Source organism: Campylobacter concisus, assembly GCF_902460705.1.
In the GTDB taxonomy this organism is placed as follows: domain Bacteria; phylum Campylobacterota; class Campylobacteria; order Campylobacterales; family Campylobacteraceae; genus Campylobacter_A; species Campylobacter_A concisus_Z.
The window spans coordinates 442,998-555,659 of record NZ_CABPUP010000001.1 but is presented as its reverse complement, the minus strand read 5'-3'; the positions used below and the strand labels follow the sequence as shown (position 1 = coordinate 555,659).

Sequence of the window (112,662 nt, the reverse complement as noted above, 5' to 3'; positions counted from 1 at the left end):
AAGTAAATTTATTAAATTTTTTAAGTAGAGCCCTTAAACTAAGCATCATAAAAATATTATTTAATAAATTTTATTTTACAAATCTTACTAATACTTTAGAAATTTCTTATTAATTTTCTTTCTTATTTATAAAGTCTTTTTATTGGATTTTGATAATTTTTATAAGCTATTTTTAATTTATATAGCTAGATTAATACTTGCAAGATTTTGTAGTAAATATAAATTTTAACTTGCCCCTACAATTAGGAGCAAGAAATAACAAATTTTAGCTCTCAAGCCCCAAATTTGCTCTATACTCTTCATATGTGCCTTTAAAATCAACCACTTCGCCATTGCCTTTTAGGTGTAAAATTCTATTTGCAAAGGCGTCTATTAGCTCCCTGTCGTGGCTCACGCAGATAACTGAGCCATTAAAATTATAAAATGCCTCGCCAAGCGCGATGATAGCCTCGAGGTCTAGGTGGTTATTTGGCTCATCCATGACAAGTAAATTTGGTCTGTGAAGCATGAGTTGAGCTAGTCTAACGCGGTGTTTTTCGCCACCGCTTAGCGCGCCCACTGCCTTTTCTTGCTCGGCACCGCTAAAGAGCATCCTGCCAAGGCACTTTCTGATCTCGTCGATGTCCTTGTTTTTGGCATCTTGCAAGTACTCATAAAGCTTTAGCTCGCCATCTATCTTATTTACTGTATCTTGCGCAAAATATCCTAGCTCGATGGTCGCACCTATATGCACTTCGCCCGCGTCAGGCTTTATCTCGCCCATTATGATCTTACAAAGCGTACTTTTACCAACACCGTTATGGCCAATGATAGCTAGTTTATCGCCCTTTTCAAGCTTAAAGTTAAAGTTTTCAAATATCACTTTATCATCAAATTTCTTACTTACATTTTTAAGCTCTATTAGTTCATTGCCTATCTCGCGGTTTGCACGAAAAAGTATGCTTGGATCGCGTCTACTTGATACTGCGATCTCGGCGATATCTAGCTTTTCAAGCTGCTTTGCACGTGAAGTCGCCTGCTTTGCCTTGCTCGCATTTGCTGAAAATCTCGCGATAAATTTCTCCAGCTCCTCTTTCTCTTTTAGCTTCTTGTCACGCTCCATCTCATGCTGCTTTGCGATCAAATTTGCAGCCATATACCAGTCGTCATAGCTGCCTGAAAACTCGCGAATTTTTCTAAAATCCACATCCAAAATATTTGTGCAAACTCTATTTAAAAAGTGCCTGTCGTGGCTGATAACCACAAGCGTGCCCTCGTGGCGGTTTAGCTCGTTTTCTAGCCATGCGATCGCGTCGATATCAAGGTTGTTTGTTGGCTCATCTAAAAACAAAATGTCTGGCTTTGGAAATAGCACTTGCGCTAGCAAAACCTTAACTTTATCCGAGTTTTCAACCTCGCTCATGAGCTTATCAAATTCATTTAGCCCAAGCGAGCTTAAAATTTTTTCTATCCTAGTCTCGTACTCGTAGCTTGGGTCTTCCTCAGCGCTTATCATCTCAAGCTCGCTTAAGCGCTCATTTATCTCATCTGTAAATTCCTCGCTCATATAGAGCTTCTCTTTCTCTTTGACAGCGTCGTATAGGCGTTTGTTGCCATAAAGCACCGCATCTTTTAGCGTGAAATTTTCAAACGCAAACTGATCTTGCCCAAGCACACCAACCTTTAATCCATTTTCTATGACGATCTCGCCGCTAGTTGGCTCGATAGCTCCGCTTAAAATTTTTAAAAATGTCGATTTACCAGCGCCATTTGCACCGATTAGTCCGTATCTGTTGTGGCGATTTAGCTTTAAATTTACATCCTCAAATAGCAAACTACTTGCAAATCTTTGAGTAAGTCCCCTAACTTCTAACATTATTTTTCCTTGAATTTATTTTTTTGCGATTTTGCCTTAAATTTGATTAAAAAACCATTTGCTACTTTAGCCTAAAATGCCCAGTGATCTTGTAGCTATAAAGTATGTTTTCTTCTTGTACGCCAGAGCCGATATTGTGGATGACAAGCGGTGTTTGGCCTTCAAATTTATCTGAGATCACACCGATGTGAGGTAAATTTTTTGGTAGCATCCATGTGACGATATCCCCTGGCAGAAATTTATCATCGCTCACCTCAAAACCTTTCCTTTTTAGATAGGTAGCGATGTTTAAAACGCGCCTGTGATCGATGTTTTTATCAGCCTTTTTAAGTCCCCATTTTTTAGGATAAGCTGAAAAATTTTTGCTCATATCTTCAAAAATGAGCCTTTGCAGATCCATATCCTGATGACGTAGCGCCCTTACCACAACGTCGGTGCAAACGCCCTTTTTGATATCCACGTCACCCATAGGATAGGCGAGCCTTTCGTAGCTTGGATCGTAACTTAGCGTAACGCCTATCTGCGACCTAGCGTCATTTACAAATTTGCTCGCCGAAAAGGCAAAAATTTGTGTGGCAAAAAGAGCCAAAAGTAGAAATTTTTTCATTTTCTACTTTAAAAGCATAGTTTTTAGGATACGTTTTCCTATCTCAACGCCTGGCTGATCGTAGGTGTTGATGCCTAGCATGATACCAGTAGCCGAGGTTAGTAGCTCGTAGTAAAAAATGAGCCAGCCAGCGTGAAACTCATCAAGCCTTTCAAGCGTGATAGTATCGACACTTATGCCCTCTTGCACCAGCGCCATAGCTGTCGCGTCGCACTGCAAATTTATAAGCTCATTTAGGCTTAGACCTGCCACAAAATCGCACTCTTCAAGCCCTTTTAGGCTCAAATTTGGGATAGCCTTGTCGCTCGCGTGATCTTTTATCTTTATAAATGTCACACTCTTATCTTTTACACCGTCCATGATAAGCTGCAAAAAGCTGTGCTGATCGCGACTACCGACAAGTCCAACTGGCGTAAGGCCAACCCTTTTATAGCCTCTTTTTTTACCAAGGCTCTCCGCCCAAAGCTGCACGTACCAGTCGTTAAATTCAAAAAATCTATCGCAATAGCTAAAAATGACATTTATGCTCGCATTTCTGCTAGTGGCGTAGTGGTAAGCTTTAGCGACTATTGAACTATCCTTTTGCTCGATGTATTGCTTCTTGCAAGCAAGCGCGCCATCCAAAAGTGCCTTTATATCGTAGCCGCAGATACCAAGAGGTACAAGACCGATCGCACTTAGCACACTAAATCTACCGCCAACATTTTTTGGAATATTAAAAAATTTAATCCCATTTTCTTTGGCGAAATTTTCTAAATTTGTGCCTGGATCAGTTATGATGAGGAAATTTTTGCCTAAATTTTGAGGTTTAAAGTCATCAAGCAAACACTTAAAAATAGTGATTGTCTCGATCGTGTTGCCTGATTTTGAGCTTATTATAAAAAGTGTCTCATCAAATTTTAGCCCACTAAGCGTGCTTTTGTAGCTGCAAGGATCGACGTTATCTAAAAATAAAAGCTCTCTTTTTATCCCCTTTATGCCTTCAAGCATCGATTTTAGCGCCTTTACACCAAGACTGCTGCCACCAATGCCAACAAGTACTACATTTTTGATATGAGCTAGCCCTTTTTCATACTCTTCGATCTCGCCAAGTAAATTTTGCCCAAGCACTGGCAGGTGGTAGTAGCCTATCTCGCCGCTTTCGTACTCGTCGTTTATGCGTTTGGCATAAGAGTCGATGACCTCGCTGCTTGCAAAGTTAAATTTAAATGAAGTTTCTATCATTTACTGCGCTCGTAAAAGAAATTTGTAGCCTCGACAAAGCCATCTATGCTGCCACAGTCAAATCTCTTGCCCTTAAATTTATAAGCTAGCACCATGCCATCTTTTGCCTGCGTTTTTAGCGCGTCTGTGATCTGAATTTCGCCGTTTTTGCCTGGTTTTGTTCGCTCTAAGATGTTAAAAATATCTGGCGTTAGGATGTAGCGGCCAATTATCGCTAAATTTGTCGGAGCCTCGGCAGGATCAGGCTTTTCAACCATATCATCGACCATTATAAGGTCATCTTCTATAAACCTACCGCTTACTACGCCATAAGACTTGGTCTGCTCTTTTGGCACTTCCATCACGGCAACAACGCTGCAGCGGTACTTTTCATAAATTTTAACCATTTGCGAAAGCACGCCATCACCATTTTCATTTATACATAGATCATCTGCCAAAATAACTCCAAAAGCTTCATCTCGAACTAGCGTTTTGCCCGTATAAATGGCGTGTCCAAGCCCTTTCATAGCATTTTGTCTCGTAAATGAAAATGTGCATGAGCTCATTAAATTTCTAACTTCGCTTAGTAGCGACTCTTTTGAGCTGCCTGCGATCTCTTTTTCTAGCTCATAACTGATGTCAAAATAGTCCTCCAGCGCCCTTTTTCCGCGTCCTGTGACAAAGGCCATATTATCCATGCCAGCCTCAAGCGCCTCATCAACGCCGTAGTGAATGAGCGGTTTTGTAAGGATTGGCAACATCTCTTTTGGGAGCGATTTTGTAGCTGGCAAAAACCTCGTTCCGTATCCAGCTGCTGGAAATAGGCAAGTTTGTATCATTTTAGTCCTTCGTGAAAAATTGTAAAATTCTACTATCTTTTCCTTAATAATATAAATTTGTCTGAATTTACAAGGCTTTAATTAGTAAATTGATAAGATTTTTAAAATTTTAAAAAAAGAGCAAATTTGCAGACGATTGATAGGATTTTCAAAGCTCAACTCGATATAAAAAAGTCAAATTTTTTAGCATTTTTGTGCCCGATAAGCAAATTTAAAAGCTTGCATGAACGCCTAAAAGAGGAGCATTTTAAGGCTGTTCACGTAGTTTGGGCGACAAGGGAGCTAAACAAATACGGCCAAATCGTTGAAAATCAAAGTGATGATGGCGAACCAAAGGGCACTAGCGGCCAGCCAAGCCTAAACGCGCTAAGAGGGGCGGGGCTTATAAACGTTGGGGTCTTGATAGTTCGCTACTTTGGCGGGATAAAGCTTGGCACTGGAGGGCTTGTCAGAGCCTACTCTGGGGCTGTGAATGAAGCAATAAATGAAGCCATAAAAGATGGTGGCGTGATGAAATTTGAGATAAAAGATGAGGTTAAATTTTTTACGCCATTTTCGCTGATGAGCCGCTTTGAACACTATTTTGCCACTAAAAATTTAAGTGAGTTTGAAAGAGAATTTAATGACCTTGGAGCGATCTGGAGCGTAAATTTAAACGAGGCTGAGTTTGCTGAGCTATTTAAATTTTGCAAAGAATTTGAAGCAAGCGAGTTTAAATTTTTAGCCCTTGCACTTAGTGGCAAGAGTTTATTCGCTCATCAAAGCTAAATCATTGTAAAATCGCAAAAATTTTAAAAAGAAAGTAAAAATGGAAATTTGGAACGACATTTATAACCACTTTAACCCAGTCGCCTTTAGTATCTTTGGTTTTAGCGTGCACTGGTATGGACTTATGTATATTTTAGCACTTGTTTTAGCACTTGCCATGGCAAAATATCTCGTTAAAAAAGATAAAATCCCAATCTCAAATCAGCTCTTGGATAATTACTTTTTTTGGGTTGAAATAGGCGTTATTTTAGGCGCTAGGCTTGGCTGGGTTTTAGTTTATTCTGGCGAAGCAAGTTATTATCTAACGCAGCCTTGGCAAATTTTTAATCCAATCCACAACGGCGAGTTTATAGGAATTCGCGGCATGAGCTATCACGGCGCTGTGGTTGGATTTTTGATAGCTACGATTTTATTTTGCAAAAGATACAAGCAAAATGCTTGGCAGCTACTTGATCTTTGTGCCATCTGCATACCTTTTGGCTATACATTTGGCAGGATCGGAAATTTCTTAAATCAAGAGCTTTTTGGACGAGTTACAGATGTGCCTTGGGCGATAAATGTTTTTGGGCAACCAAGACATCCTAGCCAACTTTATGAGGCATTCTTAGAAGGTTTAGTTATTTTTATTATTTTATTTTTATATAGGAAATTTAAGAAATTTAATGGCGAGCTGATCGCGCTTTATGCTATTTTATACACTTTTACAAGATTTATTTGTGAGTTTTTTAGAGAGCCTGATTCAGGGCTTGGATTTATTATTTTTAATCTTTCAATGGGTCAAATATTATCACTTATCATGTGTGGTTTTGGAATTTTTGTTTATGCTATGCTTTATAAAAAATTTTCAAAGCTCTAATATAAGTGTTTAAAAAACATTAAAGTAAATTTCTGATACGATTAGCTTTATCAATTAATACTAATATTTAAATTAGTATTAAGAAATGATAATTTATTTCAAATTTCTTAGGAGGGCTCATGACCGGGCTTATAGAAGGTTTTTTGGGAAAACGGTCGGACGACAAAAAAAGTCGCACACCAGCCGCTTGGGATAGATGGCAAAGTATTACAGGTTTTATTTTAGCCTGTTTCATATTGTGCCATATGGTTTTTACTTCTACTATACTACTTGGTAAAGACGCATTTAACGCTGTCGTAGGGTTTGCGGAAGCTAAATTTTTATTTGGAGAAGCTACTTGGTGGATTACTAACGTTATTGCCGCGGTAATATTTGCCATTTTTATCGCTCATGCATTTTTAGCTATGAGAAAATTTCCAGCAAACTATAGACAATATCTAATGTTTAGAGGCCACAAAGACCGCATGAAGCACCTTGATACTACGCTTTGGTGGTTTCAGTTTTTAACCGGTTTTGCTCTATTTTTCGCAGCCAGCGCGCACCTAGTGGATATAATCTTTGGTGGACACATCACTGCCGACAAATCAGCGGCTGCATTTCATCAACTAGAAATTTTCTACTTCGCACTACTTGTTTTTATGGTCGTTCACGCTAGTATCGGTATGTACCGCTTGTATGTCAAATGGATAAGCATTGATGGTGCAAATAAGCACGAAATGTTTGCCAAAAGAAATAAGGCAAAAACAATTGTATTTGCCGTTTATGGCATACTTGCTATAATTGCGCTAATCGCCGATTTTGTGTGGATCAGCCATTAAAAAGGAGCTAGAAGATGAATGTAAAATATTATGATGCATTGGTAATTGGTGGTGGTCTAGCTGGTCTTAGAGCTGCTGTGGCTGCTGGAGAAAAGGGCTTAAGCACCGTCGTTTTAAGCCTAATACCTGTAAAACGCTCGCACTCTGCAGCTGCGCAAGGCGGTATGCAAGCCTCTTTGGGAAATTCAAAAATGAGCGAAGGCGATAATGAGGACGTACACTTTGCCGACACGGTAAAAGGTAGCGACTGGGGTTGTGATCAGCAAGTTGCACGTATGTTTTGTCAAACCGCGCCTAAGGCGATTCGCGAGCTAGCGGCTTGGGGCGTGCCTTGGACTCGTATAACAAAAGGCGAGAGAAGCGCTATCATCAACGCTCAAAAAACGACTATCGTAGAAAAAGAAGAGGTCCACGGCCTTATCCACTCACGCGACTTTGGCGGAACTAAAAAATGGAGAACATGCTTTACAGCCGACGCCACCGGTCACACTATGCTTTTTGCAGTAGCAAACGAAGCTCTAAAACACAACGTCGAAATCCACGACAGAAAAGAAGCTATCGCGCTAATCCACGCAAACAACCGCTGTTACGGTGCGATCGTTCGCGATCTAGTTAACGGCGAGATCACGGCATACGTCGCAAAAGGCACACTAATAGCTACGGGCGGCTACGGTAGGGTTTATAAACACACTACAAACGCCGTAGTTTGCGAGGGTATAGGTGCTGCTATCGCTCTTGAAACGGGTGTTGCGCAACTAGGAAATATGGAAGCGGTGCAGTTTCACCCGACTCCGATCGTTCCAAGCGGCATCTTGCTAACAGAAGGTTGCCGCGGCGACGGCGGAATTTTACGCGACGTGGACGGATATCGCTTTATGCCCGACTACGAGCCTGAGAAGAAAGAATTAGCTAGCCGCGACGTCGTAAGCCGCCGCATCATGGAGCATATCCGCGCAGGCAAGGGCGTACCTAGCCCATACGGATATCACGTTTGGCTTGATATCTCGATCCTAGGACGCGAGCATATCGAGAAAAATTTACGCGACGTTCAAGAAATTTGCGAAATCTTTAACGGCATCGATCCTGCCGATACCGAAGTATATACCGACGAGAACGGACGACAGCGCGGCAAGGGCTGGGCGCCGATCCTGCCTATGCAGCACTACTCTATGGGCGGCATAAAAACTAAGCCTACAGGTGAGAGCCCGACACTAGCTGGTCTATTTAGCGCCGGCGAGGCTGCATGCTGGGATATGCACGGATTTAACCGCCTAGGCGGCAACTCCGTTTCTGAAACGGTCGTCGCGGGCATGATCGTGGGCGATTATTTTGCCGACTACTGCGGCAGCCACGAGATAGATATAAATACCGCAGATATCGAAAAATTCGTTAAAAAAGAGGAAGACTATCTAAAAAGCCTTGTCGAAAAAGAGGGCAAATTTAATGTCTTTGATATCAAAAACAAAATGAAAGATATCATGTGGGAACACGTTGCGATCTTTAGAACAGGAAAAGGCCTAGAAATTGCGGTTAAAGAGCTTGAAGAGCTTTATAAGCAATCTTTGGATGTCAAAGTCACAAACAAAGCACTATTTGGCAACCCTGAGCTCGAGGAGGCTTACCGCGTACCGAAGATGCTAAAACTAGCCCTTTGTATCGCAAAAGGCGCGCTTGATCGCACAGAAAGCCGCGGAGCGCACTGCCGCGAAGACTATCCGAAACGCGACGACCTAAACTGGCTAAACAGAACTCTAACTAGCTGGAAAGAGGGCGATACGCTACCGACTATCGTGTATGAGCCACTTGATATTATGAAAATGGAAATGCCACCAGCATTTAGAGGCTATGGTGCGAAAGGTAATATTATTGAGCATCCAGATAGTGCCATCCGCCAAAAAGAGGTCGATGAAATTCGTGAGAAAATGCAAGCTGAAGGTAAGAGTAGACAAGAAATTCAAGAGGCTTTAATGCACTACGATCTTCAACCAAAATATAAAGCACCAAACGAAAGAGCAGGAATAGGATATGAGTAGAAAAATAACCATAAAAGCATTTAAATATAATCCGTTAAGCAAAATTTCAAAACCACATTTTGCGACCTACGAGCTAGAAGAGACTGATGGTATGACGTTATTTATCGCGTTAAATATGATTCGCGAGAAATTTGACCCAGATCTTAGCTTTGACTTTGTTTGTCGTGCTGGAATTTGTGGAAGTTGTGGCATGCTTGTAAATGGTAAGCCAAGATTAGCTTGTAGAACTCTTACTAAGGATTTTGAAAGCGGAGTAATTGAGCTTATGCCTTTGCCAGTATTTAAGTTACTAAAAGACTTAAGCGTAGACACTGGCAACTGGATGAATGCGATGAGTAGGCGTGTGGAGAGCTGGATACACACCGATCACGAGACCGATATCTCTAAGCTTGAGGAAAAGGTTGAACCAGAAGTAGCGCAGGAAGTATTTGAGCTTGACCGCTGCATCGAGTGCGGTATCTGCGTGGCTGCATGCGGTACGGCTATCATGAGGCCTGATTTCATCGGCGCGGTCGGACTTAACCGCGTAGCAAGATTTAAAATCGATGCGCTCGATAAACGAACCGACGAGGACTTTTACGAGCTTATCGGCGACGATGACGGCGTGTTTGGCTGTATGACGCTGCTAGGTTGCGAGGATAACTGCCCTAAACACTTACCACTACAAAGCCGCATAGCTTATATGCGTAGAAAAATGGCTGCTATAAAGTAGCAAAGGGGCTGTAAAAGCCCCAAATTTACTTCTAAATTTGTTAAAAAAGACTGCAAATAGATGCCAAAAGACATAAAAAGATATCAATAGATAAAAATAAGAAAAATAAAAATATCAAAAATGGGATTGATAAGAGTGCGCCCATTATATAACCAAGTGGAAATGCGATAAATATAAAGACGATTCCAACACCAGAAGTAAAACAAAAAATTAGCGCAAATATCGTAGCAAAGGTGTTTACAAATAAGCTAATATTTTCTAAAAGAAAATTTGTTAGGCCAAGACCTCTCATGTTTTGATTATAGCTTTTAAGCCAAAAAATTTATATAATTTCAAAAATTTGCTTCATTTAAGGATATAAATGTTACCAAGCTATAAAGATATGATGCTGCCTATTTTAGAATTTGTCGCACAAAAGAAAGAGGCAAATAGAGCTGAAATTTCTAAATTTATAATTGAGCATTTTAAGCTAAAAGACGAAGATCTTTTACAAAAAATAAAAAGAGGAACTCCAACTTATATAAATCGTACCGACTGGGCTTTATCCTATCTGGCTACAACAGCTCAAGTAAAATCAAAGCCAGAAAAAGTGCCGCTTCAAAAAGTTGGTAGAAGCCTATTTGCCATAACAAATTTTGGCAAAGAGCTAGTAAGTAGCAAGGATAAAAAGAGTAAATTCCTCTCTTGGTACGATAAAATTTACAAGCAAGAGATAAAGCAAGAGGAAAAAGAGGCCACAGAAAATACCCCAGATGACAATATAGATGAAGCGCTTTGCAAGATAAAAGAAGAGCTAAAAAGTGAAATTTTATCTAGCATTTTAGAAAAAGAGCCAAGATTTTTTGAATACCTTGTAACAAAGCTACTTGAAAAGCTGAATTATGGAGCTGGAAATCTCACAAACAAAGGCCCGGACGGCGGGATAGATGGCATCATAGACGAAGATGAACTTGGGCTTTCTAAAATTTATATCCAAGCAAAAAGATACAAAGACGGCAGTAATATCCGTAGGCTAGAAATTCAGCAGTTTATCGGTGCCATCTCAAATAAAAATACTAAAAAAGGTGTCTTTATTACTACGGCAAAATTTACTAAAGAAGCTGAAAATTTCGCCAAAGATAATCAAAATTTTAGTGTGGTTTTGATAGATGGCGACAAGCTCGCAGAGCTAATGATAAAATACAAAGTCGGCGTTCAAACAAGCCAAATATATGAAATTTGCAAAATCGACACCGACTTTTTTGAGGAAAATAATTTTTAAAATTTTAAGCCATAAAGCACTACTGCGTATATTTATTGCAAGTTGCTGCTTGGGATCATTTCAGTCTTGCTTTATTTATTTGCTTAAAAAACAAATTTAAATCTTTACTAACGCCAAAATAGTCCAAATTTACCAGCTTAAAATGCTTTTTAAATCAAATTTTACTCTTATAAACGCCGTCTAAAATTTAAGTGTTATAATTACAGCGAAATAACGATTTTAAGGAGAGGATATGCAATCTCGCATAATCACTGGCGTTTTGATGTTTGTTGCTATTTTAGTAGTTTTTTTTATTGATAATTATATTTTAAATTTTATCTTGCTCGGCGCTGTGCTTTATTTTGCATTTAATGAGTCGCTCAAGCTTTATAATATCGATCACAAACAGCTAGTTTTTGCCGCACTTGCTTTTTACGTGCTTACATATTTTACAAATCCAATATTCATAGCGATCCTTGCTATCATGCTAGTTGCTTCGATCCTAGCTCACATAAAAAGTGAAAATTTAAAACTAGTCGCACCTTTTGTATATCCGACCACGCCGATCTTTATGATGTGGATGCTTTACTCAGAGTATGGCGTAGGCTATCTTGTATGGCTTATTTTAAGCGTAGTTGCAAGCGATAGTGGTGCATTTTTTGTTGGCAAAATGTTTGGCAAACATCCATTTAGCCCAAGCTCACCAAACAAAACAATTGAAGGTGCAGCAGGCGGCGTAGCAATAGGCACAGTGATTGGCTGCATTGTTGGAAATTTTGTAACTGAAGGATTTTTCCAAATTTTATTTTCAAGCTTTTTAGTCTGCGTCTTTGCGGTTTGGGGAGATCTGTTTGAGAGCTACCTAAAAAGACTTTGTGGCGTAAAAGATAGTGGTTCGCTCTTCCCAGGACACGGAGGCATGCTTGATAGGATAGATGGTTATTTATTTGGCGTAGTCGCCCTACTTTGGTCGCTCTCGTGGTAATACTTGGCTCAACTGGCTCAATCGGCAAAAACGCCCTTAACCTTTGCGAAAAATTTGGCGTAGAGGTTGAGGCGTTAAGCTGCGCTAAAAATGTAGATTTACTAAATGAGCAAATTTTAAAATTTAAACCAAAATTTGTCTGCGTAGGCGATGAAAAGCTAGCTAAAAATGTAAAAAACATAGAAGCTAAAAATATCTTTTTTGGTGAGGCTGGACTGCTGCAAATGCTAGAAATTTCAAGCTCAAAAAAGGTGATAAACGCCCTTGTTGGCTTTGCCGGCCTTGCCCCTAGTCTAAAGACGCAAGCTCTTGGCAAAAAACTAGCTTTGGCAAACAAAGAGAGCCTTGTTGTTGGTGGCAAATTTCTAAAGACTAGAGAAATTTTGCCGATTGATAGCGAGCATTTTGGGCTTAAATTTTTACTTGAAAATAAAACTCCAGCCAAAAAGCTCATCATCACAGCAAGTGGCGGTGCTTTTTACAAAAAGCCGATCAAATTTCTAAAAGACGCCACGCCAAGTGACGCACTAAAACACCCAAACTGGGATATGGGCGCAAAGATCACGATTGATAGTGCGACGATGGCAAATAAGCTTTTTGAGGTGATGGAAGCTTACTGGCTTTATGGCATCAAGGAGATCGAAGCTGTGATAGAGCCAACTTCTGCGATACATGCCGTAGTTGAATTTATAGACGGCTCAAGCACGATGCACCTCTCGCGACCTGATATGAAGCTAGCTATCGCTCATGCTATGTTTGAAAATATTAGTGAAAATATTGTCTCACACGCAAATTTACTTGATCTAAAAAATATAAAATTTCATAAAATCAGCCTTAAAAAATACCCCATTTTTTCACTAAAAGATAAAGTCCTGGCAAACCCTGATCTAGGTGTAGTGATAAATGCTGCAAATGAGGTTGGAGTATTTAGCTTTTTAGAGAAAAAATGCTCGTTTTTGGATATCTCAAGGCTCGTTTTAAGCTCTGTTAAAAATTTTAGAAATATTAAAATTTCAAATATTGATGAAATTTTTGAAGCTGATAAAGAAGTTAGAAATTACGCAAAAAGGATGTTAAATGCAAAGGTATGAGGGTTATAAATTTGATCCCAAGCAAAGCTTAATCGGCGTTCAGTTTTTATTTGTCGCCTTTGGTGCACTGGTATTAGTGCCGATACTTACGGGACTAGATGCAAATGTAGCTCTCTTTACAGCCGGTCTTGGCACGCTACTTTTTCAGCTAGTCACTAGAAAAAATGTTCCGCCTATTTTTTTAGCAAGCTCCTTTGCTTTTATCGCGCCACTTCAGTACGGTATCGAAAAATGGGGCATAGCCGTGACGATGGGGGGCGTTATATTTGCTGGATTTTTCTACGTTGTTTTAAGCCTCGTGGTCCGATTTGGCGGAGAGAAAATTTTGCATAAAATTTTGCCTCCAGTTGTCGTTGGGCCGGTCATCATGACAATAGGCCTAATCCTTGCTCCAAATGCCGTCAAAATGGCAACATCAGCCACTGAAATTTATACTCAAAATGAGGCGATGATCGTCGCTGGCATTTCGCTAGTGGCTACTATTTTAGTGATGATGCTTGGACGTGGCATGTTTAGGCTTATACCTATTTTACTTGGCATTATCACTGGCTACATTGTAGCTTACTGCTTTGGCATGGTTGATTTTACCCCTATCTTTAATGCACCTTGGTTTAGAATGCCAAATTTCACTACACCAAAATTTGAGTTTGAAGCGATCATTTATATGATACCTATCGCCATCGCTCCAGCGATCGAGCATATAGGCGATATGCTTGCTATCTCAAATGTTACAAAAGAGGATTTTCTAAAAAATCCAGGCCTTAAAAACACCCTTTTAGGCGACGGCCTAGCCACCTCGCTAGCTGCTGCCTTTGGTGGTCCGCCAAACACCACCTACTCAGAGGTCACAGGCGCAGTTAGCCTTACAAAGGCTTATAATCCAGCGATTATGACCTTTGCAGCGATCACTGCCATCGTGCTAGCTTTTGTTGGCAAGCTAGGAGCTGTACTCTCAACTATCCCAGCCCCAGTCATCGGTGGTATCATGCTGCTACTTTTTGGCATCATCGCAAGCGTTGGTATGGAGACGCTTATAAAAAATAAAGTCGATCTTGCAGACCCTAGAAACATGATAATCGTAGCCCTCATCTTCATCTTTGCCATCGGCGGCATGGTGCTTGACCTTGGTGCGGTGAAATTTTCAGGTATAGGGCTTGGCGCGGTTACTGGCATAGTTTTAAATTTGCTTTTACCAAAGACAAAGCATTACGAAGGATATTAATGCGTAAATTTTTACTTTTTTTACTAACCTTTGCCACTGCTAGTTTAGCTAATACTTTAGACTATGTGCTCATCAAAAAAGGTGAACCAAGCGAAAACACGATGTTGTTAATCGGCGGTATTCAAGGCGATGAGCCGGGTGGATTTTTGGCAGCCTCTATCGTGGCAACTGACTATAACATCACAAAAGGCTCGCTTTGGGTCGTGCCAAATTTAAATTTCCCAAGCATAATCGAGCGAAGTCGTGGCACAAAAGGCGATATGAATAGAAAATTTGCCCATGTAGATAAAAACGATCCTGACTATAACTCAGTGATGAAGATAAAAGACGTCATAACCGATAAAAATGTTACGCTCATCTTAAATTTGCACGATGGAAGCGGATATTACAGAGATAAATTTATAAACAAAGACGAAAATCCAGACAAATGGGGCAACACTTGCATAATAGATCAAAGCACGCTTCCTGGCTCAAAATATCCAGAGCTTGAAAGTATCGCTTCAAGCGTAAAAGATGTGCTAAATAAGCATCTAATAGATCAAAAGCACCAGTATCACATCAAAAACACACACACTGCAATGGGTGATAAAGAGATGTTAAAGAGTCTAACTTACTATGCTATCACTCAAAACAAATCAGCCTTTGCAAACGAAGCTAGTAAAAATTTAAACGCCGAGCAAAGGACTTATTATCATCTAATCGCTATTGAAGAATATATGAAAAAGGCTGGCATTAGCTTTACTAGGCCGTTTAATCTTGATGTTAAAAGCGTAAAAAGAGCGATCGAAAAAGAGATTAGACTCGAGCTTGAAAATTCATACGCAATAAGCCTTAAAAATCTAAAGCCTTTAATAAATTTTGTCCCACTTAAAAAAGGTGAGTTAAATTACAGCTCACCAAATCCGCTAATAGCCGTCATAAAAGAGAATGGTAGCTTCAAAGTGCAGTACGGCAACCGCTTTGTTACTAGATTAAAACCACAATATTTCGAGTTTACAAAGCCACTTGAGGAAATTTTACTAATAAGCGACGGTAGCGAGCTTACATTAAAAAGTGGTGATAAATTTAGCGTGAAAAAGAGCTTTAAAGTAAAAGCACTCAAAAACGTGCGCGTAAATGTCATAGGATACGGCACAAAAAGCATAGATGAGAGCGAGCAAGAGGTAACTAAAAATAGCCTAAATAAAAGCTATAGCATCGATAAAGACGGCAAAATTTATAGAGTCGAGTTTTATAAAAACGAAGATGGCAAAGAGAAATTTGCCGGCATGATCTTAGCGGAGTTTAGATGATACTTGGCATCGAAAGTAGCTGCGATGATAGTTCGGTCGCACTCATAGATGAACGCGCTTTAGAGAAGATTTATTATAAAAAAATTTCTCAAGAAGAGGAGCACGCTATCTTTGGTGGCGTTGTTCCTGAGCTTGCAGCAAGACTTCATACAAAGGCACTGCCAGCACTTTTAGAGGGTATCTTGCCAAATTTTAAAGATATAAAAGCGATCGCTGCAACAAATGAGCCGGGTCTTAGTGTGAGCCTAATAGGCGGTGTCAGCATGGCAAAAGCGCTAAGCGTGGCTCTAAATATCCCGCTAATTGCTGTAAATCATTTAGTTGGCCACATCTACTCACTATTTTTAGATCGTGAAGCCACCTTTCCACTTGGTGTCCTGCTAGTTAGTGGCGGGCATACGATGATCTTAGAGATTGACGAAAATGGTGAAATCACTGAGCTAGCAAGCACTAGCGATGATAGCTTTGGTGAGAGCTTTGACAAGGTTGCTAAAATGCTTGATCTTGGTTATCCAGGCGGTGTCGTGGTGCAGCAAAATGCCTTACTTTGCAAAGACAAAGAGAGGTTTCATTTTACCATTCCACTTCTTCATGATAAACGCCTTGAATATAGTTTCTCAGGGCTTAAAAACCAAGTCAGAGTCGAAATTTCAAAGCTAGAAAATATCACACAAAAGGATATCGCTGACATCTGCTACGCATTTGAAAATACTGCCTGTGAGCACATTTTAAACAAGCTTGAAAAGGTCTTTTGTTTAAGAAATTTTAAGCGTTTTGGCGTAGTTGGCGGTGCAAGTGCAAATCTAAATTTACGAAAAAGGCTTGAGATGCTTTGCCAAAAAAATGAGTGCGAGCTTTTACTAGCTCCACTTGAATTTTGCTCTGATAACGCCTTGATGATAGCAAGAGCGGGGCGTGAGAAGTACCTAAAAGGCGAGTTTGTAAACCATAGCGAGCTAAATATAAACCCAAGAGTTAGCTTTAAAAAGCTTGAGTTAAATTAAACTTTTTTTAAAAAACATAAAATTTTGCGCCTAAATCTTGATAGCTTCGTAAGTAAAAACGTAATAAAATCTAAAAAATTTCAAAAAAAGAATCTTTAATGGACGAGTTTTTAAATCACGCTTGGCATTTAAATAAAATTTACGCTAACACTGATGCGAGCGTACCTTTTTACCCAGATCTACTGGCGCTTCTTTTATCTTGTGATGAGAAAAATTTAGATGAGTTTATGGCCCTTGCCGAGTTTAGAACTATCTTAAAAAAGTTAGGCGTAGGACTTGATATCTTTAGCATACAAAGTGCACAGCTAACCACGCTAAAAGCGCTAAATGAGGCAAAAATTTCAAGCGATGAACTCGTAACCCGCTTACAAAAGCTATGTGATGAAAAGATAATTGGCCATAAAAAATTTGATTTTTTAATAAAATTTATAAGCAAAAACTCAAATCAAAATAAAGCAGAAATTTCTAATACAAAACCAAAAGATCACTTTCACAAGAGCTTGGATTTTCTAAATGAGATAAATGAAAAAGCAAGCATGCTTGATGAAGATAAAGAATTTTTACTAGCTTTAAAAAACGCCAAAAAAAGATCAAACGAAACGCTTTTTAACATCGCAGTAAGTGGCGTCATAAACTCTGGCAAATCAACCCTTTTAAATGCGCTTTTAAACAAATCCGTCCTAGGCACTTCAAATGTGCCTGAAACCATAAATTTAACCATCTTAAAGCACGCATCAAATAGCCATGCAAAGGTAAATTTTTATAGCCCAGATGAGCTAGAAAAGCTTGGACTTTCAAGCAAAAATTTACCAGCTAGTAGCGTAGAGATCAGCCTAGATGAGATCAAAAACTATACATCTTCGAGCTCAAAAACGGCAAATCTCGTAAAAAGCGTTGAGCTTTACGACGACTTGGAGCTTTTAAGAGATAATGTCTGCATTATAGACACTCCGGGTATAGATGATGCGATCGTTTTAAGAGAGCAAATAACTACAAATTTTATGAAAGAGTGCGACCTTTTGGCTCATCTCATGAATGCTTCGCAAAGTGCAACGCAAAAAGACGCACTATTTTTGAAAAAATGCCTTGAAAACTCGCACATCGTAAGAGTTGCTATCGTACTAACTCACGCTGATGAGTTAAACGCAAAGGATATTAATGAAACGCTTAACTACGTAAAAAAGGCGATCGGCGAGCAGATAAATGACATCAAGATAGATTATTTTGCTCTTAGTGCAAAAGCTTATCTTGATGGCGCTTTAAATAGTGGCGTGCCGGAGTTTAAAGAGTATCTTTACGATGTGCTTTTTGGTAAAGACTCTAAAAAATCAGCTCTAATTTTAAGCTCATATCAAAAAGAATTACAAAATATTTTAAAAACAAAACTCGAAGCCACAAAGACTGAAATTTTAGAGCTTAAAGCATTTGGTTTAGAGCTAGAAGCTTTGCAAAACGAGCAAGCAAATATCAAAAATTCTCTTAATGAAAATTTCACAAAACTTGAAAGGCTTTTAGAAAGCGAGCTAAAAAAACTAGATGATAAAAATGCAAAAGATATCTATAAAATGGGGCTTGAAGCGTTACTGCAAAATCTAAATGAAAAGCTTAATAGTGAGATCGCTTACTGCAAAAGTAAAAGAGAAAATTTAAATCTAAAACGTCTTACACAAATAGCAAAAACTACACTTCATGACGGAGTTGCGGCACTTATAAGAGAGGCTAGAAATGAAACTTTGGTGCAGACAAAGTCATGCGAGCAAAATATCGCTTTAAGCTTTGATGGCTTTAAGGTAAGTGAAAATAAATTTTTTAGTATAAATGACTTTTTAAAGCAAATAGGCGTGGAGCTTGATTTTAGCGAGCTTTTAGATGAGCTTGAAGCTAAAATTTTAAGTAAAAATGAGCCAGATGAGGCGCTTTTGAGTTTAAGAGAGAATTTACTTAACAATAAAAGCATATCGCAGTTTTGTGAGATGCTAGCAGAACACGAAAAAAAGCTGCTAAAAGAGCGAGTAAAGGCTTATGAGATGAGCCAAAAAGAGGCTTTAAATCAAAGGCTTTTAGTGCTCAATGAAAAACTTAATGAGCTCAATTTACAAAATCAAAGCTCAATTTCAAAGCTTAAGCAAAAGACCTCCTTGCAAGATGAAATTTACTCACTTTTAGAGGATATTAAAAATGTTTAATGAGTTTATAAATGCCTACAAAGCGAGATATTTTAAGGTCTTTACAAATGATTTTAAGGGTGAGCTAGCTAGGCTCGTAAATGATCTAAACGATCCTAGCTTGCATATAAGCGAGCAGATAAAAGAGAGCTTAAATTTACTAATAGACACTCTAAATGAACCGCCGCTAATAGCTGTTATTGGTCAATTTTCAAGTGGGAAATCAACGTTTTTAAACGCACTTCTTGGCCAAGATATCTTGCCATCAGGACTAACTCCAGTCACCGCAAAGGCTGTGAGGCTAAAATTTGCAAAGATACCACTTCTAAGCGTGAAATTTATAAACGGTAGCGAGAGCCTACTAGCAAGTAGCGATCTAGCCGAGCTAAATAAGCTAGGCGATCAAGTTTCTGGTATGACGCTTTATGCACCAAGTGAAATTTTAAAAGAGATAAATTTCATCGACACTCCTGGCCTAAACTCGCTAAGAGATGCTGACACAAAAGAGACAAAAAATACGCTAAAAAAGGTTAGCGGCGCAATATGGCTAAGCCTTGCAAACAACGCCGCAAAGGCAAGCGAGCTTGAAAGTATCAAAGAAATTTTAAAAGCAAATGATCTAAAAGCGATCTGCCTAATCAACCAAAAAGACAAGCTAAGCGAGGAGGAGCTTGAAAGTTTGCTAAAGCACGCTAGGCAAACTTATGGCGAGCTTTTTGAGGATATCATCGCTATCTCATCAAAGCAAGCACTCCTTGGCATTACAAATAATGACAAAAGCCCACTTGAAGCTTCAAATTTTAACGAAGCTCTAAAGGCTATTAAAGAGTGCTTTTTAGACAAGAGCTTTAAAGAAAATTTCATAAAAGAAAGGGCAAAAAAGATCGTAAAACTCCTAACTAACGAGCAAGAAAAACATCTAGAAATTTATGATAATGCGCAGTTGATTTTAGATGAATTTAATGGCTCATTAGATGAGAGGCTAGAGGCGATAAAAGAGGAGTTTAAACCAAAGATCGCTTTAAGATATAGCCAAATGAGTGAAGTTATAAAACTTGCTGCTGATGAGGTATTTAAGCTACTTAAACCATTTTCAAAGACAAAATTTAACGCTTCAAAGACGCTTTTAAACAAAGAAATTTATAAGCGTGAAAATTTTGAGGTAATAAGCCTTGATAGCGATGAAGTCTTTTCAAAACTTATCTACGAAGATGTAGTTTTTAATAAATTTTTTAAACGCTACAAAAAAGATCTAAAAGAGCTAGAAAATGCAATAACTTCAGCGTTTAATGAGCTTTATAAAAATTTAGAGGATAAATTTTTAATATACAAATCTCGCTATGAAAATTACGCTAGCTTTGATGATCAAGTCTTGGCTTACGAAACAAAATCCATAAATACCTATGCCGGACGGACATATGAAAATTTTTTAAGAGAGTATGAAACGGCTAAATTTAAGGCTATACAAAAGGTCTCTTTGTTTTTTGAAAAGCTTGATATAAAGCTAGCCTCAAACTATGAAAACGCACTCAAACTCGCGGTTTATTTTATAAAACAAAAGATAGAAAAGACGCTAGAGTCGCACCTGCAGATGAATACACCACTTTATATTCCAAGTGCAAAAGATGTCTATGAGCGCATGCTTGATGCGTTTAGCCTTTATGAGTTTGAAGCTTTAATGTGCTCAAACAGCTCGTTTTTAAATAAAATTTTGCTTGATATAAAAAGCGATTTTAATGAAATTTATACTTTAAAAATAGCAATGCTTGATGACTTAAAAGCAAGAGTTAAAGAGCAAATTTCAAAGATTGAAGAGCTTTGTGAAAATTCATTGCTATTAAGATAAATAAAATTTTTAAAACTTAGAGCTATCCATTTAAGGATAGCTTTTATTTTATGCGTGCATTATGCCGATCTTTGGTGCGTCAAATGCAGTTATACGCTTTGGCACGCCTTTAAATTTCTCGACATCCACAAGGCTTGTGTGAGCGGTGTTGCTCTGGCTCATCTTGCTTGATGGCACGTCTTTTGTGAGCACATTTAAATTTCCGTGCAAGCAAAGGCTCTTTTCACCCGGTTTTTCAGGGTCATACCACGCACCTTCGCTTACTATTACGACATTTTGTGGCACATCCTCGGTGACAAAGGCACCGCACAAAATTTCGCCCCTGTCGTTAAACACACGCACCACGTCGCCCATCTTTATGCCCCTAGTCTCGGCTGTTTTTGGATTTATAAGCACTGGCTCGCGCTCTGCGATCTCGTTAAAGTTGCGAAGCACGGAGTTATTTAGCTGTGAGTGAAGCCTAAATTTAGAGTGCGCGCCGCTAATTGCGATAGGATATTTTTTATTTTTTGCGCCAAGCCACTCAAATGGCTCAAACCAAGCTGCATGCGGTGGGCAGTCATCATAGTCAAAGCCAGCTACCGTCTCAGAGTAAATTTCTATCTTGCCAGATGGCGTTTTTAGCGGATTTGCCACTGGATCGTCGCGGAATTTCTTATAGTTTGTAAAGTAGCGTTTTTTCTCATCGATCTTGTCAAATCTAAAGTATCCCTTCTCCCAAAATTCCTCAAAGCTAGGCATGCTCTCATACCCAAGCTCAGCAGCCTTTTTAACGGCATCTTCATATATTGTCTTGACCCACTCTAGCTCGCTTTTACCCTCGCTAAATGCCTCTTCTCTGCCCCACTCTTTGGCGATCAGCCTTGCGATCTCGAAGTCACTTTTACTCTCGCCAAATGGCTTAACAAGTGGCTTCATCGCAAATAGATACTCGCTTGTAGAGTTTGCCATTTCAATGTCTGTTCGCTCGTACTCAAGTGCAGCTGGCAAGACAATGTCGCTTAGTTTTGCCGTGCTCGTCCAAAATGGCTCGCAAGTGATGATTGCTGCCACTTTTTGCATCGCTTTTATTGCTCTATTTGTCTCAGGATGCCTTGTAAATGTTGAGCCATTGGCGTTAAACATCACTCTGATCTTTGGCAGTTTGTAGCTCTTGCCATTTCTAGTTATCTCTTTGCCAGGGCTTAAAAGCGCGTCTATGAGCCTTGAGTTTGGCATGTCATAGCCCTTTGTCTTTGGTACCAGCCCGCTATCAATAAATTTTTGAGGCACCTTTGTCTCAAACGCCGCTAGTTTAGGCGCTATGAAGCTCTCATCAGCATTTTTGTGCATGCCGTCATTTGTGACAAAGCCACAACCCTCTTTGCCGATGTGACCAAGCATCGCATTTAGCGTCACAAGCGCCCAGTACGCCATCTCACCGTGATCTTGTCTTTGAATGGCGTAGCCACTAATTATCACTGAGTCATTTTTAGCTAGATCCTCGCTAAATTTAGCAAGATCTTGCTCGCTCACGCCACAAATTTTGCTTGCCCAAGCTAGGTTTTTATTGACTCCGTCAGTTTTACCAAGCATGTACTCTTTAAATTTATCAAAGCCAACTGTGTATTTTTCTATAAATTCTTTACTATAAAGTCCTTTTTCATAAAGGTAGTTACACATACCTATCATCATCGCTGTATCGGTGCAAGGAACGACTTCAAGGTATTTTGAGTTGAAGTATTTTGCGCTATCGTTGTGATAAACGTCAACACTATAAATTTTCATCTCACCGCTCTCACCTTTTTTTCTGATCTCGTCATAGTATTTATATGAGTTATGAAGCGGCACGCCAATGGCGATTTTATTTGAAACGACTGGGTTTGTACCCCAAAATACGATCGTTTTGGCATTTTTTAAGATCGCCTCCCACTTTGTTGGCGCTAGCGCAGGATCGACGAAGCCAGTGACGTGAGGCATGATGACAGTCGCTGCGCCGTATGAGTAGCCACCTAGCTCATTTACGTAGCCACCAAGCACGTTAAGTAGTCTTTTTGCGGTCTTTTGACTGTGGCCAACCTTGCCAAGGCTACCCCACTGATAAACCTGTCCGTAGATCGCTTCAGCACCGTATTTATCAAAATTTTCTTTTAAAATTTTTGCACTTAGCTTTATAGCCTCGTCCCAGCTCACACGCACAAATTCTTCTTTACCACGAAGCTCTGGTTTTGGGTTGTTTGGATTGGCTAAAAAGCTCTTTCTAACAAATGGATATTTTACTCTGCTCTCATTTTGGATGTAGTCAATGACTGCGTTATTTAGTTCGTTTGGATAAGCATCGCCCTCAAATGGCACAGTCTCAACCACGCGTCCTGCAATAGTTTTTACATAAAATGCGCCAAATTTATTTGCGCTTAGTCCGCTTTTCTTGTCAAATAACGCTTGCTCTGCGCTTCCAAGCTCGTTTGCTTGAAGGCTAGCCGCGCCTAATGCACTTAATCTTAAAAAGTCTCGTCTTTTCATTCTTTCTCCGATTTTGGTTAAATTTATTGTTTTTAGTTGGTTTTAGAAATTATAAATTTAGGGTTTTGTATCATTTCATCGTTTAAAGGCCTTGTAATGTAATACGCAAACTTGCGTCTAAATTGCGCTATTTTAGCCAAAAATTTTTAAAGGATGGGCAGATGATTGGATTTTATGTAAATGTAAAGTTAAAAGCTGGATGTGAAGCGAAATTTGAAGAAATTTTAAAAGAGATCGTGCCAGCTTCAAGAAAAGATAAAGGCTGCATAAGCTACGAGTGCGGCATGGTTGTGGGCAGTAAAAGCGAGTACTGCTTTATGGAAATTTGGGAAGATCTTGCAAGCCAAAAAGAGCATATGAAAAGCGTTCATATGGTGAAAAACGCAGCTACGCTGGAGGCTTGCAAAGAGAGCCAAGAGGTAAAAATAGTAAATTTTGTAAGCGTAAAGGAATAATATTTGCTTTAAAAAGGGCAAAATCCACAAAAAATGAGCGAAGAAAAAATGCTTGAGATGATAAATGCGACTGCTGATATTATATTTATGGCCGTACTTAGAGGGCGAGTGAGCTTTGAGGCTTGCAAAAAAGATAGGGAATTTATCGACTCTTTAAGAGAAGAGCTACTTGGTAAAAATCCAAATAAATTTAAAATCGCCCAAAACTCATACCAAATGATCGCCATTTTTGAAAAATACCGCAATAAAAAATAATTCCACTTAAAATTTAAATCCATTTGCCGATATAGTGTTAAAGGATTTGACATGATAAACGCACTAAATGGATTTAACCAAAGCTTTAGCTATCAAGACGCTTTTAGTAAGCGCCAAGCCACAAACACGAATTTAAACAAAGTAGAAATTCCCACTGAAACTGCGGACATCAAGCATCTACCGCTCTCTGGCTACTCATCAAATGATAAAATTTCTATCTGGGGCAAGATAAATGGCCTTGATAGCGGGGTGAGCAAAGATGAAATCTCTAGCCTTAAAAATTTCGTTGATAGCACGAAGCTTTGGCGAGCAAGCTCTATCCTAACTAGCGAGAAAAACGGATTTAGCGTAGATGAGTTCATCAAAAATCACAAAATGAGCATAAACAATAAAATAATCAATAATGCTTTTGGTGCTCTTTATCTAAGCCGTGAGGCTACAAATTTACTAGACTCTGATCTAAGTATCGATGAGTTTAAAGATAAATGGCTGGAATTTACCGCCGAAAGGATACTTGGCGAGCATGCAAATGTGAAAATTTCTTTTAAAGACGGGGCTTTACATTACGAACAAAGCTCGGATAAAAAACGTATAGAATTCTTGGGTCAGCCTATGTTGCACCGTGTGAGCTACGCTGATAAAAATAGCAAAGATGAGTTTTTAAAATTTCTAAAAACAAGTTTTGAGAAAGGCGAGAGCATCGCTGATGTGCTGCAAAATATCGCTCTTACGCCAGTTAGAGAAAATGGCGACGAAGAGATGGAAGAAGAGAAATTTAAGCCTATGCAAGTTACCAAAAAGAGCGTGACCTACACCGATAAAGATATAAAACGTGAGTTTTTTGAGGAATTTATCAGGCGCGAGGTCGAAAATGGAGCAAGCTTTGATGAACTAGTGCAAAAGCTAAATAAGCTAAAGCCAAAAGACATTCTCGCTTAGTTTTGGCTTTAGGCTGAAATTTTAGGGGCTGGCTTGGCTCCAAAATTTCTAATTAGGCTTAAATTTATGAAGCCAGCTTGGCTCACTAAATTTCTACTCAGGTTAAATTTAAAAAGCCGGCCAGCTTTGCCCTTAATTTTCTACTTTGGATTATTTATACTTATCACCATATTTTTCTCATCAAGATAGAGTTTAGCAGCCTCTTTGATGTTGTCATTTGTGATGGCTTTTACCGCACTTATGTACTCATCAGCCGTATGAAGTAGCGTGTTAAAAATTTTATTTGAGATGATGAGCTTTTGCCAGAACTCAGGCTTTTCGTAATCTTTTTTTATAGAAATTTCACTCTGTGCCTTAAAATCCTCTAAATGCTTTGGCAAAATCGCGCCACTACTCTTGATACTAGCTATTATCTGCTTTATCTCGGAGATGATCTTGTCTGTATTTGCAGGATCGCAAGTAAAGCTAATTAGTATATCTGAATGCTCAAAAGGATAGCGTGAGAGCTTGGCATTTAGGCTAAAGCCGTATGTTTGCCCCTTATCTTCTCTGATCTTTTCTCGAAGCGCCGTTTTTAAAATTTCACTTAATGCCCTTAGTCTAATCGCTCCCTCAAAGCTATATTTCGCATCAGAATTTACGATATTTATGCCAACATCGCTTCTTCTTGTGCTTTGATACTCCCTTTTAAAGGTATGCTGCCCCTTGATACTTCGCACGCCATCGTCTTTAAACTCTTCAGCCTCGCCAAGCTTTGGCAAAGTGGCGATATACTTTTTAACAAGCGGCAAAAGCCTCTCTTCGTCGGTGTCGCCGATGATTACAAAAGTATATGAGGCTGCGTTTGTAAATTTATCTTTGATGATCTCTTTTAGCTCATTTAGTTTTAGCGCATCAATCTGAGCCATCTCAAGCGGCGTGACACGTTTATTGTTTTCGTAAAAAAACTTGCTAAATTCGGTACTAAATTTATATTCAGGTAAATTTTGCTCTTTGCTTAGCTCATCCTTTGCTCTTTGTTTTATCCTCTCAAGCACGTTTGCATCGGCTTTTGGAGCGTTAAATTCTAAATTTATAACAGCTAGCAGCGAGCTAAGATCGCTGGTGCTTGATGAGCCATAAATGCCTTGCGTAAGCGCTTCTATGCCCTTTTCATAGCTTACGATCTTTCCATTTAGTGCCTTTGAGAGCTCATAGTTATTAAATTTACCAACGCCACTTTCATTTGTGAGTGCCACTGCAAAGCTACCGAGCTTTGGATCAGCCAAATTTGATGTGCCTCCTTTGCTGACGGCTGCAAACAAAACGCTATCTTTTTTGGTAGCTAGTGGCTTAAAGATAACTTGCGAGCCATTTTGCATTTTATAGGTATAAATTCCATTTTTTTCATCAAAGCTTCTTGAGCTTATCTCTTTTGGCTCTAAATTTTCATTGCCTAGACTCTTATCGTTGTTGCTAGCAGATAGGTTTGTGTTATAAGCAGGCGCCTTGGCAAAAAGCTTTAAAAACTCATCTTTGCTAAGCTTAAAACCATCTTTGCTAAAAATTCTTACACGCTCGTCAGAAATGGCCAAAATTTGCCTAAATCTATCATTCACGTCAGCTAGCGTAATCTCGTTTAATAGCTTTAAACTAAGCTCTTTGTCGTCTTCGTCGCTTAACACAAAGCCACCATTTTCTATCATATTTAAAATTTGTCCTGCGTAAGCGCTTGACTTTTTAGTCTTTGAGCGTTTAAATTTTGCATCCACATTTGCCACAAACGCCTTTTTCACATCTTCGAAATCATCTTTATTAAAGCCAAACTCTTTAATGCCTTTTATAACGCCAAGCATATCTTTAAGGCTTGCGTTAAAATCGCCTCCAAGTACATTTGTTTCAAAACTATAAATTTTCTGCTTTGCTTGAAGTGTTTGAGCTATAAAATCAGTGCTTAAATTTGATGAATTATTTGCATTTTTTTGCTCATAAAGCATATTTATCAGGCTTGCGATAAGTGCATCTTCTAGATTCCTCTTTGCATCAGCTTCATTTACAACCGGGCCAAATTTATCAAAATAGCTAAGTCTAACTAGCTCCATTCCAGTTTCATTCGAGTCATAGTTAAAAATATTTAAACCACTTTTAAAGCTAATATTTTTTTCTGGATGAATGTAAAAATTTGTATTTTTTGCTTGGCTAAAGCTTTTTTCGATTAAGCTTTTTATCTCATTTTTATCAAAGTCGCCAACAGCAACAAAGCTCATAAACCTTGGCTGATAAAGCCTCTCGTAAAATTCTTGCATATGCTTAGCATCTACGCTTTTGATGACGTTCATGTCGCCTATTGGCACTCTTTTTAGATAGATGCTACCCTCAAAAATATCCTTTGTTTGAGCCAAATAAAGCCTATATCCTGGCGTATTTCTCTGACGCTCTTCTTCCATTATGACGCCATGCTCCTTATCAAGTTCCTTAGGATCGATTTTAACGCCATCTATCCAATTTGAAAAGACCTTGAACGTATCTTGTAAATTTTTCTCATTTACATTAATCGTTAAGACATAACTCGTCTGATCGTAGCTCGTCTGCGCGTTTAGATCAGCTCCAAATTTCACACCAAGGCTCTCAAGCTGCTTAATGAGCTCATTTTTGCTAAAGTCGCGGCTGCCATTAAATGCCATGTGCTCCAAAAAGTGAGCAAGACCTTGCTCGCCATCTTTTTCATCAGTTGAACCAGAATTTATAACAAGATAAAAAATAGCTGTTTTTTGTGGAAATTTATTCTCTTTGATATAGTATTTTAGCCCGTTTTTTAGCTCTCCATTTAACATATCTTTATCGTTTTGAAGCGCAAAAAGACCCATTACTAGGCAAAAAAGCAACAAAATTTTTCTCATTATTTTCCTTTTAAATTTTAATCGATAGACAAAGCAGAATTTAGCATAAGCCCGCAAATTTGCAGGCTAGAAGATTATTTTAGATCGTATTTTTTAAGTAAAGCTTCGTAGCTTCCGTCTTTTTTCATATCATCTAAAATTTGATTTATTTTCTCTATTAACGCGCTCTCTTTTCCTTTATCAAAAGCTATTGAAAAGCCCTCGCTGCCATCAACTTCTTTAAAAAATTCCTCAATCTCAGGATTCTTTTTAATAAATCCATATCCAATAGAGCTATCAAGAATGACTGCGTCAAATTTGCCAACTTTTAATCCCATGATGAGTGGCACAGTATCTTCTGAAGGCACTATTTTTACACCATTTATAGCATTTGCTGCTAGCTCTTGGACGGTGCCTTGTTGCACGCCAACTCTTTTGCCAGCTAGTTCTTCTTTAGCTTTTAATGCGTCATTGCCTTTTTTCTTTAGATAAAGATTTTCAGTTAGATAGTATGGCTTTGTAAAATCAATCGATTTTAATCTATCTGAAGTCGCACTCATCGCACTTATAATGCCATTTATTTTGCCGGCTTTAAGTGCTGGGATAAGGCCATCAAAACTCATATTTATGATCTTGTATGAAAAGCCTGCACGCTTTGAAATTTCATCGATCAGCTCGATATCAAAGCCTGTTATTTTGTTATTTTCATCGATATATTCAAATGGCGGATAGTTCGCCGCTGTGCCAAATTTTAGCTCGTTTGCACAAAGAGCAACAAAAGCTGTGAGTAAAAGAGCAAAGATCTTTTTCATAATAGTGTCCTTTAAGGTGATTTAGTGGCTTAATTATCAGTATTTCTCTATTAAAAATTGTTTAAATCCGTAATAAAAGAAAAATGCTATAAATAATCGTATAGCAAAGTAGCATATAAATTTTTATAGATAAGTTCTATCCCTTAATTATCTTAAGGGATAGAATAGTAGGAGCTCTAAGAGTAAGTCAAAGATTAAAATTTATTTTTTCTAACTTCGTTTACTATCGCCTTAGCCATGTCGTCAACATCAGATGTTACTTCATTTGCTTTATTGACAATTACTACATTCTCTTTTGTAAGTGTGTCTATTTGAGCAACTGATTGATTTATCATGTTGATTCCTTCACTTTGCTCTTTTATAGATTCACTCATTTCATTGATTGATTGAGCTAGTACATTTGTATTTGCTTCGATCTCTGTTAGAGATTTTTGAGTTCTCTCTGCTAGTTTTCTAACCTCATCTGCAACAACCGCAAAGCCTCTACCATGCTCTCCTGCACGTGCTGCCTCGATCGCGGCATTAAGAGCTAGTAAATTTGTTTGATCAGCTATATCTCTAATAATAGTTATGATGTTTTTGATCTCATCACTTTGTCTAATAACATCAGATGTTTTTTGAGATATTGCATTCATTGAGCTTGACATTTGCTCTACTGCGGCAGCAGACTCTTGAAGTGAGTTTGCTTGTACATTTGCGCCTTGAGTTAGTTCTTTCATTGACTGACTTAAAGCCTCAGCTTTTTCTTCTAGCACATGAGCTTGATCTAAATTTGCCCTTAACATTTTGGCTATCTCTTCACCAAGAGCATTTATACCAACCGCCATTTTGCCATCATCTTCAAGCCTTTTAGTAAAGTCTTGTTTTTTAAAGCTTTCTAGTAGATTTAACACATCATCGCCATTTTCCGCAATAGCATGTTTAAGTGCGATTTGTAAGTCTTTGAAAGTTTGTTTTAGCTGGCTAAGTGCAGGGTTTGAAGTATCTGCATTAAGCTGAGCTACGTAGTTACCTTTGCCGATTTGATTTACAAAAGTATTTGCTTCTTTAATGAAATTATTTTGTTCAGATAAATTTGCCTCGATTTGTTTGATATTCTCATTTATCAGCGCACTCATCTGTCCGATCTCGTCGCTACCACTACGATCTAAAAATTCAGCTTTATTAGTTTTGTTATTTAAAAAGTCAAAAAACTTAACTAAGCCATTTTTAGTCTGATCTATGCCAGAGATCAAATTTTTACCTATCAATGTAGATACTAGTAACATAAGCAAAATACAAATAGCAATCACTATTGAGCTAAAAATAAGTTGGGTATTTGCTTCACTTTTTATGTGTTGTGCATCTTTTTGCATACTATCAAGTAGTTTAAGCTCAAGCTCTCTCATCGCATCTATTGAAATGCTTATCTTTGAAAACCAACTCGCTGCGTCATAAGATGCATCTTCAGTAGTAACTACATTTTTAATAATATTTATAGCATCTATAAAATCAGCCTTTTTTCTAGCGATAGCATCAAATTCGTCACTAAATTCTTTTGGGTTGTAATCGTCAAAATCCTGCATAAATTTATTTATAACGCTATTTAGTGCAACTACTTTGTTATAGTCCTCTTTGTTTATACTTTTTTTAGTAAAAACTCCATTTAAAGTAGCACGCAAAATACCAAAAGACTCTTTTATCTCACCAACAATAATTATACGCTTTAGATCATCTACCAAGCTAGGCTCGAGCTTATCGCTATATCCATTTATAGCAATAACCTCTTTTCTTAAAATTTTTGTTATACGGCTAATTAGATCATTGCCACTTTTTTGATCTACATTTGAGCGGATACTATTTATCTCTGAAACTATTTCATTTTTCTCTTCAAGCTTATCAAGCGCAGCATCTACTTTTTTACGCTGCTCTAATAAATTTTTATTATCCCCTCCTGCTAGCACACCTGAGCTAAATCCACGTTCTTTTTGCATCTCATGGATAAAATTATTTTGATTTATGATTGTATCCACGATTTTCTCACTAAACTCTGCTTTTGAGCGAGTCTTTAAGATACCATTTAGCATGTATGCACTCATGATACCAAGGCCAATAAGACTGACGATAACTATCGCCATAATCTTAGATTTAATACCTAGATTATTCATTTTCTCTCCTTTTAGTTTTTCTTAAATATCTGCTTCAAAAAATAAAGCCATACGACTTTAATACTTAAAATTTATCAACCAAAAAATGCTTTTGGTTATTTTTATAAAAAATATTGATTAACGCATTTATGTAAAATTTTAATTTATATTTAGCTCTATTAAATAGTAGGAATTTTTTAACAAAATTGTGATACATGCAAATAGAAAATAGTACATTTAAAATAAATGCCGTTCTCATCCTGAGAAGCTTCATTTTTTCTCCTTGAAAATAATTAAGTCATTTTATTAATTTTACTTTTAAAAGATGTTAAATTTTAAAAATTAGAAAAAAGTGAGTTTTTGCAGAGAATTCCTGCTTCTCTGCAAATTTTGTATTTAGATTTATTTCTTTAATCCATATTTATCTAGCATTTTGTCAAATTCGCCAGATTTTTGCAGCTCATCGATCGCTGCGTCTATCTTCTTGATAAGCTCAGTGTGTTTGCCTTTATCAAACGCCATTGCAAATCCTTCCGTGCCATCAGGAAGTCTTAAAAATTCTTCTAAATCTGGATTTTGTTTTAAATATTCAACCCCTATCGGACTATCAGTTAGTACAACGTCGATTTTGCCAGCGTTTAGTGACATGATAGCAGCTGCTACATTTTCAGCAGGTATCAACTTAGTGGTTATGCTTTTGGCTGCTTCTTCTTGAAGTGTTCCAACTTGAGCTGAAATTTTCTTATCCTTAAGGTTGTCTTTATTTACATCTGAGCCTTTTTTGCGGATAAATAAATTCTCTGAAAAATAATATGGCTTAGTGAAATCAACCGATTTTCTTCTCTCATCAGTTGCGCTCATTCCGCTTATAGCAATATCGATTTTACCGGTTTTTAATGCTGATATCAGCCCATCAAAGCTCATATTTGCAACATCAAATTTTATTCCAGTTTTTTTGGTGATCTCATTTAATAAATCTATCTCAAAGCCAACAATTTTATTGTTTTCATCAAGATATTCAAAAGGTGGATAATCAGCACTCGAGCCAACTTTATAAACTACATTTTTACTAGCTTCTTCGGCATTATTTACTGCATTTTTTTTGTTAGCATCATCGCCACAACCTAGTAAAAATAAAACCAAGCTTGCCATCAAAAATTTTAAAATTTTACTCATTTTCTACTCCTTTAATGATTTAAAATTTTGCCTAAAAACTCTTTTAAGCGCTCATGTTGCGGATTTGTAAAGACATTTTTCGGTGTATCATCAACTGCGATTTTGCCTTTATCCATAAAGAAAATTCTATTTGCCACATTTCTTGCAAAGCCCATTTCATGGGTCACAACAAGCATCGTTATACCCCTTGCGGCAACGTCTTTCATAATATCAAGCACTTCTCCGATCATCTCAGGATCAAGCGCACTTGTCGGTTCATCAAAAAGTATCACTTCTGGCTCCATCGCTAGGCTTCTAGCGATCGCGATACGTTGCTTTTGTCCGCCTGAAAGCTTGTGCGGATAGGCAAATTTCTTATCACTTAGCCCAACACTTTTTAGCAGCTCATCGGCTCTTTTTTCTACACTTGCTTTATCTAAAATTCCCGCTTTTATCGGGGCTAAAGTTAAATTTTGCAAGACATTTTTATTTGCAAAAAGATTAAAGTGCTGAAAAACCATGCTCACTTTTTGGCGAATTTTATTTATGTCTGATTTTTTATCTAAAATATCTTCGCCATTTATCTTTATGTGTCCACTATCTGGCTCCTCAAGGCGGTTTATGCAGCGTAAAAATGTACTTTTTCCACCACCACTTGGACCAATTATCGCTATAACTTCACCTTTTTTTATATCTACGCTAATATCATTTAAAACTCGCAAATCGCCATAACTTTTGTTTAAATTTTTAATCTCAATCATGGCGGTTTAATCTCCTCTCAAGTAGTTTTGTCAAAAGTGTAAAAAATTTAACACTCACATAATAGACAATACCTGTAAAAATAACTGGCTCTGGGCTATAAAAGACCGCTTGCAAGCTCTTACTTTGCATCGTGATATCAACGACGCTTATATAGCCCACGACTGATGTCTCTTTAAATAGCGATATAAACTCATTTGCAAGAGCTGGCAAGATATTTTTTGTAGCTTGTGGAAAAACTATCTCGCGCATCGAAACATAGTAGTTTAGGCCCATCGCACGAGCCGCTTCCATTTGTCCTTTATCCACGCTGTTTATGCCACTTCGCACGATCTCGGCCACATAAGCAGAGCTATTTAGTCCAAGTGCGATGAGAGCTACATAAAAATTATCACTCCATGTTGCAAAAATGACAACTGAAAATATTAAAAGTTGAAGTATTACAGGTGTTCCACGTAAGATATCGATATATTCATCGATTATAAAATTTAAGACTTTAATATTTAAAAATTTAATAAACGCCAAGGTAAATCCAAGTGTTATGCCTATGGCAATACCGCCTATAGTAAGCCCTAAAGTCACTCCATAACTTTTGATATAAGCGATCTCTTGAGCCTCACTAAGATTTCTTGGATAGAAAAAATATGCTCCAAGTGAGACAATTATTATAAAAAATAGAAATTTAGCTAAATTTTGAGCCTTCAACTTTGTCCTTCTCTTTAAAATATGGCTTTAAATAATACGAAAAAATTTATATCATTTTGCTTAAAAGCGTTTAAGGATCGGCACTGAATGTTGTAATTTTAAAAAATTTATATTAACATAAGCCATTTATCTTAATTTGAAAGGAAATTTATGAGCTTTGGGTCTTATTTAGCCATAGCCATCTATTTTGGCTTTTTGCTTTTTATCGGACGATATTTCTACGATAAAAATGCAAGTATGAACGAGTATCTGCTAGATAACCGTCGAATGGGTCCAGTAGTTACTGCACTTAGTGCTGGTGCTTCTGATATGAGTGGTTGGATGCTACTTGGCGTGCCCGGAGCATTATACGCAACTGGCATAGCAAATGTGTGGATGATAATCGGTCTTATCATTGGAGCTTACTGCAACTATTTATTTTTAGCAAAAAGGCTTAGAGTCTATACTGAGGTTGCGAGCGATAGCATCACGATACCAGACTTTTTAGAAAACCGCTTTAAAGATAGAACGAAAATTTTAAGGATCGTATCTGGCCTTATCATTTTGATATTTTTCACGCTTTACGTGAGTAGCGGTATCATCGCTGGTGGCAAGACATTTGAGAGCTTTTTTGGTATAGGCTTTAGATATGGCGCAATATTTACGCTTTGTATTGTGGTCTTTTATACGTTTTTTGGCGGATTTAAGGCAGTTAGCATAACTGACGCATTTCAGGGTCTTTTGATGTTTTGTGTTCTAGTCTCGATCCCAGTCGTGGCATATCTAAATTTAGATCTGCCAAGCGATACAAATTTAATAAAAGAGATAAGCAGGCTTGACACAAATCACCTAAATCCATTTAGAGACCAGACTTTCTGGGGAATTTTAGGTCTTCTAGCTTGGGGGTTTGGCTACTTTGGTCAGCCACATATAATTGTTAGATTTATGGCGATACGCGATTCAAAAGAGCTTGCAAAGGCTAGAAGGATCGGTATTGGCTGGATGACGATTGGCTTGCTAGGTGCTATTATGAGCGGACTTATCGGCTTTGTCTACTTTAGCCAAAGAGGTGGGCTTGGCGATCCTGAGACAGTATTTTTAAAGCTTGGTGAGCTGCTTTTCCCACCATTTTTTATAGGTATCATCATCTCAGCCGTGCTTTCAGCGATCATGAGCACCATCTCAAGCCAGCTTTTAGTCACATCTAGCTCAGTCACAAAAGACTTCATATTTGCATTTTATAAAAAAGAGGTGAGTCAAAGCACGCAAACAGCGATCAGCCGCTATGCTGTCGTAGTAGTGGCCATAGTTGCTACTGTACTTGCCTTTATCTCGACAGATAATGTTCTAAATGTCGTTGGCAACGCTTGGGCTGGATTTGGTGCTAGCTTTGGGCCAGTGCTACTTTTTAGCCTTTACTGGAAGCGCATGAGTGCACTTGGAGCATTAGCTGGTATGATAGCTGGAGGCGCGACCGTAATATTTTGGATCACGTCAGGGCTAAACGTTTATGTTTATGAAATTTTGCCTGGCATCATAGCGTCTTGCATAGCGATCATTAGCGTAAGTATCTGGGGAGATGCGATAAATAAAATGACGAGCGAACCTCACGAGCAAGTCATAAAAGATGAATTTGAAAAGATGAAAACAAGGCTTTAAGCCTAAACTTACAAGAAATTCCTAGTATCTTGTGCTAGGAATTTCTGCTAATTTTCTCTTAAAATTTTAATCCCTTTTTTAGTTTTCTTATCAAAAACCTAGCTGGATGAAGCTCGTGAAATAGCGATCTTTCTATGCAAAGTGGGCGAGCAAGCACAAGATCCATTATCAAATTTGCTCCAAGTATCGCTGTGCCAAGACCTCGTGAGCCATGAGCAAAATTTACAAAGACATTTTTTTCGTAGCTTGCCTTTGGGTTGTTATCTTTATTTTTGCTCCAAAATAGCCCTTTGTAGTTTTGCTTGTAAAATTCTTCATCATGCAAGGCGCCAATTATCGGAAACCTATCTCCGCTATAGCTCCTATATCCCACACGTGAACCGATAATGGTGGCTTTTGTGGTATCAAAAAACTCGCTTACATCGCTTAAATTTTTAGTATTATCCTCAACTTTAGGCGTATCACAAATTTCATTTCTAGCATAAGTTGCGCCGATAACTTGCACACCTTTTATGGTTGGACAGATGTAGCCTTTTGCGCTTAGCGGCATGGCATTTTTTAGCACTGGTTTTAGGTGCGTGACTTGGCCTCGGACACTGCTTATTTGCATGTCGTAGCCCTTAAAAATTTCACTACTCTTACTGCCAGTGCAAAAGACCAAAATATCGGTCTCTAAATTTTTACCATTTTTAAATTTAACACTTATCTTACCGTTTTGTAGATGTGCTCTGCTCTCATACTCGTGATTTAACAAAATTTCAAAGTTGCTTGAGAGAAATTTACAAATTTCTCTTGGTCTAGCGTATGCACCATCTTTTATAAATATGCCAGGATATGGCTTTAGGCTCTCATCAAATTTAAAAATATCGCTAGCAGCTTTATCCTGCCACGAACCATATCTTTTAATGAGTTCATCATCAAATGCGTAGTCGACGCAGCCACTAAATTTAATAAGGCTTTTTGGCAAAGTTGCCTTGTAAAATCTCACTGCTTGCAAAAATGCGTTTAAGTGCATACGGCCTAAATTTACCCCGGGCTTGGTAATTAACGGCATTAAAGCGCCACAGTGATTGCCTGAGCCATTTGTAGCCACTTCACCCTTTGCTTCGGCGATCACCACTTTAAAGCCATTTTTGGCTAGCTCACCAGCTGTTGCAAGTCCAGCCACGCCAGCTCCTATGATAAGTGCTGTTTTGCCTTTTGGCTTAGCAACTGGTTCGCATCTTGCAAACCAAGCATCTTTTAAATTTTCATCTTTTTTCTCTAGTACGGCGCTACTCATCTGGCGTTTTCTAGCATAGCCCTCTTTTAGGCTTAGCAAAAAGCCAGCGCTCTTTAGCCCGTCTTTTACTATTTTTGCACACGAGTAGGTTCTAGCAATCGTGCCAACCTTGCTTAGTCTTGCGATCTCTCTAAAAATTTCTTCGCTCCAGATCGAGCCATTTTTACTTGGGGCAAAGCCGTCTAGAAACCAAATATCAGCGCTAAAATCAAGCTCAGGTAAAATTTCTTTAGCCTCGCCGTAGCAAAGATCAAGTGTAATATTTGGAGCAAAATTTATACGGTGTATGCCTTCAATAAGAGGCGGATAAAGCGAGACCAGCTTTTTAGCATAAGCTTTAAAAATGCCTAAATTTTCATAAATTTTTAAAATATCTTCTTTTTTAATAGGGGTTTTTTCGATGCTAACAAAGTGAAGTTTTTTAGAGCTATTTTTAAATTTCTTACAAAGTGTAAAGAAATTTAGCCCAGTACCAAATCCTGTCTCAGCGACTATGAAGCTATCTTTACTCTGCCAAATTTCATCAAGTACACTTGCAAAGACAAATTCACTCTCAAGCCAAGGTTTATCGGTATTAAAATAGATGTCACCAAACTCCTCGTTAAATGGAATTTGTCCCTTGAAGCTTAAATTTGCATTTTTCATCTATTTTTTGCAAAATATCCATCAATGCCATTTGCGATGCCGTTTGCAAGGGCATTTTGATAGGCATCATTAAATAGCTTTTCGCCCTCGACTGGATGCGTGATATAGCCGATCTCAACAAGAACTGCTGGCATAAGAGCGCCTACGAGTACCCAAAACGGCGCCTCTCTCACACTGCCATCACTTGCAGCATAGACATTTCTAGCACTTGCTAAAATTTCTTTTTGGATATCAATGCCAAGCTTGTTTGAGGCAATGATCTTCTCGCGGTTTAGCACGTTTAGAAACGTCTGCTGCGAAAAGTAGTTCATCTCTTCGATATCTGATTTGTTCTCAAGCGCGGCTACGTTTTTACTACGTTCGCTTCTTGCAGGCGATAAGAAAAATGTCTCGATGCCGTGCATACTTTTTGCCTTTGTAGCATTTGGAGCGGCATTTGCGTGAATAGAAACAAATAGATCAGCCATCTTATCATTTGCAAATTTTGTTCTTGTTCTTAAATTTATAAAGACATCGGTTGACCTGGTAAAAAAGACCTTGTAACCACGTGCTTTTAGTATGTCGCCAAGTTTTTTAGCTACGCCTAGAACCGCGGTTTTTTCCTGAAGCTTACCATTTACTGCACCTGGATCAGTGCCGCCATGACCTGGATCGATGACGATCGTTTTGTTGCGTGAAAATTTACTAGCCGCAATTGGTGGCAAAGGTGCTGCCACTGGCTCGCTTTTAGCTGATTGTGGTTTTAAATTTGGCTCAGGCTCTTTGTGTGGCACTTCTTCATTTTTATTTTTAGTTTTATGAAGTGGTGCTTTTACATTTTCGTTTGAGATAAAATTTTGTGTACTTATTATGAGTAGATCACCTGTTGCATTTGCTTTTATAGTCTTTTGGATCTTATCAGAAAAAATAACTCTAACGGTATTTTTATCATACTGCGAGATATGAATATAATCAGATATAAAATTTTTATAAGTTAGCGCATTTCCATTTAATCTACCATCAATGTCCATAATGTTTTTATATGTATTTTGCTGCTTTAAAAAGGATGTTTTTAATTTTGCAGTATCAATTTTTGTATTAAACTTAAGCACTAAAGTATCATTTACCTTGGTTGCACTAAGCAGCGTCAAAGCAGTAGTACTAGGCGTGTCTACACTCTTTACGCCATTTAGTGCATTTAGATCTTTTATATACCCACTTGAATCAAAACCAAGCGATTTTGAGCTGGTTATAAGTCTTGTGAGTGCTTGTTTTTTTATATTTTTGTCATTTTTAATGATCGCGTCGACATAGATGTCTTTTATATCGTTGTGAAATTTAATCTTTGCACTTCTGCTTGAGCTGGCAAAATTTTTATCAAATTTTGCAAATATCTCCGAATTTGTTGCAGCAAAAAGAAAATTACAAACAATAAAAAAGAGAATTATCGCTCGTTTCATTCACCATGTACCAGCTTGTGCATTAGCTCTTTTACGCTTATTAGCTCTTTTAGTTTATATCCGTTTGCTCCCGTGAAAAATAACCCAGTCTCTTTTTTACCACTAAATGAGTCAAACAGCCTATCAGCGATGCAATATCCAACTTCTTTAGCCCCTTTGCCCCTTTGACAAGGACTCACACAGTTACTTATACACTGGATCTTTGGGCCCATCTTTTTTTCTACCAAATTTATCAAATTTGTTCTAATTCCACGAGCTGGATAGCCAACTGGACTTTTTATAAGCTCTATGTCCTTTTCCTCAGCTGCTAGTATCACTTCTTTAAAGCCAATATCTGCATCGCACTCATGAGTGCCGATGAAGCGTGTACCCATCTGAACGCCGTCTGCACCTAGCGATATCGCCTTTTCTATGTCATTTTTATCCCAAATTCCACCGGCTGCTATGAGCGGAAAATCGCCCCACTCTTTTATCTCGGCCTTTACTTGTGGGATTAGATTAAATAGCGAAAACTCAGGGTCAAGACACTGCTCGTATGTAAAGCCCTGGTGTCCACCGCTTAGTGGCCCCTCAAGCACGACAGCATCTGGTAAGCGGTCATATCTTTGTAGCCAGCGCTTGCAGATGATCTTTAGTGCTTTTGCGCTTGAGATAATAGGAACTAGCGCGACTTCTTTAAAATTTTGTGTAAATTCTGGCAAATTCGTAGGTAGTCCAGCACCTGATACGATGATATTTATACCGGCTTCACAAGCATCTTTTACCACTCTTGCGTAGTCATTTGCAGCGTACATTATATTTACGCCAAGTGGCAAATCTCCACAAATTTTTCGTGCATTCTCAATAATTGCTCTAAGACCTCTTGTTGAGTAGAAATTTTCACTTCCAAATGGCTTTGCATTTAGCTCTTTGTTTATAAATTTACGATTTTCATAATATCCTGTGCCAACTGAGCTGATTATCCCAAGACCGCCTTCTAGGCTGACGTTGCCAGCTAGTTTGTCCCAGCTGATGCCAAGTCCCATACCACCTTGAAATATCGGATACTTTATCTCATATTTTCCTATTTTTAATGGCTTTAACTCCATCTATTCAACCTTTACTTTTGCAAATTTACGCTTTCCGACTTGCAAGATATATTCACCTGCCTCTAATTTTAACTGCTCATCACTAATCTTTTCTTGATTAATGCTAACCGCATTTGCCTTTATGTCACGTCTTGCTTGAGAATTTGACTCACTTAGCTCACACTGCGATAGAGCTTCCACGATCCAAACTGGTGCTTTTAGGCTAAATTCTTTTATATCAGTTGGGAGCTGATTTTGAGAGTGCACACTATTAAACTCAGCCATTGCAGCTTTTGCAGCCTCTTCGCCGTGATATCTCGCTGTTATCTCGTACGCAAGGTCTTCTTTTGCTTTTTTTGGATGATACTTACCGTTTTTAACATCGTTCATTAAATTTTCTATCTCGCCAAGGCTTTTTGTACTTAAAAGCTCGTACCAACGCCACATTAGCTCATCGCTTATACTAAGCGTTTTTGCAAACATATCATTTGCATTTTCAGTTACGCCGATGTAGTTTCCAAGACTTTTGCTCATCTTATTTACACCATCAAGCCCCTCAAGAAGCGGCATCATAATGACAGCTTGCTCTTTGCCGACGTTATAAATTCTCTGCAAAGTTCTGCCCATTAGAAGGTTAAATTTTTGATCCGTACCGCCCATCTCGATATCGCACTTCATAGCCACGCTATCATAACCTTGAAGAAGTGGATACATAAATTCACAAATTGAAATTGGACTACCAGCTTTTATCCTTTTTTCAAAATCATCGCGCTCTAGCATTCTAGCGACTGAAAATGTGCTAGTTAGCTCTATCATTCCAGCAGCTCCAAGCTCATTTGACCATTTTGAGTTAAACATTATCACGGTCTTTTTTGGATCTAAAATTTTAAAAACTTGCTCTTCGTAGGTTTTAGCATTTTTTAAAACCGTCTCTTGATCTAGCTTTTTTCTAGTGGCTGATTTGCCAGTTGGATCGCCTATTTGAGCAGTGAAGTCGCCTATTAAAAACTGTACGATTGCACCATGCTTTTGAAGCAGTGCCATCTTGCTTAAAACGACTGTGTGTCCTAAGTGAAGGTCTGGAGCAGTTGGATCAAAGCCAGCCTTTACATAGAAATTTTCACCTTTTTCATAATAGTTTTTTATTAAATTCTCAACTCTTTCAAAGTCAATAATCTCGGCAACACCGCGTTTTATCTCTTGTAAAATTTCAGCTATATCTTGCATTATCTTTCTCCTAGTTATGGTATGGATCGCTTTGCGAAACGAAATCTATAATCTTATATCTATCTTTGATCTTCTCTCTTAGCTCGTTTGCATCGATGTTTTCAGCTATCTCAACACTTATCTCAAATGTATCACCGCTAAGGTCATTTGCTTCATTTAGCGAGATTGTAGCCAAATTTACATCTAGTCTAGCAAGATATGTTAAAAATTCAGCCAACGCGCCTTTTCGGTTCTCAAGATTTAATAAAATTTTATATCTATGTGGGGCATTTCTAGTCCATTTGACAAAGATGATCTCATTGCCCTTATCCATAAGCTTTCCAGCACGCTCACAAAGCTTGTGATGTACTGTCACATTGTGCCCATTTTTAAAGCCAACTATGCTATCGCCTCTTTTTGGGTTACAACAATAGTCAAACTCGACATTTGAAATTTTATGATTTGAATAGATTACGATATTTTCAAATTTTTGCTTTTTAACCTGATATTTATCGCCCAAAGAGATCATAAAAGGACGCTCTTTTTTTATATACTTTTTAAGCATATTTACGACCTCTTGCAAAAAATCGCTTTCAGTTGCAGCACGAAAAACTTTTTTGCCTAAATTTTCATGCTCTATCCAGTCTAAAATTCTATCTTTTGAAACGCCAAAAACCGACTTTAAAATGTCAACTGCGATTTTATAATTTATATCTTTTATCTTTTGCTTGCAGTATGTCCTTATCGTAGCTCTTGCTTTACCAGTTCGAACGCTATTTATCCATGAACAGCGAAATTTTGCCTCTTCGCCAGTTACAATCCTTACAATATCGCCGTTTTTTAGCTCTGTTAAAAGTGGCATCCTGACGCGATTTATATAAGCTTCTTTTGCGTAAAGTCCGATCTCTGTGTGAATCTCATAAGCATAATCAAGTGCAGTAGCCCCGCGTGGAAGCGTAAAAACCTCACCTTTTGGCGAATAGACCGCAATATCTTCTATGTAAAGACTATCTTTTGCATATTCATAAAGCTCTTCGACATTACTTTCAGCTTCATTGTTTTGCATACCAATGTCGTTTAGCCAGTCAAGTTTTGGATTAAGTAAACTGCCCTCGCCGTTTTTATATTTCCAGTGAGCTGCGACACCGTATTCGGCGGTTTTGTGCATATCGTAAGTACGAACTTGTGCCTCAAAAATACTCTTATTATCAAAAATAGTTGTATGTATCGTTTGATAGCCATTTTGCTTTGGAAGTGCAATATAATCCTTAAATCTCGAAATAAGAGGATTAAAATTTATATGCAAATTTCCAAGCGCAAGATAGCAATCAAGCGGTTTTTGCACAAGAATTCTAATAGCAAGCAAATCAAGCACCTCTTCAATCGAAATACCTTTTCTTTGCATTTTTAAATAGATTGAGTAGTAATGCTTTATGCGTTTTTGTATCTCAAAAGTACCCTCAATAAAGCCGTTTTCAAGCAAAATTTGATTTACTTTCTCGTAAAAAGCATTTAGCTTAAGGCTAAGCTGCTGCTTATTTTTATTTAAAAAGCTATCGATCTTGGCGTATTCTTCTGGCATCGCATATTTAAAGCTTAGATCTTCAAGTATATTTTTAATCGATGAAATTCCAAGTCTATGAGCGATCGGAGCGTAGACCATAAGTGTCTCTTCAGCAATGCGTTTTTGTTTTTCTACTTTTAATGCATCAAGGGTTAGCATATTATGAAGTCTGTCACAAAGCTTAACCACAAGAACTCTAACATCCTCAATGGAGATTAAAAGCATTTTTCTAAAAGTTAGCGCCGAGCTTGCTAGTTTTTCGTTACTACTTGAGCTTGCAAGCTTGTTTTCTCTTATAGCAACTATCTTTGTAAGCCCCTCAACCAGCTTTGCCACTTCATCGCCAAATTCAGCCTGAACTTCGCTAAGTGTAACTTCAGTATCTTCAACTACATCGTGAAGTAGTGCAGCTATGACCATACTCTCATCTCCACCCATATTTGCTACTATTGATGCTACCAATATTGGATGGATTGCGTATGGCTCGCCACTTTTACGATATTGACCAGCATGAGATGTGACACAGCTATCTATAGCTTTGTCTAATTTCTCGCTTCGTTCGCAAAGAGAAAAGAGCAGCGTTATAGCTTCTGACACATTTTTACAAGGTAAAATTTGTTCTATTAGCTGCTCTAAAAAAAGACTATTTTCCTTCAACTATTGCCTCTAAGCCTATTTTGCCCTCAGCTACTTCAAGTAGCGCAATGTCAGCAAATTTCATCTTTGAAGTATCGGCTTCTACAAGCACTACTGCTCCATTTGCTAGTGCTTCTGCACGCTTTGCTACAATAAGTGAAAGTTTATATCTATCATCACCAACTTGCTTTAACGCTCTTGCTGTTATTTGTTCTGTTCTCATATTTATCCTTTTTAAAATTTATTTTACTACTGAGTATAGGGCTGCTTCTTCTTCATTTATTATTTTTAATAAATTTCCAGCCTTAAACATATTACAAACCAAAATAGGCAGTGAGTTATCTTTTGCTAAAGCTATGGCAGTATCGTCCATAACCTTGATATCATCGCTCATTGCCTTTTCATAGTTTAGTGACTTTAAAAGTTTTGCATCTTTGAATTTTTTAGGATCTTTATCATAAACGCCATCAACCTTTGTAGCTTTTATGATCATATCTGAACCGATTTCAATAGCTCTTAACGTGGCTGCTGTATCAGTTGTAAAGAATGGATTACCAGTACCTGCAGCAAATATAACGACTCTACCTTTTTCTAAATGGCGCTGTGCACGTCCCACGATAAAAGTCTCACAGATCGCTTCCATTTTGATTGCACTTTGCACTCTTACCTCTAGTCCACTTCGTTCTAAAGCTTCACGCATCGCGATTGAGTTGATAACAGTTGCTAGCATTCCCATGTGATCGCCACTCGTTCGTTTAATGATACCATCTTTTGCGGCACTCACACCGCGTATGATATTGCCACCACCTATCACGATGCCAACCTCGATACCATTTTCGACAAGCTCTTTTATCTCATTTGCTATAAATTTAAGCACCGCCGTATCTATGCCAAAACCATTTTCTCCCGCTAAAGCTTCGCCTGAAAATTTAACCAATACGCGTTTTCTTTTACTCATTGTATTGCTCCTTGAAATTCACGCATTCTAGCCAAAAAGGCTTTAAATTTAGTTAATAGTACTTGCAAAGTGGCTATTTTGAGATCATTTCAAGTGGGTCGATATGGTAGTTTCTTTGCGTTACTTCAAAGGTTAGATCGTTTCTTACTCTACCTATGACGTAGCCTTTTTGTACGACTGAGCCTACTTTAACTGTCGGTGCGATTTGGCTTAGGTGAGCATAGATCGTGTGTATACCATTTTCATTTTCTATAATGACTACATTTTCAAGCATCGGAGTTGCTTTTGCAAAGACCACTTTACCATTTAGCACGCTTTTGACCTTGGCATCTGGCGTTGTTGAGCGAAGCGTGACTGACTCGTTAAAAATTTTGATGTTATATATTGGATCTACGTAATTTCCAAATTTTTGCTTTACGGTGTAGCTATCAAGAGGAGCGATTGTCTTTGCACCTGAATATTTTTTGACCGAGCTTGTTTGATAGCCTCCGCCCATTGGTTGGCTCTTCTCACCTTTTTTGCCACCCTTACTGGCTACTTTTTCTTGTTTTTCTCTAGCAGCACGTGCGGCTTCATCTTCTTGTTTTTGCATGATAGCAAGCTGCTCTAGCGTCTTTCTTAGCTCATCTTGCTGGGCTTGAAGCTTGGCTAGCTTTTTGCTATAAATTTCTTTATCTCGTTTTAGTCCGTTTATAGTATTTTTCTGCGTACTCTCTAAATTTTGCAAGTCACTTTGCTTGCGTCTATAGTTTTTGATACTTGAGTTTATCTCGCTTATTTTGTTTGACTTATTTTTTATCTTCTCAATCGTATCTTCATAGTTTTGGCTAAGTCTTTTAAAATCCTCTTTTGTGATGGCATTTAGCTTGGTTAAAATTTGAGATGAGATGATGCTCTCCTCGCTTTGCTTGCCCTCAGTTGCAGACATCAAAAGATCAAACGACAAATCTTCTGCGATGATCCTTATCATATTTTGCTCTAGCTCTTTTTGTGTGCGTTCTAGCTCTTTGTTTTGTTTCGTTAAATCATCAAGTTCAATAAGTGCTTTTGAAGCATTTGTCTCAAGGACTGAAATTTGACCCTTTAAATTTGTGATATCGCCACTTATACCACGAAGTTTTTTTTCGCCATTTACGATATCGCCAGCCAAATCATCTAGCTTTTTACTAAGCTGCTCACTCATCGCTTGACTCGATCTTAGCGAGTTTTTGGAGTCTTTGATCTTCTCTTTGGTGTTTGACGCAAAGGCTAAGCTAAAAGCTAGCAAAAGTGTAAAAATTCCTTTTCTCATATCGTACTTTTTCTAGCCTTACTCATCACCAAACTAACAGCAAAAATGCTTAAAAACATAGCCACGCCAAATAAAATAAAAATATCTCTTGAAGGATCAAGACTAGGCAAAACTACATCGATGCTTGCGGCATTTTCTCTAAAAATTTCAATACCAGATAAGAAAAAGAAAAATGCACCGACTGCAACGGTAGCAACTAGGCTATCAACCATGGCTGATTTGTAAAGCATGGCTGATTTTAGCCAAAATGGTGCTCCAAAAAGCGTCATAATCTCGATGCGCTCTCTGTGCTCAAATAGCCAAATTTTAGCCTGCTTTAGCATAAGCATAAGCCCTATTACGCAAAGTATCGCCATAAAAGCATACGATATACTTTTGGCTAAATTTAGTATTTTAAAGACCTTATCGTGAGTCTTTGAAAATGTTTCAACCTTTGTGATCCCATCAAATTTTAAAAGTTTTTGCTTTAGCTCATCCATGTACTGTGGTGTCGGAAATTCGCTAAGTTTTAGCGAGTAAAATTTAGGTAGTGCATTTTGCAGTATGGATAAATTTTTAGCCGAGATGTCATTTGAGAGGCGGTCGATGATCTTTTGTGGGCTTAGTGGCTCAAGACTAGCTAGATTGCTAACCACCGGCTTTAAAATAGCATCACTAAGCTCTTTACTTGAAACTATGACGATGTTGTAGTCATTTCCCATGAGTCTTTCATAATCTCTCACAACCTTATCAGCAGTGAGGCTAAACTGCACTGAAAACAAAAGCGCAATCAGCGGCAGGATGAATCCAAGATGATTTTTAAGCGATCTCATGCACGCCTCCATTTTCTATGACGAAGTGACGGTATGGGATACGAAGTGTCGATGGGATATGGTGCGTAACAACTACTACGCTCGTGCCTAAAAATTCCCTAGCTGATTTTAAAAGCGACCAGATGACATCGCTTGAGTATTCGTCTAAATTTCCAGTTGGCTCGTCGCATAAGAGCAAATTTGGATTGTGTGCCAGTGCCCTTGCCATGGCAACTCTTTGCTGCTCACCACCACTTAGCTCACGAGGGTATTTATCTGCCTTGTGAAGCATATTTACATGTTTTAAAAGTTTAGCCACTTGCTTTTTACTCACATTTTGATTGATGCCTTTGATGATGAGGGGCAACATAACGTTTCTTTCCACATTCCATTCATTTATCAAGCGATAATTTTGAAATATAATGCCAACTCGCTGCCTAAGCTCACAAAGCCTTTTATCATCGATGTCGTCCATTTGCGTCATGCAGACATTTAGCTCTCCAGCAAGAGGTGAAATTTCTCCATAAAATGACTTTAAAAGCGTGCTTTTTCCACTTCCGCTCTTGCCTGTGATAAAGACAAAATCATTTGCATAAATATCTAAATTGACGCTATTAATTACGATTTCATCGCGTTCATAAGCTAGGCTCAAATTCCTTGCACTAATTATCTCTTGCATCAGCCAAATACTCCTTCAAAAGCTCGTGCGCTGCTAAATTCTCACGAATTAAGATCGGTTTTCTTATAAAATATTCGCTTTTTTCATCGCTTATTTTGATAAAACATTGCTCAGGTTTATTAAATGCTCCAAAAGCAACTTTTAGCAAAATTTCACCCTCGTTTATGGTATAAATTTCTTCAAAATGTAAAAAATAATCTTCTTTTTTGATGATAAAATTTTTAAAATTTTTAATGATATTTTTTACGCTTGTCTTTTCTTTAAAGCTAAAATCCCCAGCCAAAAGGCTCTCGTCGCTTTTGACCTCACAAGTATAAATGACATCATAAATATCCTTATCTTGGCGTCTCCAGCGGTCTTCATACTTGCTAGTTACTTCTAAATTTCTATTTTTAAAAGCTTCGATTTTTGAGTTTGCAGGCTCTAAAAATTTACTCAAACTAAAGTCGCAATACTCCTTGCTATCACTCCTTAGCTCAAATTTACCGCCCACTTTTAATATCCTCTCGCACTCAAGTGCAAACGCCGTTGAGACCACGCGTCTATGCTCGGCTTTATCCCATGGCACTGGAAAATGTAAAAATACCCTATCAACTAAATTTGAGCCAACGAGAGAGAGTAAAAGCCTTGCATCAGTATTTATTAGACGCACGTTTTCTAGGCCATTTGCCTTGGATAACTTTGCTACTTGCTCGATACTTGGCTTATACACTTCTATGCCGATAACTAGGGCTTTTGAATTGTTCTTGGCTTGATAGAGCAAGTGCCTGCCAGAACCAAAGCCGATCTCGATGAAAATCTCTTTAAATTTATCTTTTAGCTCGCAAAATGCTGGCACAAATTCTTCAAGGCTTAAAATTTCACTCACTTTTTTAGTCAAATTTGTCTTTTTTACGGCAAATGCTTGGCTGATTACTTCATTGCAATTTTGCTCCTTAAAAAGCTCCAGTGCCTCTTGTAAAAGACCAATTTTAGCTGGCTTTGTAAGCTTTTCACCTTTTACGACAATGCCATTTTTACCGGGTTTTACGACTAGAAAAAAACTCTCTTCTTCATTTTTTGTGTAGATAAGCCTCTCGTTTCGCCCGTTTGCCTGCCAAAGAAATTTGACTTTGTCATTACCAAATGGAAACGAGAGCTCTTTTAAAGACGAAGCGATGAAATTTGGCATTATTTTATGCTAACTTCTGCTTTTGATGACTTATCAGAGGCGATGCCGTACTCATCGATAGCTACGACGCTGTAAGAATAGCTAGCTCCTTTTTGCACGCTATCATCTCTAAGTCCAGTACCATCTATGCCACTAAAAATTTTCTCACTTGCACCGCTTCTATAAACCGTGTACGAACTAGCTCTATCTACTGCGCTCCAGCTTACATTTACTCCGCTACCATCGTAGCTAGCACTAATATTTGGAGTCTTTGGCGCACCAAGCGTAATACCAACAATTGGCTCTTCTTGTTTTAAGCTCTCAAGGCCGTCTTTATCAACAGCTGTGACTCTGTAATACCTCGTCGCTGCATTTGTATTTATGAGATCCTCATAGGTGTTGCTAGTCGTTTTTGCCAGATATGTGTAAGGCAAAATTTTACTCAATGTCCTATAAACTTTAAAATAAGCAAAATCCTCAGCCGGTGCGTAATCCCAAATTAAAATTATCTTTTTTGGTGCATTTTTTGTTGCCTGAAGGTTTGTTACTGATTTAGGGTAACTCCTTTGTCGTTGCACTTATGTTTTGGCTTGGTTTTGAAACAACGCCTGAAGAAGTTTTAACTAAAATTCTATACTCATAAGACTTACCAGGTTTTACCTCAGTATCGATATATTCGGCATTTAGTCTGCCATTTACCTCTGCGATTTGGCTAAATTTATTAGCTCTGGCATCGCTTCTTTGAATGATATAGCTTGCCACTGTGCTATCAGGATGTGGTCTCCAGATCACTTTCACACGTCCTGGAAGCCCTGTGATAGCTTGCGAAAACGGTACTGAGTCAAGCAGTGGCTTAGTTGTCGCAGTTGCGATCGTGCCCGGTTGAGAGATGGCGTTACTTGAGTAGGTTCTCATTTGGTACGAGTAAGTTGTCTCTGGAGCTAGGTTGCGATCCACGTAGTGCGTTGCAAAGCGGTCTTTTATGTTTGCGACTAATTGCATTTTTGAGTTCGCATCATTTGGATTTGAGCGGTAGAGATAGTATCCAACGACGCTCTCATCGGTCACTGGGTTCCACTCGAAGCCAACTTCTGTCATATCTGAAATAGTTTTTAAACTTGTAATCGTAGGCAGTGACATACTTTGCTGAGTCGGTACGTTAGAGCCGCATCCCGCTAAGAAAGCTGCCAAAAATGGTGTCAATATGCGTAGGGCAAATTTTTTCATCAAAAATCTCCTTGGGAATTTTTTTGTAAATTATTTGGTTAAAGTCATCATACGTTTTTGCGGTAAATTCTACCCTTTTGCCAGTTCTTGGATGGATAAAATAAAGCATATAAGCGTGAAGCATAACCCTGCTTATTTTATCGCCTTGGCTCTTAAATCCGTATAAATCATCGCCTAAAATATGGCGGTTTATGCTAGATAGGTGCACTCTTATCTGATGAGTCCTACCCGTAAAAAGTTTTGCTGCTATCAAATTTACTCCGCCTTCGCTTAGCAAATTTACAAAGGCGCTTTTTGCAAATTTAGCGTCCGCAACGATCGCCTTTTTTAGGCGATTGTTTGGATTTCTGCCAATTGGCTTTTCTATGATAACATCCTCTTTTAGCGGTAGATCGGTGAGTGCTAAATAAATTCGCCCCATACTCTTATCGCTTAGCTGCTCGCTTAGTTTTGCGTGAGCGAAGTTATTTTTAGCAACGACGATAGCGCCGCTAGTACCTTTATCTAGGCGGTGGACGATGCCAGCTCTTACGTCGCCGTTTAAATTTGAAAGCATAAAGCCCTTTTTGTTTAGCCACTCAACAAGTGTCGCCTCTTTGACACTTGGAGCTTGATGAACGACGATTTGCGGGGGCTTGTTTAGCACTATGAGATCGTCGTCCTCGTAGATGATCGGGATGTCAAAATTTACTTCGTACTCATTTTGCACCTCTTTTTTTGGGGCAAAATTTACGCAAATTTCATCGTTTTCGCTCAGTAAAAAGCTTGGTTTTGAGACTGGTTTTAAATTTACGCTTACGAGAGAGTCTTTTATCAAATTTAAAGCTTGATTGCGTGAAATTTGAAGCTCATGTGCTACTGCTACGTCGAGTCTTGAGCCGTTTAAAACATTAAATTTAACCAAAATCAAAGCCTTGTTTGTGATATAATCTAGCCCAAAAATTAAGGTTTGCTTCTTGATAAAACTAGATCGGCGTATTTTAACACATTTTGATTTTATTCAGCCGTTTTTAATAATCCCAATCATAGCCATCTCTTACATCCTAGTTTCCGAAGCAAACGACGTTTTAGCAAACAAACAGCTTGTATATTTTGGTATCGGATTTGTTTCATTTTGTGTCGCATTTTTGTTGCCCATTAGGCGTATAGACTGGATCATTCCTATGTTTTACTGGGTCTGCATCGTGTTACTTTTAAGCGTCGATCTCTTTGGCGTTAGCAAGCTAGGAGCCAAACGCTGGCTAGAAATTCCCTTCGTTCACTTCACACTTCAGCCATCAGAGCTTATGAAGCCAGCATTTTTGCTGATGTTAGCCTATCTCATTAAACAGCGTCCTCCAGAGCCTAATGGATACGGAGTAAAAGATTTTCTAAGACTTAGTTTTTATATACTTTTACCATTTGTGCTCATCATGAAAGAGCCTGATCTTGGCACTGCGCTAATACTTTTGATAGTTGGCTACACCATCCTTTTTGTCATCGGAGTAAATAAGAAAATTTGGATCACCATCATCCTTGCGATAGGCTTTTTGGCACCGGTTTTGTATGAAAATTTACATGACTATCAGAAAAAGAGAATTCACGATTTTATCGCTGAAGAGCCAAGTTACCACGTCAAACAAAGCATCATCGCCATAGGTAGTGGTGGGCTCAAAGGCAAGCCAAAAGATGAGGCGACACAGACGCACTTTAAATTTTTGCCAATCGCCACTAGTGACTTCATATTTGCCTACAATATCGAGCGTTTTGGTTTTTATGGTGCTCTTCTTTTGCTTGGGCTTTATGGCACGCTAATTACGCATCTTCTTAGCCTAAATTATAGCCTTAAGAATGATTATTTCACGCAAGTTACCGCCACTGGCATAGCAGCGCTCATATTTGTCTACGTAGGGGTAAATGTCTTGATGACGATCGGTTTTGCACCAGTTGTGGGCGTACCACTGCCATTTTTTAGTTACGGCGGAAGTAGTTTTGTTACGTTTATGGTGCTTTTTGGAATTTTGCAAAATTTGCTAACTTTTAGATTTGATAGAACTTATAGCTTTATAAAAATTCACTTCTAAAATTTTCTCTGCAAGTATCAAGCATATAGTTTTTACTCTATATTTCTTTGTGTTTTTTGATGCAAGATTTTATGGCATTTATAAGATATTTTATATCCTCTTTTGTATGCGTGTAGTGAATGCTAACACGTACCCAGCCAGGCTTTTCGTCAAAAATGGCATTATCTTTTAAATTAAGCAAATCATGTCCATACGGTCCAGCGCAATCACAGCCTGCACGCGTTTGTATGCCAAATTCGCTACTTAAGCTGGCAGCAAAATCATAAGGAGAAACACCTTTTACATTAAATGCAAAAATAGGCAATCTGTCTAAATTTTCAGGGCAATAATTTATCACCTCATCTATCTTTTCTAGCTCTTTGCAAAACATCTCGCCTAGCTCACATTCAGCTGCTTTTATATTATTAAGTCCGATCTCATTTCTTAGCTTGTAGGCTAAATTTGCACGCATTAGCTGCATTATCGGTGGTGTGCCGCCCTCTTCTAAATTTTCAACTTCATTAGTAAAAATATGTGATGTCCTGCTTACGTACTTGACTGTGCCTCCTGCTGCAAATGTAGGCAAATTTTTACAAAGCTCTTTTTTGACAGCCAAAAGCCCACAACTCCCAACTCCCCCAAGTAGCTTGTGAGGCGAGAGAAACAGTGCGTCAAAATATCTGCAATCAACATTTTCATAAGCACTAAGAGTGGCCACGTCAAGAGCCAAAACGCCATTATATTTTTTGATCAGCGAGTAAATTTTTTTATAATCGGTTTTAACGCCAGTGACATTTGAGGCAGCGCTAAAGCTAGCTATTATCTTTCTTTTTGCATTTTGCTTTAATGTATTCTCAAGCATCGCATAATCTATCTCATTATTTTCATCAAGCTCTATACGTTTTATATCACAAAGCCCTTCTCTTAAGCTAACTTCAACGGAGTGATGCTCATAAGGGCCAATGATCGCTAATGGCAAGTTTAAATTTCTTAAATTTGCTTCGCCAATCAAAGCTCTTGTAGCTGGTGAGATATAAATTCCCACTATCTCCTGAAATTTCTTTATCGCAGCCGTTGCTCCTTGACCAGTCGCGATAAGATAAAAGCTATCATCAAGGCCTAATAAGCTTTTTAACTCAGCCCTTGCATTTTCATAGCATTTTTGCGTTAACGCCGCGCTTGAACTACTATCTGAGTGAGTGTTTGCGTAGGTTTTTAAAAATTTTAAAATTTCATCTTCAATGGGCTTGTAAGCAAGACCTGAAGCTGTGTAGTCAAAATAGTAAAGACCCTCTTTTAAAATGATATTTTTTCTTACTTCATCGATATTTAGCAATGTTTTCCTTTTATTTAAAGCAGGGATTATAATTAAATTTTCATAAAAATCTTGCAAAACAAGTATCTTTTAAAGCAATAAATTTCTTTGTAAATTTTCTATATTTTTCTTTATTGCACCATCTTTATAGATAGCGGATATTAAGGCGACCATGTCTGGCTTTACTTTAGCGACACTTGCAATGTTGCTAGAATTTATGCCCCCTATGACACACACTTTCATTCCCATTTCTTTTGCTTGTGATATAGTTTGGGCCTTGCAAAGTGGCGCATTTGGTTTTGTTGGACTTTTAAACATCGCTCCAAAAGCCACATAGCTAGCACCATTTTGTTTTGCCTTAATAGCAAGCTCCAAGCTATCATAGCAGCTAACTCCCACGTAAGCATCATCTCCTAAAATTTCAAACGCCTCTTTTATGCTCGCATCATCTTTTCCTAAATGCACGGACTTTGCCCCTATATGAGCAGCAAATAAAATATCATCATTTACGATAAATCTAGCTCCAAATTTTTCGCATAGGTTGAAAATTTCACTAGCTAGCCTCTCATCTTTGGGTATTTTTTTAGAGCGAAATTGAAAAAATTTCACCCCACACTCTAAAATTTCTTTAGTATATTGCAAGGCTAAATTTTCAGGCATCAACACATCGTCGCTAATCGCGTAAATTTCAATCACTTATGCCAACTTTATGATTTAGTAGACGTTTGCCAAATTTTGTCGTAATTGCATTTTTAATAGCATTTAAAATGTATTTTTTGGCTAGTTTTATGGCCTCTTCTTTGGTGTGCCCATTTGCCAGCAAGCAGGCCAGCGCACTTGCAAAGCTGCATCCAGCCCCATGCATGATCTCTGGTTTTATTAGTGGCTCTTTAAATTTAATTACGTCACCATTTTTTTTATAAAGAGTATCTTCACAAATTTCTGCAACCATGCTTCGCTTTAAGATCATATCGCAAGGTAAATTTTTACTATCAAGCTCCAAAACTTTGGCTTCATCGATATTTGGCGTAATAATGTCTGCGAATTTAAAAAGCTCTTTTAAGCTTGCTATCGCATCATCTTCGAGAAGCTTTGAGCCTGATTTTGCTACGCAAACTGGGTCTATTACTATTTTAATGCCTTGCTTATGAAATTTTTCAAGCCAAGCACCAACGCAAGATATAAGCTCTTTATTAAAAAGCATACCAACCTTTATGGCATCTATGTTTAGCTCTTCATCTACCATTTTGATCTGCTCATTTAGATTTGTAACATTTGTAGCAAAGATATTGCTAACGCCATTTGTATTTTGTGCTGTAAGAGCCGTGATAGCCGTCGCTGCGTAGCAAGAAAACGCCTCGCATGTCTTAATATCAGCCTGTACGCCAGCGCCACCAACACTATCACTTCCTGCAATGATTAATATATTTTTCATCTATCTCCCTTGCAACCTGAAATTTTATCAACACTAAAAGGATCATCGACTTTCCAACTGCTTGAATACTTTTTAATGCTATTTTTTAATGCATCTACTAAATAATCTACGTCTTGTAGCGTATGCGTATAGTGAAGTCCAGCCCTTACCCAGCCTGGCTTGTGAGTAAAGAGTGCATCTTCTTTTAAATGAAGCAGATCATGTCCATATGGCCCAGCGCAAGAACATCCTGCACGCGTTTGAATGCCATATTCTTTGCTTAAAACTTTAGCTAGTTCATAAGGCGAAACACCAGTCACATTAAAAGAAAATATCGGCAAACGCTTTACGTTATTTGGATGGTAGCAGGTAAGCTCAGGAATTTCTGCTAGTCTTTTTTCCAAATACTCTCCAAGCTCGCTCTCTTTTTCATATATTGTCCCAAATCCTATCTCATTTCTTAGCCTATAAGCTAAATTTGCCCTTATAAGTCCTAAAATAGGCGGCGTACCGGCCTCTTCTAGCTGCTCACTATCTTTTACAAATATAGCATAGTTTTTGCTGACATAACTTACCGTTCCGCCACCAGCAAATGTCGGCTCATCTGAGTATGCAAGTATCTTTTTTATAGCAAGAAGCCCACAACTCCCTACTCCACCAAGTAATTTATGAGGAGATAAAAAAAGAGCATCAAAATAGTCACAATCAATATTTCCATAAGCACTAAAGCTTGCAGCATCAAATGCCGCAATGCCACCATAAGATTTTATAAGAGTATAAATTTTTCTATAATCGCTCAAAACCCCAGTCACATTTGAAGCTACACTAAAAGTTGCAATAATCTCACGACCAACATTTATCCTTAAAATTTGCTCCAAATGATTAAAATCGATTTCTCCATTTTTATCAAGCCTGATACGTTCAACCTCACAAAGTGCTTGCCTAAAGCTTATCTCATTTGAATGGTGTTCATAAGGCCCAAGCACTACAAGTGGAGAATTTTCATTTGGCTTTAACGCATATCTTTTTTTTAATGCTGGTGGTGCATAAATGCCTAAAATTTCTTGAAATTTCTTTATCGCACCAGTAGCTCCATTGCCACAAGCAAAAAGATAAAAGCTCTCATCAAGTCCTAGCAAGCTTTTTAATTCACGTCTTGAATCTTCATAAGCTTGAGCGGTTTTATAGGCATTTGATGAGCTGATAGAGTGTGTATTTGCGTATGTTTGGAGTATTTTTGCCATCTCATCTTCGATAGGTTTATAAGCTAGTCCTGAAGCTGTAAAGTCAAAATAATAAATACCATTTTTTAAAATTATATTTTCTTTAATGTGCTCTAAATTTACCAAATCACAACCCTTATTTTTTGCGTATCATTATAGATTACTTTAGCTAAAATATACTACAATGCCCAAATAAAGGAGCCAATATAAAAGCTTTAAAATCAACATTTGAGCGAATGAAACACCTTGATATAAATGAACTTATTAAATTTCATCTCGTCTTTGATGAGTTTGATTTAAAGCACTCATATTATGATGTTTTTGAAGCGATTGAGGCTGAAATTTTAAACAATTTCTTAGCCTTGATGCCAAAATTTTACTTCGAATCCGATACAAACGATGCTATAAAATCTGCCCTCATAAAACTCGCACGAAGCGATAGAAAAAAATTTAACGTACATAAAATTTTACCTCAAAGCCTAGCTAGCAAAGTCTACGCAAAGCTTTTTGAAAAGAATTTTTTACTGCTTGAAAAAAGTAGAGAAGTTTTACCAAAAAGATCAAAAAACCAAATACTAAAAAAAGAAGAAAGGGGCTATAAAGTTGAGGATAAAATACATTTTAATAGCCATTTTTCAAGGTTTTGGTTTAGATTTATAGAGCCAAATTTAAATTTACTAAAAGCTGGCAAAAATGATGAAATTTTAGCCATCATAAAAAAAGAATTTGACGAGTATGCAAGCCTTGGATTTGAAATTTTATGCGGTGAACTCATGGCAAAAAAATTTCTGATTAATGGCATATTTTTAAGTAGCTTTTGGAGCAAAAATATAGAGCTTGATATGCTATTAAATATAGGTGGCAAGATCATAGTCGGCGAGGCAAAATACAAAGAGAGAAAAGTTTGTAAAAATGTGCTAAATTTACTATTAAAAAAATGTGGAAAACTAAATATCAAGCCAGATATTATTGCTCTTTTTTCAAAGAGTGGATTTAGTAGCGAGCTAAGAAATCTAAAGGATGAAAGGCTAAGACTTTATGAAATTAGCGATTTTGAGGAACTTTTAAAATGAACGAACACGATATCCAAGCTGGCTTAAAAAGCCTGATAGAGCAGACTTATCTGATAGAAAACGAATATAAAAATTTAACATCATCTTATGCAAACTTGCAAAATTTCATTAAAGATATTGTGGAAATTCTGCCAAATGCTATCTGGGTGTTAGATGAAAATGATGAGATTTTTTTACAAAACTCAGAAGCAGTAAGACTTGGTAAAATTTTTAAAGAGATACCAAAAAAAGAGGGCGAGATAAATGTAGATGGGCAAATTTATCTTTTTAAAACAAGCTCTAAAGACAATAAACTAATAATCTCTGCAACAAATATAACAGTAGAAAAACGCACCGAGCGTCTTGCCTCGATGGGTCAAGTAGCAGCTCACCTAGCCCACGAGATCAGAAATCCGGTAGGCTCTATCTCACTTTTAGCTTCAACTCTACTTAAAAGAGCTGATGAGCGCACAAAGCCTATCGTAAATCAAATACAAAAAGCTACATGGCGAGTCGAACGCATAATCAAAGCCACTCTACTTTTCACAAAAGGCCTTAACATAAATGCACAAATTTTTGACTTTTCGCAGCTTAAAAAAGAGTGCGAAGAGGCTATAAATTTTTACGACTATTCAAAGGATATTAAATTTAGCCTAGAATTTCCAGATGGCAAATATATGGGTGATCTTGATCTACTAGCCATTGTCTTTCAAAATATTTTATTTAACGCCATTGATGCCATCGAAGAGAGCGATGATGATGAAGGAGAGATCGTTTTAAGCTACGAAAAAACACCAAGTGAGCATAAATTTATCGTTTACGATAGTGGCGAGCCTATCAAAGACAAAGCCATAGTTTTTGAGCCATTTAAAAGTAGCAAGCTAAAAGGAAACGGCCTTGGACTGCACCTTTGCTTGCAGATCATAGAGGCTCACAAAGGCAGTATAGAGATCACACTAAATCCAAAAACATTTTGCATAAATTTACCAATAAAGGAGTAAGAATGAACATACAAAACGAACTTGAGACATTTAAAAATTCTCTTCAAACGCTTGACTTGAGAGAAATTTCAAATGATGGAGCAAAAAACGTTGCATTTATCTGTATTGATATGATAGAGGCTTTTGCTGGTAGCGGCGCACTCTCTAGTCAAAGAGTAGCCGACTTATCAAAAGGGATCGCAACACTTTTTGATAGAGCGTGGAAAGATTTTGGCTTTAGAAATTTTATCCTTATAGAAGATAGGCACACCAGTGATTCAAAAGAATTTGAGACCTTTTTACCTCACGCAGTGCTTGATACAAATGAGATAAAAACCATAAAAGAGATAGAAAGTCTAAGCTTTTTTAAAGAGATCAAAGCATTTTATAAAAACTCTTTAAGCATTGCATTTAATAAAGAATTTGAGAAATTTTTAGAAGAGCATCCAGAACTAGACACCTTTATAGTCACTGGAGATTGCACTGATATGTGCGTTTATCAGTGTGTTAGCTATCTTAAACTACGAGCCAATGAATACAATAAAAAAGCAAGAGTTATTGTGCCGTTTGATCTTACGCAAACATATGACATACCAGGACATAATGGCGATTTTTACCACGAGATGTTTTCTCTTCATATGAAGCTAGCACTTGGTGCTGATGTGGTAAAGAGTATTAAATTTTAAAGCTTACTTGAAATATTTATGAGCCTATTTAGCTCGTCAAATTTAAAGCTAAGCTCGTATTCATCTGATACGATTTCATTAGGACTTTCGCTAAATTTCATATCACAGCTTAGCAAAAGTCCTTTGACAAAGATTTTGTGATCTAGTTCGTAAGTGCTTAAACACTCATTTACTACACTCAAAAGCTCATTTGCCAGCACTGGCTCTTCAAAGACCACATCTGATCTAAAAGCCACATACGCAGCTCCGCCCTCGTACTCTATCCTATAATAATTTTGTTCATCAAAAGCGGCGCAGAGGACCATACTAATCGTGTGACCATTAAAATTTTCATCTAGCTCAAATTGTGGCGTACTAAATGCGCTAAGCCCAAATTTCTCGCCAAACTCACGTGCTTTATTTGCAAGCTCGAGCAACTGCTCATCAAAGCCATTTATATTTTCATAACCCCAAAGCCACGTATTTGACGAGAAGCTTTCAGAGCCGATAAACTGCATGTCAAACTCACGCCCACCAAAGTAAATTTTGCCACTATCAAAATCGACCTGCCAGTTGCTACCTTCAACAAGTAGCTTAAATGCACGTTTTTGAAGTAATGTCGCTTTGCCAACACATGCGCTAAAAAGCTCGCTCCAGTTACTTTTATCTACGCCAAGCTTATCTAAAAACATCGCTTCACCGAGGTCTTAGCAAGCTATTGCTTGAAGTACTTTTTCTTTAAAGCTGTCATTTACAACAAATTTTGTCTTATAGACAAAAATTTGAGCCGTATTTTCATTTTTTATCTTAATAACAAGGCGTTTATCGTTGTTCGTGCCACTTTTTATATGTTCGTTATAGCCAAGATTATAAAGATTAGTGATCTTATCTTTGCTAAGCTCACTAAGGCATAAAAGTACCTCTAGCTCAGCATATTCTCTTGCTCTTTGAGGCGTGCTGGCTTCTTCATTTTTAGAAAATTTAGAGTTTTGTTTTAGCTTTCTTGTCTTAAAGTCTAAAATTTGTGCATCTTCTAGGCTATAAACCTCGTTTAAATTTGTCCTTACAAATTGATCATCTTTTGTGATATTTATCCTAAAAGTATAAGGCAGGTCGCGTTTTGCTTCATCTTTTACTATATCTTCGATATTGCCAAGCTCTCTTTCAAAGACTGCGATCTCGATATTTCCATGAAAATCAAGCACATTTATAGTACCCATTTTCTTGCCACTTTTGGTTATCCTTGTGCTAAAGTCTTCGATCTTGCCAACGACTAAAATTTCAGCACTTTGTGGCAAGCTCTCAAATTCTGAGCTTAGAGTGTATTTTATCTTGTTGATCTCGTCTTTATAATCATCAAGCGGGTGGCCTGAGAGGTAGATACCAACGCTCTCTTGCTCAAATTTTAAAATTTGCTTGATGTCAAATTCATCATTTATCGTGACAAAATTTATCTTCACATCGTTCATGCTCTCATCTTCGCCAAATAAACTCTCAACTGCATTTTTACGGATCTGCGCAGCACTTTTGCAAGCTTCTATGATATTTTCTACATTTTGCATAAGCATCTTGCGACTAAAGCCAAACTCATCAAAACATCCAGCTTTTATGAGGCTTTCAAAGACCTTCTTGTTTACTTTAAATGGATCAATCCTTGAGACAAAGTCGTCCATACTCTTAAACTCGCCATTTGCTTCACGCTCAGTGATAATGTTTTCAATAGCCGCTCCACCAACGCCTTTAATCGCACCAAGCCCAAAGATAATGCCGTCATGATCGCCATTTTTAACGACGCTAAATTCTTTAGTTGATTTATTGATAGATGGTGGCAAAGTGTCTATATTTATGCGTTTTATCTCATCAATATAGCGAACGATCTTATCGACGTTGCTCTCTTCGCTTGTAAGAAGTGCGGCCATAAATTCAGCCGGGTAATAGGCCTTAAGATAAGCCGTCTGAAATGTGACGTAGGCGTAAGCTGCGGAGTGAGATTTATTAAAACCATATCCTGCAAATTTTACAATTAGCTCGAAAAGATCGTCTGCTTTTTGTCCATTTAGCCCTTTTGCCTCAGCACCTTTTACAAACTCGCCCTTTAGCCTGTCCATCTCTTCTTTGATCTTTTTACCCATCGCACGGCGCACAAGATCCGCCCCACCGAGGCTAAAGCCGCCTATGGCTTGAACTATTTGCATAACTTGCTCTTGATATACGATGACGCCGTATGTTGGCGCAAGGATTGGCTCAAGCTCTTTAAATGAGTAGGTTATCTCTGCCTCGCCATGTTTTCTTTTGACAAAGTCATCAAGCATGCCACTCTCCATCGGTCCTGGGCGGTAGAGCGCTAGCATCGCGACGATATCCTCAAAGCAGTCTGGACGCAAGCTAGTTCCTAGTTTTCTCATGCCCTCGCCCTCGATTTGGAAAATTCCTATCGCTTGGCCACTTTGTATCATTTTATAAACATTAGAATCGTTTTTATCGATCTGCTCCCAAATGATATCCTTGTAAGTTCGTTGTTTAACGAGCTTTATGGCATTATCGATAACCGTTAGTGTTTTTAGTCCAAGAAAGTCAAATTTAATTAAATCCACATCCTCAAGATATTTAAGGCTATACTGCGTAACATATCGATCTTCTGGGCTGTTTGGCTGGCGAAATAGCGGAGTTTTGTTCCACAGCTCCTCATTTGAGATAACGACACCTGCTGCGTGCTGACCGGCGTTTCTGTTTAGTCCCTCAAGATCAAGAGCAAATTTCCAAATTTTAGCTGCCTTTGGATTTTGGCTGATGAGCTCAGCTATCTTTGGCTCTTTTTCATAAGCATCTTTTAGTGTAATGCCTAGTTCATCAGGTATTAGCTTTGCCATCGCATCGGCTTCAGCATAAGGCATATCACAAACCCTAGCAACATCTCTAATGACACCTTTTGCAAGCAATTTACCAAATGTAATAACGCCAGCAACGTTAAATTTTCCATATTTTTGCGTAACATAGTCGATGATCTCGCCACGCCTACTTTGGCAAAAATCCACGTCTATATCTGGCATGCTGACACGCTCTGGGTTTAGAAACCTCTCAAAAAGTAGGTTGTATGGGATTGGATCAAGGTCAGTGATCTTTAGCGAGTAAGCGACCAAGCTACCAGCCGCGGAACCACGTCCTGGACCAACTGGCACACCTCTACTTTTAGCCTCATTTATGAAGTCCCAAACGATCATCATATAGCCTGGGAAATTCATTTTATTAATTATGCCAATCTCTATCTCAAGGCGCTTTTTGTATTCGTCATGTAAATTTTCAGGGACAAATTTTAGCCTCTCTTCAAGCCCCTTTCTACATTCATATTCAAAAAACACAGCATCATTTTTAAAGCTATATCTATTTTCTGGCTCTGGAAGTATTAAATTTCTCTCTTTAGCATACTCAAGTGTAAATTTAAAATTTGGCGGAGTTGGATTGCCAAGTTTGATCTCAAGATTGCACTTATTCACGATCTCTTGGGTGTTTTCTATCACTTCAGGGATATCTAAAAATAGCTCACTCATCTGCTCTTTGCTTTTTACAAAAAACTCATGAACGCTGTGACGAAGTCGGTTTGGATCATCTAAAGTTTTGTTCATCGCGATACACATAAAAACCTCATGTGCGTCGGCTCGCTCTTTAAAAGTGTAGTGAGTATCGTTTGTGGCGATGACCTTTATGCCAGTCTCTTTGGCGATGCGCAAAATATCATCATCAATGCGTTTTTGATCGCCGATGCCGTGACGCATGATCTCAAGATAGAAGTCATCTCCAAAAATTTCTTTATATTCAAGTGCGACCTCTTTTGCTCTCTCATAGCCCTTTGCACCAAATTTCACATTGCGGTCGCTTAAATTTAGATGCCAACTCACCTCGCCCTGCAAGCAAGCAGAGCTACAAACCAAGCCCTCGCTGTGCTCTTTTAAAATTTTTTTATTTATACGAGGATAATAGTAAAAGCCCTCGATGTAGCTCATGGAGCTAAGATACATTAAATTTTTATAGCCAGTCTCGTTTTTGGCGATTAGTATAAGGTGAAAACGCTGCTTGGTGCTCTTATCATCAAGCTGCTCGCCGTTATGCACGTAGGCTTCGATGCCAATTAGCGGTTTTATCCCCTCTTTTTTCATCGCTTTATAAAAATCTATCGCTCCAAACATATTACCGTGATCAGTAATCGCCGCTGCTGTGTCACCTCTATCATGAAGCACGTGAGCTAGCTCTTTTATCTTGTTCGCTCCGTCAAGTAGGGAGTATTCGGTGTGTAAATGTAGATGTGTAAAGCTAGAATTTTTACTCATTTTTTATCCTTTTTTAATGAGTGGATTTTACAAAATTTTGGCTAATAAGGTGCTTGATGAAAACTTAATGGGAGCTTTAAAATTTATAGAATTTGTAGTTTGTGGATAAGAACGAAGCGCGCTGTCATCTGACGCACTATGCTATTAAGGTCTTGTAAAATTTAAAATTTATGAGCGAGTAATTTTGGCTCTAAAATTTAAGCTAAGCGGTCAGTGAAGCCAAAATTTAGTAGTCAATTCTTGCGAGTGAATGGAATTTAAAATCTATAAAGAGAAAAAGAATTAGATCGCGGACTAAGCCGCAATCCATTACAGATAAACTGGGATATTTGTATGTTCCAAGAAAAATCTTGAAGTGCCACCAAGCACCATTTCCATAAGACCATTTTCACCATATCTGCTAGCAACGATTAGATCAGCATTTCTATCAATAGCTGCTTTTAAAAGCGCTTCACCAGGTATCATCGTAGTAGCGATCACTTCAAAAGTGGCTGATATGCCATGAATTTTGAAGTACTCTTCAAGCTTTTTAAGATTTAGTTCAGCATTATCGCCAAGGCTTGCTTTTGAGGTAATGCACTGAACCTTTTTTGCCTTTTTTAAAAGATCGATCGAGCCTGTTAATGCTCTTGAGCTTTGCGTCGTGCCAGTCCAGCTAACAAGGATATTATCGGCTTTAAACTCACGCATTTTTCTAGGGATTACAATCGCATTTTTACCACTTTTTAAAACAGCTGACTCAAATGTACCAGTGATCTTTCCATCAAGTGGCACAGCAGCCACCACTAGATCGCAAAATTTACTCTCTTGCTCCACTATCGCACTTCTTTTGCCACTGTGAATCGTAAAATTTGCGGTGCAAACATCTTCAATAATTTCACTAGTTACTTTTATGCCAAGCTCAGCACAAATTTTATTGAAAATTTTCTCATTCTCTTCATGCTCGACAGCTAGTTCAGATTTAGCTGATTTTAGAAATTCTTCAAAAAGCACTCCTCCACGAAGCGTCATTTTCATATTATAAACTACGCTTGGATCAAGCTGGCAAGTCATAATTTCCATGTGTGTGTTAAACCACTGAGCAACCTTTAGGGCACCATAAATTCTTGGCTCGATATCGTCTCCAGCTCCTATTGGAAAAAGCAACTTTTTGTATTTCATCATCTGTCCTTTAAAATTTATTCGACTAAAGAGAGCGAAATTTTATTTCCTTTTTGCTCGCTCACACATACTTTGACCTGATCACCTACGTTTAATGGAGTTTTTATCTTTGAGATGTGAAGCAAGCCATCAATGCCATCTTTTAGCTCGATAAATACACCAAAATCAACAACACTCTTTACAGTTCCCAAAAACTCATCACCGATATTAAAATTTGGTTTTGAACGCTCTTTGTCGTGTTTGAATGGCTTTTTGCCAAATGAACGTCCATTGTCTTTTGAAGTGATAGAGATGATGTAGTCCTTTGCGGCATCGACATTTTTCTTTGCTCCACCAGCGATTTTTACCTCGCCTTTTTCTCTATCAAGATCGATTGAAACTTCAAATTTTTCAATGATCTCTTTTATGGTTTTTCCAGCTTGTCCGATGATGTCTACGATCTTGCTTGGATCAACACTAAATAGCTCAAGCTTTGGAAGCACATCTTCATTTATTTTTATATTTTTATCCGCTTCTGTCATCAAAGATAAGATATGCTCTCTACCACGTTTTGCTTGATAAAGCGCCTCTTTTAGCACTTCTAAACTAATGCCACCAAGCTTAATATCCATCTGAAGTGCCGTGATACCATCGCTTGTGCCTGCTACTTTAAAGTCCATATCGCCGTCATGATCTTCAAGTCCCATGATATCTGTTAGAACTGCGTGTTTATCGCCTTCAAATATTAATCCCATAGCGACACCTGCGACAAGTTTTAAAGTATTTACGCCAGCTGCTCTAAGTGCGAGCGAGCCACCGCAAACGCTAGCCATCGAGCTTGAGCCGTTGCTCTCTAAAATTTCTGAAACGACTCTTATTGTGTATGGCGAAGCTAGATCGATACTTGGTGCAAGGGCACGTTTGGCTAAATTTCCATGTCCAAGCTCACGTCTACCAGGAGCTTTTAGTGGGCTTGCCTCACCTACGCTAAAGCCTGGAAAGTTGTAGTTAAACATAAATTTCTCTACAAAAGGTACTTTTTCAGTGAGGATGTCATACATTTGAGCGTCACTGTCAGTGCCAAGAGTAGTGACAACTAGGGCTTGCGTCTGTCCTCTTGTAAAGAGGCATGAGCCATGTGCATTTGGAAGCACATTTGTTTCGATACTAATAGGCCTAACCTCTTCAAGACCACGTCCATCAGCCCTTACGCCCTCGTTTATGATCTGCTCTCTTACGATTTTCTTTTTATATTTGCCAAGGACATTTGTGATGACAGTCTCGTCCCAGCCCTCTTTTTGAGCGACCTCATCGCTTGAAATTTGTTTCGCAATCTTACTAAGTTCGCTCGCTCGCTCGCTTTTTGCCATTTGGTTGATCGCATTTTTGACTTCAGCTTTATAAAATTTATCGATATAAATAGCGATATTTTCATTTTCTATTTCAGGTTTTAACTCAAGCGCAGCATCCTCTTTTTTATGCTCTTTGAAAGCTTCTTCGTAAGCACTGCTAGCTCTTAGTATCGCCTTACCAGCAAAATCAATCGCCTCAACCATCATATCTTCGCTAAATTCATTCATCAGCTGTTTTTGAGCCATGCTGTCACTTAAGCTCGGATCTATCATCGGCTCAATCGCAACCATCGGGATAAGCTGCGTAGTTTGTTGAGGTAAGCTTCTCATCTCGATCATCAAAAGCTCATCTTTTGTGCCAGCTACATAAAGATCGATCGCACTTTGTTTTAGCTCAGAGTTGCTTGGATTGATCACAAATTTTTCATCTATATAGCCAACTCTAACACCACAAACTGGGCGATTTACAGGGATGTCGCTAAGATATAGTGCAACTGAGGCTGCATTTAGGCTTACAACTTGCAAATCAACCTCAGGATCAGCTGAAAGCACCATTACAACGATTTGAGTTGGATATGCGTAACCTTTTGGAAATAGTGGTCTAAGAGATCTATCGATGATGCGAGCTGTTAGCGTTTCAAAGTCGCCTGGCTTTGTCTCACGCTTAACGTAACCACCAGGAATTTTACCAGCAGCGTAAGCTTTTTCGATGTACTGCACCGTTAGAGGTAAAAAATCCTCCTCAACTTGCGTGTCCTCTCTTGCAACAGTTGCTAAAACGACGGTATTTTTCACCCTTAAAAGTACCGATCCACTAGCTTGTTTTGCTACTTTATTAAGGTCAAAAATTTCAACCTGATTATTGACTTCTATACTATATTGCATTATTTTTATCTCCTTGTTGTTTTTGTAACGGTAAATAATAAGGGCTCTCTTCTAATATTGACATGATACGCTCACTCGTAGCTTCGATCTTTTTCTCGTAATACGAATCCACATCGATAAAATCAACGATCTTATTTATCGTGTAAATTTCATCAACCATATCATTTAAATTTGTAAAGACATCAGTAGCAATAACTGGCGTTGCGTATGAGATGGATTTTACCTTCACATCAAGCAACGTCTTTATACAAATGAGTGCCGTCATACCAGTCTCGCACCCCTCATCGATTAGTAAAATATTTTTATCTTTTAGCTCTCCTATCAAATTTCCTTTTCGGTATTTATAAACGTTTTTTAAAATTTTTTCTTCATATTTTCTATGTGCTTCGCCGTAAATATAGTCATAGCTTATACCAAAGGCTTTTATAAGTTTATCATTTAATACTATATCTTCTGTCTCGCTAACTATTGCAACGTCGCATTCGCTATTATTTGGCGCAGGTATTGGCTCGCTAAAGAGCATCTCGTAGCTTAAATTTAAACTTCTACAAACCGCATCTGTGAGTATAACTGACTCAAGCGACATACAAACAACTATCGTCTTTTTATCTACGAGCTCTTTTTTTGGCAAAATTTCAATTAGCTTGCTAGCTGCTTCTAATTGATCCTTAAATTTAGCCGTTATCATTTAGTTGGCACTCGATTTTGTACTGCTTTGCGAAAAGTCATAGTGCAAACCGCCCATTGGATAGAAATTTATCGTGAAATAGATACCATTTTTTCTAGTTGAAGCCGAGCCATTTATTGTTGTTGTTGGCTCGACATCTTGTTGATAAATTATCCCGTAATTCCAGCATTTTCTTTGATGAAGCACTCCAACTCTCCAGCTTTTTGTGTAGCCTCGCTCGATATCATATTGCCAGCCGCCAATAAGACTATACTGATGAGGTAATTTTACTCCAAGACCACTTGTAAAATAGCTATCTTTTGTCGCACTATTTTTTATTTTGCTATCATTTTTATTCATGGTGTGAAGCATATTTAGCCAGAATAGATCATTTGTGTATGAAAATCCGCTTTGTACCTTTTTAAGCTCTTTGCTCTTGTGTGAATATTCAAGCTTATTATAAATGCTTAAATTTTCAAATGGATATAGATAGATAGCATTTTTTAAATTCGAATATTCATCTTCTTTTGTGTAATATCCTTGAGAAATACTATGCTTTACAATCTTTCTACCATTAGAGTCAAATAAATACTGAGTCAGATAACCAGAAATTTCTTCCTTACTCTGCTCTTGAGCCAAGAAATTTTCATACTCATTTAGATTTTTATCATAGATAAACTCATCATCTAAATTCCCTTTTCTATACCCCGGCAGCAAATACTCAGCTCCAAAATTTAGAGTGTGATAAAAGCTTTCATACGCTTTTGCAAGGTCAGTGTGAAGAGTAAATTTATGGTAATTATTTACAAAATTTGTATGCTTATCTTCTCTTTTATCATCAAATGAATTTATCTTATTCTCGTAATTTATTCTTGAAGCGTATAGATACTCGTAAAATGAAAATGTTAAGCTATCATCAAGCAGTGGCACATGCACTGAAGCTGGGAGCGTAAATTCATACTGAGTTGCTCTAACGCCTATCTTTCTATCATATCTATGTGACTGAAGATCGAGTGAATATAAGATATTTGGCAAGATTATATCATCTGTAAATTTATGATACTGAAGCGATGGAAGCTCTTGAAGCGTGTCTTTGTTCTCATTTTTTGAGCCAATCTTTTCAGTGTCTATGTAGTATTTTGCATAAGCACCAAAATAATGATCGTCATTTGCGATGAAGTAGTTAAATTTAGAAGTTACAAGCGAATCATAATCATCATCCCTGCCCTTTAAATTTAAATAATCTATATCATTTAGCTTCGTCGCATCTATCCAAATTCCCTCTTGCAAATCCGCTTCACTAAGGTATCTTATAAGCTTATCTCTTTCGTATTTTAATCCAATACCTTTATGTGTTTTATTTTTTAGTTCGGCCTTATTTGAAGTCTCTCCTTTTTGCTTGGCTTGGTAGCTGTTTTTATCAGCAAATGAACCAAAGCTGATTTCGCCCCTTGAATCAGGCGACTCAGTAAATCTAAACGCACCATAAATTCCAGCACCTCTATTTGTTCTGATCTGCGGATCAAGCTCGAAGTCCCACTCATTATAAGGTGCAAAATAAATCGGCTGTTTGTAATAAAAACCTTCAGATTTTCCGTATCCAAGCTCAGGCGGCAAAAGGCCTGTTCTTCTTGTGGTATCTGTTGAAAAACCAAAATATGGCAAATAAAAAACTGGCACATTGGCTATACGAAAGACTGGGTTAAAAAGATGTAAAAATTTGCTTTGTTTATTTAGCATAGCTGAGCTTGAAGTGATACTCCAGTCAGGATCTTGGACATTACAGCTTGAAACCATCGCTTTTTTTACTCTATAGTACTCACTGTCAGAGCTGCTCTCATCGCTTCTCATCCACACTTCCATGTCTTTATTCATCATAAAAAGCGATTCAAAAGCAGTGTCATTATTTTTTAAATTTAGCTTTGCATAGTTTGAGCGAGAGACTTCGCTCTTGCCCTTCATCATATTGACATTTCCAAAAAGCTCGATAATCGAATTATTTTGATCATAAACTGCACAATCAGCTGTTACAAGATAATCTTGTGAATACACAACAACATTTTTATTGGCCGTTACGATGCCTTTATCTTGCTTTACATCATCAGCCAAAAGCTGCACATCTTGCACAGCTGCACTTAGATTTAAAATACATACCGGAACTAAAAATAAAATTTTACGCATTTATCACCACTGTTTTTGCTATTTTGTCTTGCCAAGTCTGCCTAGCTGGATTTGCAAATGCCCATGCAAAACCAAGATAAAAACAAGCTTCACTAACCAACCTAAAAATCGCTCTTACCAAGCTTGAAATAAAATTTGGCCTGTCTAGAATTTCTACATTAATGCACATCGTCTTTGTTAGCATTTGCCCAAGACTCGCACCATAATACCAAACAAAAAATGCATGATAAATAATCTTTAGTGCGACTATTTGCCAAAAGAAATTTAAAGTCAAATTTCTGGCTTCATCATAGCTCATAACCGACAAAAAAGTATCCCAGTAAATGATCAAAAACAAAAAAGAAACGATACATTCATCAATTGAATAGGCTAGCACTCTTTTTGAAAATGGCGCTAGCGAAATTTCTTCTTTTTCAAGTTTTTCAACTATCTGCATACTCATTTTAATGCCTGCCAGGCAATATCTTTTCTATAATGTGCTCCGTCAAATTTTACATTTTCGCAAAGCTCATAAGCTCTATCACGTGCCTCTTTTATGCTCTTCGCAGTAGCCACGCAGACTAGTACTCTGCCACCATCTGCATAAATTTCTCCGCCTTGCTCGCTAACACCAGCATAAGCGATGTGGGCATCTTTTACATCATTTAAAACTGAAATTTTAGCTTTTAGACTACTTTTATACGGATAGTCCTTACTAGCCATCACAACGCCAACTGCAAATTCATCTTTTAAGCTAATAGGCTTTAGCTCGCCCTTTGCAGCATTTAGTAAAATTTCACTTAGATTTCCGTCAATTAATGGCATCAAGACCTCGCACTCAGGATCGCCAAATCTTACGTTAAACTCAAGCACATAAGGCTCATTTTTCACGATCATTAGCCCCACAAAAAGCACTCCACAAAACGGACTGCCCTCGTTTTTCATCCCTTTTAAAGTTGGCTTTACAACCTCTTCTTCGACCCTTTTTATCAGCTCTTTTGAAGCAAGCGGACTTGGAGCATAAGCGCCCATGCCGCCAGTATTTGGACCTTCGTCATTATCAAGTAATCGTTTGTGGTCTTGTGCCACTGGCAAGCTTACAAAATTTTCGCCGTCACAAATAGCAAAAAAGCTAAGTTCAAAGCCATTTAAAAACTCTTCAACCACCACAAATTTACCAGCCTCACCAAAGCTAGCTCCGCTTAGCATGTCACTAACTGCCTCTTTGGCCTCCTCTTTAGAATTTGCGATTATAACGCCTTTTCCGGCACAAAGACCATCGGCCTTTACGACCATCGGTGCGCTTAAGGTATCAATAAATTTAAATGCCTTTTCTTTATCATCTGTATTTAAATATCTTGCGGTTTTTATGTTATTTCTAGCTAAAAAATCCTTCATATACGCCTTACTAGCCTCGAGTCTAGCAGCAGCCTTGCTTGGTCCAAATATAAGCAAGCCCTCTTTTTTAAAGATATCCACTACACCTTCACTAAGCGGTGCTTCAGGGCCCACGATAGTTAAGGTAATATCATTTTGTCTAGCAAATTTTGCAAGCTCATAAAAGTCTTTTATATTTAAATTCTCGCCGAGGCGTGAGGTCGCACCATTTCCCGGTGCAAAGTATAAATTTATATTTTTTTCGTTTTTTAGCTTTAGAGCAATGGCGTATTCGCGGCCGCCACTTCCTATTATGAGAATATTCATTTCATCTCCGTAAATTTAAAAACCCGAGTGGGCGTCGCATAGAAGAGTGGCCCATAAACAAAGCCAATCTTGCAAATAGATGGATACCAAACGGTTGCAACTTCTCGCCTTTTCAGACTCAAACGAAGCCACATCACAAGGCATCCATACCTTTTCGCTAACAAAAAAGTGTTGGACCCCGTAAAATGCTGACTCGCTTCACTCAGGCAATAAAATTATATAAATTCTTTGCTTAAAGTAATGTTTTGGCAAGCGCGATACAGGCGTTTATATCTTGACTTTGGCTCACTATTGGCTCGGTAAATTTTAGCTCTTTTGCAGTGACCTTTCCAATGCTTATCACTTGGTAACTCTCATCCCAACCAAAATTATTAAGAAAATTTTTGACATTTAGCGGAGAAGCGAAGATCAAGATACTATTTTTTGGTGGTTTTAGCTCCATTTTGCAAGGATTTAAGATATTTTCATAGGCGATGACTGCTTTTATATTTACGCCGCCATCTTGCAAAATTTCTAAGAAATTTGAAGCACTATCTTTACCCTTTAGATAAAGAACCTTTTTACCTTTTAAAAGTGGCAAAATTTCTCTTGCAAAGTCATCTCCGTGAGCGTTCTTTCCGGTATAAATTTCACTAAATCCAAACTCTCTTGCGGCTGCCGCACAACTATTTGCGATGGCAAAGACTGGCAAATTTATAGCTTTTATATTGTTAAATTTTAATGCATTAAAAGCATTTTTAGAAGTGGCTACCAGCACATCATAGTCACTTAAATTTAGTTCAAATTTTAAAAACTCGATCTTGCTAACGCTTAAATTTACAACGCTCTCATCAGTCGTTTTTGTATTTGAAATAAGATAAATTTTACGCACCTCTTTTTAACCTAAAAAATGATATCAAAGCAAGTAATGTGCAAGCTAAAATAACAATAGAAGTCGAATCAAATATATCACCAAGCCCAACTAACGGAGAGACGACGCCGCCTAAGAAAAATGGGCAAAATCCAAGTATCGCTGAGGCTGAGCCTGCGTATTCTCTGCCTTCGTTCATAGCTAGCGATGAAGCAGTTGGCAAGACAAATCCTGTAAAAAGAAGTAATAAGAAAAATGCGATAATGACGCCGATCACTTCAAATTTAAAACAAAGCATGAAAGCAATAAAAATGCTAGCAAACAAGGTGCCAAAAAGCCCAGTTTTGAGTGCTTTTCTCTCATTTAAAAGACTAGCAAGTCTTGCTCCTACAACAAGCCCTAAACCATTTAAAGCAAAACAAAAGCTGTAGCTTACTGGACTTAGAGAATAAAATTCTTGAAAAATAAACGAAGATGACGCTATATAGGCAAACATCGCACCCATTGCAAATGTCTGAATGCTTACGAAAAGCATAAATTTTTTCTTTCTTAAAATTTTACCAAAAACACTATAAGTCACTAGCAAAGGCATTTTTAAGCGATTTGACTGACTTAAGCTCTCTTTGAAATAAAAGTTTGCGATAAAAAGTAAAATACCAATGATAGTAAGTGCCATAAAGATGCCACGCCAGTCAGTAAATTTAAGCAGCAAACTGCCGCCTATTGGTGAAAGTATCGGGGCAAGACCATTTACGACCATCATAAGACTAAAAAATTTAGTCATTTCATGGCCCTTATAAAGGTCACTCACAACGGCTCTTGAGATGACTAAGCTGCCGGCACTTGCAAGCCCTTGAATAATTCTCATAAAGATAAAAAACTGGATATTTTGCGCAAAAAATATAAAAATCGTACTTATCGTATAGATGATAAGCGAGATGGTAAGCGGCGTTTTTCGTCCAAATTTATCACTTATTGGGCCAACTATGAGCTGACCTATGGCTAAGCCTGCCATCGATGTCGTGATCGTTAATTGCGTAGCTGTAACACTTGTTTTAAACCACTCGGTAATAGCCGGAAGTGCTGGCAAGTAAAGATCTGTGACAAATGGTCCAAAGGCTGAAAGCACGCCTAAAAATATCAGTAAAAATAGTTTGGAATTTTCTTTTTTCATAGTTTTTCTTTAAATTTTAAAAGAGATTATATTATGACTTTGCTTTTTGGGTTATTAAGGGTAAATTTAACGTGATTTATAAAATATAAAAGCCCTAAAAATAGGGCTTAGTATTACATTTTGTCTTTAGTGACGATTAAAAGCATTTTAAATTTATCTTTTATCTTTAATCCATGTGGTATTTTACCTGGAAGCACGATGGTATCGCCTTTTTTGATATCAAAATGTTCATCACCAATAGTTAGCTTCATATCGCCATCAAGTGCGATAAGTAGTGCATCACCTGGTGCTGCGTGAGTTGAGAGCTCTTGGTCTGTGTCAAAACTAAGTAATGACATTGAGCCGTTTTCGTTCTTTACGAGCGTTTTGCTAACGATTTTGCCTTTTTCGTATTCGACTGCATCAACTAAGCTAAAAATAGCTGCCTTAGGTAAATGATCTATCATTAAATCCTCCTTAAAATCAATTGAAATATATTTCGTTGGTTCGTTAAAAACTAGCTTGCGCCACACTTTTTTCTCTATCAGACAAGCTTGCTCATTACCTATATGCATCTGCTTTTCACCGTAGTATAGGCTAGCACCGCCTTCTACAACCCATGCGAGGCTGTCACAAAACAACATCTCATGATCTAGCTCCTCGCCCGTATCAAAAGCAAATACATCGACATGAGCATTCTCGCAATCAAAAATTCTCTTGCTAACAACGCTTTTCGCGACGACTTTCGTGTCGGCGTTTAGATTGTAAATTTTACTCATTTTATATCCTTTTTTGCAAAATTATAAAAGGTTAAGAACTAAATTTCATTGACCAATGTTAATAAAAAGATAAAATATATCCTAATTAAAACCAATGCGTATAAAGAAGTTCCATTTACAGAAAATTTCATAAAGGGATTTTTGTGTCTACTCCCACTCAATAATTACCATATCATATTTGTTTCTTTTATTCTATAACGGTATCTTTTTAGTTTCTGTTTTTAATATGCGTAACCCGACTTCCTTGCCATAGTTTTGTAAGCTTCGTTAAGTACTGATCCAACACCCATTTGATGGAATTTCTTTTCTATGCCAATTACAAAAATATCTGTGCAATCTTTGCCGGTTGCATTTATACAACAAAACCAACCAGCTCATCATTTATATGATAAGCGAGAAAAGTCTTTTCTGTGAATCACGAATATATTATTCTGTACTTTTCAGTATTCCAAACCATTCTGAAAGGTCATATAATATTTCTCTTGACACAGCTTGCTTTTCTAATTTATCTTCAACTTCTTTTATTTTTATATCAATTTACTCTTCCACAACTTCTATACTTTTAAATGTATACCTTTGTTTCTTAAATTCTCTATGCAATCAGCTAGATATTCGATATTGTGCTCTTTGTAAATTGGACTGCCTATAATTTCCTCTTTAAGATTATTGTACTTTTCTGCCGTCCTTCCTCTATAATTTTTATCTTTCCATTCCACAGAAACATTATATCCCCTTTTTTCCATCTCCTCCATAACCAATACATGGTAAATAAAAAGATGATACGGGGAATATGTAAACACATAGTCCACAGTTTTATGTTTCTTTTTCCATCCATTGCCCCTCAGAGCACAACATTCCCTATGTTGCCCAAGAAGCTGACTTTTGGGCAATAAGTGGATAAGTTTTTCATGCCATAGTCTCATATTTTTCTCCTGTTAACAAGGTTGATTTTTCTAAATATTCATTAGGGTATTTCTTTAGTAAAGTGTTAATGTATTCAATTACAACCTTCTGACTATTTTCCCCTTCCATATATCCATTTAATATATCAAATAATACCTGTTTTTCAATTGTACTTGCGTCTTTTTTAAAATATCCCCATATATGAAGAATGGCATTACTAAAATCTTTTTTGCTCTCCTTCATATCTCTTGTTTCCTGTATTTTTTCATTTATCCATAAAACATCCAGTTCTTTTTCCCTCAAATACGCCCTTATCTCCAAATATGCTTTATGCGATTTGCTTAGTACAAAATATTTATTTTTTGCCCATAACTCTTCACATTCTATTCTTGTATCTTTGTGTCTCATGTTGACGCTTCTTTCAAAAAATTCAAACCAAAACAAATCCCATACAATGTATCACCATTTAAGCATTTATTAATAGCATCTAAATTTTTGTTTAGGTAAGGTATAAATGAATATCCTGCATTATTAGTATGTTAAAGTGGGCTCAGATACAAATAATTTTTATTACTATAACCTATTCAAATTTATTAACCGCTTTTTCCACAAAAGCCTCCCAGCAAAATAATGGGAGGCTCTCTAAACAATTTATCTAAATTTAAAACTCTCTTTTAAACCTACTTTTTCTCATTTTTAGTATCAAAACAGTATCACTAAGGAGCTTTTTGCTTCAATAAACCGTTGCAATATTGTATTTTCAACGGTTTTACAGCAAAAATATTTTTACTCTATTCCCACTCAATAGTTGCAGGTGGCTTGCTTGAGATATCGTAAACTACGCGGTTTATACCGTTTACCTCGTTTATGATGCGGCGGCTTACGTTTTCTAGCAGATCGTACGGCAGGCGTGAGAAGCTTGCAGTCATGCCATCACTCGCATCGACCACACGTACACAAACAGCGTTTTCATAAGTGCGGTTATCACCCATAACACCAACAGAATTTACATTTAAAAGCACGCAAAATGCCTGCCAAGTTTTGTTGTACCAGCCAGTGCTCTTTAGCTCATCGCGCAAGATCACGTCAGCTTTTCGAAGTAGCTCAAGGCTTGGTTTATTTACTTCACCCATGATGCGGATAGCAAGGCCCGGTCCTGGGAAAGGATGACGGAATACTAGATCACGGCTTAGTCCAAGCTCAAGGCCTAGTTTTCTAACCTCATCTTTAAAAATTTCTCTTAGTGGCTCTATTAGCTCAAATGTCATCCAATCAGGCAAACCGCCAACATTATGGTGGCTCTTTATCGTCTTGCTTGAGCCAACGACTGAGCTTTCGATGATATCAGTATAAAGGGTGCCCTGAGCTAAAAATTTCACATCGCCATGCTTCTTAGCCTCTTGCTCAAAAATTTCTATAAATGTCTCACCTATTATCTTGCGTTTTTTCTCAGGATCAACTACGCCAGCCAAGCGTCCAAGGAAGGTCTCGCTCGCGTCTATGCTAACTAGCTCAACGCCAAGCTTTGTTCTAAATGTAGCCTCAACCTGCTTTCTTTCGTTTGTTCTAAGAAGTCCGTTATCAACAAAGACAAGGATCAAATTTTCAGGCACGGCAGCCGCTAAAAGTGCCGCAGTCACGGAGCTATCCACGCCACCGCTAACTGCACAAAGTACCTTATGAGTGCCTACTATTTTTCTTATCTCTTCTATCTTATTTTTAGCGAAGCTTCCCATGTTCCATGTGCTCTCACAACCGCAGATATATTTAGCGAAATTCTTTAAAATTTGCGTACCGTATTCGCTGTGTTGCACTTCTGCGTGAAACTGGATCGCATAAAATTTTCGTTTATCATCGCCAAAAGCACAATAAGGCGAATTTTCACTAATAGCGATCACTTCAAAGCCCTCTGGCAAGTCCTTTACATAGTCACTATGACTCATCCATACGATTTGTTTTGAAGGTGTATCTTTAAATAGCTCATGCTCTTTAACAATGCTAAGCTCGGCCTTGCCGTACTCTTTTTGATCAGCCGCTAAAACCTCCGCTCCATGCGTGTGAGCAAGTAGCTGCATGCCGTAGCAAACGCCAAGTATAGGGATGTTTAGCTCAAAGACACCACTATCGCAAAAATAAGCATCTTTAGCATAAACACTAGCTGGACCGCCACTTAAAATGATACCTTTTGGCTCTTTCGCCTTTATCTCACTAAGCTTTGCATTAAATGGCAAAATTTCAGTGTAGACGCCCTCTTCTCTTAGCCTTCTAGCTATTAGCTGAGTGTATTGCGAACCAAAATCCAAAACTATAATCGTATTGTTCATTTATAACCTTTTAAAAATAGATATGAAAAATTTCAAACTGCACATACCAAACAATGATTGATACGATATATCCTAGAACCACCATCCAAGCGTATTTCATATGTGCACCAAAGGTATAAATTCCTTTTAATTTACCCATTACTCCAACACCAGCTGCTGAACCAAAGCTGATCATCGAACCACCAATACCAGCAGTTAGTGTCACTAATAGCCACTGACTCATTGCCTCTCCTACATCAGCTCCCATTGCTGGATTTGCTTTCAAAACAGCTGACATAACTGGAACGTTATCAACGATCGCTGAAAGGAAGCCAACGCCAATATTTACAGCAGTTGAGCCAAATTTATCATAAAGTGATACAGCGTAATTTAAAAATCCAGCAAAATGAAGAGCGCCAACTGCAGCTAAAATTCCAAAGAAGAAAAATAGTGTGTTATTTTCGATCTTTGACATATAGTGAAATACATGCATTGGCTCTTCATTTTTGTGAGCTTTTTTGAAATAGTAAGTATAAAGGCTAAGTAGCGAGAAGCCAAACATCATGCCCCACATCGCTGGTAAGTGAAAAAGCTGGTGCATCATAACTGCACAAAAGATAGTAAATGCACCTATAAAGATAACTGCTTTGCCGCCCTTTTTCATAACCACTTTTGGCTCGTTTGCTACGTCAAAATGCGGTGCAGTACTTGGCACCACGCGAGAAAGTAAAAATGCCGTTACAAACCAACCTACGATAGATGCTGGAAAAAGTGCGAAAAAGTCGACAAATGGTGCTTTTCCAGCAGCCCAAGCCATAAGCGTAGTGATATCGCCAAATGGACTCCATGCTCCGCCCGCATTTGCTGCGACAACGATATTTATCGCACCAGCAACTAAGAAATTTGTATTATTTCTATCTATTGTTAGAAGAACGGTTGAAAGAATAAGCGCTGTTGTTAGGTTATCAGCTACTGGGCTTATAAAAAATGCCAAAATACCAGTTAGCCAAAACAGCTTTCTATAAGTAAAGCCTTTTGATACGAGATTATATTTAAGTGCATTAAATACGTCTCTTTCTATAAGTGCTTCGATAAATGTCATCGCCACCATCAAGAAAAATACTATCTGAGCGATCTCTAAAATCAGGTGATTTACTTCATGTTCAAGCAAATGCACATCCATGCCATTTATAAGCATATAAACACCGATAAGTAGGAACATAAATGTACCGATAAAGATAGCAGGTTTTGCTTTGTCGATATGGAAATTTTCTTCTGCTGCTATGAAAAAATATCCAACAATAAAAATTATAAGCGATAAAATTCCTGCCCACGTAGTAGTTAAGTCAATAGCTGCGGTTTCTCCATCAGCACTAAAAGCCATCGCGAAAAACAAGCCTAGAAGTCCAAAAAACCTCATTATACTCTCCTTGTAGAATAAAAAATCTTGGTATATTACTTAAATGAGCCTAAAAATTAGGTTAGTTAAAATTATTAAGCTTACATTACATTTTTATTTAAATACGAAAATTTTACTAGATTTTGTTTATCTTGTCAGTTTTCTTTTCTTTTACGGGAGCATTTCCATAAAATGGATCGTCTTTATAGCCACAACCGCTAAATGCAAAAAGAGTAAAAATTAAAATAAAAGATGATAAGATAAGCCCATGAAAAACGCTAAATTTTTGATAAATACTATTCACGAAAATCCTTTGTATAAAGAAAAATTAAGCATGGCAAATGAGTGCCAACAGCTTTTAGAGCTTATGGGGAAAGCAAAACGGTTTTACATAGCTTTTTGCTACGTTAGAGAAGGTGTTTTGACCTTTGTTCTTACTCATCCCACTGGGCTTTTAGAGCTTAGGCGTGATAGTAGTATAAATGATATAAAAAGGTTATTAAAAACCTTTTGCAAATTTAATAAAAATAGCGTTTTTAACAGCATTCTTACTCCAAAACCTCTTAACGAAATCAACTATACAAAAAACAAAAAAGAAGAAAATATAAGATTTGTCGTGAGCAAATTTTTAAAATTTTTTAATCAAAAAGAGCAAAGTGCCATCTTTTATACGCCAGCTAGCAAAGGCGAGTTTAAAAATTTAGCAAAAGACGAGCAAATACACCAGAAATTTGAAGAGCTAAGAGAAATTTTGCTCAAGAAAAATGAGCAGGCAAGATGCTAATAGACGAGATAAGAACACTTCCAAACGAGCCTGGCGTATACCAGTATTTTGACGCGCAAAATAGACTCTTATACGTTGGCAAGGCCAAAATTTTAAAAAATAGGGTCAAAAGCTACTTTAAATTTACCCCAAGCCTAGCTCCGGCTGAAAAACTAAGCCCAAGAATTTCAAAGATGATAAGCGAAGCTGTGCATCTTGAATACATCGTCACGCCAAGCGAAGCAGACGCTCTAATACTTGAAAATTCTTTCATCAAGCAACTAAAACCAAAATACAACATCTTGCTTCGTGACGATAAGACCTACCCTTATATTTTTATAAATTTAAATGATGATTTTCCAAGATTTGAGATCACTAGAAAGGTGGTAAAAGGCTCGAATATCCGCTATTTTGGGCCATATTTTAGTGGAGCTAGCGAGCTACTTGAGGCGCTTTATCTAAATTTCAACCTCGTTCAGAAAAAGTCCTGCATCAAAGGCAAAAAAGCCTGCCTTTTTTATCAGCTAAAACGCTGCTATGCCCCGTGTGAAGGCAAAATTTCAAAAGAAAACTACGCTAAGATCGTAAACGAGGCTATCGCGGCCTTACAAAATCCAAATTTGCTCATCACTCGCCTTGAAGAGCTCATGCTAAACTACGCCAAGGCTGAAGACTACGAGCAAGCAGCCGCGACTAGAGATAAGATACAAACACTTAAAAATATGCAAACAAAGGTTGAAGTTGATCTTGCTAAACTTGAGGACTTCGAGGCCTACTCGGTCGCTTGCGTGCATGATATGATCTGTGCGGTGAGATTTAGCGTGCAAAGTGGCAAGATAACTGGCGTAAAAACTGACATCACGCAGGCAAAAAACGCTCAAAAAGACGAGATAAACGAAGCTTATAAGCAGGCCATTTTAAAGAGCTTCATAGCTGGACAGCCAATAATTAGCACCAAAATTTATGTGCATGAGAGCTTTGAAGATAGTGAGCTGGTGGAGGAAATTTTAAACGAGAGATTTGGACGTAAATTTAGCATCACATGCCCTAAAATTGGCGATAAACGTAAAATTTGTGAGATCGCTACAAAAAATGCTGAAGTTAGCATCGAAAAATACCTAAAAACGCACGATAACGAGCTACTAAACGAAATAAAAGAGTACTTTGACCTAGCTCACACGCCTTACGTGGTCGAGGCTTACGACAACTCACATCTTTTTGGTGAGGCAAGTGTGGGGGCGATGGTGCGCTATGAACACGGCGAGTGGGCGAAGCAAAACTACCGCCATATGCACCTAAGCTCCAAAAACGACTACGATCAGATGAAAGAGAGTTTGACAGCCAGAGCACTTAGATTTGACAAGCTTAGCCCGCCTGATCTTTGGGTCATTGACGGTGGTGAAGTGCTTTTAAACTTAGCCTGTGAAATTTTAGCAAGCAGTGGCGCAAATGTCGATGTGATCGCTATCTCAAAAGAAAAAATCGATGCCAAAGCTCACCGCGCAAAAGGCGAGGCAAAGGATAAAATTTACACAAAAAATGGCAGTTTTAGCCTAAGTACGAGCGATAAAAAGCTTCAGTTTTTCCAAAAAATGCGTGATGAGAGCCATAGATTTGTCATCAGCTTTCACAGAAAAACAAGGCAGAAAAACGATATGCAAAGATCAATGCTAAGACAAGCTGGCGTATCTGAGGGCAGTATCGCGAAATTAATCAGCTTTTACGGAAGTTTTGATAAAATCAGCGAAGCGAATTTAGACGAAGTGGCAAAAATAACAAATAAAAGCGTAGCAGAAAAGCTTGCAGTACTCAAAGAAGGAAATTTGAAGTGATAATATATGATGAAAATTTAAAAATATCTGCGATAACGCAAGATTCACTTGAGCTATTGGGTTTTGATAGTTTAGATGATTTTTTGTTGCAATACAAAGATATAAGTGAGCTAGTAATAACAAGCCAAGAAAGTACAAACTACAGCTTCTTAGAATTTTTACAAAATACGAAAGATAATAGCGCTAGAGTAAATTTAAAAAGAAAAGATGGTGGTGCTATCTTACTAGAAGCGAGATTGCAAAATGCTATTTTAAAAAATGGCGAAAAATTTTTTATCGTGCTTTTAGAGAAGCAAGACATAATAAACAACCAAAACCTAATAGCAGCAGTAAAAGTAAAACCTACATTAAGACTGCCTGTTTTTAAACTAAACGCATGGTATCTTTTTGACACACAGACACAGTCACTTATCGATGATTCCTGGTTTGAAACATCACTTAAAATACTAAATTTAAGTAAAAAAGATTTTGCATCCTATTTAAATATATTTTTACGCAACGCAAGAGAAATTCTTATCCAGATCCAATCAGCCATAATCGCAAAAGATGAGATAATGCTCAAAAAATACGTAAATGAGATAAGAGAAGCTGCATTAAATTTAAAGCTTAATAACCTTGCAAATGAGCTTAACGCTTTTTTAGATAACAATCAAAATGGAAAGATGAAAGAGATGTCTCTTTTTACCAAAAGACTAATTGAGATAGAAAATATCGTTAAAAAATATAGCAAAAAGAGTATCAATGAAAAATAATAAATTTTATATATTGTTAGCGCCAATAATAATTTCAGCGATCTTTTGTGCATATAGTGGAAATGAAAGCTATAAAAAATTCACAGATCTAAAAGATCTAAATGAAAAACTATATAAACAATCCTTAGTATTTCAAACTATAAAATCCGTAATACAAGAGCACGATACACTAATAGGCAAAAGCCAAGAAGATATAAGAAGGTTGCGGGATAACACTTTAAAAAATACACAAAAATTTATAAATTCTATAAGAAAAGACGATCGCACTGAGATACGAAATATAAATAAATTAAAAGAATTGCTAGCAAATCTAAACCAAAATGATAAATTTGATGAACTATTTTACGAATTTTTCCAAAATATAAATGGAGAAATAGATAGCGATTTTAAACAAGACTTAGACCGAAACTTTCCGCTTATAATAAAAGCTTATGCCGCGACTTTAAGTAAAATTTACAATCAACTCTCTTTAGCAAATAATACCAAATACTACGTAAAAAACATCTTTATAAATGGCCCTTTATTTTCAATAAACAATAATGTGAGAGAAAATATATATTCCGTAAAAGATAGCACGCCAAATCTTGATATGCTTCCAAAAAGTAAGCTAAAAGAGAATATTTACAAAGACTTTAATCAGTTTGAAGCCAACTATCAAGCTAAAAAAATAAGAGAAGCTAAAGCCAAGATCGCATTTTCTGAAAAACTAAATATCGAAGATATTATCTTAATCAAACAGTATGAAGATGATAACTTTATGCTTTTATTAGACAGTGCCATAAACATAAAAAATGAGCTACTAGAACTTACCAAGAGTGAGAAAATAAGCTTTGGTATAAAGACCTTCTTTGAGTTTTTGCTTTGTGGATTGCTCATTTTGTCTTTGCTTGGTATTTCTGCTAGGTTGAAATTTTTAAAGGTGCTTATCGATAAGTCAAAATACATATCAAACTATATCCTATCATCAAAAGAGACAAGTGCAGATAATGCGATATCAAAGCTTATAAAAACTTATGAAGATCTAAAAGAAACCTATGTAAAAGATAGTAGCTTTTTTCAGATAAAAGATAGATATATTTTGTCAGTAAGCAAGAAACTAGAGTCTATTAATAAAGAAATTTTTACATCGACTGCGGCTTTAAAAATAGAAACAAATAATAGCAAAAAGCAAGTATTTATAGACACGATAGAAAAAAATGCAAATATCATGACTTCACTTTATAACAATGCTAAAAATATCTCAAATGTTAAAAAATATAGCGAGTGCAATAAAACTGAGATATTTGATCCTCAAAAAAGCTTTGAAGAAATTTTGCAAGCAAACATCGTCTATTCGCAAAGCAAAAAGATAAATTTTATAAGCTATCTTGATCCAAGCCTTACAAATGAACTAGAAGGAAATCTAAATTCATTAAAAACCGCATTTAACTCTATCTTTTTGGCATCTTTATCAATGTCTTTAAGACATCAAAACATTATCATCGCTATCAAAAAAGTTCAAAAAGAGTTTGATAGAAGCGGACTTTGTTCTGTAAGCTTTAGCATAAAAAATAGCTCAGCTGCCATGAGCGAAAAGCAAATTTCAGATATATTTTCAGATGATGAGAATAGCTTAAATAATGATGAGAGCGAGTTTTATCTAAAAATCGCTCAAATTTATTTAAAAAATTTAGAAAGCAAGCTGGAGATTAATTCGTTTCAAAGTATTGGCAATGAGTTTAAATTTGTAGTCATTTTTAAAACAACATCAAACTATAAAGACTTTGATATAAAATGCAATCATAAATTAGCATTCTTGCAAGATGTAAATATCGCTTACAACGAAGCTTTTGAGCAGACTACAAAAGACCTTGGGCTCAAAGTGGATATGCTAACAAGCACTAGCCCATCTATTACAAAAAATTATGATGCTATATTTTTAAGAAACACCAATAAGCAAGGTCAGGATGTTAAAAATCCGCTCATTTTAAAAGATCCATTAACTCCATTAAGCATCACAAGGCTACTTTGCTTAGGCGAAGCTGATATTATGAATAAAAATTTAAACGATAAACCAAAAATTTTAATCTGCGATACTAATGAAATTTACATAGATATAACAGCAAGTGGTTTTAGTAAATTTAACTGTGAAGTTGTTGGAGTTTGCAATAAAAAAGATCTAAAACAAGCCATAAAGCAAGGCGATTTTGACCTTATCTTTGTTGGCTCGAAATTTTTCGAAGCTGAAAAAAATAGCCTTCAAAAAAATCTTGATCTTATAAAAGCAGCCATACAAAATGCGAAAATTCCAATTATACTAATGCTTTCAAATACTTCAAATATAGATGGAGACAGCGTCAAAGAATACTTCAATGCCTATATAAAAACGCCAATAAATAGCGACGAACTAGCTCAAATTTTTAGAAAATTTTTGCCAAATTTTGGTGAGATTGCAATAGACGAAAGCTATCTAGCAAAAAGCGAAAATATTATTTTATTTAAGAAATCGCCAATGGAAAATAAAATATTTAGCTCAGCTTTAGGAGAATTTTACAACACACTTGAAACCACAAATAGCTTTGATGAGCTACTAACAAAGATAAAGACCAAAACTTACGGCATCGTTCTTGTAGATGAAAATGTAAAAGGCTTCAACTATGAAGAGCTAACAAGAGTTGTTGATAAGATAAGACAAAGCCAAAAGGTTGATACAAGAGTGCTGATATTTGGCGCACAAGAAAGAAGTGAATTTCCTTTTGTAAAAGTGCTAGCTAAAAATATCACAAAAGCAGAGCTTTCAGCTACCGTAAGAGAGCAAATCGATTCTATGGGCACTAGCTATGCTAAAAGCTCTTATGAATTTATTAAGTTTAACGCCTAAAACTCTTTTGCGTTATTTTTAAATACATTTAGCACGCTTGCTCGTTTATGGCAAATTTCGGCGTATTCTCTTTCGCTCTTTGAGTCATAAACTATACCAGCTCCAGCCCCCACAAATACGTCACTAAAGCCATTTTCACTTGGTACAAATATGGCTGATCGAATAAGAATAGCAACCTGAGCATCACCATTAAAATGTAAAAATCCAATGCCGCCGCCATAGATATTTCGCTCAGAAATTTCAAGCTCATTGATTATCTGCATAGCTCTTATTTTTGGGGCTCCGCTTAGTGTGCCAGCCGGAAAAATGCTAGCCAAGACGTCAAAAAGATCAAGCCCTTTAGCGCACTTTCCATAGACATCGCTTACGATATGAATTACTTTTTCATATTTTTGGATATGCATCGCATTTCTTACAGCTACACTTTTTGGTTCCGAAACCCTGCCGATGTCATTTCTGGCAAGATCGATTAGCATCTTGTGCTCAGCCAGCTCCTTTTCGTCACTTAAAAGCTCATTTTCAAGTGCCACATCTGCATTTGCATCACTTCCTCTAGGCCTTGTGCCTGCAATTGGTGCTACAAAAATTTGCTCACTTTTCATCTCAAAAACAAGCTCTGGCGAAGAGCCAACCACATCGCCGTAAGGTGTAGGAAAATGAAACATATATGGGCTTGGATTTGTAAGTGAGAGCTTTTTATAAAATTCCAAACTGCTCATATTCGTTGAAATTTCAAGCAATTCACCAAGCACCACCTGAAAGACATCGCCACTTCTTATATACTCTTTTGATAACTCAACCATATCCTCAAAGTGTTTCTTTTCTTTACCAAGATCAGTTTTTATACTAAATTTACTCTGCTCTTTGCCTTTACATTCAACTTTCGCATCAAGCAAAAAGTCATAATATTTATTCTTATCTCCATAAAATGTATAAATTTTACTCATCTTGTCAAAGTGTAGATAGGCCTTTGCATCGGCATAGATAAATTTTGGAAATTCATACTTTTTAGCTTTCTCTTCTCCGATATATTCAAAATATCTCACGCCATCATAAGCAAAAACACCAAATAGACCTGCAAATGGAGCTAAAGATTTATTACGATTTGTATCAAAATAACTTCTAAGCCCATAAAAATCCATATCCTTTTCATCTATATAATCGCAATCAATGCCTATAATCGTTTGCGTCTTATCCTCGGCTAGGTAGCTATTTTTAAATTTTTCTTTAATCACTTCATAATAAAACAGTGGTTGTTCTAAGAGCATTTTTTTCCTTTAAATTTTTAATGATTATAAAAAAAGTTCGCTTTTAGTTTTTAAAATTTTTATCGAATTTCTAAATTTATGCCCAAATTTCACCTTTTTACTATTTTTTTAACACCGCTTGGCTAAAATTTGGCACTCGTAAAAGGAAATTTATGCTTTTTGTTGAACTTTTTATAATTGGTATCGGTGTTGGATACATCGCTGGCTTTTTTGGCATCGGTGGCGGCACGGTCGTCGTTCCTATAATGGTCGCCTTTGGATATGACATAAAAACCGCTATTGGCATAAGCGTCATGCAGATGATATTTAGTGCGACTTTTGGCTCATATCTAAACTACAAAGCTGGACTTTTAAAACTAAACCGCGGCGTATTTTTAGGTCTTGGAGGATTGGTCGGAGCTAGCTTTAGTGGCATAATCGTATCTCATACACCTGAGCTCTTACTCGAACTGCTCTTGCTTGCAACTTTTATCTTTTCACTCATAAAACTATACTTCACACCAAATAGTGACGGTACAAATGCGAACAACTCAGTGTTTTTGCTATTTCTAGTTGGTTTTTGCATAGGTGCACTTGCCATTAGTATAGGCATAGGCGGTGGGGTTTTTATAGCTCCTATTTTAGTTGGCTTCTTGCGCTATGATATGAAAAAAGCCGTTTCAATGGGCGTATTTTTCGTGATGTTTGCAGCCATTTCAGGCTTTATCTCACTATCTTTAAACGGCCACATCTCTTATTTGGAGGGTACATTCCTAGGACTTGGCTCATTAATAGGGGCCTACTTTGGCACCAAAAAGACACAAGCTATGGATAAAAAAGCACTTAAAAAGTGGTTTTTACTCTTTTACATAGCAATGATAATTCTGATCTTAAAAGATATGATATTTGGCTAAATCAAAAATTTAAGGCTAGGCTAGCTAGTCTTAAATTTCTTCAAAAAAATAGGCTTCGCTTAATTTAAAAGCAAGCTTATCTAGTTCGTCTTTACTTAAATTTACGCTCTTTGCGATATCTTTTAAACTAGCTTTGCCATCAAATTTTAAGGCGATTTTGATCTCTTCATGGCTTAAGCTTAGCTTGCCATTTAGCTCATTTGCCAAAGAGATAACTGGTGAGCTAGCATTTAAAAAATACTTAAGATACGCAGCAGCTCTAGGCTTTAGTTTGGTTTTACTAGGCTCATATGTGAGTGCTTTGAGTTTTGAGGAAGAAATTTTAGTATTTTGATCGTTTAAAATTTCAAGCAGTCCCACAAAAGCTTCATTTGCATTCTCGCCAAGTGCCGCCTTTACTTCACTTAAATTTAAGCTTTGTGGATAGCTTTTGCTTAAAATTTCTTGCGTTTTTGTCCTTGACTGCTCGCTAAAATATGAAAAATAAATTCTATCGAGCTCGCTCTCTCCAAGTACCGCATCAAAGTCCTCAGCACCGCTAAGCCTCTCCTTGTGAGCGATGAGGCTTTTTCTAAATGATCTATTAAATAAAAAATCGTTTAGTTGCTCTTTTTTGATGCGAGAGTTGTAATTTTGCTCGATATGCGCGTCAAAGCGGTAAATTCCAGTTGAGCTTGCAAAGATATCATTTAGCGAAGCGTCTATGACGTAGCAAAGCCCGTGTTTGTCGATATGCTTGGCAAATTTATGAAAGTAAGTTGGCTCATTGCTAGCCTCCAAAAAATCATGCAATATATAATAATCATTGCCCTTTGCGATGATGCTTTGTAAGAAATTTAGCTGTGTTAAAAGAAGCTTCATACTATCTTTGTATACGACATCGCTTTGGCTTTGTAAGCTAAATTTCAAATAATCCTGTAAGAAATTTAACTCGCTTTTTACGCGAGCAAGTGCTTCTTTGCTGTCGTTGCCTGAGCTAACAAAAAGCATAAAATCTCTTAAAATATCAAGGCTCTTCCAGCCAGGATAGGTATTATACGAAACATAAGCGATACCATCCTTGCTAAGTAGTGCCTTAATCGTGGCAAGCAACGCATCTCTTACATTTGGACTCACCCAGCTATAAACGCCGTGGGCAATGATGTAGTCAAATTCCCCAAGCTCTTTTATATCGCTTTCGTTCATGTGCAAAAAATTTCGCTCGAGCAAAGTAAAATTTTCTAAACCTATCTGCTTTGCTACCTTGTTACCTTCAGCCACTTGATGGCTTGAGATGTCGATACCAACGACTTTTGCGTTTTTATGCGAAATGGCAAATGGCAAGATGTTACCGCCATATGATGAGCCAAGCTCAAGCACTCTAGCCTCTTTTAGGCTAGCTGCTTTAAGCCCCAGAAATTTAGCAACCGCTTCTATCCTAACTGGTGAGCAGTCGCTAAATGCGGCTGAGAAGTAAGGAATTTCATCGTAAGCTTTCTTTGTTTTATTCATTAGCTATGTTTTCTTGCAAATTCTCTCATAAACTCGCCAAGTTTTTCAACATCACTTTGGCTAACGGCATTGTAGATAGAAGCTCTTATGCCGCCAAGGTGCCTATGACCTTTTAGCCCTAGCATGCCCTCTTTTAGTGCTTCTTCGACAAAAACTGGCTCAAGCGCGTGATCTTTTGGTATCGTAAAGCTCACGTTCATATCTGACCTGCTTGATTTTTTGGCATGGCCCACGTAAAAGCCATTTGAGCCGTCTATGATGTCATAAAGCGTGCTTGCTTTTTTGGCATTTATCTTCTCAACCTCGGCAAGTCCGCCAAGATCTAGTAGGTGCTCCATGGTTAAATTTAAAAGATAAATTCCAAAAGTTGGTGGTGTGTTGTAAAGCGAGTTTGCCTCTACGTGCGTTTTGTAGCGCAAAAATATAGGGACGTTTTGGCTGCTCACGCGATCAACCAAGTCTTTTCTTAAAATGACGATAGTCACGCCGCTTGGGCCTGCATTTTTCTGAGCGCCACCGTAAAGCAAACCAATACTGCTAAAATCAAGCGGTCTAGCAAAAAAATCGCTCGAAGCATCGACAACAAGGGGCGATTTAGTCTTTGGCATAGCCTTATACTGTGTGCCATAAATCGTATTATTTGAGCAGATGTAGGCGTAGTCGGCATCGTCACTAAATTTCACATCAGGGATGTAAGAGAAATTTTTATCCTCACTACTTGCGACGACATCTACGTTTACGCCAAGCACTTTTGCCTCTTTGATCGCCTTATTTGTCCAAACGCCGGTATTTGCGTACTGGGCCTTGCCACCTTGATATAAATTCATTGGTATCATGCTAAATTGCAAGTGTGCACCGCCTTGAAGAAATAAAATTTCATACTCATTGCCGATATTATAGAGCTTTCTTATCTTCTCCATCGCGCCAAAGTGGATCTCCTCAAAGGTTTTGCTTCTGTGGCTGATCTCCATGATCGAGTAGCCCTCGCCTCTGTAATCGGTAAATTCGGCCTTTGCATGCTCTAAAACGTCTAATGGTATCGCGCTTGGGCCTGCGCTAAAGTTGATTTTTCTACTCATTTTTACTCCTTGATAATTGCTTTTTTATGTGTATTTTGCGAGATAAGCTCAATCTCATCATTCAAATTTAAATCCATAAGATCGACTCTCTTGCCATCTTTTCTAACCTCGATAAGCCCCTTCGTGCTCTCAAAAAAGAGCTCCCTCATCTCATAAGCCTTCTCTAGCGAGCCAAGTGCCGAGCCAAGGACTAAAATTTTTCTTTGCATGGCATTTGCTAGGGTGTTTTGCTTATTTGTCACCTCGCTAAATTTTAGCTCGATCCTAGCTTTTAGAGCATTTGATGAAAATTTAGAAAGTAGTAAATTTAATAAATTTTGCTTCTTTGTGATCTTTAAATTTAAAGCGCTATCAAGATCGTCGCTGAGCCTATCAAGATACTGAAAAAAAGCCTCTTCATCAGGCAAAAGATCTAGCATGGCTGCACTTGGTGTAAGCGATCTGCGGTCTGCTACAAAGTCACTTATAACGTAGTCTATCTCATGTCCGATAGCACTTATGACTGGCGTTTTGGTGGCGTAAATTTCACGTGCTAAGCCCTCGTCGTTAAAGCACCAAAGATCCTCTTTGCTGCCGCCTCCACGAGCTAAAACGATCACATCAACGCCGTATTTATCGGCTCTTTTTAAAGCTTTTATAAGCGAGCTTGGGGCATTTTCACCTTGAGTTAGCGCGTCAAATATATAAATTTCGCTTAGTTTCCAACGGCTCGTCACTACCTTTAGCATATCCTGAAGCGCTGCCGAAGTGGCGCTTGTAACAAGGGCTATTTTTTTAGGTAAATTTGGTATCTCTTTTTTTGCACCTATGTCAAAAAGCCCCTCATTTTCGAGCTTTTCTTTAAGCTGCCTAAACGCAAGTTCAAGCTCACCCTCGCCATCAGGCAGCATCGTACTAGCCACTAGCTGATAGGAGCCGCTTGGCGAGTAAATAGTCACTTTGCCATAAATTTTTACTTTTAGCCCATCTTTTGGCAGAAATTTCACCTTTTGGTTGTTCATGCGATACATCACAGTTGATATGCTTGACTTCTCGTCCTTTAGCGTGAAGTACCAGTGCCCAGAAGCGTGCTTAGTAAGGCGCGAAATTTCTCCGCTTACCTCGACATAGTCAAGTGTGGCTTCAAGCAGTGCCTTTGCTTTTTCGTTTAGCTCAGAAACACTAAGCATTGATTTCTCTTACCTTTTTAGCGATAAATAGCGTCGAGATGTCCATACTAAAGCCCTTACAAAGCTCTATCTCAAAGCCAGCTTCGGCTAGCTCGTCGCAAAAGCTCTTTGCGTCCAAGAAATTTTCGATCGAGCTAGGCAGATACTCATATGCCTCTTTGTTTTTTGAGATAAAGCCACCAATTTTTGGCAAAATTTTACTTAGGTAAAAATCTCTTAGCGAGGTTATAAGCCCCTTTTTCTGGCGTTTTGTAAATTCAAGCACGACTACGTAGCCATTTAGAGCAAGTACTCTGTTAAACTCCCTAAGCGCTGCCTTTCGCTCGACCACGTTTCTGATACCATAGCTTATACTTAAAATTTGAGCCTCACCACTTGCAAGCGTCGTGTTGTCAGCGTAGGCCTCTATAAATTTAAAATTTGGAAATTTCGCCCTAGCCTCTTTTAGCATGCCGCTTGATGGATCGATACCAGTAAGGCTTTTTACCTGCACGCCAAATTCCTTTGAAATTTCACTCCAAAGCCCCATCATATCGCCAGTGCCACAAGCCACATCCACGATATTTATGCTTTTATTTTTAAAAATTTCTAGCATATATCTGCAGGCAAATTTCCTCCAGCTCACATCCACACCAAGGCTTAGCACTCTGTTTGCGACGTCATAAGTCGGAGCGATCTGATTAAACATATCAACGATTTTTTCTTGTTTTTGCATAAATTTGCCCTTTTATATGTAGTAAATTTTTAAATTTCTTGAAATTTTGCGAGTTGCTTTTATAAATTTAAGACGCTTTTTTAGTATCTCTTCTCTACTTTTATAAATTTGTTTGTAAATTTTACTCTCGAGCCTCTCTTTATCTGGCATTTCTGGAAGCCTTTTAAGGATACCGAGCCAGACGTCATAGTCTTGAAGATCACCAAAAATTTCTTGCATCTGCTTTAGCTTCTCTTCATACTTTTTAAGCCCCTCAAAATAGAAAATTTCACATAAAAACTCGTATGTATATCTCATCTTTTTAAGCTCTATCCTAAGATCATGAAAGCTCTCATTTGGGCAGTCTTGATTAAGGCTTTTTAGCCTTTTTTGAGCTAAAACCAAAAGCGTTCTAAGCTTAAACGAACCAAGTCGCGAGAGGCTTACGTCAAAGAGTTTTGACTTATAAAATTCACCCTCGTTTAAAAATATCTCCCACTCTTTTAAAAATGCGTAGTTTTCTTCGTCGCCAAGGTAGCTTTTTACATTTTCATACTCTAAATCTAGAGCCTTTTTCACAAAATAGATAGGCTCGTTTGCATGTTTTTGCTCGTTTAAAAAGCTTAAAAATACATCCAAATCTCGCTTTTTGTTTGTCGAGTTTGCAAGCATTTTAAAATTCTCACCAAAAAAAAGTGTCACTTTCTCATCAAAAACGCCACTAAAAATTTTAAGGATCGATCTAACCTTTCTTAAATTTACGCGAAGCTCATGCAAAACTTCTTCATCTTTGTCTATCAAATACTGGCTTTTTAGCCTTTTTATTACTTTAAAAATACTAACAAAAAGGACTCTTAGCGCCTCTCCGCTTTTTAGATTTGTAGCAAAATTTGGCAGAATTTCTTTTTCTTTTATGATCTTATAGGCTTTTTTGTAGTCGATTTGTTCATTTTCATTAGCATGGATGGCAAGAAATTTGTTTTTATATCTTTTATCGCAAGTTACGTCACTTAGGCAAAAATTTTCTAAAAATGGTGGCAGCTTGAAAAAGACAGCTTCATTTTCATCACTAAATTCGATTTCAAATGTACAAAGCCCGTTTAGTTCATTTTTAAAAATATCGATATTACAAGGATTGTTATTTAGTTTAAAAATATATCTATCTTTTAAGATAACGCTACCGATGCGGTTTTTAAGAGCCTTTTTAAACTCCACTTTTTCGCAAAATTCTTCATTTTCTTCTCTAATTAGACCTTTGCCAATCTTTACAGTTTTTATAAATTTATCCTCTTCACTTCGAAAGCGGATCTCTTCATTTTGCGTTATCTTGGTATAAAATTGAGAAATTTCAAGATGTTTAAAGACTACTCCAGCTTCTTTTAAAAAATCTAGAATTTGAGAATTTTTGAGTAAAAATTTACGCTCTATCTCCAAACTCACATTTTTCTCCAAAATTTTTTGTTCATTTTAGCAAGTTAGTGCTTAAAACAATGAGAAAAATGCTAAATTTAGGCTTATTTTAAAAGTATTTTTATTAGGAAAAAGATGAAATTTATGCTGCTAAATAGCAACATAAATTTTATTTACAGTGTTTACAGCTTTTTACGCTAACTACGATGTTTAGACGTTCTATTATATTTCCGATCTTCTTTTCTAGCGCTTCTTGATATTTACCAAGCTCAGCATCATCGTAGCTCACGTCCTCGACGCTTCCACAGCTTTCACAGACAACATGGATATGTGGATATTCGTAGATGTCGTATCTAGCTTTTTGATTGACGATATTTACTTCAACTACAAGACCTTCATCTTTTAGCGTATTTAAATTTTTATAAACTGTTGCAAGAGAAACTGATGGGCTCTCTTTTAAAATTTCATCATAAAGCTCATCAATCGTTGGGTGCGTATGACGATCAAGAATTCTTAAAACGCTAAGGCGCTGTGGCGTGACTTTTAGTCCAGATTGTTTTAGCAATGATACATATTGCATAATGAAGTTCCTTGTTTTAGTTTTGCTTTATGCTAGCAAAAAAAATATTAAACGTTTCTTTATTAAATGATATTAATTATTCTCTAGTAAATTTTTGGTGATCTGATCGGCACTTATACCAAGGTACTTTTCGACCTCAGCGGTTGAACCATGAGGGATAAATTTATCTTCATACTCAAAGCTAATGACACTTATATTTGAGATTTTGTTTTCTTGTAAAAATGCACTTATTATCTCACCAATGCCGCCCTTTTTGGCACTATCACTAAAGATGTACCATTTTTTAGTGCGTTTTGCAAGATCCAGTAAAAGCTCACTATCAAGTGGCTTTGCAAAAACAAGGTCAACTAATACTACGTCAAGCTTGCCAGCTAGTAAATTTCTGACCAAATTTGCCCTGCCAACACCGTTGCCATAGCCTAAAAATACAATATCGCTCTTTGCGTCAGCTAAAATTTCACCCTTGCCAAACTCAAGTGGCTGAGCTTCAAACTCATCTCTTAAGATAAATGCCCCACGCGGATATCTAAATGCGCTAACGCCCTTGTAAGAGTAGGCAAATTCCATAACATTTTTCATGCTCTCTTCACATCTTGGGGCAAAAAGAACCATATTTGGCACAGCGTTTAAAAAGCTTATATCAAACGTACCCTGATGCGTTTCGCCATCTTCGCCCACGATACCAGCCCTATCCATTGCAAAGGTAATGTTTAAATTTAAAATAGAAGCATCGTGAATGACTTGATCATAGGCTCTTTGCATAAAAGTCGAGTATATCGCAACAAATGGCTTAAAGCCCTCTTTCGCCATGGCTGACATCGAGGTAACTGCGTGCTGCTCGGCTATCGCTACGTCCCAAAAACGATCTGGAAATTCTTGTATCAAAGCATCCATGCCAGTACCTGTTGGCATCGCAGCCGTAACACCAACGATATCGCTATGCTCTCTTGCCATTTTTAAAAGCTGTTCGCTAAAAATCGCCGTGGCTGACTTGTTTGACTGTCTTTTGATAAATTCGCCACTTTTTAGATCAAATGGTCCAACTCCGTGCCAATTTTCATAACACCCCTCAGCAAATTCATACCCTTTACCCTTTAATGTCTGCACATGCACGATGACTGGTTTTTTCATACTTTTTGCCGTCTCAAATGTGCTAAGAAGCGCTGAAAGGTCATGTCCATCAACTGGGCCTATATACTCAAGCCCAAGCTCTTCAAAAAACATACCAGGGGTTATAAGTCTAATGCCCTCTTCAATACGTCTAGCCATATATGCAGCTGAATCTGGCATATAGCTTAGAAATTTCTCAACCCTGCCCTTAAATTTTTGATAAAACTGCCCTGCCATCATCTGGCTTAGATACTTGCTGAGTGCGCCTATTGGCTTACTTATGCTCATCTCGTTGTCGTTTAGAATGATGACGCAAGGATATTTTCTATCCCCCAGCTCATTAAGCGCCTCATACGCCATGCCTCCACTTAGTGAGCCATCACCTATGACAGCTACTGGCAAGCGCTCTTCATTTTTTAGTTTTATCGCCTTTGCAGCACCAACTGCAAGCGAAATGGACGTCGAGCTATGACCTGCTACAAAGTAGTCAAATTTACTCTCACTTGGCTTTGTATAGCCGCTGATACCATTAAATTTTCTAAGCGTATCAAAGCTCTCCCAGCGTCCAGTTAGTAGCTTGTGTGCGTAGCTTTGGTGGCTTACATCGAAGATAAATGGATCTTTTGTCACATCAAAAATTTTATGCATCGCTACAATGATCTCAACTGCACCGATATTTGAGCTAAGATGACCGCCATTTTTGCTAACAGTGGCTAAAATTTTATCTCTGATGTCATGACAAAGTGCGTTTAGTTCATCAACATCTAAACTTTTAACGTCTTTATTCATTATTTACCAGCATTTTTAGTTTTTCTAGCCTTGTTTGCATAGTCGCATCGATATTGCCACCATCACTTATAATAACTACACCACCTTTGCTTATAGCATCATCAGCGCTTATTTTGACGTGTTCATTCTTGCTAAATTGCTCTTTTATATATTCGCTATCTTCGGGATTTACGCGAATTTCTATATTTTTAACATTACTTAGCTCTTTTATAAGCGAGCTTGCTAGATGATGAGCAATCTGATTTGAAGAGGTTGAAATTTCTTTATCGATTACTTCTTTTGCGATTTTTATAGCAGTTTGCCCGAGCTCTTCTTCGATCTTCTTTAAAAACTCATCAAATTTAACGTACTGCTCATCTAACTTTGCAGCTGAAGTGCTAAATCTAGCCTCTAACTCATTTATCCTTGCTTCATTTGCCGCATTTGCCTGGGCGATACCCTCATTTTTACCATCCTCTTTAGCACGAGAAATTTCAGCCTCAAGGCGTTTAGCAAATTCGCTCTCTTGATTTTCTATTTGCATTTGAAGTTTGATGATATTGCTACTTAGCTCATCTGTTTTTTTAAGCAGTTCTTCAACAAAGCTCGACTCGCCTGCTTGCTGTATTTGTGGACTTTGAGCCTGAGAAGCAAAGTGATTTTGCGAGTTTGTCTGCGTTTGGTAGCTAGCTTGAGGAATGAAATTTTCACCCTTTTGGCCAAAATTTTGCTCGCTTAACTCTTCACTAAGATTATTTTCCTCTATCAATACAGGAGCACTATCTGTGGCTCGCTCTCCAACTCCAAGCACCTTAAATCTGTAATTTTCTATAAAGTGAGCTGGAGAAGTCTCACTGGTTATTACGCTGCTTTTCATTCTATCATCTCATCTGCTTCGCCAACTTGGAATACACCTTGATCAGCTAGAGTTTGCACTGTCTCTACTATGCGTCTTTGAGCCTCTTCAACATCTTTTACACGCACTGCACCAAGATACTGCATCTCCTCTTTAAAGGCTTCTGCTGCACGCTGAGACATATTTGATAAAAATTTATCCTTTATGCCATCGCTTGAGCCTTTAAATGCGACCATAAGGTCTTTTTTGTCGACATTTTTAAGAATTTCTCTAATCGCAGTTGCATTAAGGTTAATGATATCTTCAAAGGTAAACATAAGCTCTTTAATAGTTGTTGCGAGCTTATCATCGCTTTGTTCAATGCGTTCGATCGTACTTTTGCTAGCCTTTTGTCCAAGTCTATTAAGCACTTCTGCCACAGCTCTTGGACCGCCAACTTCGACTTTATAAGATGTAAGACTTTCGAGTTTACCCTCAAGTACAGTTGAAACACGCTTAATCACCGATGGGCTAATATCACCAAGATTTGCCATTCTAATGACAACCTCGCTTCTTAGCTCATCTGAGAAAAAGCTAAGCGTTTCAGCAGCGCTCGTTGAGTCCATGTGAGCTAGTATTAGCGCGATGGTTTGAGGGTGCTCTTTTATGATAAAGTCTGCAAGCTGTTGTGGTTTTATCTTATCAAGATAGCCAAAGCTTTTTGAGTTTTCCATGCTTTTTGCAAGCTTGTCTAAAATTTTCTGAGCTGCCTCTGGACCAAATGTGCGGTAAAGAATTTCTTTTGCATACTCCAAACCACCACTTCTCATATATTGATTTGACTGCATTAATGCGTAAAATTCTTCTAGCACAGCACTTGCGACTTGCTTGTCTATATTTTTCGCAGTTGCGATATAGCCTGAAATTTCAGTGATGACATCAACATCCATGTGAGAAAATATAAGAGCAGTTGCCTCTTCGCCAAGCTGAATCAGCAAAATAGCAATCTTTTCAGGCATCGATAGATCATCATAAATCATTTTTTGCTTGTCATTTAGCTTTATTGACATCAAATTTCCTTACGCATATTAAAGTCGCTGTCATTTTTTACCATATCTTGAAGTAGCATTGCTATCTCTTCATTTCTCTCTGTGATGACCGCTCTCATTTTCTCAAGTAAAACATCGTATTTTAATTCATCTTCATTAAACTCGCCACTAAGTCCTAGTTGCTCTTCGACCTTTTTGCGAGCAGCTTTAAATTTCTCAAGCGTATCTTCAGCATCTACTTCAATATCTTCAAGTCCATCTTGAACTTGCTCCTCTTCTTCTTTTGTCTCTTCAAGCATCTTTTGCATAAATGGCACAATGACTTTTTTATAGAAGATGTAGAGCAACAATGCTGCAAAAATATATTTTAGTAGCGGCATAAATGGCACTACATAGTTATTCACAAAGCCATCCATCTTCTCGCTAGTGCTTATATCTTTGCCAGTTTTAAACTCAAAGTTATCTAAGCTTACTTCATCGCCTCTATTTTGATTGTAGCCGATTGATTGCTTGATCAAATTTGTGATTGACTCTCTTTGCTCTTTGGTAAGTGGGGCAAATTCAAGCTCGCCAGTTGGCTTACCGTCTTTGTCTTTTTTGCTCTGATAAAGTCCGTCTATAACGACAGCCGCACTCACTCTATTTATGCTAGCAAACTGCCCTTTGATGCTTGTCACTTTCTTTGAAATTTCATAGTTTGTCTGCTGTGAGCTTTTGTTGTACTGCTCTTTTAAAGTGCTATCATCAAGGCCTTGAACAGGGCCAATGTTGCTAACTGCACCCGGGACGCCACCTACTTCATTTGGTGCTGAGCCTTGGCGTTTTTCTTCGATATTGCTCTCGCTTCTTACGACGTTATTTGGGTCATAAACTTCACTTTTTGTATCTTTTTTGTCAAAGTCAAAGTCAATATTTACCTTTGCTACAACCTTATCTGCTCCGCCCACGATAGGAGCTAACACATTTACGATCTTTTGCTCGTAATTATTTTCAAACTCACGTTTATAGCGTATCTGCTGGGCTATAGCGTCACTATCAAACTCACCATCTTCATCGCCAAGTGCGACTCCGTCTTGATTTACGATTTTTACATTTTCTGTGCTTAAATTTGTAACAGAGGCAGCGACAAGGTTTTTAATACCAAAAATTTGCTTTGCATTTAGGCTAACGCCTGGCTTTAGCTCAACGACGATAGAAGCGGTCGGTAGTGCTTGTCTTTCAGTAAAGACGCTCTCTTTAGGGATAGCGATACGAACAGTCGCTTTTTGGATAGAAGAAAGACTCTCGATCGTTCTAGCTAGCTCGCCCTCAAGCGCTCTTTGAAATTTTACTCTCTGCTCAGCATCAGTCGCACCAAATTCTTGCTTATCAAAAATTTCAAAGCCGATTTTACTCTCTTTTGGTATTCCAAGCGTTGCAACAGCGATGCGCTCTTTATAAACATCACTCGTTGGCACAAGAATAGTGCCTTCGTTTGCTAATTTATATTTAATTCCATCTTTATTTAGCTGATCAAGTATTAAGGCTGAATCGTTTGGACTAATGTTTTCAAAAAGGACGCTGTAGCCTGCAAAATTTTCATTTTTGCTTTTATAAAGTGTTAAAAATACCAAAAATGCCACGACCAAGACGATCGAGCTAGCTGCAACGATTTTTTGCTTTAATGAAAGCTTTTGATAAATTTGACTTATTTGATGAAGTAATGCTTTAAAATCCATATTCCTACTTTAAAATTTGCTTTAACTCTTCAAAAACTCTATCATTTTGCCAGCTAAGGCCGATGGTGATTCTCACCGCATTTAAGGCGTAGCTTTTTAGATCTCGCAAAATTATACCCTTTTTTAGCATCTTTTCGCATATCTGGCTTGATTTTGGCTCGTTAAATTTAAAAGTTATGAAATTCGTATAGCTTGGGATAAATTCTATGCCATTTTGCTTTGCAAATTCCTCATATCTCTTCATCTGCTCGAAGTTGTTTTGCATAGTTTTTTGCACAAACTCATCATCATTAAGTGCTACTATCGCTGCTCTTAGGCTTGGAGTTGTGATGTTAAATGGGGCTCTTAGTTTTGAGAGAGCGCCTATGATCTCTTCATTTGCCACGCCGTATCCAACGCGCATGCCACCAAGTGCATAAGCTTTAGAAAATGTTCCAAGATAGATGGCATTTTTAAATTTTACCACCTCGCTTGGCTTTATCTCTTTTTTGCTATCTTTAAATTTTGCAAATTCATTGTAGGCACAATCAAGCACAACAAGCGTATTTTCATCAACGCTTTTTATAAATTTAAAGACCTCATCTGCGTCCAAACACTCACCCAAAGGATTGTTTGGCAAGCAAAGAAAGATGACAGAAATTTCATCTTTATGTGCATTATAAATTTCTAAAAACTCGCTCAAATTATGCTCTACACTCTTTGTGCGATAATTTTTTGCTCCAGTTTGCTTTGCATAAATTTCATACATTGCAAATGTCACGCCAGCCATCAAAACACCACTTTGCTTATTTGCCTTTGCGTGGAGTGCATACTCTATGATCTGATCACTTCCAGAGCCGATGATTAAATTTTTACTAGTTACGCCAAATTTTTTAGCCAGTCCTTCTTTTAACTCAAAGTAACTATCATCTGGATAGAGATACGCTTTTTTAGCGACCTCTTTTAGCGCCTCCTCTACGCGTTTGCTCGTGCCAAAAGGGTTTTCGTTGCTAGCTAGCTTTATCACATCTTTTGCCTCGATGCCAAACTCTCTAACTACAAGCTCAATAGGCTTTCCAGCCTCGTAATTTACTAGATCGTCTAAAAAGTCATTAAATTTCATTACTCATCTCCATTTAAATAGCTTCCAAGCCACGTTATCTCAGCACCGCCCTCTTTTGCGAGTTCAAAGGCGTTTTGCACCTTCTCATCGTCGATATGCCCTTCAAAGTCAAGGTAAAAAATTGACTTAAATTCACGCTGCTTTATAGGACGTGACTCAAGTTTTGTGATATTAATATTTTCATTTTTAAAGATAGAAAGTAGATCAGCAAGGCGTCCTGGACTGTGATCCGTCTTTGCAAGGATCGAAGTTTTCGAGTTTTCAACCTTGGCATTTTTAAAATCGCTTAAAATCAAAAATCTTGTTCTATTTGCCATATTGTCTTCGATCGTCTCATAGACGATTGGCACGTTATAAATTTTTGCTGCAATCTTTGAGCAAATGGCAGCTGAATTTCTATCCATTGATGCCATGTATGCAGCTGCTGCAGTTGATTTTGCTGGGACAAATTCAATTTCATTTAGCATATGATCTTCTAAAAATTTACGGCATTGATTATACCCTTGCGGATGTGAATAAATTCGCTTTATCTCTTTTAAATTTTCATTTATGCTAACAAAGCTGTGATGGATATCCACATAAAGCTCAGCAACTATTTTTATATCACTAAATTTACTCAAACAATCAAGCGTAGCGCCAACAGCACCTTCAGTGTTGTTTTCGATAGGCACGACGCCGTATTTCGCCTCTTTTTGAGCTAGCTTCGTAAAAACTGCCTCGATAGTAGCAAGTGGCAAATATGCACTCATCGCACCAAATCTACTCTGAGCCGCCTGATGCGTGTAAGTGCCTTCAGGCCCTAGATATACGATCTTTTGAGGCATTTCTAAATTTCTACTTACAGCAAAAATTTCAAGATAAATGGCTTCAATAGCGGCTTTATTTAAAGCTTTGTCTTTGCTAAGACTAGTTAGTCGGTTTATGATAGCTCGCTCACGCTCAGGACGATATATAGGCGTTCCGCTAGTTTGTTTTAGCTTGCCGATTTGTTCAACTAAAATCATTCTTTCATTTAGTTTATTTAAGATGAGATCATCAATCGCATCGATCTCTTTTCTAAGCTCATTTAGCTCTTGCATCAGCGCTCTCCAAAAATTCTCTCTCAAGTGCCACGACATCTTCAAAGCTCTCACGTCTTCTTATAAGCCTATCTTTGCCATCAAGCACGCAAACTTCAGCAGCTCTGTTTCTTGTGTTGTAGTTTGAACTCATACTAAAACCATAAGCTCCAGCACCTTTTACCACGATGATATCGCTACTATCGCACTCTGGCAGCTCTATATCTTTTGCTAAAAAGTCGCCACTTTCGCAAACTGGACCAACCACATCACATGGGCCTAAATTTTTATCCTTGCCATAAACAAAAATTTCATGATGAGCACCATAAAGGCTTGGTCTAATAAGATCATTCATCGCGCCATCAGTGATGACAAATCTTTTTTTGCCGTTAAATTTTTCATATAAAACGCTTGCGACAAAGTAGCCAGCATTGCCCACGATAAAGCGTCCTGGCTCGCAAACAATGGTCACGTCTTGACCTTTTAGTGCAGCTAAAATTCCTTGTGCGTAGTCGTATAAATTTATCTCTTTTTCGTCGTTATAGATGATGCCAAGTCCGCCACCAACATCGAAAAATTTGATATCTATCTCAAGTGCTCTTAGCTCTCTTAAAAGCTCGCTAACGATATTTGCAGCATCGATTATCGGGCTAAGTGATGTTAGCTGAGATCCGATGTGAAAGTGTATGCCAGTTGGCTCAAGAGAGTCTGAAGCCTTAGCGTGGATGTACATTCTTTTAGCTGTTTCGGCATCAACGCCAAATTTATTTTCATTTAGCCCTGTCGAGATATATGGGTGAGTTTTTGCATCGACACCTGGATTTACCCTAATGCTAATTCTTGCCTTTAAGCCTAGCCCTTTTGCGATCTTTTCAAGTCTTAAAAGTTCAGCAAAACTCTCGACATTTATGAGTAAAATCTCATTTTTTAAAGCCTCTTTTAGCTCATCATCGCTCTTGCCAACGCCACTAAAAATGATCTGATATCTCTTTGCACCTGCTAAAAGTGCTCTTTTTACTTCGCCAATGCTAACACAATCAAATCCAGCTCCAAGGTCAGCTAGAAATTTCAAAACACTTAAATTTGAGTTTGCTTTCACCGCATAGCAAATGAGAGATTTTCTAGCAAAAAATGCATTCTTTAGTGCTTCATAGCGGTTTTTTATGTGGTTAAAATCATAAATGTAAAGTGGGGTTTTGTATCTATTTGAAAGCTCTTTAAAATCCATAAAATAGCCTTTATTAAAATGGCTTGATTTTACAAAAAGCTTGCCAAAATTTGGCTTAACGATGCGATTTTATGAGATAAATGGCGTATGCAAAAAGTAAAATAACTGGCAAAACTATGCCAATCTCTGGCAAGATCACAGAAGTTTGTGCAAATTTTGCAAGAATAAAGAGCAGCCCCCAAACGACAAGAGTTATCACAACAAAAATAAAAGTCGAAAGTGCAAGATTAAAAAATCTACCAGTTACAGGCAAATGATAGTAAAAAATGAGTAACAAAAATGGTGCAAAAAATGGTGCGATAGCAAGGTTATAAAAAGCTGTTTTTGCGCTATCAAGGCCAATACCTTCATTTTTAAATGTTTTTATAAAATTTATCGCATCTGGGATATTAAATTTTGAGTTTTCAACACTAACAGCGCTTTCAATACTCTTTGGCTTAAAGCCTTTTAATGCATCTAAGCTATCACTTTGTATTTTATTAAAACCAGCTTCACCAAGCTCTAAAATTTGTGGCAAAAGGGTTTGATTAACATCTTTTAAGATCCATTCATTGTCTTTAAAATTAGCATGATTTGCAAATATAGTTGAGAGTAAATTTGTACCATTTATCTCAAAAATTCTAACATCATTTGCTATTTGATTAACAGAATTTAGCTCCTTTATGTAGATAAATTTGCCTTCAAATTTTAAAAATGAATCATTTGTACTTTTTGAAAAAGCCGTATTTTTAGCGATACTTTTTTGATAGTCGTGTGCATAGGCAAATGGAGTAAAATTTAAGCCAACATAAAAAATAGTTATAAAAAGTGCAATAAAAAATGGTGGAAAAATTAGACTATTTTTACTAATGCCAAGCGCATAAAAACTGATTAGCTCATTTGAACGAACCATATTTACATGTAAAATAATGAGTGCAAAAATGAGCGAAAGTGGTAAAACATAGCCAATAGCGCTAAGCGATGTAAGCCCAACATAAAGGAGCTGAAGGTTAGCAGATAGTGGCAGATCTTTTAAATTTGTAAGCAGATCAATGCCTACATAAAATAGTTCAAGCGCTAAAAATACGATAAAAAAAGATTTTATATAGACCCAGCCAACGTATCTGGCGTATAGTTTCATTTGATAAGACCTTTTTTTATCGTAAATTTTTGCGAGATTTCGTTGATGTCACTCTTTAGTAGTTCACAAACTGCATTTTTTGTATAGGCTAAAATTTCATCTAAAGCCTTTTTCTCCTCATCACTAAACTCTCCAAGGACAAAATTTTTAGCATCACCAAGGTGTCCAATGCCAACACGCACCCTTTCGTACTCGTTACCTATTAGTCCATCGATCGATTTTATGCCGTTATGCCCGCCGCTACTACCGCCTTTTTTAAATTTAACTGCACCAAAACTAAGATCAAGATCATCGTGTATTACGATTATTCTATCAGGTTTATAAAAGTCTTTTACCGCTTTTACACTTTGTCCTGAGAGGTTCATAAAGGTCGTTGGTTTTAGCAAGATAATGTCGTTAAATTTAAAAACTTCGCCTTGAAATTTAGCTGAGCTAACATCTTTGTAATTTGAGTCTTTTAGGAGATCTATAAGCATAAAGCCTATATTATGTCTAGTGTTTTCATATTTGGAGCCAGGATTTCCCAGCCCCGCTATTAGTGTCACAAAAGCCCTTTTTATTTAGCTTTAATAACTCCAAGTACCGCAACACGGTCAGCGTCTACAATAGTAACGCCTTTAGGAGCTGTGATGTCACGAACCAAAATAGTATCGTCGATGTCAAGTTTGCTTACATCAACGTCAAATGAATTTGGTAAATTTTCAGCTGTGCATTTTACGCAAAGACGTCTTTTTGATTGGATCAAAACGCCCTTGTTTTTAAGACCAATAGGTGTTCCAACTGGCTTAACTGGAATCATATATTTTGATAAAACGCCTGGAAGTGCTACTTTTAGATCTACGTGTTTAAGATCGCTTGTAACAACATCTCTTTGGTAATCAACAATAACGACATTATAAACTTTTCCGCCTACTTTTACATCAAAAGCAAGACTCTCTTTTTTGCGAGCCTCTTTAATAAAGTCATTTACTTTAAAAGCTGCTGCAACATTCTCTAATCCCTTGCCATAAATGTTGGCGATTAGATAACCATCTCTTCTCAAAGCCTTCGCAGACTTCTTACCGATACTCTCTCTAACGATTCCTTCTAACATCGTTTTCCTTTCATAAAAAATAGGTGCTGATTTTATCTAATGCTTTATAAATTTCAAATAAAGCTTGTTTAAGAATGATCACTTTTGCTGTTTTTGTATTAGCTTAGGCTTCTTTGTTTAAAGTGATTTCATAATATCATCAAATGCTGATACAAACTGCTTTAAACCGTCGCTTAATAAATCTTTATAAACGACATTTATATCTATCTCATTATTTTTTATAATCTGGAAAAAGCTTGAGATATTTTCTTTACTAGGTACATTTTTTGCCTCTGCTTTTTCTTTTATAAATTCTTTTATCGTCTCTATTGGTGCTGTATTTATAGAATTTTTATACATTAGCTCTCTAACATAATAATCCCCTCTTAAACCGCTACCTTTTACGCCTGTGCTTGCAAAAAGCGTTCTTACATTTTCTAGTCCAAAATCTTCAATCAGGTGATATATATTTGCAGCATTCATTATGCCGATTTGTCCCGTTGGCAAGCTCTTTGCAGCCATAACCTCATCAAGCTTTCTATCAAATCTACTTACAAAAACACTTATCACACCTTTTGGCATAGTAGTATCCATAAAGCGACTTGCATAAGCCTTACTGCCTTCTTTAAAAGCTTCAAGGCAGTTTTTAGCCTGATCTGGTGAGAATATAAGCGTAGCATTTACACTAATTCCCCTTGCCATAAGCGCACTCATCGCCTCATAGCCATCTTTTGTAGCTGGAATTTTTATCATAACATTTGGCATTGATATTAGATTATGAAGTCTGATACCTTCTTCTATCGTTGCAGCTGTATCGTCACTTAAATTTGGATCAACCTCAATGCTTACAAAGCCATCATCGTCGTTTGCATAATTCCTTAACATTTGACATGCGGCGATTTTTATATCTTGAGTAGCCAAAATTTCATAAAGATCTTTTGGGTGGCGTTTATTGCTAGTTTCTATTATCTTTTTATAAGCAGGTGAAGCAAATGCTGTTTTAAAAATAGCTGGGTTGCTTGTAGCACCGTTTATAATATTATTTTCTAATAAAGAGTTAAATTCGCTTTGTAAAAAATTTCTCTCTATAAAATCACACCAAAGAGAGAATTTAGCTTCGTTGTCATACATTAATTTCTACCTTATAAATTTTAAAATTTCACGCAAATCTTTAACATCAACACAATGTGTCGCTTCTTTTTTTAAGATATCTTTTGCACAAAATGCAATGCTAAGGTCGCACTTTCTAAACATCGATATGTCATTGGCCCCGTCCCCAACACACATTATCTCGTCCTTGCCTAAATTTAATAGTCCACACAAGCGGTCAATCATATCTCCCTTTGAACTACCAAACATCATTTCTCCACCAACTTCACCACTTAAAATTCCATCTTTATGATGCAAGATATTTGCAAAATTTGCATCAAAATTAAGCTTTTTTTGCATTACATCGGTTGCATTGTGAAATCCACCGCTAAAAACCACAACTTTGATACCTTTTTGCTTTAAAGCCTCTATTAGCTCGCCAGCTCCAGGCATTATGGGTAAATTTTTGCAAATTTCATTTACTTTTAAAAGTGGCAATCCTTTTAAAAATTTTACTCTTTTTGTAAGACTTTCAAAAAAATCAAGCTCACCGTTCATCGAACGCTTAGTTATATTAGCTACCTCTTCGCTAGCATTATTAGCGGCGGCGAGAATATCTATTGTCTCGCCGTCCATTATTGTAGAGTCAAAGTCAAAAACACAAAGTTTTATCAAGCTATACCCTAAAAATCACGTTTTAAAAGGCTTTCAACCTTCAAGATCGTAAGGATATTTTGATCACGCTTACCGATACCATAAATCATGCCTTTGTCTTTTACTAAAGTCTCTGGTGGCGGATCGATCCTATTGCGGTCTATTCTAATAGCCTCCGTCAAGCGGTCTATCACAAAGCCAGCGATATTATCCGCATCTTTCATAACGATATATCTTGTGCTTGGGCTTTGTTTTGTGACATTTAGTGAAAAACGCTTACGCAAATCAATAAGCGGAATAACATTTCCACGTAGGTTAAATACGCCAAGAACATAATCAGGTACACTAGGAACACGTGTATATTCAATAGGTTTGATTATCTCTTGGATATTTAAAATAGGTATCGCGTACTCTTCCTCACCGACAACAAATCCTACTAGCTGAACTATATCCTCATTATTTTTTAACTCAGGACCATTTATTTGCTGTTTTTGTTTACTTAAAACTTGATTTAGTTTATTGTTCATCCCTTACCCCTAAGCTAATTTTATATTCTTTCTAACGACATTTTCTAGGTACTCGGCTGAATATGGTTTTGTAATATACTCAGTCATTCCAACTTCTACGCCACGTAATCTATCTGTTTTTGAAGTCCTTGATGTAACAGCAATAAGTGGTAAATTTCTGTACTTAGAGTATTTTCTAATTTCGCCAGCTAGTGTATATCCATCCATTCTTGGCATCTCAATATCTATCAAAATCGCATCAAAAGAGTGCTCTCCGGATTTTACGATATTTAATGCCTCAACACCATTTGTGGCTTCTATTATCGTTACCCCAGTTGGTTCAAGCGCTTTTTGCATGATAGTTCTATCCATTTTTGAGTCATCAACTATCAAGACTTTATAATCGCTTGGTTTTTCCTTTGCTTTTGTGCTATCTTCTATTTCGGCCCTAATATCTACCTTGATATCTTTTGCCATCTCCATCATAGCACCAACATCGATAATCAATGTCACACGACCATCACCTCTAATAGTCGCTCCAGCAATACCTGGGATATTTTGTAGATAATCACCCATTGATTTAATAACAATCTCTTCTTGTCCAACCAAAGTATCGACGATAATACCTAGTTTCGCTTCAGCAACACCGATTATTACGACATAGGTTTGCTCTCCACCATCAAATGCTTTTTCTACACCAAATACATCAGAAAGTCTAACAAGAGATAAGACTTCATCTCTTAGCCTTAGTACATTTTTGCCATCGATCGTGTAGATATCATCAATCGGCACACGAACAGTTTCAAGAACACTAGCAAGTGGGATAGCGTAAAATTCTTCTTGCGTTCCAACAAGTAGTGACTGAATAATCGCAAGTGTGAGTGGAATTTTAAGCTTCATAACTGTGCCTTTTCCAACTTCACTTTCAATATCAATGATACCATTTAGTTTTTCGATATTAGTCTTAACAACGTCCATACCAACACCACGACCAGATACGTTTGTAACTTTTGCCGCAGTTGAAAATCCTGGTCTAAAAATAAGTCCAAATGCCTCTTTTTCACTCATCGCATCAGCTTCACGCTCAGTGATGATGCCTTTTTCTATCGATTTAGATTTAAGCATATCAGCGTCTAAGCCTTTACCATCATCAACTATCTCAACAACAATATGATTGCCTTCATTGTAAGCTTTTAGTTGAACGAGGCCTTTTTCAGGCTTACCTGCTGCTTTTCTTGTCTCAGGATCCTCGATACCGTGATCGCATGAATTTCTGATGATGTGTACTAGCGGATCGCCGATCTCTTCTACGATTGACTTATCAAGCTCGGTCTCTTCACCTGAAATTTCAAGATCGATTTGTTTACCAAGATCGCGGCTAAGATCGCGTATCATACGTGGGAATTTATTAAAGACTTTTGCTATTGGTAGCATTCTTGTCTTCATAACGGCAAGCTGAATATCAGTCGTTACCAAGCTTAGACTTGAGACTACTTGATTTAACTCTTCAAGGAATTTCTCACCCTCATATCTCTCTTCCACATCATCATAAATTTTTAACAAGCGGTTTTTACCAAGAACAAGCTCACCAATTAGATTCATTAAGTGATCAAGTCTTTTTACCTCGACGCGTATAGTTTGTTCCTGAGCCACTGCACCGCTGCTTGCTGCTGGGACCTTTTTATCTCCATCCTTTTCTTTACTCTCTACTTTTGCAGCTGGAGCTGAAGTGCTACTTGCAGCTGGAGCTATCTCGCTAGGAGATTTTGGGGCTATGCCTTTTGAAGCACGTCTTGCTTGATCCTCAGCCTTTCTAACTTTTAAGAGTCTTTCTATCTCTGCTTCGACTTCTGAATCACTTAGCTTTGAAAGTTCAGCATCACTTATCTCTGGTGCTTCTTCGGCAGGTGCGGCTGGTTCTGACTCTTGTGCCGGTTCTGGTACTGGCTCAGCTACTGGCGTGGCAGGAGCTTCAGGAGCTGCTGCTGGAGCTTCGCCTTCAGAAATTTGGGTAAGTCTTGCACAAATGTTTTTAATATCAATGCCAGCAGCTGTATCATTTCCATGATCTCTAATGCTGCTTAACAAGCCTTTCATCATATCAACTGACTCAAGAACTACGTCCATAATATCTGGAGTGATCTTTAGCTCGCCTTTTCTAGCTTTATTTAAAACATCCTCCATATGGTGAGTAAGCTCTGTTAAAACATCAAAATTTAAAAAGCTTGAGCTACCTTTTACTGTGTGAGCAACGCGGAAAATTCTATTTAATAATTCCAAATCTTCAGGGTTTGACTCAAGCTCAACAAGGTCGTGATCTATCTGCTCAATAAGTTCGAAAGCCTCTATTAAAAAGTCTTCCATTATTTCTTTCATATCATCCATGTTTCACCTCATTTTGCAGATTTAGAATGTGCTTCAATAACTTTTAGCACTTCTTGATAAAATATGCTTGCATCAAATTTTGTAAGATACGCCGCACCACCAGCTTCTTTGCTCTTGATTTCGCTAAAATCATTACTCAATGAGGAGTTAAATACTATTGGAACTTCTTTAAATCTTTCATCGTTTTTAAGAGTTGAAGCAAAGCGGTATCCATCCATCTGTGGCATTTCGATATCACTTAAGATAACTCTAAGCTCTCTTGATAAGTTATCTCCATATCTTTGATAAAGCTCTTCCATTCTCTCCAAGCCCTCAACGCCGTTTTTAGCCTCAACTACGCTAAGTCCCATCTTCTCAAGTGCATCTTTTACTAGTTTTCTAGCAGTTGAGCTATCATCTAAAACCAAAGCAGCACCTTTTAATTTTTGATCGTCTGTTACATCAAATTCGATCTTTGGCGAGTAAATTCCAAGCTCTTCAACAATGCTTTCAAGATCAAGGATAAGTAAAACTTCATCATTTTCTATTCTTGTCACGCCTGTTATTTTGCCTTTGTCTAAAGCGCCAGAACCTGAAGCAAAATTTGCAGGCTCGATATCTTTCCAGCTTATACGCCTGATCCTTTTTGCCTCATGGACAATAAAACCGATCAAAATACCACTAAACTCAGCAATAATAACACGTGGCTTTATAACTACGCCTTCGGTTGGCTCGATAATATTCATCCATCTTGCCAAATTTATAACAGGGATCACCACGCCCCTTAAATCAAAAATTCCCTCGATATACTCAGGAACGCCTGGAAGCTCTGTAAGATTTGGCATCTTAATGATCTCCCGCACCTTTGCGACATTGACTCCGTATATTCCTTCATATACTTTGTTTTCGGTCTTTTTAAAGATACGAAAATCAACAAGTTCCATCTCGTTTGAGTCCGTTTTTAGTACGTTATCTCCAAACATCAATGTCCTTTCAAACTCATTTTGAGCAAATTTAATTTTTGCTGGGCGTATTCTACAACAAAATAACTTTGCTCACATGCAAAACAAGGTAAATTTATATAAAACTTATCGTAAATGTTAAATTTCTCGCCTTGATGATAGTGTCCCTCTATCACGATATTAGCCTCATATCCTTGCAAATGCTTGCTCATTAGCTCCTTAAAATTAGGAATTTTATAGTCTAAATTTTTCTTGGTAAGTTTGGCTAGTATTGCTTTTGATATTTTAAAATTTAAAAATTTATCCAAAGCATTCATAAATTTTAAAAACCATCTAAGACGCAAAAATCTAAGTGCATATTTATCTATAAAAGGTAAAAATATATCACCATGCGCGATCTGAACGCGCTCTTCATTGATCGTTTTAAAATTTGCTGGCTGATCGTAAATATCATAAACCCTAACGCTTTTATAACACAGCATCTCGCGTCCATTCCAAATTTCTCTTGTTTTATTAAATAAATTTGAAAGTCTAAAGTCGTGATTGCCCTCAAAATAAAAGATCTCTATTTTTTCTGAAATTTTATTTATAAGTCTCAAGTGCTCAGCGTAAAATTCTCTTGTATATTCGCCCTCGCCCGTTAGAAAGTCAAACATATCGCCTAACAAAAAAATTTGTGGCGGCTCTTTGATCTCCCCGCTATCAACAGCTCTTAAAAATTTTAAAAAGCCATTTCGGTTTACGTTTTCATGCGCATCAGCTAAAAAGATCGCGCCCTCTTTTATAATGGGGGCATATAGATATTCGCTCAAATTTTGCCTTAATTAAAAATTAGCAGAGCCAAAAAAGCAGTTTCTGACTCTTTGTCTCATCTTTTTAGTCAAATTTTATAGGCTTGTAGCAAATTTTTACGATCTCAACGTCGCTTCTGCCTTTTGGTAAATTTAGCACCACTTCATCGCCCTCAGCCTTACCCAAAAGCTGCTTTGCAAGTGGCGAGTTTATCGAGATATAGCCTCTATCGATGTCGCTTTCGCTAATGCCAACTATCGTATATGTATGCTCTATTTCAGTTTCCTCGTCCATTATCGTAACACTTGAGCCAAACCTAACTCTATCGTGTTCATAGCTACTTGGATCGATCACTTCAGCATTTGCCAAAAGTGCACTAAGCTCAGCGATCCTAGCGTCTATAAAGGCTTGTTTTTCTTTTGCTGCGTGATACTCGGCGTTTTCTTTTAGGTCGCCGTGACTTCTTGCGATATCTATCTCAGTTACGATTTGAGGACGCTGTACTAGCCTTAGATCCTTTAGCTCAGCTTCTATCTTCTCGTATCCGTGCATTGTCATTGGTTCACTCATTTTTTACTCCATATTCTTTAAAATTTTTACTACATTTTTACTGCTGCCATGCCCTAAATAAGCTCTTAGTTCATCGCAGCATTTTAAAAATTTTTGCCTATCGCAGCTCTCATAAGCTCTAAATAAATTTTCAGCCGTTGCAAACTCTTGGATAAATTCCTCATGAAGTGGCTCTTTGCCCATAAAGTCAAACATTATATTTGCAAGTCCAGCGTACTTGATCTTTACAAATTTTCTAGCGATGAAAACATCTATCGCTTTTGCCTTATATGCTAGCACAAATGGTGTGCCAATGAGCGCTGCTTCAAGCGTAGCCGTACCTGAGCAAATAAAGGCAAAATTGCTCTCATACAAAGCTTCAGGCGTATTTGAGACGACCTCAAAATCGCTTACATCGCCATAAATTTCGTCCACTTTATCAAGCAAAAATGGTGGCACGACAAGCAACCTTTTTGCTTCTATCTTTTTAGCAAGCTCTCTATAGACTGGCATAAGCCTTGAAATCTCTGACCTTCTTGAGCCTGGCAAAAACGCCACTTTGCCACTACTGCTTAGGCTAGTTTTTTTAAGCTTTATCTCATCCATCAAAGGATGTCCCACGTAGGTCGAACGGCTATAAAATTTCGCATCAAATGGCAAGATCGAAGCTAGGTTGTCACAGTACCTCTCAATCACGCTCACTCTTTTTGGCTTCCATGCCCAAACTTGAGGCAAGATGTAATATGTCACGGCTGCTTTTGTGCCAGACTCTTTTATCGCTTTTGCAAGAGGTAAGTTAAAAGCTGGGCTGTCTATTAAAAGCACGGCATCAGCCTCTTTTGCCATCTGGCTCATCACTTTCATCGCTTTTTTTGCTTTAAAAATGAGTGGCAAAACCTCAACAAAGCCCATCGCTGAAAACTCGCTACTTTTCATATATGGCGTGCCAAGCTCTTCGCTAAAAATTCCCATAAGCTCAAATTCACCCTCGAAATTTTTCAAAATTTCTTTTAAATGCAAATTTGCTGATGGCTCAAGAGCGGAGACTAAAATTTTCATTTACACACTTTCATCAGGTCTTTTTTTAGGGGCATTATACGCAAAAAATCTTTAAAATTTTAAGAAAGCTGTGATAAAATCCAAGCCTTTAAAGGATAAAATTTGAAAGAAATTTTGATAACAAATGATGATGGATTTGAGGCGGCTGGCTTGTTTGCTTTAAAAGAAGCTTTAAGCGAGCTAGATGGCGTGAATGTCACGATCGTTGCTCCAAGCTCTGAAAAATCAGCCTGTGCTCACTCTTTGACGCTCACAAGGCCACTTAGATTTATAAAACTTGATGATAACTTTTTTAAACTCGATGACGCAACGCCCAGCGACTGCGTCTATCTCGCACTTCACGCACTTTATAACAAAAAGCCAGATCTAGTGATAAGTGGCATAAATCACGGAGCAAATTTAGGCGAAGATATAACCTATTCTGGTACGTGTGGAGCGGCGATGGAGGGGGTTTTGCAAGGCATTAGAAGTATCGCCTTTTCGCAGTTTTATGCAAATAATTCATTAAATGAACTTGGCTTTGAGCTAGCAAAAGAGGTGGTGAAATTTATCGTACCAAAGGTGCTAGAGGGTGAAATTTTGCTAAATGCAAGGGAATTTTTAAATGTAAATATCCCGGCTGTAACAAGCAAAAATTTCAAAGGCTACACCGTCGTACCAGCTGGCAAACGCACCTATGCTACGCATGCTACGCTTAATCGCAACCCAAGAGGGATCGAGTACTACTGGCTTGGAAACGCTGCGCTTGAATACGAAAAGGGCGAGCCAAGTGACATCAGCAAAGTAAATGAGGGCTTTGCGACGATAACGCCCATAAAACTAAATATGACTTCATACGAGAGCTTGGAGAGCCTAAAGGGGAAATTTGATGCAAAATGATAGATTTACAAGGATAAGATGGCTCTTTGGCGAGGATGGTTTTAGTAAGCTTCAAAGTGCGAAAGTGCTAGTTTGCGGAGCTGGTGGTGTGGGCGGAATGTGCGTGGATGCGCTTGCTAGAAGCGGGGTCGGAAGCATCACGCTGATTGATAAAGACATCTTTGACGTGACAAATCAAAATCGCCAAATTTACAGCGAAAACGTTGGTGGCGTAAAGGTGGAGGAGTTTGCCAAAATTTATCCTTGTATCACGCCTATTCAAGCACTGATCACGCCAGAATTTATTGCTAACTTTGACTTTAGTAAATTTGACGTGGTGATCGATGCGATCGATGATATCACTGCTAAGATCGCCCTTGCAAATGCGGTAGATCCTAGCAAATTTATAGCCTCTATGGGTGGTGCAAAAAGGATCGATCCAACCAAGATAAAGGTGGCTAGCGTGTGGAAAACCTCGGTCGATCCACTAGCTAGAAAATATAGATATGAGCTCAAAAAATCAGGCTTTAGCGGCAAATTTGACGTGGTCTTTTCAACAGAAGAGCCACTTTGCAAGCCACTTGGAAGTTTCATGGGCGTGACTGCTTGCTTTGGACTAAATTTAGCTTCACTGGCTGTTAAAAAGATAGTTGGGCAGTAAGTCAAGAATTTATTCTCCAAGCAAAATTTTAAATTAAAGCTGGCATTTTGTGGATATAAATTTAATAGCCAGCTCTACAAAACACGAATTTAATAATCCAAGATGAGAATCTAGCAAATTTTAAAATTTATGGGCGAGTAATTTCGGCTCTAAAATTTGAGATAAGCGGTAAGCGAAGCCAAATTTTAGTAATCAATTCTTGCGAGTAAATGAAAGTTTAAAATTTACAAAATGGCTTGATTAAATTTGCAATTTTTTATTCAAAATGGAGGCAAGGGGACTTAAATTTTACTTCTCAGGCTCGCAACTGCGTGGCAGACACTAAGTCCAT

General features: G+C 37.6%; 98 protein-coding genes. 28 read left to right on the top strand and 70 right to left on the bottom strand.

Features of this window, described 5'->3' with window-relative positions; all coding sequences use genetic code 11:
- Window positions 1-265: 265 nt before the first annotated feature.
- The 4 genes from abc-f to galU form a co-directional block, all read right to left on the bottom strand.
- Window positions 266-1,855 (bottom strand): ribosomal protection-like ABC-F family protein, encoded by a 1,590-nt coding sequence (abc-f, locus tag F3G75_RS02755; protein ID WP_149716463.1) that lies wholly within the window; start codon window positions 1,853-1,855, stop codon window positions 266-268.
- Between the two features lie 61 nt (window positions 1,856-1,916).
- Window positions 1,917-2,462, bottom strand: a complete 546-nt coding sequence (locus F3G75_RS02750; RefSeq protein ID WP_149716462.1) for a DUF1287 domain-containing protein — start codon at window positions 2,460-2,462, stop codon at window positions 1,917-1,919.
- A gap of 3 nt (window positions 2,463-2,465) precedes the next feature.
- A complete protein-coding gene (locus tag F3G75_RS02745) occupies window positions 2,466-3,686 on the bottom strand; it encodes a glucose-6-phosphate isomerase (protein ID WP_149716461.1) in 1,221 nt (406 codons plus the stop codon).
- On the bottom strand, window positions 3,683-4,504 hold the full coding sequence (gene galU, locus F3G75_RS02740) for a UTP--glucose-1-phosphate uridylyltransferase GalU (protein ID WP_103607157.1): 822 nt from the start codon (window positions 4,502-4,504) through the stop codon (window positions 3,683-3,685). Before galU ends, F3G75_RS02745 begins: the two co-directional genes overlap by 4 nt.
- Before the next feature lie 126 nt (window positions 4,505-4,630).
- On the opposite strand from galU, the gene F3G75_RS02735 reads away from it, so the two are divergent.
- The 13 genes from F3G75_RS02735 (at window position 4,631) to F3G75_RS02675 (ending at window position 20,536) form a co-directional block, all read left to right on the top strand.
- A complete protein-coding gene (locus tag F3G75_RS02735; protein WP_149716460.1) occupies window positions 4,631-5,272 on the top strand; it encodes an IMPACT family protein in 642 nt (213 codons plus the stop codon).
- Between the two features lie 40 nt (window positions 5,273-5,312).
- The gene (gene lgt / locus F3G75_RS02730; protein ID WP_149716459.1) at window positions 5,313-6,128 is read left to right on the top strand and encodes a prolipoprotein diacylglyceryl transferase; all 816 of its coding nucleotides are present in this window, start codon (window positions 5,313-5,315) and stop codon (window positions 6,126-6,128) included.
- A 119-nt stretch (window positions 6,129-6,247) separates the two neighbouring features.
- Window positions 6,248-6,946, top strand: a complete 699-nt coding sequence (locus tag F3G75_RS02725; RefSeq protein ID WP_149716458.1) for a fumarate reductase cytochrome b subunit — start codon at window positions 6,248-6,250, stop codon at window positions 6,944-6,946.
- A 14-nt stretch (window positions 6,947-6,960) separates the two neighbouring features.
- Complete coding sequence (locus tag F3G75_RS02720; protein WP_149716457.1) at window positions 6,961-8,979, top strand: fumarate reductase flavoprotein subunit; 2,019 nt, start codon at window positions 6,961-6,963, stop codon at window positions 8,977-8,979.
- Window positions 8,972-9,691, top strand: a complete 720-nt coding sequence (locus F3G75_RS02715) for a fumarate reductase iron-sulfur subunit (RefSeq protein ID WP_021091811.1) — start codon at window positions 8,972-8,974, stop codon at window positions 9,689-9,691. Before F3G75_RS02720 ends, F3G75_RS02715 begins: the two co-directional genes overlap by 8 nt.
- A 361-nt stretch (window positions 9,692-10,052) precedes the next feature.
- Window positions 10,053-10,952: a restriction endonuclease gene (locus F3G75_RS02710; protein WP_149716456.1), complete on the top strand. Its 900-nt coding sequence runs from the start codon at window positions 10,053-10,055 to the stop codon at window positions 10,950-10,952.
- Window positions 10,953-11,184: 232 nt separating this feature from the next.
- Window positions 11,185-11,916, top strand: coding sequence for a phosphatidate cytidylyltransferase (locus F3G75_RS02705; RefSeq protein WP_084041191.1), 732 nt, complete (start codon window positions 11,185-11,187; stop codon window positions 11,914-11,916).
- Window positions 11,898-13,007 carry a 1-deoxy-D-xylulose-5-phosphate reductoisomerase gene (gene dxr / locus F3G75_RS02700; protein WP_149716455.1) on the top strand — a complete coding sequence of 370 codons (1,110 nt, stop codon included), beginning with the start codon at window positions 11,898-11,900 and terminating at the stop codon, window positions 13,005-13,007. The genes F3G75_RS02705 and dxr overlap by 19 nt, the downstream gene beginning before the upstream one ends.
- The gene (locus tag F3G75_RS02695) at window positions 12,994-14,229 is read left to right on the top strand and encodes a uracil-xanthine permease family protein (RefSeq protein WP_149716454.1); all 1,236 of its coding nucleotides are present in this window, start codon (window positions 12,994-12,996) and stop codon (window positions 14,227-14,229) included. The genes dxr and F3G75_RS02695 overlap by 14 nt, the downstream gene beginning before the upstream one ends.
- Window positions 14,229-15,521: a M99 family carboxypeptidase catalytic domain-containing protein gene (locus tag F3G75_RS02690; protein WP_149716453.1), complete on the top strand. Its 1,293-nt coding sequence runs from the start codon at window positions 14,229-14,231 to the stop codon at window positions 15,519-15,521. Before F3G75_RS02695 ends, F3G75_RS02690 begins: the two co-directional genes overlap by 1 nt.
- Window positions 15,518-16,525 carry a tRNA (adenosine(37)-N6)-threonylcarbamoyltransferase complex transferase subunit TsaD gene (gene tsaD / locus F3G75_RS02685; RefSeq protein WP_149716452.1) on the top strand — a complete coding sequence of 336 codons (1,008 nt, stop codon included), beginning with the start codon at window positions 15,518-15,520 and terminating at the stop codon, window positions 16,523-16,525. Before F3G75_RS02690 ends, tsaD begins: the two co-directional genes overlap by 4 nt.
- A gap of 98 nt (window positions 16,526-16,623) precedes the next feature.
- The gene (locus F3G75_RS02680; RefSeq protein ID WP_149716451.1) at window positions 16,624-18,711 is read left to right on the top strand and encodes a dynamin family protein; all 2,088 of its coding nucleotides are present in this window, start codon (window positions 16,624-16,626) and stop codon (window positions 18,709-18,711) included.
- Window positions 18,704-20,536 carry a dynamin family protein gene (locus tag F3G75_RS02675; protein WP_149716450.1) on the top strand — a complete coding sequence of 611 codons (1,833 nt, stop codon included), beginning with the start codon at window positions 18,704-18,706 and terminating at the stop codon, window positions 20,534-20,536. The genes F3G75_RS02680 and F3G75_RS02675 overlap by 8 nt, the downstream gene beginning before the upstream one ends.
- Window positions 20,537-20,584: 48 nt before the next feature.
- Here F3G75_RS02675 and F3G75_RS02670 read toward each other — a convergent pair whose 3' ends face one another.
- Complete coding sequence (locus F3G75_RS02670; RefSeq protein WP_149716449.1) at window positions 20,585-23,038, bottom strand: molybdopterin-dependent oxidoreductase; 2,454 nt, start codon at window positions 23,036-23,038, stop codon at window positions 20,585-20,587.
- Window positions 23,039-23,199: 161 nt separating this feature from the next.
- Here F3G75_RS02670 and F3G75_RS02665 point away from each other — a divergent pair, with 161 nt between their 5' ends.
- From F3G75_RS02665 to F3G75_RS02655, 3 genes are read left to right on the top strand one after another with little or no spacing between them, the layout of a single operon-like run.
- Entirely contained in the window at window positions 23,200-23,493 is a 294-nt protein-coding gene (locus F3G75_RS02665) for a putative quinol monooxygenase (protein WP_103576971.1), read from the top strand.
- 33 nt (window positions 23,494-23,526) lie between these two features.
- Window positions 23,527-23,748, top strand: coding sequence for a hypothetical protein (locus F3G75_RS02660; RefSeq protein ID WP_021091847.1), 222 nt, complete (start codon window positions 23,527-23,529; stop codon window positions 23,746-23,748).
- A gap of 51 nt (window positions 23,749-23,799) precedes the next feature.
- Window positions 23,800-24,687, top strand: a complete 888-nt coding sequence (locus F3G75_RS02655; protein ID WP_149716448.1) for a Cj0814-related protein — start codon at window positions 23,800-23,802, stop codon at window positions 24,685-24,687.
- 140 nt (window positions 24,688-24,827) lie between these two features.
- Here the strand turns inward: F3G75_RS02655 and F3G75_RS02650 are convergent, their stop codons facing one another.
- From F3G75_RS02650 to F3G75_RS02625, 6 genes are all read right to left on the bottom strand, one after another.
- Complete coding sequence (locus tag F3G75_RS02650; RefSeq protein ID WP_149716447.1) at window positions 24,828-27,566, bottom strand: M16 family metallopeptidase; 2,739 nt, start codon at window positions 27,564-27,566, stop codon at window positions 24,828-24,830.
- A gap of 74 nt (window positions 27,567-27,640) precedes the next feature.
- On the bottom strand, window positions 27,641-28,357 hold the full coding sequence (locus F3G75_RS02645; protein WP_149716446.1) for a transporter substrate-binding domain-containing protein: 717 nt from the start codon (window positions 28,355-28,357) through the stop codon (window positions 27,641-27,643).
- A gap of 194 nt (window positions 28,358-28,551) precedes the next feature.
- Window positions 28,552-30,504 carry a methyl-accepting chemotaxis protein gene (locus F3G75_RS09630; protein WP_149716445.1) on the bottom strand — a complete coding sequence of 651 codons (1,953 nt, stop codon included), beginning with the start codon at window positions 30,502-30,504 and terminating at the stop codon, window positions 28,552-28,554.
- A gap of 381 nt (window positions 30,505-30,885) precedes the next feature.
- Window positions 30,886-31,659, bottom strand: a complete 774-nt coding sequence (locus F3G75_RS02635) for a basic amino acid ABC transporter substrate-binding protein (RefSeq protein ID WP_149716444.1) — start codon at window positions 31,657-31,659, stop codon at window positions 30,886-30,888.
- A gap of 11 nt (window positions 31,660-31,670) precedes the next feature.
- Window positions 31,671-32,399 carry an amino acid ABC transporter ATP-binding protein gene (locus F3G75_RS02630; RefSeq protein WP_149716443.1) on the bottom strand — a complete coding sequence of 243 codons (729 nt, stop codon included), beginning with the start codon at window positions 32,397-32,399 and terminating at the stop codon, window positions 31,671-31,673.
- Window positions 32,392-33,102 (bottom strand): amino acid ABC transporter permease, encoded by a 711-nt coding sequence (locus F3G75_RS02625; RefSeq protein ID WP_087583958.1) that lies wholly within the window; start codon window positions 33,100-33,102, stop codon window positions 32,392-32,394. The genes F3G75_RS02630 and F3G75_RS02625 overlap by 8 nt, the downstream gene beginning before the upstream one ends.
- Before the next feature lie 150 nt (window positions 33,103-33,252).
- On the opposite strand from F3G75_RS02625, the gene putP reads away from it, so the two are divergent.
- A complete protein-coding gene (gene putP, locus F3G75_RS02620; protein WP_149716442.1) occupies window positions 33,253-34,740 on the top strand; it encodes a sodium/proline symporter PutP in 1,488 nt (495 codons plus the stop codon).
- Between the two features lie 58 nt (window positions 34,741-34,798).
- Here the strand turns inward: putP and mnmC are convergent, their stop codons facing one another.
- From mnmC to F3G75_RS02550, 14 genes are all read right to left on the bottom strand, one after another.
- Window positions 34,799-36,667, bottom strand: coding sequence for a bifunctional tRNA (5-methylaminomethyl-2-thiouridine)(34)-methyltransferase MnmC2/FAD-dependent 5-carboxymethylaminomethyl-2-thiouridine(34) oxidoreductase MnmC1 (gene mnmC / locus F3G75_RS02615; RefSeq protein WP_149716441.1), 1,869 nt, complete (start codon window positions 36,665-36,667; stop codon window positions 34,799-34,801).
- A complete protein-coding gene (locus tag F3G75_RS02610; RefSeq protein WP_149716440.1) occupies window positions 36,664-38,106 on the bottom strand; it encodes an N-acetylmuramoyl-L-alanine amidase family protein in 1,443 nt (480 codons plus the stop codon). The genes mnmC and F3G75_RS02610 overlap by 4 nt, the downstream gene beginning before the upstream one ends.
- The gene (locus tag F3G75_RS02605; RefSeq protein ID WP_087583961.1) at window positions 38,103-39,194 is read right to left on the bottom strand and encodes a nitronate monooxygenase; all 1,092 of its coding nucleotides are present in this window, start codon (window positions 39,192-39,194) and stop codon (window positions 38,103-38,105) included. The genes F3G75_RS02610 and F3G75_RS02605 overlap by 4 nt, the downstream gene beginning before the upstream one ends.
- Window positions 39,195-40,400 carry a tyrosine--tRNA ligase gene (gene tyrS, locus F3G75_RS02600; protein ID WP_149716439.1) on the bottom strand — a complete coding sequence of 402 codons (1,206 nt, stop codon included), beginning with the start codon at window positions 40,398-40,400 and terminating at the stop codon, window positions 39,195-39,197.
- Between the two features lie 10 nt (window positions 40,401-40,410).
- Window positions 40,411-42,600, bottom strand: a complete 2,190-nt coding sequence (locus F3G75_RS02595; protein ID WP_084041542.1) for a RelA/SpoT family protein — start codon at window positions 42,598-42,600, stop codon at window positions 40,411-40,413.
- Window positions 42,587-42,802: a DNA-directed RNA polymerase subunit omega gene (locus F3G75_RS02590; RefSeq protein ID WP_021091717.1), complete on the bottom strand. Its 216-nt coding sequence runs from the start codon at window positions 42,800-42,802 to the stop codon at window positions 42,587-42,589. The genes F3G75_RS02595 and F3G75_RS02590 overlap by 14 nt, the downstream gene beginning before the upstream one ends.
- Before the next feature lie 18 nt (window positions 42,803-42,820).
- Complete coding sequence (pyrH, locus tag F3G75_RS02585; RefSeq protein WP_054196984.1) at window positions 42,821-43,537, bottom strand: UMP kinase; 717 nt, start codon at window positions 43,535-43,537, stop codon at window positions 42,821-42,823.
- A 73-nt stretch (window positions 43,538-43,610) separates the two neighbouring features.
- Entirely contained in the window at window positions 43,611-44,828 is a 1,218-nt protein-coding gene (locus F3G75_RS02580) for a murein hydrolase activator EnvC family protein (RefSeq protein ID WP_149716438.1), read from the bottom strand.
- Complete coding sequence (locus F3G75_RS02575; protein WP_149716437.1) at window positions 44,825-45,640, bottom strand: FtsX-like permease family protein; 816 nt, start codon at window positions 45,638-45,640, stop codon at window positions 44,825-44,827. The genes F3G75_RS02580 and F3G75_RS02575 overlap by 4 nt, the downstream gene beginning before the upstream one ends.
- A complete protein-coding gene (locus F3G75_RS02570; protein ID WP_021091805.1) occupies window positions 45,627-46,298 on the bottom strand; it encodes a cell division ATP-binding protein FtsE in 672 nt (223 codons plus the stop codon). The genes F3G75_RS02575 and F3G75_RS02570 overlap by 14 nt, the downstream gene beginning before the upstream one ends.
- Window positions 46,282-47,469, bottom strand: coding sequence for a tRNA (guanosine(46)-N7)-methyltransferase TrmB (trmB, locus tag F3G75_RS02565; RefSeq protein WP_149716436.1), 1,188 nt, complete (start codon window positions 47,467-47,469; stop codon window positions 46,282-46,284). Before trmB ends, F3G75_RS02570 begins: the two co-directional genes overlap by 17 nt.
- The gene (locus tag F3G75_RS02560) at window positions 47,469-47,894 is read right to left on the bottom strand and encodes a fibronectin type III domain-containing protein (RefSeq protein WP_223154427.1); all 426 of its coding nucleotides are present in this window, start codon (window positions 47,892-47,894) and stop codon (window positions 47,469-47,471) included. Before F3G75_RS02560 ends, trmB begins: the two co-directional genes overlap by 1 nt.
- Window positions 47,895-48,000: 106 nt before the next feature.
- Window positions 48,001-48,675 (bottom strand): fibronectin type III domain-containing protein, encoded by a 675-nt coding sequence (locus F3G75_RS02555; protein ID WP_188115377.1) that lies wholly within the window; start codon window positions 48,673-48,675, stop codon window positions 48,001-48,003.
- Window positions 48,608-49,579, bottom strand: coding sequence for an RluA family pseudouridine synthase (locus F3G75_RS02550; RefSeq protein WP_149716435.1), 972 nt, complete (start codon window positions 49,577-49,579; stop codon window positions 48,608-48,610). Before F3G75_RS02550 ends, F3G75_RS02555 begins: the two co-directional genes overlap by 68 nt.
- A 52-nt stretch (window positions 49,580-49,631) precedes the next feature.
- Between F3G75_RS02550 and F3G75_RS02545 the strand changes: the two genes are divergently transcribed.
- A complete protein-coding gene (locus tag F3G75_RS02545) occupies window positions 49,632-50,738 on the top strand; it encodes an FtsW/RodA/SpoVE family cell cycle protein (protein ID WP_149716434.1) in 1,107 nt (368 codons plus the stop codon).
- 37 nt (window positions 50,739-50,775) lie between these two features.
- Here F3G75_RS02545 and F3G75_RS02540 read toward each other — a convergent pair whose 3' ends face one another.
- The 4 genes from F3G75_RS02540 to F3G75_RS02525 all read right to left on the bottom strand — a co-directional run bounded on the left by F3G75_RS02540 (window position 50,776) and on the right by F3G75_RS02525 (window position 54,795).
- Complete coding sequence (locus tag F3G75_RS02540) at window positions 50,776-52,053, bottom strand: aminotransferase class V-fold PLP-dependent enzyme (protein WP_149716433.1); 1,278 nt, start codon at window positions 52,051-52,053, stop codon at window positions 50,776-50,778.
- A 69-nt stretch (window positions 52,054-52,122) separates the two neighbouring features.
- Window positions 52,123-52,728 (bottom strand): thiamine phosphate synthase, encoded by a 606-nt coding sequence (gene thiE, locus F3G75_RS02535; RefSeq protein WP_149716432.1) that lies wholly within the window; start codon window positions 52,726-52,728, stop codon window positions 52,123-52,125.
- Entirely contained in the window at window positions 52,721-53,467 is a 747-nt protein-coding gene (locus tag F3G75_RS02530) for a hydroxymethylpyrimidine/phosphomethylpyrimidine kinase (RefSeq protein WP_149716431.1), read from the bottom strand. The genes thiE and F3G75_RS02530 overlap by 8 nt, the downstream gene beginning before the upstream one ends.
- Window positions 53,464-54,795 (bottom strand): aminotransferase class V-fold PLP-dependent enzyme, encoded by a 1,332-nt coding sequence (locus F3G75_RS02525; protein ID WP_149716430.1) that lies wholly within the window; start codon window positions 54,793-54,795, stop codon window positions 53,464-53,466. Before F3G75_RS02525 ends, F3G75_RS02530 begins: the two co-directional genes overlap by 4 nt.
- Before the next feature lie 110 nt (window positions 54,796-54,905).
- On the opposite strand from F3G75_RS02525, the gene F3G75_RS02520 reads away from it, so the two are divergent.
- The 3 genes from F3G75_RS02520 to F3G75_RS02510 are packed head-to-tail and all read left to right on the top strand — an operon-like array spanning window position 54,906 to window position 57,387.
- Window positions 54,906-55,742 (top strand): DUF234 domain-containing protein, encoded by an 837-nt coding sequence (locus F3G75_RS02520; protein WP_149716429.1) that lies wholly within the window; start codon window positions 54,906-54,908, stop codon window positions 55,740-55,742.
- On the top strand, window positions 55,739-56,722 hold the full coding sequence (locus F3G75_RS02515; RefSeq protein ID WP_149716428.1) for a sensor histidine kinase: 984 nt from the start codon (window positions 55,739-55,741) through the stop codon (window positions 56,720-56,722). Before F3G75_RS02520 ends, F3G75_RS02515 begins: the two co-directional genes overlap by 4 nt.
- 2 nt (window positions 56,723-56,724) lie before the next feature.
- Window positions 56,725-57,387: a cysteine hydrolase family protein gene (locus F3G75_RS02510; RefSeq protein WP_148821395.1), complete on the top strand. Its 663-nt coding sequence runs from the start codon at window positions 56,725-56,727 to the stop codon at window positions 57,385-57,387.
- Here F3G75_RS02510 and F3G75_RS02505 read toward each other — a convergent pair.
- The 16 genes from F3G75_RS02505 to F3G75_RS09270 all read right to left on the bottom strand — a co-directional run bounded on the left by F3G75_RS02505 (window position 57,384) and on the right by F3G75_RS09270 (window position 77,290).
- Window positions 57,384-58,058: a DUF6882 domain-containing protein gene (locus F3G75_RS02505; protein ID WP_149716427.1), complete on the bottom strand. Its 675-nt coding sequence runs from the start codon at window positions 58,056-58,058 to the stop codon at window positions 57,384-57,386. The genes F3G75_RS02510 and F3G75_RS02505 overlap by 4 nt on opposite strands.
- A 15-nt stretch (window positions 58,059-58,073) precedes the next feature.
- Entirely contained in the window at window positions 58,074-61,691 is a 3,618-nt protein-coding gene (dnaE, locus tag F3G75_RS02500) for a DNA polymerase III subunit alpha (RefSeq protein WP_149716426.1), read from the bottom strand.
- Between the two features lie 309 nt (window positions 61,692-62,000).
- On the bottom strand, window positions 62,001-62,852 hold the full coding sequence (locus tag F3G75_RS02490; RefSeq protein ID WP_021091781.1) for a universal stress protein: 852 nt from the start codon (window positions 62,850-62,852) through the stop codon (window positions 62,001-62,003).
- Between the two features lie 17 nt (window positions 62,853-62,869).
- Window positions 62,870-65,068: a polyribonucleotide nucleotidyltransferase gene (locus F3G75_RS02485; RefSeq protein WP_149716425.1), complete on the bottom strand. Its 2,199-nt coding sequence runs from the start codon at window positions 65,066-65,068 to the stop codon at window positions 62,870-62,872.
- Window positions 65,058-65,756: a sodium:proton antiporter gene (locus tag F3G75_RS02480; protein WP_103588369.1), complete on the bottom strand. Its 699-nt coding sequence runs from the start codon at window positions 65,754-65,756 to the stop codon at window positions 65,058-65,060. Before F3G75_RS02480 ends, F3G75_RS02485 begins: the two co-directional genes overlap by 11 nt.
- Window positions 65,757-67,916, bottom strand: coding sequence for an LPS-assembly protein LptD (locus F3G75_RS02475; RefSeq protein ID WP_149716424.1), 2,160 nt, complete (start codon window positions 67,914-67,916; stop codon window positions 65,757-65,759).
- The gene (locus F3G75_RS02470; protein ID WP_149716423.1) at window positions 67,909-68,358 is read right to left on the bottom strand and encodes an RDD family protein; all 450 of its coding nucleotides are present in this window, start codon (window positions 68,356-68,358) and stop codon (window positions 67,909-67,911) included. The genes F3G75_RS02475 and F3G75_RS02470 overlap by 8 nt, the downstream gene beginning before the upstream one ends.
- On the bottom strand, window positions 68,355-69,599 hold the full coding sequence (gene purD, locus F3G75_RS02465) for a phosphoribosylamine--glycine ligase (RefSeq protein WP_149716422.1): 1,245 nt from the start codon (window positions 69,597-69,599) through the stop codon (window positions 68,355-68,357). Before purD ends, F3G75_RS02470 begins: the two co-directional genes overlap by 4 nt.
- Before the next feature lie 232 nt (window positions 69,600-69,831).
- The gene (locus F3G75_RS02460; RefSeq protein WP_149716421.1) at window positions 69,832-70,470 is read right to left on the bottom strand and encodes a uroporphyrinogen-III synthase; all 639 of its coding nucleotides are present in this window, start codon (window positions 70,468-70,470) and stop codon (window positions 69,832-69,834) included.
- Window positions 70,463-71,623: a multidrug effflux MFS transporter gene (locus tag F3G75_RS02455; protein WP_149716420.1), complete on the bottom strand. Its 1,161-nt coding sequence runs from the start codon at window positions 71,621-71,623 to the stop codon at window positions 70,463-70,465. The genes F3G75_RS02460 and F3G75_RS02455 overlap by 8 nt, the downstream gene beginning before the upstream one ends.
- 113 nt (window positions 71,624-71,736) lie before the next feature.
- Window positions 71,737-72,381 carry a cupin domain-containing protein gene (locus tag F3G75_RS02450; protein WP_149716419.1) on the bottom strand — a complete coding sequence of 215 codons (645 nt, stop codon included), beginning with the start codon at window positions 72,379-72,381 and terminating at the stop codon, window positions 71,737-71,739.
- Between the two features lie 554 nt (window positions 72,382-72,935).
- Complete coding sequence (locus tag F3G75_RS02440) at window positions 72,936-73,304, bottom strand: TIGR02328 family protein (protein WP_072595107.1); 369 nt, start codon at window positions 73,302-73,304, stop codon at window positions 72,936-72,938.
- A complete protein-coding gene (locus tag F3G75_RS02435) occupies window positions 73,288-73,692 on the bottom strand; it encodes a YbgA family protein (protein ID WP_149716418.1) in 405 nt (134 codons plus the stop codon). Before F3G75_RS02435 ends, F3G75_RS02440 begins: the two co-directional genes overlap by 17 nt.
- A 383-nt stretch (window positions 73,693-74,075) precedes the next feature.
- Window positions 74,076-75,608 carry a glutamine-hydrolyzing GMP synthase gene (guaA, locus tag F3G75_RS02430; protein ID WP_149716417.1) on the bottom strand — a complete coding sequence of 511 codons (1,533 nt, stop codon included), beginning with the start codon at window positions 75,606-75,608 and terminating at the stop codon, window positions 74,076-74,078.
- 10 nt (window positions 75,609-75,618) lie between these two features.
- Complete coding sequence (gene nhaD / locus F3G75_RS02425) at window positions 75,619-77,007, bottom strand: sodium:proton antiporter NhaD (protein WP_149716416.1); 1,389 nt, start codon at window positions 77,005-77,007, stop codon at window positions 75,619-75,621.
- Between the two features lie 115 nt (window positions 77,008-77,122).
- On the bottom strand, window positions 77,123-77,290 hold the full coding sequence (locus tag F3G75_RS09270) for a hypothetical protein (protein WP_021091736.1): 168 nt from the start codon (window positions 77,288-77,290) through the stop codon (window positions 77,123-77,125).
- A gap of 9 nt (window positions 77,291-77,299) precedes the next feature.
- On the opposite strand from F3G75_RS09270, the gene F3G75_RS02420 reads away from it, so the two are divergent.
- The 4 genes from F3G75_RS02420 to F3G75_RS02405 are packed head-to-tail and all read left to right on the top strand — an operon-like array spanning window position 77,300 to window position 83,193.
- The gene (locus F3G75_RS02420; protein ID WP_223154426.1) at window positions 77,300-77,770 is read left to right on the top strand and encodes a hypothetical protein; all 471 of its coding nucleotides are present in this window, start codon (window positions 77,300-77,302) and stop codon (window positions 77,768-77,770) included.
- Window positions 77,764-79,581: an excinuclease ABC subunit UvrC gene (gene uvrC, locus F3G75_RS02415; RefSeq protein ID WP_149716414.1), complete on the top strand. Its 1,818-nt coding sequence runs from the start codon at window positions 77,764-77,766 to the stop codon at window positions 79,579-79,581. Before F3G75_RS02420 ends, uvrC begins: the two co-directional genes overlap by 7 nt.
- Window positions 79,578-80,333 (top strand): hypothetical protein, encoded by a 756-nt coding sequence (locus tag F3G75_RS02410; protein ID WP_149716413.1) that lies wholly within the window; start codon window positions 79,578-79,580, stop codon window positions 80,331-80,333. Before uvrC ends, F3G75_RS02410 begins: the two co-directional genes overlap by 4 nt.
- Window positions 80,323-83,193, top strand: coding sequence for a response regulator (locus tag F3G75_RS02405; RefSeq protein WP_149716412.1), 2,871 nt, complete (start codon window positions 80,323-80,325; stop codon window positions 83,191-83,193). The genes F3G75_RS02410 and F3G75_RS02405 overlap by 11 nt, the downstream gene beginning before the upstream one ends.
- Here F3G75_RS02405 and F3G75_RS02400 read toward each other — a convergent pair.
- Window positions 83,190-84,461 (bottom strand): anthranilate synthase component I family protein, encoded by a 1,272-nt coding sequence (locus F3G75_RS02400; protein ID WP_149716411.1) that lies wholly within the window; start codon window positions 84,459-84,461, stop codon window positions 83,190-83,192. The genes F3G75_RS02405 and F3G75_RS02400 overlap by 4 nt on opposite strands.
- Before the next feature lie 152 nt (window positions 84,462-84,613).
- Here F3G75_RS02400 and F3G75_RS02395 point away from each other — a divergent pair, with 152 nt between their 5' ends.
- Entirely contained in the window at window positions 84,614-85,354 is a 741-nt protein-coding gene (locus F3G75_RS02395; RefSeq protein ID WP_103560421.1) for a sulfite exporter TauE/SafE family protein, read from the top strand.
- 30 nt (window positions 85,355-85,384) lie between these two features.
- Here the strand turns inward: F3G75_RS02395 and F3G75_RS02390 are convergent, their stop codons facing one another.
- The 24 genes from F3G75_RS02390 to lpxB form a co-directional block, all read right to left on the bottom strand.
- Window positions 85,385-86,845, bottom strand: a complete 1,461-nt coding sequence (locus F3G75_RS02390) for a methyltransferase regulatory domain-containing protein (protein WP_149716410.1) — start codon at window positions 86,843-86,845, stop codon at window positions 85,385-85,387.
- Window positions 86,845-87,924, bottom strand: a complete 1,080-nt coding sequence (gene serC, locus F3G75_RS02385) for a phosphoserine transaminase (RefSeq protein WP_149716409.1) — start codon at window positions 87,922-87,924, stop codon at window positions 86,845-86,847. Before serC ends, F3G75_RS02390 begins: the two co-directional genes overlap by 1 nt.
- A gap of 2 nt (window positions 87,925-87,926) precedes the next feature.
- The gene (gene xseA, locus F3G75_RS02380; RefSeq protein ID WP_149716408.1) at window positions 87,927-89,093 is read right to left on the bottom strand and encodes an exodeoxyribonuclease VII large subunit; all 1,167 of its coding nucleotides are present in this window, start codon (window positions 89,091-89,093) and stop codon (window positions 87,927-87,929) included.
- Window positions 89,086-89,808, bottom strand: coding sequence for a bifunctional demethylmenaquinone methyltransferase/2-methoxy-6-polyprenyl-1,4-benzoquinol methylase UbiE (ubiE, locus tag F3G75_RS02375; protein WP_149716407.1), 723 nt, complete (start codon window positions 89,806-89,808; stop codon window positions 89,086-89,088). The genes xseA and ubiE overlap by 8 nt, the downstream gene beginning before the upstream one ends.
- Window positions 89,809-89,820: 12 nt before the next feature.
- The gene (locus F3G75_RS02370; protein WP_223154369.1) at window positions 89,821-91,227 is read right to left on the bottom strand and encodes a CYTH and CHAD domain-containing protein; all 1,407 of its coding nucleotides are present in this window, start codon (window positions 91,225-91,227) and stop codon (window positions 89,821-89,823) included.
- Window positions 91,228-91,366: 139 nt separating this feature from the next.
- On the bottom strand, window positions 91,367-91,777 hold the full coding sequence (locus F3G75_RS02365) for a Fur family transcriptional regulator (RefSeq protein WP_149716406.1): 411 nt from the start codon (window positions 91,775-91,777) through the stop codon (window positions 91,367-91,369).
- A 72-nt stretch (window positions 91,778-91,849) separates the two neighbouring features.
- Window positions 91,850-93,676 (bottom strand): 1-deoxy-D-xylulose-5-phosphate synthase, encoded by a 1,827-nt coding sequence (gene dxs / locus F3G75_RS02360; protein ID WP_149716405.1) that lies wholly within the window; start codon window positions 93,674-93,676, stop codon window positions 91,850-91,852.
- Window positions 93,669-94,532: a flagellar assembly protein FliH gene (gene fliH / locus F3G75_RS02355; RefSeq protein WP_149716404.1), complete on the bottom strand. Its 864-nt coding sequence runs from the start codon at window positions 94,530-94,532 to the stop codon at window positions 93,669-93,671. Before fliH ends, dxs begins: the two co-directional genes overlap by 8 nt.
- A complete protein-coding gene (gene fliG, locus F3G75_RS02350) occupies window positions 94,529-95,560 on the bottom strand; it encodes a flagellar motor switch protein FliG (protein WP_021091747.1) in 1,032 nt (343 codons plus the stop codon). The genes fliH and fliG overlap by 4 nt, the downstream gene beginning before the upstream one ends.
- On the bottom strand, window positions 95,560-97,257 hold the full coding sequence (gene fliF, locus F3G75_RS02345) for a flagellar basal-body MS-ring/collar protein FliF (RefSeq protein ID WP_107776351.1): 1,698 nt from the start codon (window positions 97,255-97,257) through the stop codon (window positions 95,560-95,562). The genes fliG and fliF overlap by 1 nt, the downstream gene beginning before the upstream one ends.
- Window positions 97,258-97,261: 4 nt before the next feature.
- Window positions 97,262-98,359, bottom strand: coding sequence for a histidinol-phosphate transaminase (hisC, locus tag F3G75_RS02340; protein WP_149716403.1), 1,098 nt, complete (start codon window positions 98,357-98,359; stop codon window positions 97,262-97,264).
- Window positions 98,359-99,438 (bottom strand): prephenate dehydratase, encoded by a 1,080-nt coding sequence (pheA, locus tag F3G75_RS02335; RefSeq protein ID WP_149716402.1) that lies wholly within the window; start codon window positions 99,436-99,438, stop codon window positions 98,359-98,361. The genes hisC and pheA overlap by 1 nt, the downstream gene beginning before the upstream one ends.
- On the bottom strand, window positions 99,422-100,645 hold the full coding sequence (gene lysA / locus F3G75_RS02330; RefSeq protein ID WP_149716401.1) for a diaminopimelate decarboxylase: 1,224 nt from the start codon (window positions 100,643-100,645) through the stop codon (window positions 99,422-99,424). The genes pheA and lysA overlap by 17 nt, the downstream gene beginning before the upstream one ends.
- Before the next feature lie 55 nt (window positions 100,646-100,700).
- Window positions 100,701-101,765 (bottom strand): LptF/LptG family permease, encoded by a 1,065-nt coding sequence (locus tag F3G75_RS02325; protein WP_149716400.1) that lies wholly within the window; start codon window positions 101,763-101,765, stop codon window positions 100,701-100,703.
- The gene (pth, locus tag F3G75_RS02320; RefSeq protein ID WP_103582284.1) at window positions 101,762-102,310 is read right to left on the bottom strand and encodes an aminoacyl-tRNA hydrolase; all 549 of its coding nucleotides are present in this window, start codon (window positions 102,308-102,310) and stop codon (window positions 101,762-101,764) included. The genes F3G75_RS02325 and pth overlap by 4 nt, the downstream gene beginning before the upstream one ends.
- Before the next feature lie 11 nt (window positions 102,311-102,321).
- Window positions 102,322-102,858: a 50S ribosomal protein L25/general stress protein Ctc gene (locus F3G75_RS02315; protein WP_021091684.1), complete on the bottom strand. Its 537-nt coding sequence runs from the start codon at window positions 102,856-102,858 to the stop codon at window positions 102,322-102,324.
- A gap of 117 nt (window positions 102,859-102,975) precedes the next feature.
- A complete protein-coding gene (locus F3G75_RS02310) occupies window positions 102,976-103,968 on the bottom strand; it encodes a transaldolase (RefSeq protein WP_149716399.1) in 993 nt (330 codons plus the stop codon).
- 6 nt (window positions 103,969-103,974) lie between these two features.
- Window positions 103,975-104,601 (bottom strand): phosphoserine phosphatase SerB, encoded by a 627-nt coding sequence (gene serB, locus F3G75_RS02305; RefSeq protein ID WP_085658146.1) that lies wholly within the window; start codon window positions 104,599-104,601, stop codon window positions 103,975-103,977.
- A gap of 8 nt (window positions 104,602-104,609) precedes the next feature.
- The gene (locus F3G75_RS02300; RefSeq protein WP_085658145.1) at window positions 104,610-105,107 is read right to left on the bottom strand and encodes a chemotaxis protein CheW; all 498 of its coding nucleotides are present in this window, start codon (window positions 105,105-105,107) and stop codon (window positions 104,610-104,612) included.
- 9 nt (window positions 105,108-105,116) lie between these two features.
- Window positions 105,117-107,471, bottom strand: coding sequence for a hybrid sensor histidine kinase/response regulator (locus tag F3G75_RS02295; protein WP_149716398.1), 2,355 nt, complete (start codon window positions 107,469-107,471; stop codon window positions 105,117-105,119).
- A gap of 8 nt (window positions 107,472-107,479) precedes the next feature.
- On the bottom strand, window positions 107,480-108,433 hold the full coding sequence (locus F3G75_RS02290) for a chemotaxis protein (RefSeq protein ID WP_021091802.1): 954 nt from the start codon (window positions 108,431-108,433) through the stop codon (window positions 107,480-107,482).
- Complete coding sequence (locus F3G75_RS02285; protein WP_149716397.1) at window positions 108,433-109,224, bottom strand: UDP-2,3-diacylglucosamine diphosphatase; 792 nt, start codon at window positions 109,222-109,224, stop codon at window positions 108,433-108,435. The genes F3G75_RS02290 and F3G75_RS02285 overlap by 1 nt, the downstream gene beginning before the upstream one ends.
- A gap of 64 nt (window positions 109,225-109,288) precedes the next feature.
- Complete coding sequence (greA, locus tag F3G75_RS02280; protein WP_149716396.1) at window positions 109,289-109,774, bottom strand: transcription elongation factor GreA; 486 nt, start codon at window positions 109,772-109,774, stop codon at window positions 109,289-109,291.
- A gap of 3 nt (window positions 109,775-109,777) precedes the next feature.
- Window positions 109,778-110,812, bottom strand: a complete 1,035-nt coding sequence (lpxB, locus tag F3G75_RS02275; RefSeq protein WP_149716395.1) for a lipid-A-disaccharide synthase — start codon at window positions 110,810-110,812, stop codon at window positions 109,778-109,780.
- A 102-nt stretch (window positions 110,813-110,914) separates the two neighbouring features.
- Here lpxB and surE point away from each other — a divergent pair, with 102 nt between their 5' ends.
- Complete coding sequence (gene surE / locus F3G75_RS02270; protein WP_149716394.1) at window positions 110,915-111,691, top strand: 5'/3'-nucleotidase SurE; 777 nt, start codon at window positions 110,915-110,917, stop codon at window positions 111,689-111,691.
- A complete protein-coding gene (locus tag F3G75_RS02265; RefSeq protein WP_149716393.1) occupies window positions 111,681-112,331 on the top strand; it encodes a tRNA threonylcarbamoyladenosine dehydratase in 651 nt (216 codons plus the stop codon). The genes surE and F3G75_RS02265 overlap by 11 nt, the downstream gene beginning before the upstream one ends.
- The last annotated feature ends 331 nt before the right edge of the window (window positions 112,332-112,662 follow it).

Excerpts from the sequence above, each read along its gene's own strand:
- abc-f (WP_149716463.1), bottom strand. The coding sequence starts at position 1,855 with ATGTTAGAAGTTAGGGGACTTACTCAAAGATTTGCAAGTAGTTTGCTA.
- F3G75_RS02750 (WP_149716462.1), bottom strand. The coding sequence starts at position 2,462 with ATGAAAAAATTTCTACTTTTGGCTCTTTTTGCCACACAAATTTTTGCC.
- F3G75_RS02745 (WP_149716461.1), bottom strand. The coding sequence starts at position 3,686 with ATGATAGAAACTTCATTTAAATTTAACTTTGCAAGCAGCGAGGTCATC.
- galU (WP_103607157.1), bottom strand. The coding sequence starts at position 4,504 with ATGATACAAACTTGCCTATTTCCAGCAGCTGGATACGGAACGAGGTTT.
- lgt (WP_149716459.1), top strand. The coding sequence starts at position 5,313 with ATGGAAATTTGGAACGACATTTATAACCACTTTAACCCAGTCGCCTTT.
- F3G75_RS02725 (WP_149716458.1), top strand. The coding sequence starts at position 6,248 with ATGACCGGGCTTATAGAAGGTTTTTTGGGAAAACGGTCGGACGACAAA.
- F3G75_RS02720 (WP_149716457.1), top strand. The coding sequence starts at position 6,961 with ATGAATGTAAAATATTATGATGCATTGGTAATTGGTGGTGGTCTAGCT.
- F3G75_RS02715 (WP_021091811.1), top strand. The coding sequence starts at position 8,972 with ATGAGTAGAAAAATAACCATAAAAGCATTTAAATATAATCCGTTAAGC.
- F3G75_RS02710 (WP_149716456.1), top strand. The coding sequence starts at position 10,053 with ATGTTACCAAGCTATAAAGATATGATGCTGCCTATTTTAGAATTTGTC.
- F3G75_RS02705 (WP_084041191.1), top strand. The coding sequence starts at position 11,185 with ATGCAATCTCGCATAATCACTGGCGTTTTGATGTTTGTTGCTATTTTA.
- F3G75_RS02695 (WP_149716454.1), top strand. The coding sequence starts at position 12,994 with ATGCAAAGGTATGAGGGTTATAAATTTGATCCCAAGCAAAGCTTAATC.
- F3G75_RS02690 (WP_149716453.1), top strand. The coding sequence starts at position 14,229 with ATGCGTAAATTTTTACTTTTTTTACTAACCTTTGCCACTGCTAGTTTA.
- tsaD (WP_149716452.1), top strand. The coding sequence starts at position 15,518 with ATGATACTTGGCATCGAAAGTAGCTGCGATGATAGTTCGGTCGCACTC.
- F3G75_RS02680 (WP_149716451.1), top strand. The coding sequence starts at position 16,624 with ATGGACGAGTTTTTAAATCACGCTTGGCATTTAAATAAAATTTACGCT.
- F3G75_RS02675 (WP_149716450.1), top strand. The coding sequence starts at position 18,704 with ATGTTTAATGAGTTTATAAATGCCTACAAAGCGAGATATTTTAAGGTC.
- F3G75_RS02670 (WP_149716449.1), bottom strand. The coding sequence starts at position 23,038 with ATGAAAAGACGAGACTTTTTAAGATTAAGTGCATTAGGCGCGGCTAGC.
- F3G75_RS02665 (WP_103576971.1), top strand. The coding sequence starts at position 23,200 with ATGATTGGATTTTATGTAAATGTAAAGTTAAAAGCTGGATGTGAAGCG.
- F3G75_RS02660 (WP_021091847.1), top strand. The coding sequence starts at position 23,527 with ATGAGCGAAGAAAAAATGCTTGAGATGATAAATGCGACTGCTGATATT.
- F3G75_RS02655 (WP_149716448.1), top strand. The coding sequence starts at position 23,800 with ATGATAAACGCACTAAATGGATTTAACCAAAGCTTTAGCTATCAAGAC.
- F3G75_RS02650 (WP_149716447.1), bottom strand. The coding sequence starts at position 27,566 with ATGAGAAAAATTTTGTTGCTTTTTTGCCTAGTAATGGGTCTTTTTGCG.
- F3G75_RS02645 (WP_149716446.1), bottom strand. The coding sequence starts at position 28,357 with ATGAAAAAGATCTTTGCTCTTTTACTCACAGCTTTTGTTGCTCTTTGT.
- F3G75_RS09630 (WP_149716445.1), bottom strand. The coding sequence starts at position 30,504 with ATGAATAATCTAGGTATTAAATCTAAGATTATGGCGATAGTTATCGTC.
- F3G75_RS02635 (WP_149716444.1), bottom strand. The coding sequence starts at position 31,659 with ATGAGTAAAATTTTAAAATTTTTGATGGCAAGCTTGGTTTTATTTTTA.
- F3G75_RS02630 (WP_149716443.1), bottom strand. The coding sequence starts at position 32,399 with ATGATTGAGATTAAAAATTTAAACAAAAGTTATGGCGATTTGCGAGTT.
- putP (WP_149716442.1), top strand. The coding sequence starts at position 33,253 with ATGAGCTTTGGGTCTTATTTAGCCATAGCCATCTATTTTGGCTTTTTG.
- mnmC (WP_149716441.1), bottom strand. The coding sequence starts at position 36,667 with ATGAAAAATGCAAATTTAAGCTTCAAGGGACAAATTCCATTTAACGAG.
- F3G75_RS02610 (WP_149716440.1), bottom strand. The coding sequence starts at position 38,106 with ATGAAACGAGCGATAATTCTCTTTTTTATTGTTTGTAATTTTCTTTTT.
- F3G75_RS02605 (WP_087583961.1), bottom strand. The coding sequence starts at position 39,194 with ATGGAGTTAAAGCCATTAAAAATAGGAAAATATGAGATAAAGTATCCG.
- tyrS (WP_149716439.1), bottom strand. The coding sequence starts at position 40,400 with ATGCAAGATATAGCTGAAATTTTACAAGAGATAAAACGCGGTGTTGCC.
- F3G75_RS02590 (WP_021091717.1), bottom strand. The coding sequence starts at position 42,802 with ATGAGAACAGAACAAATAACAGCAAGAGCGTTAAAGCAAGTTGGTGAT.
- pyrH (WP_054196984.1), bottom strand. The coding sequence starts at position 43,537 with ATGAGTAAAAGAAAACGCGTATTGGTTAAATTTTCAGGCGAAGCTTTA.
- F3G75_RS02580 (WP_149716438.1), bottom strand. The coding sequence starts at position 44,828 with ATGAGAAAAGGAATTTTTACACTTTTGCTAGCTTTTAGCTTAGCCTTT.
- F3G75_RS02575 (WP_149716437.1), bottom strand. The coding sequence starts at position 45,640 with ATGAGATCGCTTAAAAATCATCTTGGATTCATCCTGCCGCTGATTGCG.
- F3G75_RS02570 (WP_021091805.1), bottom strand. The coding sequence starts at position 46,298 with ATGCAAGAGATAATTAGTGCAAGGAATTTGAGCCTAGCTTATGAACGC.
- trmB (WP_149716436.1), bottom strand. The coding sequence starts at position 47,469 with ATGCCAAATTTCATCGCTTCGTCTTTAAAAGAGCTCTCGTTTCCATTT.
- F3G75_RS02555 (WP_188115377.1), bottom strand. The coding sequence starts at position 48,675 with ATGAAAAAATTTGCCCTACGCATATTGACACCATTTTTGGCAGCTTTC.
- F3G75_RS02530 (WP_149716431.1), bottom strand. The coding sequence starts at position 53,467 with ATGAAAAATATATTAATCATTGCAGGAAGTGATAGTGTTGGTGGCGCT.
- F3G75_RS02520 (WP_149716429.1), top strand. The coding sequence starts at position 54,906 with ATGAAACACCTTGATATAAATGAACTTATTAAATTTCATCTCGTCTTT.
- F3G75_RS02515 (WP_149716428.1), top strand. The coding sequence starts at position 55,739 with ATGAACGAACACGATATCCAAGCTGGCTTAAAAAGCCTGATAGAGCAG.
- F3G75_RS02510 (WP_148821395.1), top strand. The coding sequence starts at position 56,725 with ATGAACATACAAAACGAACTTGAGACATTTAAAAATTCTCTTCAAACG.
- F3G75_RS02505 (WP_149716427.1), bottom strand. The coding sequence starts at position 58,058 with ATGTTTTTAGATAAGCTTGGCGTAGATAAAAGTAACTGGAGCGAGCTT.
- dnaE (WP_149716426.1), bottom strand. The coding sequence starts at position 61,691 with ATGAGTAAAAATTCTAGCTTTACACATCTACATTTACACACCGAATAC.
- F3G75_RS02490 (WP_021091781.1), bottom strand. The coding sequence starts at position 62,852 with ATGAAATACAAAAAGTTGCTTTTTCCAATAGGAGCTGGAGACGATATC.
- F3G75_RS02485 (WP_149716425.1), bottom strand. The coding sequence starts at position 65,068 with ATGCAATATAGTATAGAAGTCAATAATCAGGTTGAAATTTTTGACCTT.
- F3G75_RS02480 (WP_103588369.1), bottom strand. The coding sequence starts at position 65,756 with ATGATAACGGCTAAATTTAAGGATCAATTAGAAGCAGCTAGCAAGCTA.
- F3G75_RS02475 (WP_149716424.1), bottom strand. The coding sequence starts at position 67,916 with ATGCGTAAAATTTTATTTTTAGTTCCGGTATGTATTTTAAATCTAAGT.
- F3G75_RS02470 (WP_149716423.1), bottom strand. The coding sequence starts at position 68,358 with ATGAGTATGCAGATAGTTGAAAAACTTGAAAAAGAAGAAATTTCGCTA.
- purD (WP_149716422.1), bottom strand. The coding sequence starts at position 69,599 with ATGAATATTCTCATAATAGGAAGTGGCGGCCGCGAATACGCCATTGCT.
- F3G75_RS02455 (WP_149716420.1), bottom strand. The coding sequence starts at position 71,623 with ATGAAAAAAGAAAATTCCAAACTATTTTTACTGATATTTTTAGGCGTG.
- F3G75_RS02450 (WP_149716419.1), bottom strand. The coding sequence starts at position 72,381 with ATGAGTAAAATTTACAATCTAAACGCCGACACGAAAGTCGTCGCGAAA.
- F3G75_RS02440 (WP_072595107.1), bottom strand. The coding sequence starts at position 73,304 with ATGAGACTATGGCATGAAAAACTTATCCACTTATTGCCCAAAAGTCAG.
- F3G75_RS02435 (WP_149716418.1), bottom strand. The coding sequence starts at position 73,692 with ATGAGACACAAAGATACAAGAATAGAATGTGAAGAGTTATGGGCAAAA.
- guaA (WP_149716417.1), bottom strand. The coding sequence starts at position 75,608 with ATGAACAATACGATTATAGTTTTGGATTTTGGTTCGCAATACACTCAG.
- nhaD (WP_149716416.1), bottom strand. The coding sequence starts at position 77,007 with ATGAGGTTTTTTGGACTTCTAGGCTTGTTTTTCGCGATGGCTTTTAGT.
- uvrC (WP_149716414.1), top strand. The coding sequence starts at position 77,764 with ATGCTAATAGACGAGATAAGAACACTTCCAAACGAGCCTGGCGTATAC.
- F3G75_RS02405 (WP_149716412.1), top strand. The coding sequence starts at position 80,323 with ATGAAAAATAATAAATTTTATATATTGTTAGCGCCAATAATAATTTCA.
- F3G75_RS02400 (WP_149716411.1), bottom strand. The coding sequence starts at position 84,461 with ATGCTCTTAGAACAACCACTGTTTTATTATGAAGTGATTAAAGAAAAA.
- F3G75_RS02395 (WP_103560421.1), top strand. The coding sequence starts at position 84,614 with ATGCTTTTTGTTGAACTTTTTATAATTGGTATCGGTGTTGGATACATC.
- F3G75_RS02390 (WP_149716410.1), bottom strand. The coding sequence starts at position 86,845 with ATGAATAAAACAAAGAAAGCTTACGATGAAATTCCTTACTTCTCAGCC.
- serC (WP_149716409.1), bottom strand. The coding sequence starts at position 87,924 with ATGAGTAGAAAAATCAACTTTAGCGCAGGCCCAAGCGCGATACCATTA.
- xseA (WP_149716408.1), bottom strand. The coding sequence starts at position 89,093 with ATGCTTAGTGTTTCTGAGCTAAACGAAAAAGCAAAGGCACTGCTTGAA.
- ubiE (WP_149716407.1), bottom strand. The coding sequence starts at position 89,808 with ATGCAAAAACAAGAAAAAATCGTTGATATGTTTAATCAGATCGCTCCG.
- F3G75_RS02365 (WP_149716406.1), bottom strand. The coding sequence starts at position 91,777 with ATGCAATATGTATCATTGCTAAAACAATCTGGACTAAAAGTCACGCCA.
- dxs (WP_149716405.1), bottom strand. The coding sequence starts at position 93,676 with ATGAATAAAGACGTTAAAAGTTTAGATGTTGATGAACTAAACGCACTT.
- fliH (WP_149716404.1), bottom strand. The coding sequence starts at position 94,532 with ATGAAAAGCAGCGTAATAACCAGTGAGACTTCTCCAGCTCACTTTATA.
- fliG (WP_021091747.1), bottom strand. The coding sequence starts at position 95,560 with ATGTCAATAAAGCTAAATGACAAGCAAAAAATGATTTATGATGATCTA.
- fliF (WP_107776351.1), bottom strand. The coding sequence starts at position 97,257 with ATGGATTTTAAAGCATTACTTCATCAAATAAGTCAAATTTATCAAAAG.
- hisC (WP_149716403.1), bottom strand. The coding sequence starts at position 98,359 with ATGAAATTTAATGACTTTTTAGACGATCTAGTAAATTACGAGGCTGGA.
- pheA (WP_149716402.1), bottom strand. The coding sequence starts at position 99,438 with ATGCAAGAGCTAAATGAGCTTAGAAAAGAGATCGATGCGATTGATGAT.
- lysA (WP_149716401.1), bottom strand. The coding sequence starts at position 100,645 with ATGGATTTTAAAGAGCTTTCAAATAGATACAAAACCCCACTTTACATT.
- F3G75_RS02325 (WP_149716400.1), bottom strand. The coding sequence starts at position 101,765 with ATGAAACTATACGCCAGATACGTTGGCTGGGTCTATATAAAATCTTTT.
- F3G75_RS02315 (WP_021091684.1), bottom strand. The coding sequence starts at position 102,858 with ATGTTAGAAGGAATCGTTAGAGAGAGTATCGGTAAGAAGTCTGCGAAG.
- F3G75_RS02310 (WP_149716399.1), bottom strand. The coding sequence starts at position 103,968 with ATGTATGACAACGAAGCTAAATTCTCTCTTTGGTGTGATTTTATAGAG.
- F3G75_RS02300 (WP_085658145.1), bottom strand. The coding sequence starts at position 105,107 with ATGAACAATAAACTAAATCAAGTTTTAAGTAAACAAAAACAGCAAATA.
- F3G75_RS02295 (WP_149716398.1), bottom strand. The coding sequence starts at position 107,471 with ATGGATGATATGAAAGAAATAATGGAAGACTTTTTAATAGAGGCTTTC.
- F3G75_RS02290 (WP_021091802.1), bottom strand. The coding sequence starts at position 108,433 with ATGTTTGGAGATAACGTACTAAAAACGGACTCAAACGAGATGGAACTT.
- greA (WP_149716396.1), bottom strand. The coding sequence starts at position 109,774 with ATGAGTGAACCAATGACAATGCACGGATACGAGAAGATAGAAGCTGAG.
- lpxB (WP_149716395.1), bottom strand. The coding sequence starts at position 110,812 with ATGAAAATTTTAGTCTCCGCTCTTGAGCCATCAGCAAATTTGCATTTA.
- F3G75_RS02265 (WP_149716393.1), top strand. The coding sequence starts at position 111,681 with ATGCAAAATGATAGATTTACAAGGATAAGATGGCTCTTTGGCGAGGAT.